At 69.7% G+C, this 115343-nt stretch carries 101 protein-coding genes and 1 pseudogene (2 of these 102 cut by a window edge); 62 read left to right on the top strand and 40 right to left on the bottom strand.

Features of this window, described 5'->3' with window-relative positions; all coding sequences use genetic code 11:
* The 4 genes from ACFWP5_RS02265 to holA all read left to right on the top strand — a co-directional run.
* Positions 1-550, top strand: the end of a protein-coding gene (locus ACFWP5_RS02265; RefSeq protein ID WP_384149025.1) for a ComEC/Rec2 family competence protein. 2174 nt of this gene lie to the left of the window's left edge; the window shows 550 of its 2724 coding nt (coding positions 2175-2724); its start codon lies beyond the left edge, outside the window; its stop codon occupies positions 548-550.
* A gap of 137 nt (positions 551-687) precedes the next feature.
* Complete coding sequence (locus ACFWP5_RS02260) at positions 688-1545, top strand: arylamine N-acetyltransferase (protein ID WP_384149023.1); 858 nt, start codon at positions 688-690, stop codon at positions 1543-1545.
* Positions 1546-1624: 79 nt separating this feature from the next.
* Complete coding sequence (locus tag ACFWP5_RS02255) at positions 1625-1870, top strand: hypothetical protein (protein WP_033285933.1); 246 nt, start codon at positions 1625-1627, stop codon at positions 1868-1870.
* Positions 1871-1982: 112 nt separating this feature from the next.
* Positions 1983-2972, top strand: a complete 990-nt coding sequence (holA, locus tag ACFWP5_RS02250) for a DNA polymerase III subunit delta (protein ID WP_384149021.1) — start codon at positions 1983-1985, stop codon at positions 2970-2972.
* Positions 2973-3214: 242 nt separating this feature from the next.
* Here the strand turns inward: holA and rpsT are convergent, their stop codons facing one another.
* Positions 3215-3481 (bottom strand): 30S ribosomal protein S20, encoded by a 267-nt coding sequence (gene rpsT, locus ACFWP5_RS02245; protein WP_329249620.1) that lies wholly within the window; start codon positions 3479-3481, stop codon positions 3215-3217.
* Between the two features lie 412 nt (positions 3482-3893).
* On the opposite strand from rpsT, the gene lepA reads away from it, so the two are divergent.
* Both lepA and ACFWP5_RS02235 read left to right on the top strand, forming a co-directional pair.
* On the top strand, positions 3894-5768 hold the full coding sequence (lepA, locus tag ACFWP5_RS02240; protein ID WP_384149019.1) for a translation elongation factor 4: 1875 nt from the start codon (positions 3894-3896) through the stop codon (positions 5766-5768).
* A 324-nt stretch (positions 5769-6092) separates the two neighbouring features.
* Positions 6093-7994, top strand: coding sequence for an AMP-dependent synthetase/ligase (locus ACFWP5_RS02235; RefSeq protein WP_384149017.1), 1902 nt, complete (start codon positions 6093-6095; stop codon positions 7992-7994).
* Between the two features lie 123 nt (positions 7995-8117).
* Here the strand turns inward: ACFWP5_RS02235 and ACFWP5_RS02230 are convergent, their stop codons facing one another.
* Both ACFWP5_RS02230 and ACFWP5_RS02225 read right to left on the bottom strand, forming a co-directional pair.
* Entirely contained in the window at positions 8118-8702 is a 585-nt protein-coding gene (locus ACFWP5_RS02230) for a response regulator (protein WP_384149015.1), read from the bottom strand.
* Between the two features lie 12 nt (positions 8703-8714).
* Positions 8715-12791: a HAMP domain-containing protein gene (locus ACFWP5_RS02225; RefSeq protein ID WP_384149081.1), complete on the bottom strand. Its 4077-nt coding sequence runs from the start codon at positions 12789-12791 to the stop codon at positions 8715-8717.
* Positions 12792-12983: 192 nt separating this feature from the next.
* On the opposite strand from ACFWP5_RS02225, the gene ACFWP5_RS02220 reads away from it, so the two are divergent.
* Positions 12984-14915 (top strand): SpoIIE family protein phosphatase, encoded by a 1932-nt coding sequence (locus tag ACFWP5_RS02220; protein ID WP_384149013.1) that lies wholly within the window; start codon positions 12984-12986, stop codon positions 14913-14915.
* 77 nt (positions 14916-14992) lie between these two features.
* On the top strand, positions 14993-16225 hold the full coding sequence (hemW, locus tag ACFWP5_RS02215) for a radical SAM family heme chaperone HemW (protein WP_384149011.1): 1233 nt from the start codon (positions 14993-14995) through the stop codon (positions 16223-16225).
* 51 nt (positions 16226-16276) lie between these two features.
* Here the strand turns inward: hemW and ACFWP5_RS02210 are convergent, their stop codons facing one another.
* Together ACFWP5_RS02210 and ACFWP5_RS02205 are read right to left on the bottom strand one after the other, a co-directional pair.
* Positions 16277-17086: a DUF3097 domain-containing protein gene (locus ACFWP5_RS02210; RefSeq protein ID WP_384149009.1), complete on the bottom strand. Its 810-nt coding sequence runs from the start codon at positions 17084-17086 to the stop codon at positions 16277-16279.
* Positions 17087-17120: 34 nt separating this feature from the next.
* Positions 17121-17843: an MBL fold metallo-hydrolase gene (locus ACFWP5_RS02205; protein ID WP_384149007.1), complete on the bottom strand. Its 723-nt coding sequence runs from the start codon at positions 17841-17843 to the stop codon at positions 17121-17123.
* Between the two features lie 173 nt (positions 17844-18016).
* Here ACFWP5_RS02205 and hrcA point away from each other — a divergent pair, with 173 nt between their 5' ends.
* The 10 genes from hrcA (at position 18017) to ACFWP5_RS02155 (ending at position 28866) form a co-directional block, all read left to right on the top strand.
* Positions 18017-19033 carry a heat-inducible transcriptional repressor HrcA gene (gene hrcA / locus ACFWP5_RS02200; RefSeq protein WP_384149005.1) on the top strand — a complete coding sequence of 339 codons (1017 nt, stop codon included), beginning with the start codon at positions 18017-18019 and terminating at the stop codon, positions 19031-19033.
* A complete protein-coding gene (gene dnaJ, locus ACFWP5_RS02195) occupies positions 19034-20167 on the top strand; it encodes a molecular chaperone DnaJ (RefSeq protein WP_327404160.1) in 1134 nt (377 codons plus the stop codon). It begins immediately after the preceding gene.
* Positions 20168-20311: 144 nt separating this feature from the next.
* A complete protein-coding gene (locus ACFWP5_RS02190; protein ID WP_384149002.1) occupies positions 20312-21388 on the top strand; it encodes a nitronate monooxygenase in 1077 nt (358 codons plus the stop codon).
* Complete coding sequence (locus tag ACFWP5_RS02185) at positions 21385-22137, top strand: 16S rRNA (uracil(1498)-N(3))-methyltransferase (RefSeq protein ID WP_384149000.1); 753 nt, start codon at positions 21385-21387, stop codon at positions 22135-22137. Before ACFWP5_RS02190 ends, ACFWP5_RS02185 begins: the two co-directional genes overlap by 4 nt.
* Positions 22138-22154: 17 nt before the next feature.
* The gene (locus ACFWP5_RS02180) at positions 22155-22547 is read left to right on the top strand and encodes a VOC family protein (RefSeq protein WP_384148998.1); all 393 of its coding nucleotides are present in this window, start codon (positions 22155-22157) and stop codon (positions 22545-22547) included.
* An 88-nt stretch (positions 22548-22635) separates the two neighbouring features.
* Positions 22636-23202 (top strand): hypothetical protein, encoded by a 567-nt coding sequence (locus ACFWP5_RS02175; protein ID WP_384148996.1) that lies wholly within the window; start codon positions 22636-22638, stop codon positions 23200-23202.
* A 45-nt stretch (positions 23203-23247) separates the two neighbouring features.
* Complete coding sequence (locus ACFWP5_RS02170; protein ID WP_384148994.1) at positions 23248-26466, top strand: S41 family peptidase; 3219 nt, start codon at positions 23248-23250, stop codon at positions 26464-26466.
* Positions 26467-26590: 124 nt separating this feature from the next.
* Positions 26591-26944, top strand: a complete 354-nt coding sequence (locus tag ACFWP5_RS02165) for a histidine triad nucleotide-binding protein (protein ID WP_384148992.1) — start codon at positions 26591-26593, stop codon at positions 26942-26944.
* A gap of 6 nt (positions 26945-26950) precedes the next feature.
* Positions 26951-27856: a ribonuclease Z gene (locus ACFWP5_RS02160; protein ID WP_384148990.1), complete on the top strand. Its 906-nt coding sequence runs from the start codon at positions 26951-26953 to the stop codon at positions 27854-27856.
* Positions 27857-27876: 20 nt separating this feature from the next.
* Complete coding sequence (locus ACFWP5_RS02155) at positions 27877-28866, top strand: adenosine deaminase (RefSeq protein ID WP_384148988.1); 990 nt, start codon at positions 27877-27879, stop codon at positions 28864-28866.
* A 175-nt stretch (positions 28867-29041) separates the two neighbouring features.
* Here the strand turns inward: ACFWP5_RS02155 and ACFWP5_RS02150 are convergent, their stop codons facing one another.
* Positions 29042-29824, bottom strand: a complete 783-nt coding sequence (locus ACFWP5_RS02150; RefSeq protein WP_384148986.1) for an IclR family transcriptional regulator — start codon at positions 29822-29824, stop codon at positions 29042-29044.
* A 169-nt stretch (positions 29825-29993) separates the two neighbouring features.
* Between ACFWP5_RS02150 and ACFWP5_RS02145 the strand changes: the two genes are divergently transcribed.
* From ACFWP5_RS02145 to ACFWP5_RS02135, 3 genes are all read left to right on the top strand, one after another.
* Positions 29994-30908 carry a 5-dehydro-4-deoxyglucarate dehydratase gene (locus ACFWP5_RS02145; RefSeq protein ID WP_384149079.1) on the top strand — a complete coding sequence of 305 codons (915 nt, stop codon included), beginning with the start codon at positions 29994-29996 and terminating at the stop codon, positions 30906-30908.
* Positions 30905-32194 (top strand): glucarate dehydratase family protein, encoded by a 1290-nt coding sequence (locus ACFWP5_RS02140; RefSeq protein ID WP_384148984.1) that lies wholly within the window; start codon positions 30905-30907, stop codon positions 32192-32194. Before ACFWP5_RS02145 ends, ACFWP5_RS02140 begins: the two co-directional genes overlap by 4 nt.
* Before the next feature lie 259 nt (positions 32195-32453).
* Positions 32454-33608, top strand: coding sequence for a carbohydrate kinase family protein (locus tag ACFWP5_RS02135; protein WP_384148982.1), 1155 nt, complete (start codon positions 32454-32456; stop codon positions 33606-33608).
* Positions 33609-33701: 93 nt separating this feature from the next.
* Here ACFWP5_RS02135 and ACFWP5_RS02130 read toward each other — a convergent pair whose 3' ends face one another.
* Complete coding sequence (locus ACFWP5_RS02130) at positions 33702-34439, bottom strand: FAD binding domain-containing protein (protein WP_384148980.1); 738 nt, start codon at positions 34437-34439, stop codon at positions 33702-33704.
* Positions 34440-34785: 346 nt separating this feature from the next.
* On the opposite strand from ACFWP5_RS02130, the gene ACFWP5_RS02125 reads away from it, so the two are divergent.
* The 4 genes from ACFWP5_RS02125 to ACFWP5_RS02110 are packed head-to-tail and all read left to right on the top strand — an operon-like array spanning position 34786 to position 39127.
* Positions 34786-36921, top strand: a complete 2136-nt coding sequence (locus ACFWP5_RS02125; protein ID WP_384148978.1) for a PhoH family protein — start codon at positions 34786-34788, stop codon at positions 36919-36921.
* 12 nt (positions 36922-36933) lie between these two features.
* Entirely contained in the window at positions 36934-37431 is a 498-nt protein-coding gene (ybeY, locus tag ACFWP5_RS02120; protein ID WP_384148976.1) for an rRNA maturation RNase YbeY, read from the top strand.
* Positions 37432-37463: 32 nt separating this feature from the next.
* Positions 37464-38771 (top strand): hemolysin family protein, encoded by a 1308-nt coding sequence (locus ACFWP5_RS02115; protein WP_384148974.1) that lies wholly within the window; start codon positions 37464-37466, stop codon positions 38769-38771.
* Entirely contained in the window at positions 38768-39127 is a 360-nt protein-coding gene (locus ACFWP5_RS02110; RefSeq protein ID WP_384148972.1) for an MmcQ/YjbR family DNA-binding protein, read from the top strand. The genes ACFWP5_RS02115 and ACFWP5_RS02110 overlap by 4 nt, the downstream gene beginning before the upstream one ends.
* 188 nt (positions 39128-39315) lie before the next feature.
* Here ACFWP5_RS02110 and ACFWP5_RS02105 read toward each other — a convergent pair whose 3' ends face one another.
* Positions 39316-39438, bottom strand: a complete 123-nt coding sequence (locus ACFWP5_RS02105) for a hypothetical protein (RefSeq protein ID WP_384148970.1) — start codon at positions 39436-39438, stop codon at positions 39316-39318.
* A gap of 431 nt (positions 39439-39869) precedes the next feature.
* Between ACFWP5_RS02105 and ACFWP5_RS02100 the strand changes: the two genes are divergently transcribed.
* A complete protein-coding gene (locus ACFWP5_RS02100) occupies positions 39870-40781 on the top strand; it encodes a helix-turn-helix domain-containing protein (RefSeq protein WP_384148968.1) in 912 nt (303 codons plus the stop codon).
* Positions 40782-40819: 38 nt separating this feature from the next.
* Positions 40820-41107, top strand: a complete 288-nt coding sequence (locus tag ACFWP5_RS02095; protein WP_384148966.1) for a DUF397 domain-containing protein — start codon at positions 40820-40822, stop codon at positions 41105-41107.
* Between the two features lie 31 nt (positions 41108-41138).
* Here ACFWP5_RS02095 and ACFWP5_RS02090 read toward each other — a convergent pair whose 3' ends face one another.
* The gene (locus tag ACFWP5_RS02090; protein ID WP_384148964.1) at positions 41139-42569 is read right to left on the bottom strand and encodes an MFS transporter; all 1431 of its coding nucleotides are present in this window, start codon (positions 42567-42569) and stop codon (positions 41139-41141) included.
* A gap of 144 nt (positions 42570-42713) precedes the next feature.
* Here ACFWP5_RS02090 and ACFWP5_RS02085 point away from each other — a divergent pair, with 144 nt between their 5' ends.
* The 5 genes from ACFWP5_RS02085 to ACFWP5_RS02065 all read left to right on the top strand — a co-directional run bounded on the left by ACFWP5_RS02085 (position 42714) and on the right by ACFWP5_RS02065 (position 47430).
* Complete coding sequence (locus ACFWP5_RS02085) at positions 42714-43529, top strand: helix-turn-helix transcriptional regulator (RefSeq protein ID WP_384149077.1); 816 nt, start codon at positions 42714-42716, stop codon at positions 43527-43529.
* Between the two features lie 37 nt (positions 43530-43566).
* Complete coding sequence (locus tag ACFWP5_RS02080; protein ID WP_384148963.1) at positions 43567-43920, top strand: cytidine deaminase; 354 nt, start codon at positions 43567-43569, stop codon at positions 43918-43920.
* A gap of 442 nt (positions 43921-44362) precedes the next feature.
* Positions 44363-44848, top strand: coding sequence for a hypothetical protein (locus ACFWP5_RS02075; protein ID WP_384148961.1), 486 nt, complete (start codon positions 44363-44365; stop codon positions 44846-44848).
* Between the two features lie 173 nt (positions 44849-45021).
* Positions 45022-46338: a beta-xylosidase gene (locus ACFWP5_RS02070; RefSeq protein ID WP_384148959.1), complete on the top strand. Its 1317-nt coding sequence runs from the start codon at positions 45022-45024 to the stop codon at positions 46336-46338.
* A 78-nt stretch (positions 46339-46416) separates the two neighbouring features.
* Positions 46417-47430 carry a WxL protein peptidoglycan domain-containing protein gene (locus ACFWP5_RS02065; protein WP_384148957.1) on the top strand — a complete coding sequence of 338 codons (1014 nt, stop codon included), beginning with the start codon at positions 46417-46419 and terminating at the stop codon, positions 47428-47430.
* Here ACFWP5_RS02065 and ACFWP5_RS02060 read toward each other — a convergent pair.
* Positions 47324-47662: a P-II family nitrogen regulator gene (locus tag ACFWP5_RS02060; protein WP_366091622.1), complete on the bottom strand. Its 339-nt coding sequence runs from the start codon at positions 47660-47662 to the stop codon at positions 47324-47326. The two genes, ACFWP5_RS02065 and ACFWP5_RS02060, sit on opposite strands and share 107 nt — an antisense overlap.
* A complete protein-coding gene (locus ACFWP5_RS02055; RefSeq protein WP_384148955.1) occupies positions 47659-48987 on the bottom strand; it encodes an ammonium transporter in 1329 nt (442 codons plus the stop codon). Before ACFWP5_RS02055 ends, ACFWP5_RS02060 begins: the two co-directional genes overlap by 4 nt.
* Before the next feature lie 165 nt (positions 48988-49152).
* Between ACFWP5_RS02055 and era the strand changes: the two genes are divergently transcribed.
* On the top strand, positions 49153-50112 hold the full coding sequence (gene era, locus ACFWP5_RS02050) for a GTPase Era (protein WP_384148953.1): 960 nt from the start codon (positions 49153-49155) through the stop codon (positions 50110-50112).
* Between the two features lie 158 nt (positions 50113-50270).
* On the opposite strand, the gene ACFWP5_RS02045 is transcribed toward era, so the two are convergent.
* Positions 50271-51143, bottom strand: coding sequence for a helix-turn-helix transcriptional regulator (locus ACFWP5_RS02045; protein ID WP_384148951.1), 873 nt, complete (start codon positions 51141-51143; stop codon positions 50271-50273).
* A gap of 128 nt (positions 51144-51271) precedes the next feature.
* On the opposite strand from ACFWP5_RS02045, the gene ACFWP5_RS02040 reads away from it, so the two are divergent.
* On the top strand, positions 51272-52126 hold the full coding sequence (locus ACFWP5_RS02040; RefSeq protein ID WP_384149075.1) for an NAD-dependent epimerase/dehydratase family protein: 855 nt from the start codon (positions 51272-51274) through the stop codon (positions 52124-52126).
* A 30-nt stretch (positions 52127-52156) separates the two neighbouring features.
* On the opposite strand, the gene ACFWP5_RS02035 is transcribed toward ACFWP5_RS02040, so the two are convergent.
* The 4 genes from ACFWP5_RS02035 to ACFWP5_RS02020 form a co-directional block, all read right to left on the bottom strand.
* Positions 52157-53452, bottom strand: coding sequence for an MFS transporter (locus ACFWP5_RS02035; protein WP_384148949.1), 1296 nt, complete (start codon positions 53450-53452; stop codon positions 52157-52159).
* Positions 53449-54774 carry a GH1 family beta-glucosidase gene (locus ACFWP5_RS02030; protein ID WP_384148947.1) on the bottom strand — a complete coding sequence of 442 codons (1326 nt, stop codon included), beginning with the start codon at positions 54772-54774 and terminating at the stop codon, positions 53449-53451. Before ACFWP5_RS02030 ends, ACFWP5_RS02035 begins: the two co-directional genes overlap by 4 nt.
* Positions 54775-54845: 71 nt before the next feature.
* Positions 54846-55112: a protealysin inhibitor emfourin gene (locus tag ACFWP5_RS02025; protein ID WP_384148945.1), complete on the bottom strand. Its 267-nt coding sequence runs from the start codon at positions 55110-55112 to the stop codon at positions 54846-54848.
* 47 nt (positions 55113-55159) lie between these two features.
* Positions 55160-56227, bottom strand: a complete 1068-nt coding sequence (locus ACFWP5_RS02020) for a M4 family metallopeptidase (protein WP_384148943.1) — start codon at positions 56225-56227, stop codon at positions 55160-55162.
* A 302-nt stretch (positions 56228-56529) separates the two neighbouring features.
* Between ACFWP5_RS02020 and leuA the strand changes: the two genes are divergently transcribed.
* The 6 genes from leuA to ACFWP5_RS01990 all read left to right on the top strand — a co-directional run bounded on the left by leuA (position 56530) and on the right by ACFWP5_RS01990 (position 64590).
* Positions 56530-58260, top strand: a complete 1731-nt coding sequence (gene leuA, locus ACFWP5_RS02015; RefSeq protein ID WP_384148941.1) for a 2-isopropylmalate synthase — start codon at positions 56530-56532, stop codon at positions 58258-58260.
* A gap of 196 nt (positions 58261-58456) precedes the next feature.
* Positions 58457-59161, top strand: coding sequence for a TerB family tellurite resistance protein (locus ACFWP5_RS02010; protein WP_384148939.1), 705 nt, complete (start codon positions 58457-58459; stop codon positions 59159-59161).
* A gap of 179 nt (positions 59162-59340) precedes the next feature.
* The gene (locus ACFWP5_RS02005) at positions 59341-61413 is read left to right on the top strand and encodes an MMPL family transporter (protein WP_384148937.1); all 2073 of its coding nucleotides are present in this window, start codon (positions 59341-59343) and stop codon (positions 61411-61413) included.
* 70 nt (positions 61414-61483) lie between these two features.
* The gene (locus ACFWP5_RS02000) at positions 61484-62680 is read left to right on the top strand and encodes a sensor histidine kinase (protein ID WP_384149073.1); all 1197 of its coding nucleotides are present in this window, start codon (positions 61484-61486) and stop codon (positions 62678-62680) included.
* Complete coding sequence (locus tag ACFWP5_RS01995) at positions 62677-63342, top strand: response regulator (RefSeq protein ID WP_384148935.1); 666 nt, start codon at positions 62677-62679, stop codon at positions 63340-63342. The genes ACFWP5_RS02000 and ACFWP5_RS01995 overlap by 4 nt, the downstream gene beginning before the upstream one ends.
* Before the next feature lie 54 nt (positions 63343-63396).
* Positions 63397-64590, top strand: a complete 1194-nt coding sequence (locus ACFWP5_RS01990; RefSeq protein ID WP_384148933.1) for an exo-alpha-sialidase — start codon at positions 63397-63399, stop codon at positions 64588-64590.
* 59 nt (positions 64591-64649) lie between these two features.
* On the opposite strand, the gene ACFWP5_RS01985 is transcribed toward ACFWP5_RS01990, so the two are convergent.
* The gene (locus ACFWP5_RS01985; RefSeq protein WP_384148931.1) at positions 64650-65624 is read right to left on the bottom strand and encodes an IS630 family transposase; all 975 of its coding nucleotides are present in this window, start codon (positions 65622-65624) and stop codon (positions 64650-64652) included.
* Between the two features lie 111 nt (positions 65625-65735).
* Here ACFWP5_RS01985 and ACFWP5_RS01980 point away from each other — a divergent pair, with 111 nt between their 5' ends.
* Positions 65736-67235: a hypothetical protein gene (locus ACFWP5_RS01980; protein WP_384148929.1), complete on the top strand. Its 1500-nt coding sequence runs from the start codon at positions 65736-65738 to the stop codon at positions 67233-67235.
* 282 nt (positions 67236-67517) lie between these two features.
* Here the strand turns inward: ACFWP5_RS01980 and ACFWP5_RS01975 are convergent, their stop codons facing one another.
* The 5 genes from ACFWP5_RS01975 to ACFWP5_RS01955 form a co-directional block, all read right to left on the bottom strand.
* Positions 67518-68453, bottom strand: coding sequence for a dihydrodipicolinate synthase family protein (locus ACFWP5_RS01975; RefSeq protein ID WP_384148927.1), 936 nt, complete (start codon positions 68451-68453; stop codon positions 67518-67520).
* Positions 68450-69508: an oligopeptide/dipeptide ABC transporter ATP-binding protein gene (locus ACFWP5_RS01970; protein WP_384148925.1), complete on the bottom strand. Its 1059-nt coding sequence runs from the start codon at positions 69506-69508 to the stop codon at positions 68450-68452. The genes ACFWP5_RS01975 and ACFWP5_RS01970 overlap by 4 nt, the downstream gene beginning before the upstream one ends.
* Positions 69509-69659: 151 nt before the next feature.
* Positions 69660-71648, bottom strand: a complete 1989-nt coding sequence (locus ACFWP5_RS01965) for a dipeptide/oligopeptide/nickel ABC transporter permease/ATP-binding protein (RefSeq protein ID WP_384148923.1) — start codon at positions 71646-71648, stop codon at positions 69660-69662.
* Complete coding sequence (locus ACFWP5_RS01960) at positions 71648-72607, bottom strand: ABC transporter permease (RefSeq protein WP_384148921.1); 960 nt, start codon at positions 72605-72607, stop codon at positions 71648-71650. Before ACFWP5_RS01960 ends, ACFWP5_RS01965 begins: the two co-directional genes overlap by 1 nt.
* An 18-nt stretch (positions 72608-72625) precedes the next feature.
* Positions 72626-74260, bottom strand: coding sequence for an ABC transporter substrate-binding protein (locus tag ACFWP5_RS01955; protein WP_384148919.1), 1635 nt, complete (start codon positions 74258-74260; stop codon positions 72626-72628).
* A gap of 212 nt (positions 74261-74472) precedes the next feature.
* Between ACFWP5_RS01955 and ACFWP5_RS01950 the strand changes: the two genes are divergently transcribed.
* Together ACFWP5_RS01950 and ACFWP5_RS01945 are read left to right on the top strand one after the other, a co-directional pair.
* Positions 74473-75186 (top strand): FadR/GntR family transcriptional regulator, encoded by a 714-nt coding sequence (locus tag ACFWP5_RS01950; protein WP_384148917.1) that lies wholly within the window; start codon positions 74473-74475, stop codon positions 75184-75186.
* Between the two features lie 47 nt (positions 75187-75233).
* Positions 75234-75725: a protein-tyrosine phosphatase family protein gene (locus ACFWP5_RS01945; RefSeq protein ID WP_384148915.1), complete on the top strand. Its 492-nt coding sequence runs from the start codon at positions 75234-75236 to the stop codon at positions 75723-75725.
* Here the strand turns inward: ACFWP5_RS01945 and ACFWP5_RS01940 are convergent.
* The gene (locus ACFWP5_RS01940; protein ID WP_384148913.1) at positions 75699-76271 is read right to left on the bottom strand and encodes a class I SAM-dependent methyltransferase; all 573 of its coding nucleotides are present in this window, start codon (positions 76269-76271) and stop codon (positions 75699-75701) included. The two genes, ACFWP5_RS01945 and ACFWP5_RS01940, sit on opposite strands and share 27 nt — an antisense overlap.
* A 55-nt stretch (positions 76272-76326) precedes the next feature.
* Between ACFWP5_RS01940 and ACFWP5_RS01935 the strand changes: the two genes are divergently transcribed.
* The gene (locus ACFWP5_RS01935; protein ID WP_384148911.1) at positions 76327-77109 is read left to right on the top strand and encodes an AraC family transcriptional regulator; all 783 of its coding nucleotides are present in this window, start codon (positions 76327-76329) and stop codon (positions 77107-77109) included.
* Here the strand turns inward: ACFWP5_RS01935 and bla are convergent.
* Complete coding sequence (gene bla, locus ACFWP5_RS01930) at positions 77102-78031, bottom strand: class A beta-lactamase (protein ID WP_384149071.1); 930 nt, start codon at positions 78029-78031, stop codon at positions 77102-77104. The genes ACFWP5_RS01935 and bla overlap by 8 nt on opposite strands.
* Before the next feature lie 162 nt (positions 78032-78193).
* On the opposite strand from bla, the gene ACFWP5_RS01925 reads away from it, so the two are divergent.
* Positions 78194-79336 (top strand): abortive phage infection protein, encoded by a 1143-nt coding sequence (locus tag ACFWP5_RS01925; RefSeq protein WP_384148909.1) that lies wholly within the window; start codon positions 78194-78196, stop codon positions 79334-79336.
* 21 nt (positions 79337-79357) lie between these two features.
* Here the strand turns inward: ACFWP5_RS01925 and ACFWP5_RS01920 are convergent, their stop codons facing one another.
* Positions 79358-79885: a GNAT family N-acetyltransferase gene (locus ACFWP5_RS01920; RefSeq protein ID WP_384148907.1), complete on the bottom strand. Its 528-nt coding sequence runs from the start codon at positions 79883-79885 to the stop codon at positions 79358-79360.
* Positions 79886-80174: 289 nt separating this feature from the next.
* On the opposite strand from ACFWP5_RS01920, the gene ACFWP5_RS01915 reads away from it, so the two are divergent.
* From ACFWP5_RS01915 to ACFWP5_RS01890, 6 genes are all read left to right on the top strand, one after another.
* A complete protein-coding gene (locus tag ACFWP5_RS01915; protein ID WP_384148905.1) occupies positions 80175-80942 on the top strand; it encodes an SCO2525 family SAM-dependent methyltransferase in 768 nt (255 codons plus the stop codon).
* A gap of 84 nt (positions 80943-81026) precedes the next feature.
* A complete protein-coding gene (locus ACFWP5_RS01910; protein WP_384148903.1) occupies positions 81027-82868 on the top strand; it encodes an SCO2524 family protein in 1842 nt (613 codons plus the stop codon).
* Positions 82869-82871: 3 nt separating this feature from the next.
* Complete coding sequence (locus ACFWP5_RS01905) at positions 82872-83789, top strand: SCO2523 family variant P-loop protein (RefSeq protein ID WP_384148901.1); 918 nt, start codon at positions 82872-82874, stop codon at positions 83787-83789.
* Positions 83786-84769, top strand: a complete 984-nt coding sequence (locus ACFWP5_RS01900; RefSeq protein ID WP_384148899.1) for an SCO2522 family protein — start codon at positions 83786-83788, stop codon at positions 84767-84769. Before ACFWP5_RS01905 ends, ACFWP5_RS01900 begins: the two co-directional genes overlap by 4 nt.
* Position 84770: 1 nt before the next feature.
* Positions 84771-85739 (top strand): SCO2521 family protein, encoded by a 969-nt coding sequence (locus tag ACFWP5_RS01895; RefSeq protein WP_384148897.1) that lies wholly within the window; start codon positions 84771-84773, stop codon positions 85737-85739.
* A 42-nt stretch (positions 85740-85781) separates the two neighbouring features.
* Entirely contained in the window at positions 85782-86855 is a 1074-nt protein-coding gene (locus ACFWP5_RS01890; RefSeq protein ID WP_384148895.1) for a hypothetical protein, read from the top strand.
* On the opposite strand, the gene ACFWP5_RS01885 is transcribed toward ACFWP5_RS01890, so the two are convergent.
* The gene (locus ACFWP5_RS01885; protein ID WP_384148893.1) at positions 86846-87388 is read right to left on the bottom strand and encodes a hypothetical protein; all 543 of its coding nucleotides are present in this window, start codon (positions 87386-87388) and stop codon (positions 86846-86848) included. The genes ACFWP5_RS01890 and ACFWP5_RS01885 overlap by 10 nt on opposite strands.
* A gap of 185 nt (positions 87389-87573) precedes the next feature.
* On the opposite strand from ACFWP5_RS01885, the gene ACFWP5_RS01880 reads away from it, so the two are divergent.
* The gene (locus ACFWP5_RS01880; RefSeq protein WP_384148891.1) at positions 87574-87954 is read left to right on the top strand and encodes a VOC family protein; all 381 of its coding nucleotides are present in this window, start codon (positions 87574-87576) and stop codon (positions 87952-87954) included.
* 31 nt (positions 87955-87985) lie between these two features.
* Here ACFWP5_RS01880 and ACFWP5_RS01875 read toward each other — a convergent pair whose 3' ends face one another.
* Entirely contained in the window at positions 87986-88960 is a 975-nt protein-coding gene (locus ACFWP5_RS01875; RefSeq protein WP_384148889.1) for an ArsR/SmtB family transcription factor, read from the bottom strand.
* A 316-nt stretch (positions 88961-89276) separates the two neighbouring features.
* A pseudogene (locus ACFWP5_RS01870) lies at positions 89277-89387 on the bottom strand (transcriptional regulator); the annotation flags it as partial.
* A 232-nt stretch (positions 89388-89619) separates the two neighbouring features.
* Between ACFWP5_RS01870 and ACFWP5_RS01865 the strand changes: the two are divergent.
* The 3 genes from ACFWP5_RS01865 (at position 89620) to ACFWP5_RS01855 (ending at position 91561) form a co-directional block, all read left to right on the top strand.
* On the top strand, positions 89620-89835 hold the full coding sequence (locus ACFWP5_RS01865) for a hypothetical protein (RefSeq protein WP_384148887.1): 216 nt from the start codon (positions 89620-89622) through the stop codon (positions 89833-89835).
* A 56-nt stretch (positions 89836-89891) separates the two neighbouring features.
* On the top strand, positions 89892-90641 hold the full coding sequence (gene recO, locus ACFWP5_RS01860; RefSeq protein WP_384148885.1) for a DNA repair protein RecO: 750 nt from the start codon (positions 89892-89894) through the stop codon (positions 90639-90641).
* Positions 90642-90712: 71 nt separating this feature from the next.
* Complete coding sequence (locus tag ACFWP5_RS01855; protein ID WP_384148883.1) at positions 90713-91561, top strand: isoprenyl transferase; 849 nt, start codon at positions 90713-90715, stop codon at positions 91559-91561.
* Between the two features lie 126 nt (positions 91562-91687).
* On the opposite strand, the gene ACFWP5_RS01850 is transcribed toward ACFWP5_RS01855, so the two are convergent.
* From ACFWP5_RS01850 to ACFWP5_RS01835, 4 genes are read right to left on the bottom strand one after another with little or no spacing between them, the layout of a single operon-like run.
* Positions 91688-92098, bottom strand: coding sequence for a transcriptional repressor (locus tag ACFWP5_RS01850; protein ID WP_329249418.1), 411 nt, complete (start codon positions 92096-92098; stop codon positions 91688-91690).
* Between the two features lie 59 nt (positions 92099-92157).
* Positions 92158-93060 carry a metal ABC transporter permease gene (locus ACFWP5_RS01845; protein ID WP_384148880.1) on the bottom strand — a complete coding sequence of 301 codons (903 nt, stop codon included), beginning with the start codon at positions 93058-93060 and terminating at the stop codon, positions 92158-92160.
* A complete protein-coding gene (locus ACFWP5_RS01840; protein WP_384148878.1) occupies positions 93060-93863 on the bottom strand; it encodes a metal ABC transporter ATP-binding protein in 804 nt (267 codons plus the stop codon). The genes ACFWP5_RS01845 and ACFWP5_RS01840 overlap by 1 nt, the downstream gene beginning before the upstream one ends.
* The gene (locus tag ACFWP5_RS01835) at positions 93860-94816 is read right to left on the bottom strand and encodes a metal ABC transporter substrate-binding protein (RefSeq protein ID WP_384148876.1); all 957 of its coding nucleotides are present in this window, start codon (positions 94814-94816) and stop codon (positions 93860-93862) included. Before ACFWP5_RS01835 ends, ACFWP5_RS01840 begins: the two co-directional genes overlap by 4 nt.
* 185 nt (positions 94817-95001) lie before the next feature.
* Between ACFWP5_RS01835 and ACFWP5_RS01830 the strand changes: the two genes are divergently transcribed.
* The gene (locus ACFWP5_RS01830; RefSeq protein WP_384148874.1) at positions 95002-96384 is read left to right on the top strand and encodes a glycine--tRNA ligase; all 1383 of its coding nucleotides are present in this window, start codon (positions 95002-95004) and stop codon (positions 96382-96384) included.
* A gap of 129 nt (positions 96385-96513) precedes the next feature.
* On the opposite strand, the gene ACFWP5_RS01825 is transcribed toward ACFWP5_RS01830, so the two are convergent.
* Positions 96514-97560 carry a chitinase gene (locus ACFWP5_RS01825; protein WP_384148872.1) on the bottom strand — a complete coding sequence of 349 codons (1047 nt, stop codon included), beginning with the start codon at positions 97558-97560 and terminating at the stop codon, positions 96514-96516.
* A 155-nt stretch (positions 97561-97715) separates the two neighbouring features.
* Between ACFWP5_RS01825 and ACFWP5_RS01820 the strand changes: the two genes are divergently transcribed.
* Together ACFWP5_RS01820 and ACFWP5_RS01815 are read left to right on the top strand one after the other, a co-directional pair.
* Positions 97716-98726, top strand: coding sequence for an aldo/keto reductase (locus tag ACFWP5_RS01820; protein WP_384148870.1), 1011 nt, complete (start codon positions 97716-97718; stop codon positions 98724-98726).
* Between the two features lie 26 nt (positions 98727-98752).
* The gene (locus ACFWP5_RS01815) at positions 98753-99337 is read left to right on the top strand and encodes a TetR family transcriptional regulator (RefSeq protein ID WP_384148868.1); all 585 of its coding nucleotides are present in this window, start codon (positions 98753-98755) and stop codon (positions 99335-99337) included.
* Between the two features lie 3 nt (positions 99338-99340).
* On the opposite strand, the gene ACFWP5_RS01810 is transcribed toward ACFWP5_RS01815, so the two are convergent.
* The 3 genes from ACFWP5_RS01810 to ACFWP5_RS01800 form a co-directional block, all read right to left on the bottom strand.
* Complete coding sequence (locus ACFWP5_RS01810) at positions 99341-100474, bottom strand: serine hydrolase domain-containing protein (RefSeq protein WP_384148866.1); 1134 nt, start codon at positions 100472-100474, stop codon at positions 99341-99343.
* Positions 100475-100572: 98 nt separating this feature from the next.
* Positions 100573-100779 carry a hypothetical protein gene (locus ACFWP5_RS01805; protein ID WP_384148864.1) on the bottom strand — a complete coding sequence of 69 codons (207 nt, stop codon included), beginning with the start codon at positions 100777-100779 and terminating at the stop codon, positions 100573-100575.
* Between the two features lie 110 nt (positions 100780-100889).
* Entirely contained in the window at positions 100890-102317 is a 1428-nt protein-coding gene (locus ACFWP5_RS01800; protein ID WP_384148862.1) for an MFS transporter, read from the bottom strand.
* A 101-nt stretch (positions 102318-102418) separates the two neighbouring features.
* Here ACFWP5_RS01800 and ACFWP5_RS01795 point away from each other — a divergent pair, with 101 nt between their 5' ends.
* Positions 102419-103315 carry a helix-turn-helix transcriptional regulator gene (locus ACFWP5_RS01795; protein WP_384148860.1) on the top strand — a complete coding sequence of 299 codons (897 nt, stop codon included), beginning with the start codon at positions 102419-102421 and terminating at the stop codon, positions 103313-103315.
* An 88-nt stretch (positions 103316-103403) separates the two neighbouring features.
* Here ACFWP5_RS01795 and ACFWP5_RS01790 read toward each other — a convergent pair whose 3' ends face one another.
* Positions 103404-104849 (bottom strand): MFS transporter, encoded by a 1446-nt coding sequence (locus tag ACFWP5_RS01790; protein WP_384148858.1) that lies wholly within the window; start codon positions 104847-104849, stop codon positions 103404-103406.
* A gap of 103 nt (positions 104850-104952) precedes the next feature.
* On the opposite strand from ACFWP5_RS01790, the gene dusB reads away from it, so the two are divergent.
* The gene (gene dusB / locus ACFWP5_RS01785; RefSeq protein WP_384148856.1) at positions 104953-106113 is read left to right on the top strand and encodes a tRNA dihydrouridine synthase DusB; all 1161 of its coding nucleotides are present in this window, start codon (positions 104953-104955) and stop codon (positions 106111-106113) included.
* Positions 106114-106152: 39 nt separating this feature from the next.
* Here the strand turns inward: dusB and ACFWP5_RS01780 are convergent, their stop codons facing one another.
* From ACFWP5_RS01780 to ACFWP5_RS01770, 3 genes are all read right to left on the bottom strand, one after another.
* Entirely contained in the window at positions 106153-107721 is a 1569-nt protein-coding gene (locus ACFWP5_RS01780) for a sulfatase-like hydrolase/transferase (protein ID WP_384149069.1), read from the bottom strand.
* Positions 107722-109165: 1444 nt separating this feature from the next.
* Positions 109166-111103, bottom strand: a complete 1938-nt coding sequence (locus ACFWP5_RS01775) for a glycogen debranching N-terminal domain-containing protein (protein WP_384148854.1) — start codon at positions 111101-111103, stop codon at positions 109166-109168.
* A complete protein-coding gene (locus ACFWP5_RS01770; RefSeq protein WP_384148852.1) occupies positions 111100-112572 on the bottom strand; it encodes a hypothetical protein in 1473 nt (490 codons plus the stop codon). The genes ACFWP5_RS01775 and ACFWP5_RS01770 overlap by 4 nt, the downstream gene beginning before the upstream one ends.
* A 120-nt stretch (positions 112573-112692) precedes the next feature.
* Here ACFWP5_RS01770 and ACFWP5_RS01765 point away from each other — a divergent pair, with 120 nt between their 5' ends.
* Positions 112693-113895 carry an ROK family protein gene (locus ACFWP5_RS01765; protein WP_384148850.1) on the top strand — a complete coding sequence of 401 codons (1203 nt, stop codon included), beginning with the start codon at positions 112693-112695 and terminating at the stop codon, positions 113893-113895.
* Between the two features lie 406 nt (positions 113896-114301).
* A protein-coding gene (gene ppdK, locus ACFWP5_RS01760) for a pyruvate, phosphate dikinase (protein ID WP_384148848.1) crosses the window boundary here: on the top strand, positions 114302-115343 show its 5' portion. Its footprint extends 1679 nt past the window's final position; 1042 of the gene's 2721 nt are visible here — the first part of the coding sequence; its start codon is at positions 114302-114304; the stop codon falls past the right edge of the window.

Genomic DNA, 115343 nt, shown 5'->3' with positions numbered 1-115343 from the left:
CTCGGTGGGCGCGATCGAGACGACCTCCTTCGAAGAGCCCGCGGACCAGGCCGAGTTCGTACGGAGGGCGGCAGCGGAACGGCACATCCCGATCACCCGCGCCGTGGCCGGGGAACAGCGACGCACCGGCCCGCTCTCCTGGCAGGTGCTGTGGCCCCCACCGCGCCCGGCGCCGGACCCGGACGGGCCGAACGACGCCAGCGTCGCACTGCTGGTACGGACGGCCGGGCTACGACTGCTGCTGCTCGGGGACCTCGAACCCCCGGCCCAGCAGGAGCTGTTGAGGTCACCGGCGGCCGCGTTGCTGGGAGGCGTGGACGTACTCAAAGTCGCCCATCATGGCTCGGCCTATCAAGATCCGGACCTGATACGCAGGGTGGCCCCGCGGCTGGCGTTGATCTCTTGTGGAGAACACAACGTCTATGGGCACCCGGCCCCGAGTACGGTCGCGGCGCTGCGGGCCATGGGCGCGGTGGTCCTGCGGACAGACGTGGACGGGGCGCTGGCGGTGGGCGGCGCGGGAGCCGGCCTTCGGGTGACAAGGGACTGAGGGAGAGGGAGAGGGAGAAGGAGGGGGAGGGGGCGGGGGCGGGGCGGGGGAGATGACAGTGGCGCGGGGCGGTGAAGGAGGCAAGCGAGCGACTGACGGCATGGGCGATGAGCTGCGGGTGGCGCGAGACTGAGGGCATGAATCCCGCACAGGTTGATGCCTATCTCCGTCGGCTGGGAGTCCAGCACCCGGCGGGGCCCACTGTCGATGTCCTGCGTGAGTTGCATCTGCGCCATCTGCAGACCGTGCCCTTCGAGAATCTGTCGATCCATCTGGGAGAGGAGATCGTGCTGGAGGAGAACCGGCTGCTGGACAAGGTGGTGGGCGCGGGCAGGGGCGGGTTCTGCTACGAAGTGAACGGACTGTTCGGAGCGTTGCTCACCGCGCTGGGTTTCGACGTCGCGCTGCTCGCGGCGCGGGTGTACGGGGACGAGGGGCGGCCGGGGATTCCATACGACCATCTCGCGCTGCGGGTGCGGACGGTGGACGGGGGTGCGTGGCTGGCCGACGTGGGGTTCGGGACGAACAGTCACTATCCGCTGGCCTTCGAGGAGCGGGGTGAACAGAAGGATCCCGGCGGCACGTTCAGGGTCGTCGCGTCGGGACCGGACGCGGCCGGGGTGCGGGGCGGCGTGTCCGGAGCGGGTGCGGGTGCGGGAGCGATTGCGGGGGAGGCGGCGGACCTGGATGTTGTCCGGAATGGAAAGCCCGAGTACCGCCTGGAAGTGCGGCCCCGGGTGCTCAGTGACTTCGTGGTCGGAGCGTGGTGGCACAGCACCTCGCCCGCGTCGCACTTCACCCGGTCACTGGTCTGCTCACGTCTCACGGACGACGGCGGAAGGGTCACGCTCAGCGGTCGGGGTCTGACGGTGACGGCGGCGGACGGGACGCGGGACATACGTGAACTGACCACGGACGAGGAGGTGTTGGCGGTGTACCGGGAACGGTTCGGGATCGAGCTGGGGGTAGTGCCGACGGTGCGTAAAACCACATAGGCCCGCATAGGACCATATAGGCCTGCGTAGACCCGGGGTGAGTTCGCGCAAGCCCGCCGCCGTACCGGAAAATGTCCCCGTGAGTGATGTGAGACATGTGCTGGTGCTGCCCGATCGTGACGCGGCTCAGGAGGCGGCGGAGGTGCTCGGGGAGCGGTTCGCGCTCGACGAGGAACCGCGGCTGGTGCGGGACGCGCTGGCCGGTGAGGACGATGCCGAGGACGCGCAGTGGCTGCTCGTTCTGCGGGACGAGGACGGGCGGCTCGATCCCGCGGAGCTGGACGCGTTCGCGGGGGAGTGGGACGGCTGGCGCGAGGAGCCGTGACCGCGCCGGTCGGCGGCGTTGCCGGCCGCGGACCGAGTCATCGGCACCGGTATCCCCACCCACCCACGGCATGCGGGACGCGTTGTCAGTGGCGCGTGCGATGCTTTACGAGATGGCCAGGAAGACTGCGAATGACGACCCTCTCGCCCCGGTGACGCTTGCCGTGGGCCAGGAGGACCTCCTGCTCGACCGTGCCGTGCGGGAGGTGGTGGCCGCTGCTCGGGCCTCCGACGCCGACACGGACGTACGTGACCTGACTTCGGACCAGCTGCAGCCCGGCACACTCGCCGAGTTGACCAGCCCGTCGCTCTTCGCGGAGCGCAAGGTCGTGGTCGTACGCAATGCGCAGGATCTGTCCGCGGACACGATCAAGGACGTGAAGGCGTATCTCGGGGCGCCCGCCGAGGAGATCACCCTGGTGCTGTTGCACGCGGGCGGGGTCAAGGGCAAAGGGCTGCTCGATGCCGCGCGCAAGGCGGGGGCGCGGGAGGTGGCCTGCCCGAAGATGACGAAGCCGGCGGACCGGTTGGCGTTCGTGCGGGGGGAGTTCCGGGCGACCGGGAGATCGGCCACGCCGGAGGCCTGCCAGTCGCTCGTCGACTCCATCGGCAGTGATCTGCGGGAGCTGGCGTCCGCTGTCTCCCAGTTGGTCGCCGACGTCGAGGGGACCATCGACGAGGCGATCGTCGGGCGGTACTACACGGGGCGGGCCGAGGCGTCGAGCTTCACGGTCGCGGACCGGGCCGTGGAAGGGCGGGCGGCGGAGGCGCTGGAGGCGTTGCGGTGGTCGTTGTCCACCGGGGTGGCGCCGGTGCTGATCACCAGCGCGTTGGCGCAGGGGGTGCGGGCGATCGGGAAGCTGTCGTCCGCGCGTGGGGGACGGCCGGCGGATCTGGCGCGTGAGCTGGGGATGCCGCCGTGGAAGATCGACCGGGTACGGCAGCAGATGCGGGGGTGGACACCGGACGGGGTCTCCGCCGCGCTGCGGGCGGTGGCCGAGGCGGACGCGGGAGTGAAGGGCGGGGGGGACGATCCGGGGTACGCGTTGGAGAAGGCGGTCGTAGCGATCGCCCGGGCGGCCCGGTCCCGGGGACAGGCCTAGCGCTCTGCCCCAGTGGTGGGACAAAGGACGGCACAGTCATAGGAACAGAGGCGGGACACCGCAGGGAAGTACTGCGGGACGGGGATACAGCAATGCCCCCGAAGTGGGTCCGGGGGCACTGTACGTGGCGTGGCGACCACGATGTCTGTCCGTGAATCGAGGTAGAGGGCTCGACGTTGTCCTCACGGTGGATTGCTACTGGTCCGGTCCGCGCGAGCGCGGGCCGAGGCAAGTGCGGAGGATCAGCCCTTGAGCGCGGTGACCTTGGAAGCAAGCGCCGACTTCTTGTTGGCGGCCTGGTTCTTGTGGATGACGCCCTTCGCGACGGCCTTGTCGAGCTGACGCGCGGCAGCGCGCTGGTACTCGGTGGCCTTCTCGACGTCACCCGCGGTAGCGGCTTCGCGGGCCTTGCGGATCGCGGTCTTCAGGGAGGACTTGACGGCCTTGTTGCGCAGCCGAGCCTTCTCGTTGGTCTTGATCCGCTTGATCTGGGACTTGATGTTCGCCACGAATGAGCCTTTGCAGGTTCTGGCACGGGGCCGCACGGGTCCCGGGCCGATGATTTTCCTTGGGTTGCGTCTCGCGCCGAGAGGGCAGGAGACACAGCTACCCAGGTTACCAGCCGCCCACCGGGCCACCCAAACCGGTCGCCGGGGAGGCATCGGTTACCGTCCCGTGCCGGGATAAACCGGACGGTTCCCCTTGCCTGCCGGGCCTAAGCCGGCCCCCACCGAACCACTCTCGAAACCCGCCCCAGAGCCCCCAACCCCACCCCTGAAACCCACCCCCGAACCCCCATGGTCACCCACCCGCACCGGCCCAAACCGGACCGCACCTCCCACGCGTGGGACGATGGAGCCTACGTATCGATCCGACCCGAGACCGCAGACACTGCGGACGCCTCAAGAATCAGGACCCTGCGTGCCCGCGATCCCCAGCCATGTGCCCGAGCCGAGCCGTACCGACCCGGCGCTGATCCGCAATTTCTGCATCATCGCGCACATCGACCATGGCAAGTCCACGCTCGCCGACCGGATGCTCCAGCTGACCGGAGTGGTCGACCAGCGGCAGATGCGTGCTCAGTACCTCGACCGCATGGACATCGAGCGCGAGCGTGGCATCACGATCAAGTCCCAGGCGGTGCGTCTGCCGTGGGCCCCGACCCTCGGGGACAGCCAGGGCAGTACCCACATCCTCAACATGATCGACACCCCGGGACACGTCGACTTCACGTACGAGGTCTCGCGGTCGCTCGCCGCCTGCGAGGGCACCGTGCTGCTCGTGGACGCCGCCCAGGGCATCGAGGCCCAGACCCTCGCCAACCTCTACCTGGCGATGGAGAACGAGCTCACGATCATCCCCGTACTGAACAAGATCGACCTGCCGGCCGCGCAGCCCGAGAAGTTCGCGGAGGAGCTGGCCAATCTCGTCGGGTGCGAGCCCGATGACGTGCTGCGGGTGTCCGCCAAGACCGGCATCGGTGTCGACGTACTGCTCAACAAGGTGGTCAAGGAGGTCCCGGCGCCGGTCGGGAACGCGGACGCGCCCGCCCGCGCGATGATCTTCGACTCCGTCTACGACTCCTACCGCGGCGTCGTGACGTACATCCGAGTCATCGACGGGCAGCTCACCAAGCGCGAGAAGATCCGGATGATGTCCACGAACGCCACGCACGAGCTGCTGGAGATCGGGACGAACTCGCCGGAGATGCTCGGCGCGGACGGGCTCGGGGTCGGCGAGGTCGGCTATCTGATCACCGGTGTGAAGGACGTCCGCCAGTCCAAGGTCGGTGACACGATCACCACCCTGCACAAGGGCGCGACCGAGGCGCTCGGCGGTTACAAGGACCCCAAGCCGATGGTCTTCTCGGGCCTGTATCCGCTGGACGGGTCCGACTACCCGGAGCTGCGCGAGGCCCTCGACAAGCTGCAGCTCAACGACGCCGCGCTCGTCTACGAGCCGGAGACCTCCGCCGCCCTCGGCTTCGGTTTCCGCGTCGGTTTCCTCGGTCTGCTGCACCTGGACGTGATCCGGGAGCGGCTGGAGCGCGAGTTCGGGCTCGACCTCATCGCGACCGCGCCGAACGTGGTGTACCGGGTCGAGATGGAGGACGGCAGCGAGCACGTCGTCACCAACCCGAGCGAGTTCCCCGAGGGGAAGATCGACAAGGTCTACGAGCCTGTCGTACGCGCGACGATCCTCGCGCCGTCGGAGTTCATCGGCTCGATCATGGAGCTGTGCCAGACCCGGCGCGGCACCCTGCTCGGCATGGACTACCTCTCCGAGGACCGCGTCGAGATCCGCTACACGCTTCCCCTCGCCGAGATCGTCTTCGACTTCTTCGACCAGCTGAAGTCCAAGACCCGCGGCTATGCCTCGCTCGACTACGAGCCCACCGGCGAGGTGTCCTCCAGCCTGGTCAAGGTCGACATCCTGCTGCACGGCGACAAGGTGGACGCCTTCTCGGCGATCACGCACAAGGACGCGGCGTACGCGTACGGGGTGCGGTTGGTCGCCAAGCTGCGGGAGCTGATCCAGCGGCAGGCCTTCGAGATTCCCATCCAGGCGGCCATCGGCTCCCGGGTCATCGCCCGCGAGACGATCCGCGCCATCCGCAAGGATGTCCTCGCCAAGTGCTACGGCGGTGACATCTCCCGTAAGCGGAAGCTGCTGGAGAAGCAGAAGGAGGGCAAGAAGCGGATGAAGATGGTGGGTTCCGTGGAGGTTCCCCAGGAGGCCTTCATCGCGGTGCTGTCCAGCGACGACAGCGGTCCCGGAGCCAAGGGCAAGAAGTAGCGGCCCCGTACACCGAAATTCCGGACGATAGCCAGGCGATTCACAGGGCCCGTTGCGCTTTCGCGCGGCGGGCCCTATGTGTTGGCTCTGTGCGGAGCGGACCCGGCTCTGTGCGAAGTGACAGTCCGCCGCCCCTTACGCACCGGCCGGTCGCGGCTTACTCTGATCACTGCTCGATAGTTACTCGCGAGTTAAACAACAGCCGAATGAGCCACCAGCCGCATTGAGTCGACCGTCTCAGCAATGAGCCGACCGCCTCAGTATTGAGTCAACCGCCGCAGCAACAAGCCAGCAGCCGCACTGTCGCGGGCCCCGGAGGATGTCGTGAGCGACACACAGACCCTGATCGAGAACCGTCCGCCGTCCGTGGCGGGCCTCTTCCTGGAGCGCGTGGCGGCCACGCCCGACGCCGAGGCCTACCGCTACCCGGTGCCGGCGGCCTCCGGTGAGGGCCCCGACGACTGGAAGTCGCTGACCTGGGCGCAGGCCGCCGAGCGGGTCTTCGCGATCGCGGCCGGTCTGATCGAACTGGGCATACAGCCCGAGGAGCGCGTCGCGCTCGCCTCCGCCACCCGCGTCGAGTGGATCCTCGCCGACCTGGGCATCCTGTGCGCCGGCGCCGCCACGACCACGGTGTACCCGCAGACCAACGCCGACGAGTCGACGTTCATCCTCTCCGACTCCGGCAGCAAGGTCCTCATCGCGGAGGACGCGGCACAGCTCGCCAAGGCGCGGGAGAAGCGCGCCGAACTGCCCGAGCTGACACACGTCGTGGTCATCGACCCGACCGGCGTCGAGACCGGCGGGACCGGAGAGAACGGCGAACCCGGCGACTGGGTGCTGACCCTCGCCGAGCTGGAGCAGCGCGGTGCCGCGTACCTGGAGAAGAACCCGGACCTGATCAAGGAGCGGGTCGGGGCCATCACCAAGGACCAGCTCGCGACGATCATCTACACCTCGGGTACGACCGGCCGTCCCAAGGGTGTCCGTCTTCCGCACGACAACTGGTCGTACCTGGCGAAAGCCATCGCCGCGACCGGGCTGCTCGGCTCGGACGACGTGCAGTACCTGTGGCTGCCGCTCGCGCACGTCTTCGGCAAGGTGCTCACGTCCGGGCACATCGAGATCGGGCACGTCACCGCCGTCGACGGCCGGGTCGACAAGATCATCGAGAATCTGCCGATCGTGCAGCCGACGTACATGGCGGCCGTTCCGCGCATCTTCGAGAAGGTCTACAACGGGGTCGCGGCCAAGGCACGGGCCGGTGGCCCCTCCAAGTACAAGGTCTTCCAGTGGGCGGCCGAGGTCGCCCGCGAGTACGCCAAGGTCACCCAGGACAACTTCCGCCGCACCGGCACGGCCACCGCGCCCTTCGGTCTCGCCGCCAAGCACAAGGTCGCCGACGCGCTGGTCTACGCGAAGATCCGCGAGGCCTTCGGCGGCAAGCTGCGCGCCTGTGTCTCGGGCAGCGCCGCGCTCGCGCCCGACATCGGCTACTTCTTCGCCGGCGCCGGCATCCACATCCTGGAGGGCTACGGCCTGACCGAGTCCTCCGCGGCCTCCTTCGTGAACCCCGGCGAGGCCTACCGCACCGGCACGGTCGGCAAGCCGCTGCCCGGCACGGAGGTGCGCATCGCGGACGACGGCGAGATCCTGCTGCGCGGCCCCGGCATCATGGAGGGCTACCACGGGCTGCCCGAGAAGACCGCCGAAGTCCTGGAGTCGGACGGCTGGTTCCACACCGGCGACATCGGCGAGCTGTCCCCGGACGGCTACCTCCGCATCACCGACCGCAAGAAGGACCTCATCAAGACGTCCGGCGGCAAGTACATCGCGCCCGCCGAGGTCGAGGGCCAGTTCAAGGCCGTGTGCCCGTACGTCTCCAACATCCTTGTGCACGGCGCCGACCGGAACTTCTGCACCGCCCTCATCGCCCTCGACGAACCGTCCATCCTGGAGTGGGCGAAGGACAACGGCCTGGCCGGCAAGTCCTACGCCGAGGTCGTCGCCGCGCCCGCGACGGTCGCCATGGTCGAGGCCTACGTCAAGGAACTCAACGAGGGTCTCCAGCGCTGGCAGACCATCAAGAAGTTCCGCCTCCTCCCGCGCGACCTGGACGTCGAACACGGCGAGATCACCCCGAGCCTCAAGCTCAAGCGGCCCGTGGTGGAACGGGAGTACAAGCACCTGATCGACGAGATGTACGCGGGTTCGCGCGAAGCGTGATCATTTGCCGGGCCCCGAGCCCCGAAGGGCCGCGGGGTCCGGCAGGGGCGCGGGGCTGTGTCTATTTGCGGCTCCGCCGCGTGGGCGCGCCCAGCCCCCACCGACCCGCGCGTAACAAACTGCCTACCTGGTCGAGCGCCGCCGCAACTCCCGCACCAGCTGCCCCATCTCCCGCACCTGATGCCGAAGTTCCTGCACCTCGTCCACGGAGCTCGCAGCCATCTGCGCCTCGATCTCCTTGAGCCGCAACGCCAGTTCGTCGAACTGCCCCTGCTCACGCGCCAGCATCCGCTCCAACAGCTGGTTCTTACGGTGCAGTTCGAGAAAGACACTGACCTTGGCCCGCAGCACCCAGGGGTCGAACGGCTTGGTCAAGTAGTCGGCGGCACCCGTGGCATAACCACGGAACGCATACCCCGTGTCGGAGTCCGTGCCGGTCAGGAAGATGATCGGCACGTCCTTGGTCTGGTCGAGCCGTTTGATGTTGGCCGCGGTCTCGAACCCGTCCATGCCCGGCATGCGGATGTCGAGCAGAACCACCGCGAAGCGCTGCCGGAGCAGCGCCTTCATCGCCTCCTCGCCCGAACGAGCCCGTACCAGCGGCTCGTTGAGGGACCCCAGGACGGCCTCCAGCGCGACCAGGTTGTCCTCCATGTCGTCGACCAGGAGGATGGCGGCACTCTCGTCGGTCGTTGCCTCAGCGCTCATGATGACTGTGCCTCACTCAGTCGTCGGCGGTGCCGCCGTCTCCCCTGAAGTACCCGGACCTGAAGTACCCGGATCCGCCACCGTGATGTCCGCGGACGCGGCCCCGGACTCGGCCTCGGGATCCAGGAGGGCGCAGACGACGCTCAGCAACTGGTCGACGTCCACCGGCTTCGGTACGTAGTCGTTGGCACCCCGCGCGATGGATTTCTCCCGGTCGCCCGGCATCGCCTTGGCGGTGAGCGCGACGATGGGCAGCCCGGTCCAGCGCGGGGCGCGGCGGATGGCGGCGATGGTCTCGTACCCGTCCATCTCCGGCATCATGATGTCCATCAGCACGAGTTCGACGTCGGGATTGCGCTCCAGGGTCTCGATGCCCTCGCGGCCGTTCTCCGCGTAGAGCACCGGCATGCCGACCCGGCCCAGCACGTGGGTGAGCGCGAAGACGTTGCGGATGTCGTCGTCCACGATCAACACCCGCCGCCCGGGCAGCACTTGACCGGCACGCCCGGCCTTCCACGCTTCCAACTTGGTGGGCGTCGGCCATGAGTCGTCCACCTCGGTCGAGGTGAACGGCTCGCTGGACAACTGCTCCGGCAGCAGCGGCAGTTCGCGGTCCTCGGTGAGCGGCCCGCCGCCCGCCGCGTGCCCGGGGCTGACGACGGGGACGTAGAGAGTGAAGGTGGACCCCTGTCCCGGCTCGCTCTCGGCGACGATACGGCCGCCCAACAGGCCGGAGATCTCACGGCTGATCGACAACCCCAGCCCCGTACCGCCGTACTTGCGGTTGGTCGTGCCGTCGGCCTGCTGGAACGCCTCGAAGATCACCGGGAGTTTCTCGGCGGCGATCCCGATCCCGGTGTCGGAGACGGCGAACACGATGACCTCGTCGCTGTCGTCGGAGTAGCGGTGCTCGGGGTCCTTGACCCGGTTGACGCGGAGTTCGACGCGGCCCGTCGCGGTGAACTTGATGGCGTTGGACAGCAGGTTGCGCAGGATCTGCTGGAGCCGCTGCTCGTCCGACCACATCTCGCGCGGTACGTCCTCGCCCACCGACACCTCGAAGGAGAGCCCTCGGTCCAGGGTGAGCGGGCGGAACGTGGCGTGGACGTAGTCGAGCAGCTTGATGAGGGGGAGCCGCTTCGGGCGTACGTCCATGCGGCCGGCCTCGATCTTCGACAGGTCGAGGATGTCGTTGATGAGCTGGAGCAGGTCCGAGCCGGAGCGGTGGATCGTGGTCGCGAACTGCACTTCCTGGTCGGAGAGACGGCCGTCAGGGTTGTCGGAGAGCAGCCGGGCCAGGATCAGCAACGAGTTGAGTGGCGTGCGGAGTTCGTGCGACATGTTCGCCAGGAACTCCGACTTGTACTGCGACGAGGTCGCCAACAGAGCCGCCTTCTCCTCCAGTTCGGCGTTGGACCGCTGCAACTCGGCCTGCTGCTTCTGGAGTTCGTCCGAACGTTCCTGCAACTGCGTCGCCAGCCGCTGGGACTCGCCGAGCAGGGACTCCGTGCGGGAGTTGGCGATGATGGTGTTGATCGCGACGCCGATGGTGTTCACGAACTGGTCGAAGAAGGCGAGGTGGACGTCGGAGAAGCGGGAGAAGGAGGCCAGTTCGATCACGCCGAGGAGCTTGTCCTCGAAGATGATCGGGATGATGACCACGCTCGCCGGGGCGGCTTCACCCAGCCCGCTGTTGATTTTGATGTAGTCCGGCGGCGCCTCCTCCACCAGGATCCGCTTCTTCTCCCGCGCCGCCTGCCGGACCAGCCCGTGCACGGGCATGGCGCCCGTGTCCACGGTCGCGCCCTGCGCCGACCCGTACCCGGCGATGAAGGCAAGTCCCTTGGCGGGGATGGCCGTTCGCAGGCTGTCCTCGTCGGGATCGGCCAGGAAGAACGCCCCGTACTGCGCGTTCACCAGCGGTGTCAGTTCGCGCAGGATCAGGTCGGCGACCTCCATCAGGTCCCGGTGCCCCTGCATCAGCGCGGCGAGGCGGGCCAGGTTGGACTCCAGCCAGTCCTTCGCGCGGGTCGTCTCACGGAGGTTGGCCACCATCAGGTTGATGTTGTTCTTGAGCTCGGTGACCTCGCCCTGGGTCTCCACCGTGATCGAGCGGGACATGTCGCCCTGCGCCACCGCCGAGGCCACCTCGGCGATCGCGCGGACCTGCGTCGTCAGGTTCAGCGCGAGTTCGTTCACGTTGGTCGTCAGGCGCTTCCAGGTGCCGTAGACGCCCTCCACCCGTGCCTGGCCGCCGAGTTGGCCCTCGGAGCCGACCTCGCGGGCCACGCGGGTGACCTCGGAGGAGAAGGAGGAGAGGGTGTCGACCATCGTGTTGATGGTGGTCTTGAGTTCGAGGATCTCCCCGCGTGCGTCGACATCGATCTTCTTCGACAGGTCGCCCTGCGCCACCGCGGTCGCGACCTGGGCGATGTTCCGTACCTGCGAAGTCAGGTTGTCGGCCATGTAGTTGACGTTGTCGGTCAGGTCGCGCCAGACGCCGGAGACGCCCAACACCTGGGCGCGTCCGCCGAGTCGGCCGTCGGTGCCGACCTCGCGGGCCACCCGGGTCACCTCGTCGGCGAAGGCGCGCAGCTGCTCCACCATCGTGTTGACGGTGTCCTTCAGCTCCAGGATCTCGCCGCGCGCGTCGACGGTGATCTTCTTCGACAGGTCGCCGTTGGCGACGGCGGTGGTCACCTGGGCGATGTTCCGTACCTGTGAAGTCAGGTTCAGTGCCATGAAGTTGACGTTGTCCGTCAGGTCCTTCCAGACCCCGCTGACGCCCCGCACCTGCGCCTGGCCGCCGAGGTTCCCCTCCGTGCCGACCTCGCGGGCCACGCGCGTCACTTCGTCCGCGAAGGCCGACAGCTGGTCCACCATCGTGTTGATCGTGGACTTCAGCTCCAGGATCTCGCCCTTGGCCTCCACCGTGATCTTCTTGCCGAGGTCGCCCTGCGCGACGGCGGTGGACACGAGCGCGATGTTGCGGACCTGCGAAGTCAGGTTGTCCGCCATGAAGTTGACGTTGTCGGTCAGGTCTTTCCAGACGCCGCTGACGCCCCGTACCTGTGCGCGTCCGCCGAGGTTGCCCTCGGTGCCGACCTCGCGGGCCACCCGGGTGACCTCGTCCGCGAAGGCCGACAGCTGGTCCACCATCGTGTTGATGGTCGACTTCAGCTCCAGGATCTCGCCCTGCGCGTCCACGGTGATCTTCTGCGAGAGGTCGCCGTTCGCCACGGCGGTCGTCACCTGGGCGATGTTCCGTACCTGTGAAGTCAGGTTCGAGGCCATGAAGTTGACGTTGTCGGTGAGGTCCTTCCAGACCCCGGACACGCCCCGCACCTGCGCCCGACCGCCCAACTGGCCCTCGGTGCCCACCTCGCGGGCGACGCGCGTCACCTCGTCGGCGAACGCGGAGAGCTGGTCGACCATCGTGTTCACGGTGAGCTTGAGTTCGAGCAGTTCGCCGGTCGCCTCGACCGTGACCGTACGCGTCAGGTCGCCGCGCGCCACCGCCGTCGTCACCAGGGCGATGTCCCGCACCTGCGCGGTCAGCCGGGACGCCATCGTGTTGACCGCCTCGGTCACATCACGCCAACTGCCCGACAGGCGCGTCACCTTGGCCCGGCCGCCGAGCCGTCCCTCGGTGCCGACCTCGCGGGCCACCCGGGTCACCTCGCCGGTGAACAGGGAGAGTTGGTCGACCATCTTGTTCACGGCCCGGCCGAGATGCCGTAGATCGCCCCTCAACTGCCTGCTGCCGTCGTGCAGATCGACCCGCTGGGTCAGGTCGCCGCCCGCCACCGCGTCCAGGACGCGGGTCGCGTTGGCGGCAGGGGCCACCAGTGCGTCGAGGAGCTGGTTGACGTCGTTGACGCGGGAGGTCCAGCCGCCCTGGCCGGGGCTCGCCGAGAGGCGTTCGTCGAGGCGGCCGTGGCGGACCAGCTCGCGTTTGACGCGCTGCGCCTCGGAGTTGAAGTGGGTGCTGCGGTCCATGATCTGGTTGAAGGCGGCGGTCAGTTCGGCCACCATGCCGTGGCCCGTCTCCGGCGCCTTCGTGAAGTCGCCGTCCCGGGCGGCCGTCATCACGGCGAGCAGTGGACGGAGATCCGATGCTCGAATCCAGTCGTCTTTGTGACCGTCTTCGAGCACACGCGTAGCACTGTTCTCACTCATGGCGGCCCACTTCGGTAACTCGGCGCTTATGGCCGCGGTCAGTCTGTCACTCTGTCCGCATCGATCGAGGCGTATTCGTCCGAACTGCTCGGGGAGCTGCGCATGGGGGCCATACCGACGCAACGGGAGACCACTTCGCGTGCTCCCGATGCGCCCGCGCACCACGGCGCGGACCGGTGTACGACGGTGCGCGCCACGCTGTCCGGCAGCCCCCTCGCGCCCGGTTCCGCTCGCGGTCTGGTGCGCGCCGCGCTCCGCGAGTGGGCCGAACTCGGCCTGCCCGGCACCGAGAAGCTCACCGACCGGCTGGCCGACGACGCGATGGTCGTCGTCAGCGAACTCGTCACCAACGCCGTCGTACACGCGGGCACGGACGTCGAGTTGGTGTGCCGCCTTGAGGACACGGACTCGATCGTCGTCGAGGTCGCCGACCACCACCCCTCCCGCGCCCCGCGCGACAACAGTGCCGAACCGGCGTACGAGACACCGGAGTTCGGCCGCGGCCTGCGCCTCGTCTCCACGCTCGCCGAGGCCTGGGGCGTCACCTACCGCACCGGCGTCAAGACGGTATGGGCCCGGCTGCCAGCCGAAGGCACCCCGGCCGCCGAGGAGTTGGAGACGTACGCGGGGGAGCGCGGCCTCCGCGTCGCCGAGATCCTCGCCCCCGAACCTCCCCCACACTCGGCTTCGCTCGACCGGGGGGACCCCCATCGCGCCGAACGCGACCGGGACTGGCTCGGCCGAGGCGCCCTCTCCTTTCTCGCCGAGGCCTCCGACCTCCTCGCCGGACAGCTCGACGAGGATCTCGTCGCCGCGCTCGCCGGACAGCTGATCGTGCCGAGGCTGGCCGACTGGTGCGCCGTATGGCTGGAGGACGAGGCGACGGGCCGCGGCGGAGGCTGGGGCGAGAGCGCCGGGGCCGGCGCCGGGCCGCGCCTGGCCCGGGTCTGGCACGGCAGCGAGAACCGCATCGAGGAACTGCGCGGCGCCCTGGAGAAGCACCCGCCCCGCCCGCCCGACTCCCTGCGGCCCGTGTCCTACCCTTGGCCCGCCGACGCCCTCGGCCCGCACGGGACGTACGGCGCGGCACTGGCGTACCGGCTGATCGCGGGCGGCCGTCCGCTCGGCACGCTGGTCATCGGACGGTCCGGGCTGCCCCGTTTTCCCGACGAGGTCACCGGCCTGGTCGAGGATCTCAGCCGCCGCGTCGCGCTCGCGATCGGCGCGGCCCGCCAGTACGCCCGCCAGGCCACCATCAGCCGCGTCCTCCAGCGCGGCCTGCTGCCCGGCGCCGTCGCCGAGATCCCCGGCCTGCACAGCGCCCTCGTCTACGAGCCGTGCGACAAGGGCGGCCCCAGCGGCGACTTCTACGACGTGTTCCCGGCCGGCGACGGCCGCTGGTGCTTCGCCCTCGGCGACGTCCAGGGCAAGGGCCCCGAGGCCGCCGTAGTGATCGGACTGGCCCGCCCGTGGCTGCGGCTCCTCGCCCGCGAGGGCTACCGCGTCGCCGACGTCCTCGACCGCCTCAACCAGCTCCTCCTCGACGACGCCACCGAGGCCGCCGACGCGGCGGCCCACGCGCTGGTGGCGGCGGGTGGCATGCCGGGCCCGGTCGGCGACGGCCCCCGCTTCCTCTCCCTCCTCTACGGCGAGCTGGTCCCCTTCGACGGCGGCGTCCGCTGCACCCTCGCCTCCGCCGGACACCCACTGCCGCTGCTCCTCGGGCCGGACGGCAGCGTCGGTACGGCAGCCCGCCCGCAGACCCTCCTCGGGGTCATCGAGGACGCCACGTACACCAGCGAGACCTTCGAACTGCGCCCCGGCGACAGCCTGTTGTGCGTCACGGACGGGGTGACCGAGCGGCGCTCCGGCTCCGTCCAGTTCGACGACGGCGACGGCCTCGCGATCGCGCTCGCCGAGTGCGCGGGGCTGAGCGCCGAGCTGATCGCGGAGCGGATCAAACGGCTGGTGCACGAGTTCGGCGGCCGACCCCCGGAGGACGACATGGCGCTGCTGGTGCTCCAGGCGGAATAGGCGGAAGGAGGCGGAAGAGGTGGTGCAGGCGGAAGAGGCGGAGCGGACAGTCGTACGGGTGCTGGACAATGGAGGACATGCCTTCCGCACTCCCCGACGGCGAGCCCGTCCCCGATGACGGCGCCCTGCCCGCCCCGGCGCTCGCCGGGGCCGCAGACCGACCCCTCGGGTTCTATCTGCACGTCCCGTACTGCGCGACCCGCTGCGGCTACTGCGACTTCAACACCTACACGGCGACCGAGCTGCGCGGCACGGGCGGAGTGCTGGCCTCCCGCGACAACTACGCGGACACCCTGATCGACGAGGTCCGCCTGGCCCGCAAGGTCCTCGGCGACGACCCGCGCCCGGTCCGCACGGTCTTCGTCGGCGGCGGCACGCCCACGCTGCTCGCGGCGGGCGATCTCGTACGGATGCTGAGCGCGATCCGGGACGAGTTCGGCCTCGCGCCGGACGCGGAGATCACGACGGAGGCGAACCCGGAGTCGGTGGACCCGGCCTATCTGGCGGCCCTCCGCGACGGCGGCTTCAACCGCGTCTCCTTCGGCATGCAGAGCGCGAAACAGCACGTACTGAAAGTCCTGGACCGCACCCACACCCCCGGCCGCCCCGAGGCGTGCGTCGCGGAGGCCCGCGCGGTCGGCTTCGACCACGTCAACCTCGACCTGATCTACGGCACCCCGGGCGAGACGGACGACGACTGGCGCGCGTCCCTCGACTCCGCCCTCGGTGCGGGCCCCGACCACATCAGCGCGTACGCCCTGATCGTCGAGGAGGGCACCCAGCTGGCCCGCCGCATCCGCCGGGGCGAGGTCCCGATGACGGACGACGACGTGCACGCCGACCGCTATCTGATCGCGGACGAGGTGATGTCGGCGGCGGGCTTCGACTGGTACGAGGTGTCCAACTGGGCAACGTCGAATTCCGGCCGTTGTCTCCACAACGAGCTCTACTGGCGCGGCGCCGACTGGTGGGGCGCGGGCCCCGGAGCCCACTCGCACGTGGGCGGGGTGCGGTGGTGGAACGTGAAGCATCCGGGGGCGTACGCGGGTGCCCTCGCCTCCGGCCGCTCACCGGGCGCAGGCCGCGAGATCCTCTCGGCGGAGGACCGCCGGGTGGAGCGCATCCTGCTGGAGCTGCGGCTCCGCGAGGGGGCACCGCTGGACCTGCTCCACGAGGACGGCCTCAAGGCCTCCCGCCGGGCGCTCACGGACGGACTCCTGCAACAGCGGCCCTACGACGAGGGGCGCGCCGTGCTCACCCTGCGCGGGCGGCTCCTGGCCGACGCGGTGGTGCGGGACCTGGTGGACTGACGGGAACTGTCAGCGGTTGTGGTGCGGGACCTGGTGGGCTGATCGAACCCGTCAGTGGCCGTCGGGGGCCGTGACGAAGTCGATCAACTCCTCGACCCGCCCCAGCAGTTCCGGCTCCAGGTCCTTGTACGACCCCACCTTGGCCAGAATCGCCTGCCACACCGCACCGGTGTTTTCCGGCCAACCCAGGGACCGGCACACGCCCGTCTTCCAGTCCTGCCCGCGTGGGATCCGGGGCCAGGCGGTGATGCCCACGGAGGACGGTTTCACGGCCTCCCAGATGTCGATGTACGGGTGGCCGACGACGAGGGCGTGCTCGCTGGTGACCGACTGGGCGATGCGCCACTCCTTGGTGCCGGGGAGCAGGTGGTCGACCAGGATGCCGAGGCGCGCGTCCGGGCCCGGGGCGAATTCCTCCACGATGGCGGGCAGGTCGTCGACGCCCTCCAGGTACTCGACCACCACGCCCTCGATGCGCAGGTCGTCGCCCCACACCCGCTCGACGAGCTCGGCGTCGTGCCGGCCCTCCACGTAGATCCGCCCGGCGCGGGCCACGCGTGCGCGTGCACCGGGGACGGCCACCGAACCGGATGCCGTACGAGTGGGCCGTAGGGGACTGGAAGGCGGCCTGACCAGGGTCACCACCCTGCCCTCCAGGAGGAAGCCCCTCGGTTCCAGCGGGAACACCCGGTGCTTGCCGAAGCGGTCCTCCAGGGTGACCGTGCCGGCCTCGCAGCGGATCACCGCGCCGCAGAAACCGGTGCCCGGCTCCTCGACCACCAGGCCCGCCTCCGCGGGGACCTCGGGGGCCGGCTTGGGCTTCTTCCACGGCGGGGTCAGGTCGGCGGAGTACTGGCGCATTCGGATGACGATAGGAGAACCGGGCCGACCGCCGTCACGACACGCCGAAACGCGTTGCCAACGCGTCCCGTTGGGCCCGCACGAACCCCGCGTCCACCACCGCTCCGTGACCGGGCACGTACAGCGCGTCCTCCCCGCCCAGGTCGAGAAGCCGGTCAAGCGCGGCCGGCCAGTGCGACGGTACGGCGTCGGGGCCCGCCTGGGGTTCGCCGGACTCCTCGACGAGGTCGCCGCAGAAGACGACCGGCGGGGAGCCGGGGACGAGGACCGCGAGGTCGTGGGCCGTGTGTCCGGGGCCGACGTTCGCGAGCCTGACCTGCCGGTCTGCGCCCAGGGGGAGCGTCAGCTCGTCCGACACCAGGTGACGCGGGTACGTCAGGGCGTCCACGGCCTCGTCGGCCACGCGTGCGTGCAGCCCGTTTTCGACAGCGTCCGTGCGCAGCGCCTCCCGCTCACGCGTCAACACCCGCTCCACGCCCACCGCGCCGAACACCTCGACGCCCGTGAGCGCCGCGGCCCCGAAGACATGGTCGAAATGGGCGTGGGTGAGCGCGAGATGGGTCACACGGCGCCCGGCGAGCGCCTGCGCCTCCGTACGCAACCGCGCGCCCTCCGCGAGGCTCGACCCGGCGTCGATCATCAGCGCCGAACCGTCCCCGACGACCAGCCCGACCGTGCAGTCCCAGCCAGGCAGCCGGCACCGGCCCACCCCGGCCGCGACCCGCTCCCACCCCACCTCTTCCCAAGTCACCGTCATACGGCGACGCTAACGGTGACGGCACTCGGGGCGTGACATCGCAGGACCGGCCTTGCCCAGGGTGTACCTCACGGCCGTACACTGGGCCGGGGAACGCTGGCACTCACGCGCACAGAGTGCCAGGAAAGGGCAGCCCGGCAACAAAACGGCGACCAGAACTGGAGGTGTGCGCGATGCTCAGCGAACGCAGGCTTCAGGTGCTGCGCGCCATTGTCCAGGACTATGTCGGCACCGAGGAGCCAGTGGGGTCCAAGGCGCTCACCGAGCGGCACAGCCTCGGCGTCTCCCCGGCGACCGTGCGCAACGACATGGCGGCCCTGGAGGACGAGGGGTACATCGCCCAGCCGCACACCAGTGCGGGGCGTATCCCGACCGACAAGGGCTACCGGCTCTTCGTCGACAAGCTCGCCGGCGTCAAGCCGATGACCGGCCCCGAGCGCAAGGCGATCCAGAACTTCCTCGACGGCGCGGTCGACCTCGACGACGTCGTGGGCCGTACGGTACGGCTGCTCGCGCAGCTCACCCGGCAGGTCGCCGTCGTGCAGTACCCCTCGCTGACCCGCTCGACCGTCCGGCACGTGGAGCTGCTGTCGCTGGCCCCCGCGCGCGTGATGCTCGTGCTGATCACGGACACCGGGCGGGTCGAGCAGCGCATGGTCGACTGCCCGGCGCCGTTCGGCGAGGCCTCGCTCGCGGATCTGCGGGCGCGGCTCAACAGCCGGATCGCGGGCCGCCGCTTCGCGGACGTCCCGCAGCTCGTGCAGGACCTTCCGGAGGCCTTCGAGGGCGAGGACCGAGGCACGGTCGCGACGGTGCTCTCCACCCTCCTGGAGACGCTCGTCGAGGAGACCGAGGAGCGGCTGATGATCGGCGGCACCTCCAATCTGACCCGCTTCGGACATGACTTTCCCCTCACCATCCGCCCCATCCTGGAAGCGTTGGAGGAGCAGGTCGTGCTCCTCAAGTTGCTTGGTGAGGCGGGGGATTCGGGCATGACCGTACGGATCGGTCATGAGAACGCCTATGAGGGACTCAACTCCACGTCGGTGGTGTCGGTCGGCTACGGTTCGGGCATCGAGGCAGTCGCCAAGCTCGGCGTGGTCGGACCGACCCGCATGGACTACCCGGGAACGATGGGAGCGGTACGCGCAGTGGCACGGTACGTCGGACAGATCCTGGCGGAGTCATAAGTGGCCACGGACTACTACGCCGTTCTCGGCGTGCGTCGCGACGCGTCGCAGGATGAGATCAAGAAGGCCTTCCGCCGGCTCGCGCGCGAGCTGCACCCGGACGTGAATCCGGATCCGAAGACCCAGGAGCGGTTCAAGGAGATCAACGCCGCTTACGAGGTGCTCTCGGACCCGCAGAAGAAGCAGGTCTACGACCTCGGCGGCGACCCCCTCTCGCAGGCGGGCGGCGCGGGCGCGGGCTTCGGAGCCGGTGGCTTCGGGAACTTCTCGGACATCATGGACGCGTTCTTCGGTACGGCGTCGCAGCGCGGACCGCGCTCGCGCACCCGCCGGGGCCAGGACGCCATGATCCGGCTGGAGATCGAGCTCGACGAGGCTGCCTTCGGCACCACGAAGGACATCCAGGTCGACACGGCCGTCGTCTGCAACACCTGCAACGGCGAGGGCGCCGCCCCCGGCACCTCCGCACAGACCTGTGACATGTGTCGCGGTCGCGGTGAGGTCTCGCAGGTGACCCGGTCCTTCCTGGGCCAGGTCATGACGTCCCGCCCGTGCCCGCAGTGCCAGGGCTTCGGCACGGTCGTGCCGACGCCGTGCCCGGAGTGCGCCGGTGACGGCCGCGTCCGCTCGCGGCGCACGCTCACGGTCAAGATCCCGGCCGGTGTGGACAACGGCACGCGGATCCAGCTCGCGGGCGAGGGCGAGGTCGGCCCCGGCGGCGGCCCCGCCGGTGACCTGTACGTCGAGATCCACGAGCTGCCGCACGCGATGTTCCAGCGCCGCGGTGACGACCTGCACTGCACGGTCACGCTCCCGATGACGGCGGCGTCCCTCGGCACGAAGGTGCCGTTGGAGACGCTGGACGGCATGGAGGAGGTCGACATCCGACCGGGCACCCAGTCCGGCCAGTCGATCCCGCTGCACACCCGCGGCATCACACATCTGCGCGGCGGCGGCCGGGGCGACCTCATCGTCCACGTCGAGGTCACCACCCCGACCAAGCTGGACGTGGAACAGGAACGCCTGCTCCGCGAACTGGCCAAGCTGCGCGGCGAGGAGCGGCCCACGGGGACGTTCCAGCCGGGGCAGCAGGGGCTGTTCTCGCGCCTCAAGGACGCTTTCAACGGTCGCTGAGAGGGTCCGGGGGCTGCCGCCCCCGGGCCCTCTCCTCGGTCCGAACGGCCTCGTCCTTCATGGCCGGACCGGCTGAAAGTAATGGCATGTGCCAGGGCCAAGGCCGGATTCGGACTTGTTCGGAGGACGTGACAACATGCCGTCATGTCCTCCGCACTGACCGATCTCCTCCCTCATCCGATCGTGCAGGCCCCGATGGCGGGCGGTGTCTCCGTCCCGCGTCTCGCGGCCGCCGTGTCCGAGGCCGGCGGGCTGGGGTTCCTCGCCGCCGGGTACAAAACGGCCGACGGCATGTACCAGGAGATCAAGCAGCTGCGGAGTCTGACGGGCCGCCCCTTCGGCGTGAACCTCTTCATGCCGCAGCCGGAGTACGCGGACAAGGCCGCGGTCGACGTCTACGCCCACCAGTTGGCCGGCGAGGCCACCTGGTACGAGACGGAACTCGGCGACCCGGACAGCGGCCGTGAGGACGGCTACGACGCCAAGCTGTCCGTCCTGCTGGACAACCCGGTGCCGGTGGCCTCCTTCCACTTCGGGATCCCGGCCCCGGCGGTGCTGGACGCGCTGCGCCGGGGCGGCACCTTCACCCTCGTCACCGTCACCACCGCCGAGGAGGCCCTCGCCGTGGAGCGGGCCGGTGCCGACGCGGTGATCGCGCAGGGCGTCGAGGCCGGCGGCCACCAGGGCACCCACCGCGACCTCCCGGAGAACGACGGCGCCAGCGTCGGCCTGCTCTCCCTCGTCGCCCAGATCCGCGAGACCGTGAACCTCCCGATCGTCGCCGCCGGCGGCCTGATGCGCGGCAGCCAGATAGCCGCGGCCCTCGCGGCGGGCGCGAGCGCGGCCCAGCTCGGCACGGCGTTCCTCGCCACCCCGGAGTCCGGCGCCCACGCGCTCCACAAGCTGGCACTCACCAACCCCCTGTTCACGCGTACCGAGTTGACCCGCGCGTTCTCCGGCCGCCCGGCCCGCGGCCTGGTCAACCGTTTCATGCGCGAGCACGGCCCGTACGCCCCCGCCGCGTACCCGGAGATCCACCACCTGACCTCGCCGCTGCGCAAGGCCGCCGCCAAGGCCGGCGACGCGCAGGGCATGGCCCTGTGGGCCGGACAGGGCCACCGCATGGCACGCGAGCTGCCCGCCGGCCAGCTGGTCGAGGTGCTGGTCGCCGAACTGGCCTCCGCCCGGACAGCGTTGTCGTCCGGGGGCGACCTCCGGTGACCGCGCCGGTGTTCGTGGTCGAGTCCCTTCAGGGTGTGGGCCCCGGTTCCGTCGCCGAGGTGGACGGCCCCGAGGGACGGCACGCCGTTTCCGTACGGCGGCTGCAGCCCGGCGAGGACGTCGTCCTCACGGACGGGCAGGGCCGGGGCGCCTCCGGTGTGGTCCTCAGGGCCGAGGGCAAGGACCGCCTGATCGTCGAACTCCACGATTTCCCCGTCGAGTCCGAGCCCACCCCCCGCATCACCGTCGTCCAGGCCCTCCCCAAGGGCGACCGCGGCGAGCTGGCCGTCGAGACGATGACCGAGACCGGCGTCGACGCGATCGTCCCCTGGGCGGCCTCCCGTTGCATCACGCAGTGGAAGGGCGACCGGGGTCTCAAGGCCCTCGCCAAGTGGCGGGCCACCGCACGGGAGGCCGGCAAGCAGTCCCGCCGGCTGCGCTTCCCGGAGGTCGCGGACGCGGCAACGAGCAAGCAGGTTGCGGCACTTCTGGCCAAAGCCGACTTCGCCGCCGTGCTCCACGAGGACCGCGACTACGGCAGCGAGCCCCTGGCCACCGCCGAACTCCCCGCCGAGGGCGAGATCGTGCTGGTCGTGGGCCCCGAAGGAGGCGTCTCCCCCGAGGAGTTGGCGCTCTTCGAGGACGCGGGGGCGAAGGCATGCCGGCTCGGGCGTAGCGTGCTGCGTACATCGACGGCCGGGACCGCGGCGACCGCGCTGCTCCTGGGCCGTACCGGACGCTGGTCCTGAACCAGGGGGGATCGCCCGTGGAACTCGCCCAAGTACGGCTGCTCGTCACCGACTTCGCCGCCTGCTACCGCTTCTACGCCGAAGTCCTCGGCCTGAAGCCCCAGTCGGGGGCCGCCGAGGGACCGTACGAGAAGTTCAGCCCCTCCATCGGCTCGGCCGGGATCGCGCTGCAGGACCGGGCGATGATGGCCCAAGTGCTGGGCGAGCTGGGGGACTTGGCGACGGGGCACCGGTCGCTGGTGGTGCTGCGGGTGGACGGACTGGACGGGTACTGCGAGCAGATCACGGCCCGGGGCGCGGTACTGCTGCACGGGCCCGCGCCGATGACGGACCGGATGCGGGTCGCCCATCTCAAGGACCCCGAGGGCAATGTGGTGGAGCTTCAGGAGTGGCTGCTGCTGCGCGGCTGAGGCCACGCGCCGGTGCATTACGCCCCCGGCGCACGGGTGGCCGTATGCGCTCTTCCGTGTGCGCCGCGACGGTGGCAGGCTGCCGTCCATGGGGGCTTTGAGACGGAACTGGCGTCGGCCGCGCGGGCGGCGGGTGGCCGCTGTGGCGGGGCTCGCGGTGGTGACCGTGGGCGGGGCCGTCGCGTGCCAGCCCGGTGATCTCAGCTCGGCGACCGTCGCGTACACGACCGACAAGACGGCGACCGCGGAGTTCAAGCGGGACCATGTGAGCGTGCGCTGGCTGACCTGCACCGGCAACTACGGCAGCGGCAACAAGGCCTACACGCCAGGGAAGACGCCCTCGCCGACCGAGACCACGGTCGTCAGCGTCGACTGCCAGGGGCAGACGAGCGACAACCGGGACATCACCGTCACCGGCAAGGTCACCCGGGCCGTCGACGGCGCGTGCGTACGCGGTGACCTGGTCGGCAAGGTGGCCGGTAAGCAGGTGTTCCACGTCACCGGGCTCGGCGACTGCAACGCGGCGACGCCGTCGTCCGTGTCCAACCCGAACCCGACCCTCACCTACGGCCCGGGACCGACCGTCACCGTCACGGTCACCAAGACGATCTGGTGCAAGGGCGACCCGACCTGCTGGCCTGTCGAAGGCAAGTGATCCAAAGGGCTGTCGGCGGATACCGCCGATGCATAACCTGATCAGGTGACTCAGCCCTCAGCGTCCGCAGCCCAGGCCTATCTCCGCTTCCCGCACCTGCACGGCGAGTTGGTCGCCTTCACCGCCGAGGACGACGTGTGGCTGGCATCCCTCGACGGCGGCGGAAGGGCCTGGCGGGTCAGCGCCGAGAACGTGCCGGTGACCCACCCCCGCATCTCGCCCGACGGCACGACCGTCGCCTGGACCTCCACCCGCGACGGCGCCCCCGAGGTGCACATCGCCCCGGTCGACGGCGGCCCCGCCAAACGCCTGACGCACTGGGGCAGTTCACGCACCCAGGTGCGAGGCTGGACCGCCGACGGCGAGGTCCTGGTGACCAGCGCCCACGGCCAGGCCAACCTCCGCCGCAGCTGGGCCCGTTCGGTCCCGCTGGACGGCGGACCGGCGACGATCCTCCCGTACGGCTGGGTCGGCGATGTCGCCCGCGGTGAGACGGCCACGGTCCTCCTCTCCGCCCCCATGGGCCGCGAGGCCGCCTGGTGGAAGCGCTACCGGGGCGGTACGGCGGGCAAGTTGTGGATCGACCGCGACGGCGACGGCGAATTCACGCGCCTGCACGAGGAGTTGGACGGCAACATCGAGTACCCGGTGTGGGCGGGGGAGCGGATTGCGTTCCTCTCCGACCACGAGGGCACCGGCGCGCTGTACTCCTCCCTCGCTGACGGTTCCGACCTCCGCCGCCACACCCCGCTCGACGGCTTCTACGCCCGGCACGCGTCCGGTGACGGCACCCGGATCATCTACTCCTCCGCCGGCCAACTCTGGCTCCTCGACGACCTGGACGGCGCCGAACCGCGCCGCCTCGACATCCGGCTCGGCGGACAGCGCATCGACCAGCAGCCGTTCCCGGTGGCCGCGGCCCGCTGGTTCGGGTCCGCTTCCCCCGACCACACCGCGCGCGGCAGCGCGGTCGCCGTGCGCGGCGCCGTCCACTGGGTCACCCACCGCTCCGGCCCGGCCCGCGCACTCGCCGCCACACCCGGCGTCCGGGCCCGGCTGCCCCGCACCTTCCGCGCCGACGGCGAGGAGTGGGTGGTGTGGGTGACGGACGCCGAGGGCGACGACGCCCTGGAGTTCGCCCCCGCCACCGGCCTCGCCCCCGGCGCCACCCCGCGCAGGCTCGCCGCCGGACAGCTCGGCCGCGTCCTCGCCCTCACCGTGGCCCCCGACGGCAGCCGGGTCGCCGTGGGCTCGCACGACGGACGCGTCCTCCTCGTGGAGCGGGAAACCGGAGAGGTCCGCGAGGTGGACCGCAGCGAGGACGGCGACGCGTCGGGCCTCGCCTTCTCCCCGGACTCCGCCTGGCTCGCCTGGTCGCACCCCGGCCCGCGCCCGCTGCGCCAGCTCAAGCTCGCCAACACCACCGACCTGTCGGTCACCGAGGCGACCCCGCTCCGCTTCCAGGACTACGCCCCCGCCTTCACCCTCGACGGCAAGCACCTGCTCTTCCTCTCCACCCGCTCCTTCGACCCGGTCTACGACGAGCACGTCTTCGACCTGGCCTTCGTGGTCGGCGACCGCCCGCACCTGATCACCCTCGCCGCCACGACCCCGTCCCCCTTCGGACCGCAGCGGCACGGCCGCCCCTTCGAGACCCCGGACAAGGACGAGACCCCCGACAGCGAGGGCCGCCCGACCACCCGCGTCGACCTCGAAGGGCTCGCCGACCGCATCGTCCCCTTCCCGGTGGAGGCCGGCCGCTACACCAACCTGCGCGCGGCCAAGGACGGCGTCCTGTGGCTGCGCCACCCGGTGCAGGGAGTCCTCGGCGCCACCCGCGCGACCCCCGAAGACCCGGACCCCAAAACCGAGTTGGAGCGCTACGACCTCGCCCAGCAGCGCATCGAGCACCTCGCCGGGGACGCCGACCACTTCGAGGTGAGCGGCGACGGCAAACGCGTCCTGCTGTGGACCGACCACAAGCTGAGGGTCGTACCGAGCGACCGCCGCGCCTCCTCCGAGGACGACGACAACGACACGAACATCAACGTCGACCTGTCCCGCATCCGCCAGACCGTCGACCCGGCCGCCGAGTGGCGGCAGATGTACGACGAGACCGGCCGCGTCATGCGGGACAACTTCTGGCGCGCCGACATGAGCGGCGTCGACTGGGACGGCGTCCTCGACCGCTACCGCCCCGTCCTGGACCGCGTAGCCACTCACGACGACCTCGTCGACCTCCTCTGGGAGGTGCACGGCGAACTCGGCACCTCGCACGCCTACGTCACCCCGCGCGGCGGCCACGGCCACGGCGAACGCCAGGGCCTGCTCGGCGCCGACATCTCCCGTCACGAGGACGGCAGTTGGCGCATCGACCGCATCCTGCCCTCGGAGACCTCCGACCCGAACGCCCGCGCCCCGCTCGCCGCCCCCGGCGTCGCCGTCCGCGCGGGCGACGCGATCCTCGCGATCGCCGGACAGCCCGTCGACCCGGTGACCGGACCCGCCCCCCTGCTCGTCGGCACGGCGGGCAAGCCCATCGAGCTGACCGTCTCCCCGGCCGGCGGCGGCGACCCGCGGCACGCGGTGGTCGTCCCCCTCGCGGACGAGGAACCGCTGTACTACCACGCATGGGTGGCCGACCGGCGCGCCTACGTCCACGAGAAGTCCGGCGGCCGCCTCGGCTACCTCCACGTCCCCGACATGCAGGCCCCCGGCTGGGCCCAGATCCACCGCGACCTGCGCGTAGAGGTGGCCCGCGAGGGCCTGGTCGTCGACGTCCGCGAGAACCGCGGCGGCCACACCTCGCAGCTCGTCATCGAGAAGCTGGCCCGCCGCATCGTCGGCTGGGACCTCCCGCGCGGCATGCGCCCGTACAGCTACCCCGAGGACGCCCCCCGGGGCCCCGTCGTCGCCGTGGCCAACGAGTTCTCCGGCTCCGACGGCGACATCGTCAACGCGGCGATCAAAGCGCTGGGCATCGGCCCGGTGGTCGGTACGCGTACGTGGGGCGGCGTGATCGGCATCGACAGCAGGTATCGGCTGGTCGACGGCACGCTCATCACCCAGCCCAAGTACGCGTTCTGGCTTGAGGGTTACGGCTGGGGGGTGGAGAACCACGGGGTGGACCCGGACGTGGAGGTGGTGCAGCGTCCGCAGGACTACGCGGCGGGGAGGGACACCCAGCTGGACGAGGCAATCCGCTTGGCGTTGGAAGCGCTGGAGACCAGTCCGGCGAAAACACCGCCAGTCCTGCCCACCTGAGGGGCGCGGGGCTGTGTCGATGTGCGGCTCCGCCGCGTCGCCGCGACCAGCCCCCACGCACCCGCACCCGACGACGATACGATGCCTCGCGTAAAGCACCACCAGACTTCCGGAGGGAACCCGCATGGCTGGCGAACCGCAGAACGACTGCCTGTTCTGCAAGATCGTCGCGGGCCAGATCCCGGCAACGATCGTCCGCGAAACAGACACCACCGTCGCGTTCCGGGACATCAACCCCCAGGCCCCGACCCACGTCCTGGTGATTCCCCGGGTCCACTACCCCGACGCCGTGTCCCTCGCCACGGCAGAACCGGCGATCGCCGCCGACATCCTGCGCGAGGCGGGCGGGATCGCCGCCGACGAGAAGCTCGACAGCTACCGCATCGTGTTCAACACGGGTACCGGAGTGGGCCAGACCGTGTTCCACGCCCATGCCCATCTCCTGGGCGGCCGGGGTATGACCTGGCCCCCGGGATAACTCGCCGTGTCCGTACGTGAGTTGGTGGTCCTGGGCACCGCCAGCCAGGTCCCCACCCGGCACCGCAACCACAACGGCTACCTGCTGCGCTGGGACGGCGAGGGCATCCTCTTCGACCCCGGCGAGGGCACCCAGCGTCAGATGCTGCGTGCCGGGGTGGCCGCGCACGACCTCAACCGCATCTGCGTCACCCACTTCCACGGCGACCACTCACTCGGCCTCGCGGGCGTCATCCAGCGCATCAACCTGGACCGCGTCCCGCACCCGATCACCGCCCACTACCCGAAGTCCGGCCAGCGCTTCTTCGACCGCCTGCGCTACGCCACCGCGTACCGCGAGACGGTCGGCATCACCGAGGCCCCGGTGTCCGAGGACGGCGTACTGGCCACCACGCCGGCCTACACACTGGAGGCCCGCAAGCTCTCCCACCCCGTCGAGTCCTACGGCTACCGCCTCACCGAACCCGACGGCCGACGCATGCTCCCCGACCGCCTCGCCGCGCACGGCATCAAGGGCCCGGACGTGGGCCGTGTCCAGCGCGAGGGGGCGATCGGCGATGTCACGCTCGACGACGTCAGTGAGGTACGGCACGGGCAGCGGTTCGCGTTCGTCATGGACACCCGCCTCTGCGACGGAGTACACGCCCTCGCGGAGGGCTGCGACCTGCTGGCCATCGAGTCGACGTTCCTCGACGAGGACGAGCAACTGGCCGTAGACAATGGTCACTTGACCGCAGGGCAGGCGGCCCGGGTGGCGCGGGACGCGGGCGTACGGCATCTCGTCCTCACCCACTTCAGTCAGCGGTACTCCGGGCCGGAGGAGTTCGAGCGGCAGGCGCGGGCGGCGGGGTTCGAGGGGGAGCTGACCGTGGCGCACGATCTACTCAGGGTGCCGGTTCCGAAACGGCGGTAAAACACCCGTACGATACTTCGATGCCCATCCCGAAAGCCGAACTGCACCTCCACATCGAAGGCACCCTGGAACCCGAGCTGGCCTTCGCGCTCGCCGCCCGCAACGGCGTCGAGCTGCCGTACGCGGACACCGAAGAACTGCGCAAGGCGTACCTCTTCGAGGACCTCCAGTCGTTCCTGAACCTCTACTACGAGCTGATGGCCGTCCTGCGCACCGAGCGGGACTTCGAGGACCTCGCGAACGCCTATCTCGCCCGCGCCGCCGCGCAGGGCGTACGGCACGCGGAGATCTTCTTCGACCCGCAGGCGCACATCGCGCGGGGCGTGGACATGGGCACGGTGGTGGAGGGCCTGTGGCGGGCGCTGGGCAGCAGCGAGACCAACCACGGCATCTCGACCCGGCTCATCATGTGCTTCCTGCGCGACGAGTCCGCCGACTCGGCCATGGCGACCCTGGACGCGGCCAAGCCGTATCTCGACCGGATCACCGGCATCGGCCTCGACTCGGCCGAGGTCGGCCACCCGCCGGTGAAGTTCCGCGAGGTCTACGAGGCCGCCGCCGCGCTGGGGCTACGACGCGTCGCGCACGCCGGTGAGGAGGGCCCGCCGGCCTACATCACCGAGGCGCTGGACGTTCTCGGCGTCGAGCGCATCGACCACGGGTTGCGCTGCGTGGAGGACGAGGAGCTGGTCGCGCGGCTGGTCCGCGACCGCATTCCGCTCACCCTCTGCCCGCTGTCGAACGTCCGGTTGCGCGCGGTGGACGTCCTCGCCGAGCACCCGCTCCCGGCCATGCTGGACGCGGGCCTGCTCTGCACGGTCAACTCCGACGACCCGGCCTACTTCGGCGGCTACGCGGGCGACAACTTCGACGCCGTGCGCGAGGCCCTTGGCCTGACCGAGGAGCGACTGCGTGAGCTGGCCCGCAACTCCTTCGTGGCGTCCTTCCTGGGGGACGACGAGGAGCGGCGGGCGGGGTATCTCGCGGAGGTCGAGGCGTACGTGTTCTGAGCGGCCCTGATGAAGTGGTCGCTGGGCTGTGCCGATGTGCGGCTCCGCCGCGTGGGCGCGACCGGCCACGACGGGCCCGGTGGAGGACGAGGCCCCTTCAGGGCCGATGCGGGGGCCTGGGGGCGGCAGCCCCCAGTAACGGCCACACCGACACCGGGCGCCAACTCGACAGGCGCTAACGCCAATGAACCGATCCGCCGGCCGCAGGCTGCGTCGCCTCGATCTTCGCCCGGATCTCCCGCATGACGGCAACGATCTGCCCCTCGTGCTCCGGCGTCAGCCGAACCACCGGCACCGAGCAACTGATCGCGTCCAGCGGCGGGTTGTCGTAGCGCAGCGCGAAGCCGAAGCCGACGATCCCGAGGACGCCCTCCTCGCGGTCGATCGAGTAGCCCCGCCCGCGGACGGTCGCGAGGTCGGCGGCCAGCGCGTCCCGGTCGGTGTGGGTGTGCGGCGTCGCCTGCTCGTACGGCCCGGGCGGCAACTCGGCGTCCGGCCGTTCCGCGAGCAGCGCCTTGCCCAGGGCACCCACATGCGCCGGCAGCCGCCGCCCCACCCTGCTGATGGTCCGCAGGTACTCGTGCGACTCCCGCGTCGCCAGATACGCCACGTCCCGCCCGTCCAGCCGCCCCAGGTGGATCGTCTCGCCGAGCGCCTGGGACGCCTCGTCGAGATACGGCCGTACGACCCTCACGCGCGGGTCGGAGTCCAGATAGCTCGTGCCGGTGAGCAGGGCGTGGAGGCCGATGCCGTAGAGCGAACCGGTGACGTCCGTGCGGACCCAGCCGTGCGCGATCAGGGTCTGGAGGAGGGCGTACATCGAGCTGCGCGGGACGCCCAGCTCGTCGGCGAGTTCCTGGAGGCGCGCGGGACGGTCGCCGCGCGCGGCGAGCAGTTCGAGCAGCTCGACCGTGCGGGCGGCGGACTTCACCTCGCGGACGCCACCGGGCTCTGACATGCACCGATCGTAGCGAGGGGCTCGGCGAGGGGCTTTGGAGGTGGCCCACCCATTGACGGTCACAGTTCGCGTATCTAAACTCTGTCTTCATACGTGGATAGCGTCTACATAGGGAGATGGCACAGTGAACGGCGACACGGAGACCGTGGTGCGCGGGTTGCGGGACGGGATGGCGGGCGGCGTGCTCTCCTTCCCGCTCACCTCCTTCCACGACGACGGCTCCCTCGACCCCGACGGATTCCGCACCCATGTCGCGGACCGGATCGCCACCGCCCCCGGCGCCGTGTTCCCCGCCTGCGGCACCGGCGAGTTCTTCTCGCTCGACGAGGACGAGTACCGCACGGTCGTCACCATCGCCGTGGAGGAGGCGGCCGGCCGCGTCCCCGTCGTCGCCGGTGTCGGCTACGGCTGGGCGCAGGCCGCCCGCTTCGCGCGCATCGCCGAGGAAGCGGGCGCCGACGCGCTCCTCGTCCTGCCGCACTACCTCGTCGCCGCCCCGCAGGACGGCCTGGTGGCCCAGCTGGAGCAGCTCGCCGCCCGCACCCGGCTCCCGCTCATCGCCTACCAGCGCGGCCAAGTCGCCTACGGACTGGACGCGTTCAGGCGGATCGCGCAGATCCCCGGCGTCATCGGCCTCAAGGACGGACACAGCGACCTCGACCGCCTCCAACGCCTCACGCTCGCCGCCCCCGAGGGCTTCCTCTTCTTCAACGGCGCCTCGACCGCCGAGATCCAGGCCCGCGCCTACGCCACCGTCGGCGTCCCCGCCTACTCCTCCGCCGTCCACGCCTTCGCCCCCGAGATCGCGAACGCCTTCTTCACCGCCCTGCACGACGGGGACAACGGGCACGGCGGCGACGACAAAACCGTGGAGAAGCTGCTGCGCGACTTCTACGTCCCGTTCGTCGAACTCCGCGACCGCGTACCGGGATACGCCGTTTCGCTGGTCAAGGCGGCGGCCCGGCTGCGCGGCCACCCGGTCGGCCCTGTACGAGCCCCGCTCACCGACCCCTCGGCCGCCGACCTGGCCGACCTCACGACCCTGCTCGCCACCGGACTCGACCTCGTAGGAGCCGTGCTGTGAACCTCACCATCGCCGACGTCCGCCTGACCCCGATCCTGGTCGCCGACCCGCCCCTCCTGAACACCCAGGGCGTCCACCAGCCCTACACCCCGCGCCTGATCGTCGAGATCGAGACGGCCGACGGGATCACCGGCCTCGGCGAGACCTACGGCGACACCAAGTACCTGGAACTGGCCCGCCCCTTCGCCGAGAAGCTGATCGGTCGTCAAGTCAGCGATACAAACGGCCTGTTCACGGTCGCCGACGAGGTCGCCGTCGACAGTTCCCGGGTCTCCGGGCAGGTCGACGTCGGTGGACTGCGCGGTGTCCAGACCGCCGACAAGCTGCGCCTGTCCGTCGTCTCCGCCTTCGAGGTCGCCTGCCTCGACGCGCTCGGCAAGTCGCTCGGGCTGCCCGTACACGCCCTGCTCGGGGGCAAGTTGAGGGACCAGGTCGAGTACAGCGCCTACCTGTTCTACAAGTGGGCCGACCACCCCGAGGGCGTGGCGGCCGAGAAGGACGACTGGGGCGCCGCCGTCGACCCGGCCGGAGTCGTCGAGCAGGCACGGAAGTTCAAGGAGCGGTACGGCTTCACCTCCTTCAAGCTCAAGGGCGGAGTCTTCCCGCCCGACGAGGAGATCGCCGCCGTACGGGCGTTGGCGGCGGCCTTCCCCGACCACCCCCTCCGCCTCGACCCCAACGGCGCCTGGTCCGTGGAGACTTCGCTGAAGGTGGCGAAAGAAATCGGGGACGTCCTCGAATACCTGGAGGACCCGGCCCTCGGCACCCCCGCGATGGCCGAGGTGTCCGCCGGGACCGACGTGCCGCTCGCCACCAACATGTGCGTGACGACGTTCGCCGAGATCAAAGAGGCGTTCACCAAGGACGCCGTGCAGGTGGTGCTCTCCGACCACCACTACTGGGGCGGACTGCGCAACACCCAGCAACTCGCCGCCATCTGCCGCACGTTCGGCGTCGGCATCTCCATGCACTCCAACACCCACCTCGGGATCAGCCTCGCCGCGATGACCCACGTCGCGTCGACCGTCCCCAACCTCCACCACGCCTGCGACTCCCACTACCCCTGGCAGTCGGAGGACGTCCTCACCGAACGCCTCACCTTCACCGACGCCAAGGTCACCGTCTCCGACGCACCCGGCCTGGGCGTCGAACTCGACCGCGCCAAGCTGGAGTTCCTGCACCAGCGGTGGCTCGACGACGACGGTTCGCTGCGCGAGCGCGACGACGCGGCCGCGATGCGGATCACCGACCCGGAGTGGGTCATGCCTTCGATGCCGCGCTGGTAACTCCCGTTCCCAGATCTCCCGCCGAGTCTCCTGCCGGGGCGCGGTCGTGGTGAGGGGGCTATGACCGGATCCGGACGCGGGCGGTCACGGTGGCCGCGGCGCGCCCGCCCGAGCCGTCGCCGGATGCGGCACGCGCCGTAGGTCTGGGACCTGCGGCTGCCCGGTACCGGCGCGACGGGCGGGCCCGGAGCGGGAGTAGCCCTCGCGCGCGCGTGGTGGTGCACACTGGCCTGATCCGTATCACGTCAGGGAGCGCACCGTGACCGCGTCCAACGCGTCCACCTCCACCAGTGAAGGCTCGTCCTGCCGGGCCGCCGAGGTCGACCCCTTGGCCGGGCTGCGCGCGGCGGACGATCCGCCCTGGGACGTGTACCTCACCGGCACCGTCTTCCTCGACATCATCTTCACCGGGCTCGAATCCGCCCCGGTGCGCGGCACCGAGTCCTGGGCGCGCGGGATGGGGTCGAGCCCGGGAGGCGTGGCGAACATGGCGACCGCGCTCGCCAGGCTGGGGCTGCGGACCTCGCTCGCCGCGGCCTTCGGCGACGACCACTACGGCGAGTACTGCTGGGACGCGTTGCAACAGGGCGAGGGCATCGACCTCTCCACCTCCCGCACGGTGCCCGGCTGGCACTCGCCGGTCACCGTGTCGATGGCGTACGAGGGCGAACGCACGATGGTGTCCCACGGCCACGAGCCGCCCCCGGAGGTCGTGTTCGGCCAAGGGGGCGCACCTGACTGCCCGCCACGCGCGCGTGCCGCCGTCGCCTCGCTCACCCCAGGCAAGCAGGCCCCCTGGGTCGCCCAGGCCGCGAGCGAGGGCACCCGGATCTTCGCCGACGTCGGCTGGGACGACACCGGCGCCTGGGACCTCGCCGGACTCGCCGACCTCGCGCACTGCGAGGCGTTCCTGCCGAACGCCGAGGAGGCCATGCGCTACACCGGCGCCGACTGCCCCCGCGCCGCCGCCCACGCGCTCACCGAACACGTACCGCTGGCCGTCGTCACCCTCGGCGCGGACGGCGCGTACGCCGTGGACCGGCGTACCGGAGAGTCCGCCGAGGTCCCGGCGATCGCCGTCGAGGCCCTCGACCCCACCGGCGCGGGCGACGTCTTCGTGGCCGGCTTCGTCACCGGCACCCTGGCCGGCTGGCCGCTCGCCGACCGCCTCGCCTTCGCCGGACTCACCGCCGCCCTCTCCGTCCAGGAGTTCGGCGGCTCCCTCTCCGCGCCGGGCTGGTCCGAGATCGGCGCCTGGTGGCGCAAGGTCCACTCCGTCGCGGGCCAGGACCCCACCGCCCTGAACCGGTACGCGTTCCTGGCGGGACTCGTACCGGAGGAGGAACAGGGCAGCGGCAGTCCCTGGCCGTTGCGGCGGGCGGTGCCGACGATCGGGTTCGGCCGGTCGACGTGAGCGGGACGGAGTGAGCGGGGTGGGGAGGAGCGGGGCGTCGGCCCGGCTCGGCCCGGCTCGGCGAGTCGTTCCCGCCGACCCCTCCGGTCGGCCTCAGGAACCGTCCGCCACCCGCTCCACCACACCCACCAGACTCACGACCTCCTCGCGCACCGCCGCGCGTACCGCGTCCGGCAGCGTCCCGAGCGCGGTGCGGTCGAGCACGTCGAGTATTCGCTCGGCGTCCGCGTCGTAGGGCGTGCTCTCGCTGATGACGTCGTAGCCGTCACGGACGGCGACACCGACCTGCGGCGGCTCGGCACCCTCCGCCGCGCGCACGGCGACCGCGACCACGAAGGGGACCTCTCCCCGCACCTCACCGGTCAGCTTGCGATAGCCGCTGGCGACCGGCTCGCGCCAGCGCAGGTTCAGCAGCAACGGGCGCTTCGCCAGCAGCTCGGCGAGGTCGGTCTCGACGGGACCGTCCGGTTCAAGGACCACCGCGCGGGCGTCCAGCACCAGCGCGGCCGGCAGCAGACAGCGCAGCGTGCTGCCGACGATGTTGCCGCCGACGGTGGCGGTCCGGCGCACCGCCCCGGTTCCGACGCCCGCCGCCGCCCGCCGCAGTACCTCCGGCACCCGCTCGTCGATCTCGTGCAGCAGTACGGCCGCGCCCAGCGTCCCGTCCCCGATCACCTTCGCCTCGGGCAGCTCCCGCAGGGACACCGCCTGCTCGGGGAACCCGTCCCGTTGCCAGGAGGCCCACACCAGCGTCGCTCCGCCGACGGGCACCGCCCCCTCGACCAGGCACTCCTGTGCTTCGGACACGGACGTGGGCAGACGCACGAACACAGCGGCCGACCTGCTTTCCCTGTACGGCCCGGCGGTGGGAGCCACGGCCCACCGGCCGGACCTCCTGCTGACACTTGGCTGACACGCACATTGTCCGTACAAGCGAGGGGGCGCGAACAGGGCTCACGGCGTCACCCCGAGCGCCTCCCCTGCGCCGGACACGCTCCCGGAACGGGGACGACAAGCCCGCGTCGTGCCCGCACCGTGCCCGGATTTCGTGGCCCGACGGTCACCGAAAAGCCCTACGGCGTTGTCAGTGGCCCGGCGTACCCTGGAAACCGCCAGGCCGCCCTTGTGGCGGGAGAGTCTTTTCGAGGAGGACGAGCAAGGCCTACAGAGCCGGCCCATGACTCAGACACCCACAGCTCACACCCCCGCGCAGGAGCAGGCGAGTGCACGGTTCACCGTCCCCGCCCAGCATCCGATGGTCATGGTACTGGGGTCCGGAGACGCCCTCCTGCGCGTGATCGAGAAGGCCTTCCCGGCGGCCGACATCCACGTCCGGGGCAATGAGATCAGCGCGGTCGGCGACGCCCGCCAAGTAGCCCTCGTCCAGCGCCTGTTCGACGAGATGATGCTGGTGCTCCGCACCGGGCAGCCGATGACGGAGGACGCAGTGGAACGCTCGATCGCCATGCTCAGGGCGAGCGAGAACGGGGATGGTCCCGAGGAGACACCGGCCGAGGTGCTCACCCAGAACATCCTGTCCTCGCGAGGCCGCACGATCCGCCCCAAGACCCTCAACCAGAAGCGGTACGTCGACGCGATCGACAAGAACACGATCGTCTTCGGCATCGGCCCCGCCGGCACCGGCAAGACCTACCTCGCCATGGCCAAGGCGGTCCAGGCCCTGCAGGCCAAGCAGGTCAGCAGGATCATCCTGACCCGCCCGGCGGTGGAGGCGGGCGAGCGGCTGGGATTCCTCCCGGGCACCCTCTACGAAAAGATCGACCCGTACCTGCGCCCGCTGTACGACGCGCTGCACGACATGCTGGACCCGGAGTCGATCCCGAAGCTGATGGCGGCGGGCACGATCGAGGTGGCACCGCTGGCATATATGAGGGGCCGAAGCCAACCGATCTTTACGAACGTCCTGACTCCTGACGGTTGGCGCCCCATCGGGGACCTTCAGGTCGGCGACCTGGTCATCGGCTCGAACGGCGAGCCGACCCCGGTCCTTGGCGTGTATCCGCAGGGCGAGAGGGACATCTACCGCGTCAGTGCTCAGGACGGTTCCTGGACCCTGTGCTGTGGCGAGCACTTGTGGACGGTACGCACGGCCTCGGACAGGCGCCGTGACAAGCCGTGGCGTGTCCTGGAGACCCAGGAGATGATCGGCAACCTGCGGGCGGCACACGCCCGCAGGTACGAGCTGCCTATGCTCACGGCACCGGTCTGCTTCCCCGAGCGTGAGGTCCCCATGGACCCGTACGCGCTGGGGCTGTTGCTGGGCGACGGATGCCTCACGGGTTCCACCACTCCGTCTTTCGCGACAGAGGATCCGGAGCTGGCCGAGGCGCTTGAATCCGCGCTGCCCGGTGTCGCGCCGCGGCACAGGGGCGGACCCGACTACGTCATCAACCGGATCAAGTCCCCCGGCGACGTGGTCACTTTGGAGAACCCCGTCACGCGGGCGTTGCGCCAGCTGGACCTGCTGCGTACTCGCTCGCACACCAAGCTCGTCCCGGACGACTACCTGTACAACTACACCGACGTACGGTTGGCCGTTCTCCAGGGGCTGCTCGACTCCGACGGCGGTCCGGTCACGCAGAAGGACCGCACCTGCCGGATCCAGTACTCGACGACGTCGATCATGCTCCGCGACGACGTGATCGCGCTGGTGCAGTCGCTGGGCGGGGTCGCGTACACCCGCCGCAGGGCGGCCGAGGGTCGCAAGCCGGGCCTCGCGAAGGGGCGGGAGGTCGGCCACCGGCACGACGCCCACATCATCGACATCCGCCTCCCCGAAGGCATCGAACCCTTCCGCCTGGCCCGCAAGCGCGACGAGTACCACGCGGCCGGAGGAGGCGGACGCCCGATGCGCTTCATCGACAGCATCGAGCCCGCGGGCAGGGAGGAGACGGTCTGCATCCAGGTGGCGGCCGAGGACTCGCTGTACGTCACCCAGGACTACCTGCTGACGCACAACACATTGAACGACGCCTTCATCATCCTGGACGAGGCCCAGAACACGAGCCCCGAGCAGATGAAGATGTTCCTCACCCGGCTCGGCTTCGAGTCGAAGATCGTGATCACCGGTGACGTGACGCAGGTCGACCTGCCGAGCGGCACGAAGTCGGGGCTGCGGCAGGTGCAGGACATCCTGGAGGGGCTCGACGACGTGCACTTCTCCCGCCTGTCGTCGGCGGACGTCGTACGGCACAAGCTGGTCGGCCGTATCGTCGACGCGTACGAGCAGTACGACAGCGAGAACGGTACGGAGAACGGCACCCACAAGGGTGCCCGTGACAAGCGGAAGTAGATCAGCACGACCATGTCGATCGACGTCAACAACGAGTCCGGAACCGAGGTCGACGAGCAGGCGATCCTCGACATCGCCCGCTACGCGCTCGCGCGGATGCGCATCCACCCGCTCTCCGAGCTCTCGGTGATCGTCGTGGACGAGGCCGCCATGGAGCAGCTCCACATCCAGTGGATGGACCTGCCCGGGCCGACCGATGTCATGTCCTTCCCGATGGACGAGCTGCGTCCGCCGAGCAAGGACGACGAGGAGCCTCCGCAGGGGCTCCTCGGTGACATCGTGCTGTGCCCGGAGGTCGCCACGAAGCAGGGGGCCGAGGCCGAGACGCAGCACACCATGGACGAGGAGCTCCAACTGCTCACCGTCCACGGTGTGTTGCACCTGCTGGGCTACGACCACGAGGAGCCCGACGAGAAGGCCGAGATGTTCGGTCTCCAGGCCGCCATCGTGGACGGCTGGCGCGCGGAGAAGGGCGTCGACGGCCCCTCCCCGGCTCCGACGGTCTCCTAGGGCACGGGTTAGGGCACAGGTAAGTACGCCTCATGAGTCCTCAGATCGTCGTCGGGGCCATCGCCCTTGTCGTTGTCGCCTGGCTCGCCGCCTGCGCGGAGGCGGGCCTCGCGCGCGTCTCCAGCTTCCGGGCCGAGGAGGCCGTACGGTCCGGTCGGCGCGGCAGTGCCAAGCTCGCGCAGATCGCCGCCGACCCGACCCGCTATCTCAACGTGGCGCTGCTGGTCAGGGTGGCCTGCGAGATGGCCGCCGCCGCGCTGGTCACCTACGAGTGTCTGCAGGTGATCCACGGCACCGCGCCCGCGCTGCTCGCCGCGATCGGCGTCATGGTCCTCGTGTCGTACGTCGCGGTGGGGGTCTCCCCGCGCACGATCGGACGTCAGCATCCGCTGAACACGGCCACGGCGGCGGCGTACGTGCTGCTGCCGCTCGCGCGGATCATGGGGCCGATCCCGTATCTGCTGATCCTCATCGGCAACGCGCTCACCCCTGGCAAGGGTTTTCGCCGGGGCCCGTTCGCGTCCGAGGCCGAGCTGCGCGCGCTGGTGGATCTCGCCGAGAAGGAGTCGCTGATCGAGGACGAGGAGCGCCGTATGGTGCACTCGGTCTTCGAACTCGGCGACACCCTGGTCCGCGAAGTGATGGTGCCGAGGACCGATCTCGTCGTCATCGAGCGGTACAAGACGATCCGTCAGGCCCTCACCCTCGCGCTCCGCTCCGGCTTCTCGCGTATCCCGGTGACCGGGGAGAGCGAGGACGACATCGTCGGGATCGTGTACCTGAAGGACCTGGTCCGCAAGACACACATCAGCCGGGACGCGGAGTCCGAACTCGTCTCGACGGCCATGCGGCCCGCCACCTTCGTGCCGGACACCAAGAACGCCGGTGATCTGCTGCGCGAGATGCAGCAGGAGCGCAACCACGTCGCCGTCGTCATCGACGAGTACGGCGGCACGGCCGGCATCGTCACCATCGAGGACATCCTGGAAGAGATCGTCGGCGAGATCACCGACGAGTACGACCGCGAACTCCCGCCGGTCGAGGAGCTGGGCGACGACCGCTACCGGGTCACCGCCCGCCTGGACATCGGCGACCTGGGCGAGCTGTACGGCTTCGAGGCGTACGACGACGAGGACGTGGAGACGGTCGGCGGACTGCTCGCGAAGGCCCTGGGCCGGGTCCCGATCGCCGGGGCCTCATCGGTCGTGGAGTTGCCCGACGGGCGTGAGCTGCGGCTGACGGCGGAGGCCTCGGCCGGCCGTAGGAACAAGATCGTGACGGTGCTGGTCGAGCCGGTGGGCCCGGCCGACCCGCCCGAGGAGGAGACGAAGCCGGAGTGAGCCCCGAGCAACTGCGCGCGTTCTGCCTGTCGTTCAACGCGACGGTGGAGGACTTCCCGTTCAACCCGGACACGTCCGTCTTCAAGGTCCTGGGCAAACTCTTCGCCCTGACCCGCCTGGACGCGCGCCCCCTCACGGTCAACCTCAAGTGCGACCCGGAGGACGCGATCCGACTCCGGGAGGAGTACGAGGGATTGATCATCCCCGGGTATCACATGAACAAGCGGCACTGGAACACGGTGAGGGTGGACGGGGAGCTCCCGGACCGGCTTGTCCGGGAGTTGGTGGAGGACTCGTACGACTTGGTGGTGGCGGGGTTGCCGCGTGCGGAGCGGCTGCGGTTGGACCGGGGGTGACCCGTGCGGCAATGCGCGGGCCTTCACACCTCGCCATCGCTCCGAAGTCGCGGCAGAATGGATAGTTCAGCGGCTTCGTGACAGGCCCCACTCCGCGTAGGCCGGCAAGCGCACTCGGAGTGGAACCTGCGTTTCATCGGCGTCCGCGTCACATGGTCCCGGGTCCCTTCGACCGGGGCCATTTGACGTCACACGTGGCGGAGCAGCTCTTCGATGATCTTGTAGATCACAACGGCGAGACTGATCCAGGGGGTGGTGATGGCCACTCTCTCGTGCCAAGTGCTGCGGCGCCCTTCCGGCTCTGCGGCCATGGGGCTCTTCCTCCTTCCCGGTGGTTCCACACGCGTTGTGGATACCGCGGCGATCCACATGGCGTGCGTCCGGGAGGGGAGTGAGCGAGTTCAGGCCGAGCCGGTGTCAACTTGCGATGCGTCTGGCTGAACCTCCTTGCGAGGAGCGACGGTTGACGGTTCTACAGACCGACATTGCGCCTCAGAGCCAGCGTATCCCTCGGGCAGACGGGTGAACAGTACTAATTGCTTGACCGCATCCTGGTGCGTCCGATTCGAGTCCTGCGAAGAGCTATATAGCATCTCGGAAGGTCTCGCGCTGTCGAACGGTCACCCACCTTGGGTGATCTGGACGGCACGTTGGGTGAGTCTTCCGTTCGAGAGGTATCGATGCGTAACCATCTAATCTGCTATGTTGCAACTGGTGTGATCCGGATGGGGGTTGAGTGATCATGAGCGCGCCGAGCGCGGCACTTCAGCGGTTGCGGCTGCGTACAGAACTCCGCAAGGCGCGGACCGGTGCCGGGCTGACGCAGCGCCAGGTCGCGGAGAAGATGGAGTGGAGCCCGTCCAAGCTGATCCGCATTGAGGCGGGCGAGGTCGGCATCTCGGTCAACGACCTGCGCCCGCTGCTCGCCGCCTACGGTTTCACCGACCGGCGTAGGGTCGACACGTTGCTCGATCTCGCCCGAGGCAGCCGGAAGATGCCGTACTCCGAGTTCCGGGACATCTTCGGCAAGGAGTTCCAGCAGTACCTGGCCTTCGAGTCGTCCGCGGCGATCGTCCGGATGTTCAACTCCCTGCAGATTCCGGGCATTCTGCAGACGGAGGAGTACGGACGGACCATCATGCGTGCCTACGACAGGACGGTCTCGGAGGACACCCTCGAACGGTACGTCGAGGCGAGGCTCACGCGTCAGGAACTGCTCGTGAGTGATGAGGGCGCGCAGTGGTTCTTCATCCTCGACGAGTCGGTGATCCGCAGGCAGGTCGGTGGTCGCGGTGTCATGAGCAAGCAACTGGACCGGCTGGCCGAACTCGCCACCCGCCCCCGGATCACCATGATGATCCTCCCGTTCAGTGTCGGGGCGCATTCCGGCATGCAAGGGCCCTTCACCCACTTCGAGTTCGAGACCGATGAGATGCCGGACTCGATGTATGTGGAGAATCCCCGTGGCGACTCGTACACCAGCAGTGATCCAGAGGAGACGGGGCGCACTCTGGAGCGGTTCTGGGAGCTGGAGGACCTGGCCGTCAAGGACGACGTGCCTGAACTCCTGCACCGGTTGACGCAACGGCTGGAGACGGGAAGCGATGACCTGGAGGCGCTGCTGCAGCCCGCGGATGAGCCCTCGAACGAGTAACTCCGTTTGACCGCAGGGATGTTGGCGGGAAACGTCGCATGCATATTCCCCGGAGGCACGGCTACTCTGGAAGAGGTGCTGCGTGTCCACACCCAGGTTGGAGGGGCGACGTGGGTGGCTCATGGTCGTGGCGCAAGAGCCGTGCGAGTGGGGGCGGCGATGGCGAGTGCGTGGAGGTCTCCTGGACCGGTGAGTCGGTCCTTGTGCGGAACTCCCGTAGTCCCCAGAGTGCGGTCGTGGCCTTCGCTCCGGACGCCTGGGTGGAGTTCGTCCGCTCCGTGACCCGTTCGGCTCCATCCCCGTCCGAGCCGGAGGCCCGCCCCTGAGCCAGGGGCGGGCCTCCGTCGTACTTTCTCGTCACTGCCGTGCCGCGGTACGCCGGCCCCGGCCGAGCCCCAGCGCCACCAGCACCGCCGCCCCCAGCGCGATCGCCGCGTCGATGCCGACCACTGTGTGGGCCCCCGACATCAGATCGCCGGACGTGGTGGCGAGGACGCCCAGGAGCGGGATGCCGATGGTGATGCCGACCTGCTGGGTGGAGGTGACCAGGCCGGTGGCCAGGCCCTGTTCCTCGTCGGGGACGCCGGAGGTGACCGTCAGGCCGTAGGAGATGATCGCGCCCAGGTGGCACATGCTCGCCAGGGAGACGGCGGCCGTGGCGAGCCAGACCGACCAGGTGTGGGCGTTGAGGGCCAGGAGGGCGGCGGTGAAGGCCGCCTGGCCGGTGAGCGAGGCGACCAGGGTGCGGCGGGCGCCGATGCGGCCGATGACCTTCGGGGCGTAGACGCCCGCCACCGCCGAGAGGATGCCCTGGACGCCGAAGACCAGGCCCGTCTCGAAGGACGACAGGTGCAGGATCTCCTGGAGGTACAGGGTCAGGACGAAGACCACCGTCGACATCATCGAGAAGGTGACCAGTCCGCCCAGGTTCCCCCAGGCCACCGTGCGGCGGCGCAGCATGGGGAGGGAGACCAGGGGCTGGGCCGTGCGCGACTCGATGTACGCGAAGGTCGTGAGGAGCAGTACGCCCGCGATGAGTGTCGTGATCACGTCGGTGCGGGCGAAGCCGTGGCCGGCCGCCGTGGAGAGGGCGTAGATCAGGGCGAGCAGGCCGCCGGTGACCGTGATCGCGCCGGGGATGTCCAGGCGGGGGCGGTCCGGGGTGCGGGACTCGGGGAGCAGGGCGGGGGCCAGGGGCAGGACCAGGACCGCGAACAGGGTGAGCAGGGCCATCGTCGAGCGCCAGCCGAACGCGTCGGTCAGGACGCCGCCGGCCACCATGCCGACCGTGAAGCCGAGCGAGAGCAGGGTGCCGGAGATGCCGAGCGCGCGGTCGCGGGCCGGGCCCTCCGGGAAGGTGGTGGTGAGGAGGCTCATGCCGGTCGGGACGATCGTCGCGGCGCCGAGACCTTGCAGCGCCCGGCCCGTCAGGAACGACGCCGGGTCCCAGGCGAAGGTCGCCAGCAGCGAGGCCGCGCCGAACAGGGCCAGGCCGGTGAGGAACAGTCGGCGGCGGCCGTAGAGGTCGCCGATGCGGCCGAACAGGAGCAGGAAGCCGCCGGACGGCAGTGCGAACGCGGTGACCGCCCACTGGAGTCCGGACCGGCTCATGCCGAGGTCGGCGCCGAGGGTGGGCAGGGCCACGTTGAGGACGGAGAAGTCCAGGGCGACCATGAACTGGGCCGCGCAGAGGACGAAGAGGACGAGCTTGTCGCGCGTCGACAGGCGGGGCGTGCCCAGTGGTTCGAGCGGTTCGTGGACGGTGGGTGGTGTGGTGTCGGTCGCCATGGGGAGAGCTTGCGGCCGTCGGAATAGGCGTGGGGAGCCGGAAGTTGTGCTGGTGGTGGCACCACCAGTCAGGCCTAGGGGGATGTGTACGTGACTGAGGACGCCCTGAAGAGTCGTCGGCTGCGTGAACTGCGTGAGTTCCTGATGAGCCGCCGGGCCCGGGTATCACCGGCCGAGGCGGGACTGCCGGACGGTGGGCCGCGGCGGCGTACGCCGGGGCTACGGCGGGAAGAGGTCGCCGTGCTCGCGGGGGTGGGCGCGTCCTGGTACCAGTGGCTGGAGCAGGGGCGGGACATCTCCGTGTCGCCGCAGGTACTCGACTCCGTCGCCCGCGTGCTGCGGCTCAGCAACGCCGAGCGGCGCCATCTGTATCTGCTGGCCGGGCTGAACCCGCCCGCGGCCGAACCGGCGGCCGGCCATGGCTGTGAGGGCATGCGGCGGCTGATCGACGCCTGGCTGCCGTTTCCGGCGCACATCATGGACCGCTACTACAACTGCGTGATGTACAACGACGCGGCGGGCTGGGTGCTGGGCATGCGGCCCGAGAACACGCAGAACTGCCTCGTCGACTTCTTCACGGACCCGCTCTACCGGGCCCGTTCGCAGAGTTGGGAGCGGAACGCGCGGACCGTCGTCGCGCAGTTCCGGGCGATGTGCGCGGACCGTCCCGACGACGAGGGGTTGCAGGCTGTGCTGGCCGAACTGGCCTCCGTGAGCCCGGAGTTCGGTGAGTTGTGGGCGCGGCGGGACATCCTGGACGCGGGGGTGATCCGCAAGGAGTTGGACCATCCGCTGGTCGGGCTGCTGTGTGTCGAGTCGACGGCGTTGAAGGTGCCGGCGCGGCCCGATCTCACGATCGTGCTGCACACGCCGTTGGACGAGGCGAACACGGTGGCGAAGTTGGAGTGGCTGGCCTCGCCGGAGGGGCGGCGCGGGGCGATGTACCCCGTGGCGGGGTGAGGTCCTCGTCGGTCCTCGTCCTTCGTATGCTCTGTTCATGACCGACAGCAGCGCGCTTGACCCCGAGGACCGCAAGATCGTCACCCTGGCCCGTTCGGCTCGGGCCCGTAACGGTGTGCCGGAGGGCGCGGCCGTGCGGGACGAGACGGGGCGGACGTATGTCGCCGGGACCGTTGCCCTTTCGTCGCTGAAGTTGAGCGCGTTGCAGACGGCGGTGGCGATGGCGGTGGCGTCCGGGGCGAAGTCCTTGGAGGCGGCGGCGGTGGTGACGGCTGCGGAGTCCGCGTCCGAGGAGGACCGGGCGGCCGTACGGGATCTGGGTGGGCCCAAGACGCCGGTGTTGGTGGCTGGGCTGGACGGGGTTGTCCGGCTGACGGTCGCTGCGGGCTGAGTTGAGTGCTGAGGTGGGTGCGGGCTGAGGTGGTGCCGGGGGCTCCGCCCCCAGACCCCCGATCGGCCCTGAAGGGGCCTCGTCCTCAAACTCCCCCAGAGGGGGTACCCCCAACGGGCTGAAAAATGCGGGCCTGTGTTGACAGTGCGGCCTGTGTCGAGAGGGGCCGGGGCGGGCTGGATGGTGCGGCCTGTGCTGAGAAGTGGCCCCGAGAGGCTGACAGGCGCCGCGTCTGAAATGTCGCCGTGTCCGGAAGTAACCCGTCCAGATTTCGCCCTTGCTCTCCACCCGTCTCCCGCGCATCAATGGAACCGTAAGTTCCGACGGACCGTCAGATTCTCGCTCGTGTGGCGCACCGCACCGCGTCCGTGAGTTGTCTCTGAGGTGTTTCTCCCGTCCATCCCCACATGGCATTCCCAGACACGGGAAGGGAACCAGACCCATGAAAGGCAAGCTGAGAAGCAAGCGAATCGGGACCGGTGCGGCACTGGTGACGGGGGTCCTCGCGGCCGCCTCGCTGGCGTTCGCGCCAAGTGCGCTCGCCGTCACTCCCCAGACGGCGACGATCACCGCGAACTGCGGCATCTTCGGCGGCGGCGCGGCCACGCTCACCGCCACGCAGAGCGGCACCGCGGCCACTGTCACCATCACCTCCTCCATCACGGCGCCGCTCGCCCTGGCGCAGGACTCCATCGCCTCCACCTTCACGTTCGAGAACGCGAGCGGTGGCACCACCGTCTTCAGCGGGACGAAGAACCCGGCCATGGCGACCGGCGACGCCGTCACCGTCGGTCCGCTCGACGGGACCGTGGCCTCAGGTGACAGCCTGGAGGCGTACGGCGGGTCGCTGCAGATGACGATCTTCGGGATCGCCGTCACGTGCACGGCCACCGGACCGCAGTCACCGGGTCCGTTCGTGTTCGACTGAGAATTCCCCCCACGGGTTCAACTGGGCCGTCGGTTCCCGCTGTTGGGCGGGATCTGACGGCCCATCAGTTTGTTTCGGTGTGTCCATTGACTTCTCACGCGATCCCCACATCAATGCCCCCTGTCGGCGCAGAAGAGCCGCTGCGCCCACCGTCCTCAGGAGGGGGCCCATCCATGGCTTCGACAACCCGAAGACGCCGCTGGGCGTCGTTGCTCGGGGTGACCGCGCTCGCGGTCGCCACGGGCGGTGCGCTGGCCTGTCCGGCCGGTGCGTCCACGAACGTGGACTTTGCCACGCACTGCATCCCGCCGGCGGTCGCGGGCATCCCGCCGATCGACGGCACCACGACCGCCGCGATCACGGTGGACAACACCGCGCCGAAGGTCGGCGACACCGTCACCGTGACGTACACGGTGGTCAAGCCGGCCGCCAGCAACCCCACCGCCATCGCCCTGCCGGCCGACATCATGACGCCCACCGGGAAGGTCACCCTCGGCGGTGCCCAGACCGGCAGCTTCACGGTGGCCGGGCCCAAGAAGAACGACCCGGTGCCCGGCAACGGCGCCTTCCCGTCCTTCGCGATGACCGGCACCTTCACGGTCACCACCCCGGGCGCGATCACCCTCTCGCCCGGCGACTACAACATCCACACCAGCTACATCCTGGAGCTGGACACCCCCTGCACGGTGACGAACCCGCCGGCGCCGGTCTCCGAGACCGTCACCGCGACCGCCACCACTCCGGTCAACACCCGTGCGATCAGCCTGGGTTCGGCCTCAGGAAACGCCGGTGACAGCGTCACCGTGACCGGCAGCAACTTCACACCGGGCGCCACCGTGACCCTGGCCGGGCGGTCCGGAACCGCCCAGACCGCGGACACGGCGACCGTCACGGCCACCAGCGGCGGCACCGTCAGCGGCTCGCTCGCCGTCAACGACAAGACGACGACCGGGATCGTGGCGTACGAGGGCAGCGCGTGGAGCGCCGATCTGGGTGCCGGTCCTGCCGCCTACGTCGTCAACGACACCACGCCCGTTCCGCCCGGGAGCCAGAAGCTGACCACGACCGTCAAGGCGGGCAGTCTGTCGATGGCGCAGGCCGGGGACGCCGTAGGCCTCTCGGCGGTCGACTTCGGCAAGGGCGGTGCCTCCACGGGCGCCCTGAACACGGTGACGGTCCAGGACTTCCGCGGCGGACCCGCGGGCTGGTCCCTGACCGGCAAGGTCACCGACTTCACCGGTCCCGGCGCCAAGATCGGTGCCGGGGCGCTGAGTTGGACTCCCGCCTGCGTCACCAAGGCGGGCAGCCCGAGCACCTGCGTCGCCGGTTCGGCGGGCACGGTGGGCAGTTCGGGAGCGACGCTCGCGTCCACGCCCGACGGCACGCTCACCGGCGGCCAGTTCACCGTCAACGCCGGACTCTCCCTGAACGTACCGGCGTTCACGCCTCCGGGCTCGTACGCCGGCGTGCTCACGCTGACGCTCACCTGACCGTCCGCCTCACCTCCGGTGGCCGGGCGACCGTACCCGCCCGACCACCCCACACCTCGTCCGTGGGGGTCCGCACCCGTGCGCAAGCTGTACGTCCTCCTCCTGAGCCTCTGCTTCGGCGCGCTCGCCGCGCCCTCCTCCCACGCTGCGGACAACGGCAGTTGGTCCGTGTACCCGGCCGCCTCGCAGCTCGCCGCGCGGCCGTACTTCTATCTCTCCGCCGACCCCGGCCAGACCATCCAGGACAAGGTGGTCGTCGCCAACAAGACCGGCAGGCCCCTGACCTTCCGGCTGTACGCGGCCGATGCCTACAACACCGCGCGTGACGGCGGGTTCGCCGTGCGGACCGTGAAAGAGACGATGCGTGGGGTGGGGGCGTGGGCGAAGCCCGCCAGGTCCCGGGTAACCGTGCCCGCCCACAAGACAGTTACCGTGCCGTTCACGCTGCACGTGCCCGAAGGCGCCGAACCGGGCGACCACCCGGGCGCGTTGGTCGCCCTCGACGAACGCGTCGACAAGGGCGACGGCTCACTCGCGCTCGGCGTGCAGCGGGCCGTCGGCGCCCGCGTCTACCTCCGGGTCAGTGGACCCACGCTGCCCGCACTGGCCGTGGAACACGTGCATGTGTCCCATCACCAGCCGCTGGTACCGGGGTTGGGGGACAGCGACGCGACGATCTCCTACACGCTGCACAACACCGGCAACGTCACCCTCGATCCGAAGGTGACACTGAAGGCGCAGGGGCTGTTCGGCCGGACGCTGCTGTCGCGTGGACTGACCCGGATTCCGGCCGAGTTGCTGCCCGGGCAGAGCGTGAAGCTGAGCGAACCGTGGAAGGGCTCGCCCCAACTCGACTGGGGCGACATCACGTTGACCGCGAGTGCGCCGGGCACGAAGCAGTCGGCGAGCGCGTCGTTCTTCGCGCTGCCGTGGCTCGCGGCGGCGCTGCTGCTCGCCGTCGGGTTCGTCGGGGGAGTGCTCGCGGTCAGAGCGCGTCGGGGCCGCGTTCGCCCGTCCGAACCCGTACGACCGTCTCGACCGGCATCGACCACACCTTCCCGTCCCCGATCTTCCCCGTCTGCGCGGCCTTGACGATCGCGTCGATCACGGCCTCCGAGTCCGCGTCGTCGACGACGACCTCGATCCGCACCTTGGGGACGAGGTCGACGCGGTACTCGGCGCCGCGGTACACCTCGGTGTGGCCGCGCTGCCGGCCGTAGCCGCTGGCCTCGGTGACGGTCAGGCCGTGCACGCCGAGCTCCTGGAGCGCCGTCTTGACCTCGTCGAGGCGGTACGGCTTGACGATCGCGGTGATGAGCTTCATGCCTGGGTGTTGACCTTCTGCGCGGAGGAGGCGGAGGTGAGGGACGTGCCGACCGGGGCTCCGTGGCCCAGGACGCCGTGATCGTATGCGCTCTCGGCGTGCACCGTAAGGTCAAGACCGGTCCGCTCCTCCTCCTCGCTGGCCCGCAGCCCCATCACCCGGTCGAGCAGCTTGCCGATCCCGTACGTGACGAGGAAGGCGTACGCCCCTACGGCGGCCACGGCCACCAGCTGCTTGCCGAGCTGGGCGAGCCCGCCGCCGTAGAGGAGGCCTTCGGGGCCGCCGGTCAGCTCCTTGGTGGCGAAGACGCCGATCAGGAGGGTGCCGATGACGCCGCCGACCAGGTGGACGCCGACGACGTCGAGGGAGTCGTCGTAGTTCAGCTTGAACTTCCAGCCGACCGCGTACGAGCAGACGGCACCGGCGGCGAGGCCGACGACCAGCGCGCCGAGCAGCGAGACCGAGCCGCAGGACGGGGTGATCGCGACCAGGCCGGCGACCGCGCCCGAGGCCGCGCCCAGGGTCGTCGGGTGGCCGTCGCGCTTCTGCTCGACGAAGAGCCAGCCGAGCAGGCCGGTGCAGCCGGCGGTGAGGGTGTTGAGGAAGGCCGCGGCGGCGAGGCCGTTGGCGCCGAGGGCGGAACCGGCGTTGAAGCCGAACCAGCCGAACCAGAGCAGGCCCGCGCCCAGCATCACCATCGGGAGGTTATGAGGTCGCATGGCGTCTTTTTTGAAGCCGAGGCGGGGGCCGACCACCAGGCACAGGGCCAGACCCGAGGCGCCCGAGGTGATCTCGACCGGGAGTCCGCCCGCGAAGTCGAGGGCGCCGAGGTGCGCCGCGATCCAGCCGCCGGGGCCCCATACCCAGTGCGCGACGGGAACGTATACGAGGAGCGCCCAGACGGGTACGAAGACCAGCCAGGCCCCGAACCGCACCCGGTCCGCGACCGCGCCGCTGATCAGCGCGGCCGTGATGATCGCGAAGGTGAGCTGGAAGGTGGCGAAGAGGAGGGTGGGGACGGTGCCGTGCACGCTGTCGGGGCCGAGGCCCGCCATGCCGAGGTGCTTCACGCCGCCGATGAGTCCGCCGCCGAGGTCGTCGCCGAACGCGAGCGAATAACCGGCGGTCAGCCAGACCACCGTGACCAGGGCGATCGACACGAAGCTCATCATGAGCATGTTGAGGACGCTCTTCGTGCGGACCATGCCGCCGTAGAAGAGGGCCAGGCCCGGGGTCATCAGCAGGACCAGGGCGGTGGCGGCGAGCAGCCAGGCGGTGTCGCCGGTGTCGATACGCCCGTCGGCAAGTGCGGCGGCGAGGGTCACGGTCGTCTCCAACGGTGTGGGGGCTCGTCAGAGGGTCACCGGCGCGGGTTTCCGGTCGCGTACGGGGGTGTTTCCGTGACGTTTCATTGCGGAGGGGTTTCCGAAAGCTCACCGTGAGAGCCGTGGGTGGACTGTTGTGCGGCGGGAGCTTGTGGATCAGGGACAATGGGCGCCATGAGCGTTCGTACCCCGTCATCCAAGCCGTCCGAGGCCCCCCACCGCGCCGGCTTCGCCTGCTTCGTGGGCCGCCCCAACGCGGGCAAGTCCACCCTTACGAATGCTCTGGTCGGCCAGAAGGTGGCGATCACCGCCAACCAGCCGCAGACCACGCGGCACACGGTGCGCGGCATCGTCCACCGGCCGGACGCGCAGTTGATCCTGGTGGACACCCCGGGCCTGCACAAGCCGCGCACCCTGCTGGGTCAGCGGCTCAACGACATCGTCCGTACGACGTGGGCCGAGGTCGACGTCATCGGCTTCTGCCTGCCGGCGAACGAGAAGCTCGGCCCGGGTGACCGTTTCATCGCGAAGGAACTGGCGTCCATCAAGAAGACGCCGAAGATCGCGATCGTCACGAAGACCGACCTGGTGGACTCCAAGACCCTCGCCGAGCAGCTCATCGCCATCGATCAGCTCGGCAAGGAGCTGGGGTTCGAGTGGGCGGAGATCGTGCCGGTGTCGGCGGTCGCGGACCAGCAGGTGGATCTGCTCGCCGATCTCCTCATCCCGCTGCTGCCGGAGGGGCCCGCCCTCTATCCCGAGGGCGATCTCACCGACGAGCCCGAGCAGGTCATGATCGCGGAGTTGATCCGGGAGGCCGCGCTGGAGGGCGTTCGGGACGAGTTGCCGCACTCCATCGCCGTTGTCGTCGAGGAGATGATCCCCCGCGAGGACCGGCCGGCCGACAAGCCGCTCCTCGACATTCACGCCTTCGTCTACATCGAGCGGCCCAGTCAGAAGGGCATCATCATCGGCCCTAAGGGCAAGCGGCTGAAGGACGTTGGCATCAAGTCGCGTAAGCAGATCGAGGCGTTGTTGGGTACGCCGGTGTTCCTGGATCTGCATGTGAAGGTGGCGAAGGACTGGCAGCGGGATCCTCGGCAGTTGCGCAAGCTCGGGTTCTAGAGGGGGAGTTGGGGTTCTGGGGGGCTTTCTTCGCCCCCGCCGCCCCTACCCGTCCCATCCTTCCGGGACTCCGCCCCAGGCCCCGCTCCTCAAACGCCGGAGGGGCTGGGTTTGAGCGGGCTGGGTTTGAGCTGCGTGAGTTTGAGCTGGGTGGATCTTCAGCGGGGGTCCGGGGGCGTAGCCCCCAGTGAGGTCGGGCTCATGTCCTGGAGGCCTATCACCCGCAGGAGTTGGAGCCGTTCGTAGGACTCCGTGCCGGGGCGTGCCGTGTGGATGACCAGCAGGTGGTGCGCGTCCTGGTTCAGGAGGATCTCGCAGTCCAGCTCCAGGAGACCGACCAGCGGGTGACGGAAACGCTTCGTGGACCGGCGGCGTACCGCCACCTCGTGTTCCTCCCACAGTCGTGCGAACTCCTCGCTGGACGACCGTAGTTCGGCCACCAGTGCGGCCGGCTCGGGGTCGTCGGGGCGGGCCGCGGCAACCGCCCGCAGGTTCGCCACATGGGAGCGCGCGTGCTCCGGCACGTCCTCCGGGGGGAACATCTCCCGTGCCGCCAGGTCCAGGAAGAAACGGCGGAGCAGGTTGCGGTCCCGGGGCGGCCTGGCGAACGCGTCGCCCGTCAGCGCCCGCGACATCGCGTTCTGGGCGATCACCTCACCGCAGTCGCTCGTCACATGCGCGGGGGTGTCGTGCAGCCGGTCCAGGACCAGCAGGAGGCCCGGCCGCAGGTGCCCGGGCCCGACTCCCCGGCGCGGCGGTTCCTCGCCGGTGAGGTGGAACAAGTGGTCGCGTTCGTCGTCCGTGAGCCGTAGCGCGCGGGCCAGTGCCGTGAGCATCTGGCGGGACGGGTGCGGGCCGCGGGCCTGTTCCAGGCGCGTGTAGTAGTCCACGGACATGCCGGTCAGCTGGGCCACCTCCTCGCGGCGCAGGCCTGGCGTACGGCGGCGGGGGCCGGCCGTGAGGCCCACGTCGGCGGGGTCCAGGCGGGCCCGGCCGCGGCGCAGGAAGTCGGCGAGTTCGGCTCGGTTCACGCTTCCAGGGTGCGGCAGTCCGCCCGGCTTATCCAGGGACTGCCGATCCCCTGACCGGAAGGTCTCTCCCGGCACCGGCCCGCCTGCCCAAAGCTGGTCGGGACGAGACGAGACGTGAGGAGCACATGATGCTGACACTGGTGACAGGCTCGACGGGACAGGTCGGACGCCGCTTCGTACCGAGGCTGCTGGCGCAGGCCAGGCCGGGGGAGCGGGTACGGGTACTGGTGCGGGACGCGGCCCGCGGCGAACGCTTCGCGGAGCTGGGCGCGGAGGTGGTACTCGGCGATCTGCGGGACGAGGACGCCCTCGGCAAGGCGGTGTCCGGCGCCGACGCGGTCGTGAACGTCGCCGCGTCCTTCCGCGGTGTACCGGACGAGGAGGCCTGGGCCGTCAACCACGTCGCGGCGGTCGCCCTGGGCCACGCCGCACAGACCTCAGGTGTACGGCGCTTCGTACAGGTCAGCACCGGGATGGTCTACGGCGTGGGGCGAGGCCGCCCTCTGACCGAGGAGGACGAGAGCCGCCCCGGCGGCCAGATGTGGGGCGCCTACAACGAGTCGAAGGTGGCCGCAGAACGGGAACTCCTCGCGCTCGACGACATGGACGTACGCGTGGCCCGACTCCCCTTCGTCTACGGCGAGGGAGACCCCCACCTGGTCAACTCCCTCCAATGGGCGGCCCATTGGGCCTCGAACCAGCGCCTGCACATGGGCCACCACGCGGACGTCGCCCAGGGCCTCCTCCGCGTCCTGCACGCCCCGGGAATCGCCGGCCGCGTCTACAACATCGCCGACGACGCCCCGGTCACCGCGGTCGACCTCCACCTGCTCAACGGCGTCGAGATCCCCGCCGAACTCGCCCAACACACGGACCCCGACCCGTGGTTCGGCATCATGTCCACGGAACGGATCCGCCGGGAGCTGGGCTACCGCCCCCTGTTCCCGACGGCGTGGTCGGCACGGGAGGCGGGCGTGCTCTGACGGCGACTCGAAGAACCACCTCACCCGTCGTCAGTCCACCCCCCGAATCCGCCGAACCAGCAACGCCCCCGCCATCCCGATCACCGCGGACACCAGATACAGCACCCGGTACCCGCCCAGATACGTCACGATCGGCGCGGCGAGGGCGGGCGCCGCCACCTGGGGAAGCGCGTTCGCCACGTTGATGACGCCGAGGTCCTTGCCGCGGTCCAGGGCCTTGGGGAGTACGTCCGTCATCAGGGCGAAGTCGACCGACGTGAAGACGCCGAAGCCGATGCCCAGGACCGCCGCCGCGACGATCGCGCCCGGCCAGGTCTGCCAGCCCGCCAGGACCGCTGTCGCCACCGCCATCAGCACGCCGGACCAGATCACGAACGGCTTGCGGCGGCCGACCCGGTCCGACCACACCCCGCCGACCACCACCGTGGCCAGGAGCGTCAGGCCGTTCACCGCCGTGAGGATCAGGACGCCCTGGTCGGGGTCGTGGTAGTGCAGGCGGTCGCGCAGGTAGTAGAGGAGGTACAGCAGCACCAGCGCGTTGCTCAGGTTGATCAGGAAACGGGTCAGCCACGCCCAGCCCAGGTCGGGATAGCGGCGCGGGCTCAGCCAGAAGCCCTTGAAGAAGCCCTGCCAGGACCACGGCGGTCGGGTCTCCGGCGGGAGCCGCAGGTCCTTGTGGCGGAGTACGTACGGCAGTACGCCGACCGCCGTGAACACCGCGCACGCCACATAGCCCGCCCCGATGCCCCCGGCCGCCGTCGCCAGGCCCGTACCGCCGACCACGCCCAGGATCTGCGCGGCGCCCAACCAGCCGCCCACAGAGCCCCGTTGGAGCCGCGGCACCCGGTCGGGCACGGCCGCCGTGACCGCCGCGAAGGCCGCGTTCAGGGTCAGCTGGACCAGGCACCACCCGGCCGCCATCGTCCACACCCCGCCCGCGCCCGCGAGCACCAGCAACGACAGTGCCCCGCCCGCCGCCCCGCCCACGATCCACGGCGTACGGCGCCCCCAACGCGCCGTCGTCCGGTCGGACAGCGCGCCGAAGAGCGGATTGGCGACCAGCGACACCAGCGCGCCCGCGCCCGTCACCCACGCCAGCATCGTCTCCTTGGACATGCCGGTACCCGGCGCGAAGTCCTTGGCCTGTGACGCGAGCAGGATCTGCAGCGGGCCGTACCAGCCCACCCAGATCGCCCCGTTGGCGAGCGAGAGCGCGGACGTCCAGCCCCGGCCCACGCGCTCCACGGGTTCGGCCAGGGCGAGAGCGGCAGTGGCCGTAGCGGGAGCCGGATTGCCGTCGTCCACTGAACTCCCCGTCGTCGTCATCTCTGCGCCCGCAGCATGCCCTGGAACCAGCCGTACGACGCCTTCGGAGTGCGCGCCCGCGTCTCGTAGTCGACGTGCACCAGCCCGAACCGCCGCTCGTAGCCCTCCGCCCACTCGAAGTTGTCCAGCAGCGACCACACGAAGTACCCGCGTACGTCCACGCCCGCCTCCAACGCCCCGTGCAGCGCCCGGACATGGCCGTCGAGGTAGGTGATCCGGTCCTGGTCGTCGAGGCCGTCGTAGGAGCAGCCGTTCTCGGTGATGACCACGGGTGGGAGTCGGTCGCCGTAGCGGTCGCGGAAGGTGGTGAGGAGTTCCGTCAGGCCCTCGGGGACCACCGGCCAGCCGAAGTCCGTCACCGGGACGCCCTCGATCTCCCTTACCGAGAAGGGGAGTTCGGCGGGGAGCGTGAGGCCGCCGAACTCGATCTCCGCGCCCTGGGGTGCCCCGACTCTGCTCGGCGCGTAGTAGTTGATCCCGTACCAGTCGATCGGCTCGGCGATCACCTTCAGGTCGGACTCGACGTCGCCCGGCATCAACTCGCCAAGGCCGGACGGGTATTCGCCGAGCAGCAGGGGGTCGGCGAACAGGCGGTTCAGGAGGAGGTCGTAGAAGTTCGCCGCCTCGATGTCCTCGGGTTCCTGCGAGGCCGGCCAGGTCGGGCCGTGCGAGTTGGCGATCCCGATGTCGGTGGCGCCGGCCGCGCGCAGCGCCCGTACCGCCAGGCCGTGGGCCAGGAGTTGGTGGTGGGCGACCGGCAGCGCGTCGAACAGGAGCGTCCTGCCGGGGGCGTGGGCGCCCAGCGCGTGTCCCAACAGGGTGTGTTCCGCAGGCTCGTTGAGGGTGATCCACTTCTTCACCCGGTCGCCCAGGCGGTCGGCGACGACCGACACGTACTCCGCGAAGTGTGACGCCGTATCCCTCTGCAACCAGTCCCGCGTCACCGGGAGATCCCAGTGGAACAGGGTCGGGACCGGCTGTACGCCCGCCTCGCCCAGTTCGTCGACGAGACGGTCGTAGAAGTCGAGGCCGCCGGGGGAGTTCACCCGCGGCCAGGAGATCGAGAAGCGGTACGCGTCCACGCCCAGGTCGGCCAGGAGGGCCACGTCCTCGCTGTGGCGGTGGTAGTGGTCGCAGGCCACCGCCGCCGTCGAGCCGTCCTTGATCCGGCCCGGCTCGGCCTCGAACGCGTCCCATATCGACGGTTCGCGTTCGTCCGCCGCGCCCTCGATCTGGTGGGCCGAGGTGGAGACGCCCCAGAGGAAGCCGGCCGGGAACCGAGGTATCGGGTTGCCTGCATCAATCGCCATGCGCCGGATCATCGGTACCGGCGGTAACGGGTGTCAACGGGCGGGCGTGAACAAGCAGTTACGCCCCCCGTCGGCACACGGTTCTACGCGCCTTCCTTCAACACCCTTGAGATCAGCTCCCGTTGCTCGTCCGTGAGCCGGGGGTCGGCCGCGTACACCGTCTTCCCGTCCACCGTGATCTCGTAGTGGAAGCCGTCCGGGACGCCCGCCGTCGGCGTGCCCTGGCCGGCGGCTACCGCCTGCTGGGCCAGGGCATGCCACTCGTGCGCGTCGGGCCGCGTCGAGGTGTCGACCTCGCCGTGGCGCTGGATACCGCCGAAACCGCCCGTGCGCCGTACTCGAATACGCATGGGTCCTGTCTAGTACGGATCCGGCGCGGTTACGAGGCGGGGATGGTTCAGGAGGTGGGCACTCCGACCTGTTCCCATGCCTTCTGTACGGCCTGGAGTTCCTCGCCGCCGTCCCCGAAGCGGGTCTTCGCGGCGGCGACCGTGAGCGTCGCGAAGTCCGCGAACAGGGCGTCCTTCTTGAGCTCGCCGCCGGTCAGGACGTCGTACCAGATCTGTCCGGCCTTCTCCCAGGCGTGCCCGCCGATCGCGTCGGCGACCAGGTAGAAGGCGTGGTTGGGGATGCCGGAGTTGATGTGCACGCCGCCGTTGTCGCTGCCCGTCCTGACGAAGCCGTCCATCGTCGCGGGCTGCGGGTCCTTGCCGAGGGCGTCGTCGTCGTAGGCCGTGCCCGGGGCCTTCATGGAGCGCAGGGCGACGCCGGAGACGCGCGGGGCGAGCAGGCCCGCGCCGATCAGCCAGTCGGCCTCGGCGGCGGTCTGGCCGAGTGTGTACTGCTTGATGAGCGAGCCGAAGACGTCGGAGACCGACTCGTTCAGGGCGCCGGACTGGCCGAAGTAGGTCAGGTTCGCGGTGTACTGCGTGACGCCGTGGGTGAGTTCGTGGCCGATGACGTCGACCGGGATGGTGAAGTCGAGGAACAGTTCGCCGTCGCCGTCGCCGAACACCATCTGCTCGCCGTTCCAGAACGCGTTGTCGTACTTCACGTCGTAGTGGACGGACGCGTTGAGCGGCAGGCCCTGGCCGTCGATGGAGTGGCGGTTGAAGGCGTTCAGGTACAGCTCGAAGGTGGCGCCGAGACCGGCGAAGGCGCGGTTGACGGTGGCGTCCTTGCCGGGGTCGGAGCCCTCGGCGCGCACCTTCTTCCCCGGCAGGTCCTGCTTGTGCTTCGCGTCGTAGATCGTGCGCTGCGGCTTGTCGGACTCGGCCGGCGCGGCGATCGTCGGTGCGCCGATGACGGTGGTCAGCCGGCGGTGGGTGCGCTCGTAGGCGTCGCGCTCCAGGGTCTCGCGAGCGGGACCGGCGAGCGCGGGGTCCTCGTGCTGGGCGAGCTTGTCGAGGACATGCGGTGGGACGATCGTGCAGAAGACGGGCTCGAAGCCCCCGTGAGTCGTCATGCCCGGCACCTTGGCACCGAGTCATCCCGCTGTCACTACCGGCAACCATGATTGGTGAAAAACAGGGACAATCATCACAGTCTCGTAGCGGAGAGTGGTATACGACAGCCAATGTCCCGCATAGTGATACGGCCCCCCGCACTGCGCACGTCTCGGCTAGTCTGCTGAGCATCATGCGTTTCGGGCTGCTTCTCCTTAGCTGCCGCGGCGAGGGCCTGTAGTCGTAGGCCGACCCCCTCCCCGCGGAGTCTGGCGTTGCGCCGTCGGCCGTCCTTCAGGACACCACGAGGAGCCCACGCATCATGGCCCACAGCGCCAATCGCCAGCAGCCCAGTTCCATGCCGATCCACAAGTACGGCCGGTACGAGCAGGTCGACATCCCCGACCGCACCTGGCCCCAGCAGCGGATCACCGTAGCCCCCCGCTGGCTCTCCACCGACCTGCGTGACGGCAACCAGGCCCTGATCGACCCCATGTCACCGGCGCGCAAGCGCGCGATGTTCGACCTGCTGGTCAAGATGGGCTACAAGGAGATCGAGGTCGGCTTCCCGGCCTCGGGCCAGACCGACTTCGACTTCGTGCGCTCGATCGTCGAGGAAGAGGGCGCGATCCCGGACGACGTCACGATCTCCGTGCTGACGCAGGCCCGCGAGGACCTGATCGAGCGGACCGTGGAGTCCCTGAAGGGCGCCAAGCGCGCCACCCTGCACCTCTACAACGCCACCGCGCCCGTCTTTCGCCGCGTGGTCTTCCGCGGCTCCAAGGACGACATCAAGCAGATCGCCGTCGACGGCACCCGCCTGGTGATGGAGTACGCCGAGAAACTGCTGGGCCCCGAGACCGAGTTCGGGTACCAGTACTCGCCCGAGATCTTCACGGACACCGAGCTGGACTTCGCGCTGGAGGTCTGCGAGGCGGTCATGGACGTCTGGCAGCCCGGCCCGGACCGCGAGATCATCCTCAACCTGCCTGCCACCGTTGAGCGTTCGACCCCGTCGACGCACGCCGACCGCTTCGAGTGGATGGGCCGCCACCTGTCCCGCCGCGAGCACGTGGTGCTGTCGATCCACCCGCACAACGACCGCGGTACGGCCGTCGCCGCCGCCGAGCTGGCGCTGATGGCCGGCGCCGACCGCGTCGAGGGCTGCCTGTTCGGACAGGGCGAGCGCACCGGCAACGTCGACCTGGTCACCCTGGGCATGAACCTGTTCTCGCAGGGCGTCGACCCGCAGATCGACTTCTCCGACATCGACGAGGTCCGTCGTACGTGGGAGTACTGCAACCAGATGGAGGTCCACCCGCGCCACCCGTACGTGGGCGACCTGGTCTACACGTCCTTCTCCGGCTCCCACCAGGACGCCATCAAGAAGGGCTTCGACGCCATGGAGGCCGACGCGAAGGCCAAGGGCGTCACCGTCGACGACATCGAGTGGGCCGTCCCGTACCTGCCGATCGACCCGAAGGACGTCGGCCGCTCCTACGAGGCCGTCATCCGGGTCAACTCGCAGTCCGGCAAGGGCGGAATCGCGTACGTCCTGAAGAACGACCACAAGCTGGACCTGCCGCGCCGGATGCAGGTCGAGTTCTCCAAGGTCATTCAGGCCAAGACGGACGCCGAGGGCGGCGAGGTCACCCCGAAGGAGATCTGGGCGACCTTCGAGGACGAGTACCTGCCGAACCCGGACAACCCCTGGGGCCGTATCCAGGTGAAGAACGGCCAGTCGACCACCGACACCGACGGCGTGGACACGCTCAAGGTGGAGGCGAGCGTCGACGGCGTCGACACCGTCCTGACCGGCTCCGGCAACGGCCCGATCTCCGCGTTCTTCGACGCCCTGCAGTCCGTCGGCATCGACGTACGGCTCCTGGACTACCAGGAGCACACGATGAGCGAGGGAGCCTCCGCGCAGGCCGCCTCGTACATCGAATGCGCGATCGACGACAAGATCCTGTGGGGAATCGGCATTGACGCGAATACGACACGTGCGTCTCTGAAGGCGGTCGTCTCGGCCGTCAACCGCGCTACCCGCTGAACCATCCTGACCGGCGGTTTACTCGTCGCTGAAGGGCCCCGTACGCCGGTCTCCGGCGGGCGGGGCCCCGTCGTTTCCCGGCCATTCCGTGTGCAGGTCACGGAGAGGTCTCGTCAGGGGTACTGACTCCGGCTCGACAATGTGGCTAACATCACGCCAGCGCGGCGATGTTGCCGCGGCGTTACGGAGGTGCGACGTGCTGCCTGAACGGGGACGAGACGGCCGAGTGGTCCATGAGGGCCGCGCGGCGCGCGTACTGGGCATCCGTACCGCGTGGACCAGCGTCGGAGACGGCGAGTTCTTCTGCCCCGGATGCGGGGGCGACCGCAACTACCAACGGCTCACCGGGCGCCGCCGCTTCACCCTGCTCGGCATGCCGGTGCTGCCGCGCGGCGACACCGGTCCGGTCGTCGAGTGCGCCGCCTGCCAGGGCCACTACGGCACCGACGTCCTCGACCACCCCACCACGAGCCGCTTCTCCGCGATGCTCCGCGACGCCGTCCACACGGTCGCCCTCGCGGTCCTCGCCGCGGGCGGCAGCTGCGCCCGTACGTCCCTGGAGGCCGCCGCGGGCACCGTGCGGGCCGCCGGCTTCCAGGACTGCACGGAGGAACAGCTCGGCGCCCTCGTCGAGGCCCTGGCCGCCGACACCGGCCGTATCTACGGCGAACCCAGCGGCGCCGGCCTCGCCATAGAGCTGCACGAGGCCCTCGACCCGCTCGCCGCCCACCTCGCCCCCGCGGGCCGCGAGTCGATCCTGCTCCAGGGCGCCCGCATCGCCCTCGCCGACGGCCCCTACACCCCCGCGGAACGCGACGCCCTCGCGACCGTGGGCGCCGCCCTCACCATCTGCTCGGACGACGTGACCCGGCTGCTGGCGGCGGCCCGCACGCCGTCCTAGACCCGCACACCGTCGTAGCCCTGTCCGCATCCGCCCAGTACTCCCCAGGGAGTACTACGGCCGCACGAACACCCCTGGCAGTAGTCCCGAACTCGCCCTCCCGCGCGACGATTTACCCCACCCCCGCCGGAAGTCTGGAGAGCGCAACCAGACATCTGCGCCGGAGGGGGGCCCGTTCCATGGGGGCCGAACAGAGGAACAGCACACGGCGACGAGCCATCCCCTGGGTGGTGCTCGCGTTCTGGATCGGGGTGCTCGCGCTCGCCTCGCCGTTCGCGTCGAAGCTCGGCGACGTCACCCACGACCGGGTGACCGACTATCTGCCCGCGAGCGCCGACTCCACCCAAGTCGCCAAAATCCAGGAGGAGTTGCCGGGCGGCCAGACCACCGAACTGGTCCTCGTCTACCACCGCGCCAGCGGACTCACGGCAACCGACAAGGCCACGGCGTCCCAACAGCTCGCGAAGATCGGCACGTTGCACCCGCTCGCCGCGACCCCGCGAGGCGTCCCCTCCGCCGACGGCACCACCCTCATGTACCCGGTCACCAGCAACTGGCCCGGCACCGACGAGAAGAAGCGCACCGCCCTCGTCGACGACATCCGCCAAGTCGCCCACGACACGGGCGGGTTGACGGTCGAGGTCGGCGGCCCCGGCGCCCTGGCCACCGACTCCGGCAAGGTCTTCGACTCGCTAGGCGGCCCCCTGCTCTACACGACCGTCGCCGTCGTCGCCGTCCTGCTGATCATCATCTACCGCAGCCCGGTCCTCTGGCTGGTCCCCCTCGCGGTCGCCGGAGTCGGCGACTTCCTCTCCACGGGCGTCTCCTACGGCCTCAACCACGCCTTCGGGACGACCATTTCGGGCCAGAGCACGGGCGTGATGACGATCCTCGTCTTCGGCGCGGGCACCGACTACGCGCTCCTGCTCATCTCCCGCTACCGCGAGGAACTACGCCGTATCGAGCGCCCCTACGACGCGATGCGCGCCGCCCTGCGCGGCTGCGGCCCCGCCGTGCTCGCCTCCTCCGGCACGGTCGCCGCAGGCCTGCTCTGCCTGCTCGCCGCCGACCTCAACTCCAGCCGCGGAATGGGCCCGTTGGGCACGGTCGGGGTCCTGTCCGCGCTCGCCGCGATGCTCACCCTCCTCCCCGCACTCCTCGTCCTCCTCGGCCGCCGCGTGTTCTGGCCGCTCGTCCCGGCCTACGGCTCCACACCCAAGGCCCGCCGGTCCCTGTTCACCGCGATGGGCAGCTCCGCCGGGCGCCGCCCCCTGCTCGTCCTCGTCGGCGGCGCCGCCCTGCTCGGCGCGCTCGCCCTGGGCACCCTGAACCTCCCCGGCTCGCTCAAGCAGGACGACTCCTTCGTCGACCGCCCCGACTCCGTCACCGCGATGCGCACCCTCGCCGCGGCCTACCCCGAACGCTCCGCACAGCCCATCGACGTCATCACCCCGGCCGCCCGCACCGACGCGACCCTCGCCACGATCCGGGCCACGCACGGTGTCGCGGGCGCCCAGCGGGGCCGTAGCGGAAAGGGGTGGACGGAGATCTCCGTCACCGCTGTGGGCGCCCCGCAGTCGGCGGCCGAGACCCGCACCATCGCCGACCTGCGGCACACGCTCAAGGGCTCCTACGTCGGCGGCCCGAGCGCTCAGCAGATAGACCTCCGGGACACCAACGCGCGGGACCGGCTGGTCGTCGTGCCGATCGTGCTCCTCTCCGTGCTGCTGATCCTGATCGTCCTGCTGCGGTCGCTGGTCGCGCCGTTGATGCTGGTGGCCGCCGTGGTCGCGGTGTGGGGCGCGGCGCTCGGCATCGGCGGGCTGGTGTTCGGACCGGTGTTCGGCTTCGCCGGGACCGATCCGGGAACGGGGCTGCTGTCCTTCGTGTTCCTCGTCGCCCTCGGGGTCGACTACGGCATCTTCCTCATGCACCGGATGCGGGAGGAGGCGATCCGGGGCGCCGAACCGGTCGCCGCCGCGCTGACCGCCCTGCGGACCACCGGCGGGGTCATCGCCTCCGCCGGGCTGGTCCTCGCGGCGACCTTCGCGGTGCTGACGAACATGGGGCTCGTGCAACTCGTCGAGCTGGGCTTCGTGATCGCGGTCGGCGTGCTGCTGGACACCTTCCTCGTGCGGACGTACCTGGTGACCAGCGCGAGTGTGCTGCTGCGGCGGAAGGTGTGGTGGCCGGGGCCGCTGTCCCGGGCGCCTGAGGCCGTACGGCCGGAGCGGCAGCCGGAGCCGGTGTGAACCCCGCCCTGCCGGTGGGACACCTGACTGACGGAGGATGAACCCCGTGCGGAACTCCCTGCGGGCAAGCATGACGAGTGTCCGGCGGCAGGACGTGTTCCTCGCCGCCGGGCTCGCCGTGCTCGCGTCCGTCGTCGCCGTCAGCTTCGGGAGCGGACGGCGGCCGGACGCGCTCGGCTGGACGTTGCTGCTCGCGCTGCACGTCCCGCTGGCCTGGCGGCGACGCGCCCCGCTGACGGTGCTGTGCGTGATGATCCCGCTGATCGCGGTCTACCACCAGCAGGAGTACGACCACTCGGCGCCGACCGCCGCCTCCATGGTTCTCCTCTACACGGTGGCCGTCACCGGCAGCATCCGGCGCACGGTGACCATCGGCTGTGCGGTGGTCGGGCTGATGCTGGTGCTGAAGGCGGGCCACGGCATGGCGGGGGTCGCCGAGAGCTTCCAGATCACCGGCTGGATCGTGTCCATGCTCGTCCTCGGCGGCTACCTCCGCGTCCACCGCCAGCTCACCACCACCGCCCTCGAACGCGCCGAGCGCGCCGAACGCACCCGCGAGGAGGAGGCCCGCCGCCGCGTTGCCGAGGAACGCCTGCGCATCGCCCGCGACCTCCACGACCTGCTCGCGCACAGCATCACCCTCATCGGCGTCCAGACGTCGGTGGCCGCGCATGTGCTGGCCGAGGACCCCGGCCGCCTCGACCGGGCCGCCGTCGCCAAGGCCCTCGACGACATCGCCGACACCTGCCGCAGCGCACGCGGCGAACTGCGCACCACGCTGGAGGTGCTCCGCGACCACGGCCCGCTCGACGACGAGCACGAGCACGGTCCACTCGACGAGCGCGGCCCGCTCCCCGGCCTCGACGGACTGCCCGACCTCGCCGCTACGGCCCGTGCCGCGGGGGCGAGCGTCGAACTGTCGGTGGGGACCGCGGTGGGCATCCCGGCCGCCGTGGGCGCCGCCGCCTACCGGATCGTCCAGGAGGCGCTCACCAATGCCGTACGACACGGCGGGCGCGCCGACCTCACGGTCCGGGTCGGTGTGCACGCGCGGGACGGAGCCCTGCGTGTGGACGTCACGGACGACGGCGCGGGCAGCGGTTCCGCTCCGCCCGGCTTCGGGCTGGTCGGCATGCGCGAACGCGTCCGCAGCGTCGGCGGCACGCTGGACGCCGGGCCGCTGGACGCCGGGCCGCTGGACGAGAGAGCGGGCTTCGCGGTGAGCGCCGTACTGCCCCTGCGTGTGCACAGCGAGGGAGCCCGGTGACCGCCATCCGGGTGCTCCTCGCCGACGACCAGACCCTCGTACGGGCCGCGTTCGCCATGCTCGTCGAATCGGCGCGGGACATGGAGGTCGTAGGACAGGCCGCCACCGGCCGCGAGGCCGTCGCGCTGGCCCGCACCGAACGCGCCGACCTCGTCCTCATGGACATCCGCATGCCCGACCTCGACGGCATCGAGGCCACCCGCCTCATCGCCGCCGACGAGGACCTCGCCGGGGTGAAGGTCCTCGTCCTCACGACCTACGACACCGACGAGAACGTCGTCGACGCGCTGCGCGCCGGCGCCTCCGGGTTCCTGGTCAAGGACACCCGTCCGGCCGAACTCCTCGACGCGATCCGCACGGTGGCGGCCGGAGAGGCGCTTCTGTCGCCGGGCCCCACGTCCCGGCTGATCGCCCGTTTCCTGCGCAGCCCCGTCGTGCCCGCCACCGGCGGCCCCGAATGCCTCTCCGAACGGGAACGCGGAGTGCTCGCCCTGGTCGCGCGCGGCCTCAACAACACCGAAGTGGCCGAAGCGTTGGGCCTGAGTCCGCTCACCGCGAAGACGCACGTCAGCCGCATCATGGGCAAGCTGGGGGCGCGGGACCGGGCACAGTTGGTGATCGTGGCGTACGAGTCCGGGATGGTGACACCGGGGAGGCTGTGACGGACAGACAGGTCGGCGTCGTTCCGCGAGGGGCGACCTCCGTGAGGGAGAGCGATGACCATCCTGAGCCGCACGCTTCTCGTAGCAGCAGTGCTGGTTGCTCCGATCACTTTCGCCGGGAACGCCTCCGCCCGCTCCGGGTGCACGTCCTCCGTGCCGTACGTCTCGGGAAGCGGCGGCTACGACACCTACCGCATCCCGGCGACCGTCGTCACCGACCGGGGCACCGTCCTGGCCTTCGCCGAGGGACGCCACAACAGCGCGGGCGACACCGGCAACATCGACGTCGTCCTCAGACGCTCCACCAACGGCGGCTGCACGTGGGGTCCGCTGTCGGTGGTGGCCGCCGGTGACGGGGACACCCGGGGCAACCCGGCCCCCGTCGTCGACCCCCGCACCGGCGCGATCGTGCTGGTCACCTCCTACAACAGCGGGGCCGTGACCGAGGGCCGGATCATGCGGGGCGAGGTCACGCCGGAACAGAGCCGCCGGGTCTTCGTGCAGCGGAGCTGGGACGACGGGGGGAGCTTCACGGCCCCTCGGGACATCACGGGGGAGGTGAAGTTGCCGAGCTGGCGCTGGTACGCGACCGGGCCCGGGCATGCGGTCGCGCTCACGCGGGGCGTGCATGCGGGGCGGTTGGTGATCCCGGCGAACCACTCCGCCGCGCCGGCCGCCGGGTCGAGTGACACCGGGCAGGAGGCGAAGTACTACGGCGGGCACGACCTGTACAGCGACGACGGGGGCGAGACGTGGCGGCTGGGGTTCGTGGACTCGACGTACGACGGGATCAACAACGCGAATGAGTCGACCGCGGCCGAACTCCCCGACGGCAGGCTGTACTTCAGCTCCCGTGATCAGCTGGGTACGAGTGCGGGGAATCGGCTCGACACGTACTCCGGTGACGGGGGTGTGAGTCTCGACCGGCCCTATGCGGTGCAGCACACGCTGGACGACGTGCCGGTGGTGGAGGGGAGCGTGCTTCAACTGCCGGGAGCGGGGGCTCCGTTGCTGTTCTCGGCGCCTTCCGTACCCAACGTCCGTCAGGGGATGGCGGTTTGGCGGAGCGGGGATGGCGGGGGGCGTTTTGTGAAGGCGGTTTCGTTGTCGGGGGAGTGGGCGGGGTACTCGGATCTGGTGGCTGTGGGGCGGGACATGGTGGGGGTGCTTTATGAGACCGGGGCGACGAGTGCGTACGACACGATCGAGTTCCGGCGGGTGGGCGTGGCTGAGCTGAGCGGTGGGTGACCGTCCCTGGGGGCTCCGCCCCCAGACCCCCGACCTGTTGATCCGAAACCCAAAGGGTTCTATTTGAGGGTGTAGCGCACGTGGGGGCCGCCGAAGTAGCCGCAGACGACGTGTGGCTGACGTTGACGCCGATGGAAGAACCTGCGGGTCTCGGCGGCGAGCCAGGCGCGGACCTTGCGGGAGCGGTGCGCGGAAGGGCCGTCCAGGACGAGGTGGACCCTGCGCTCGAAGTGTCCGGCGAGACGGTCCAGGAAGCGGCACATGACGTCGGCGTCGAAGGTCTCGGTGAACACCATGAAGTGCATGCGGCCCTTCGAGCTGATCGCGGACACCGCGTTCACGGAGAACCGGTTGCCGGTACGGCGCACGGTCGGGGTGCGCCCCTTCGCGTCCCAGGTGCGGCCGGTGACCCGGTCGGAGCGGATGCCGACCTGGTCGGCGAAGAGCACCTCGCTCCCCTCTGCCCTGGCCTTGGCGCGGATGGCCGGCCAGGTCTCCTGGTGCCGGACGCGGACGGCTTCCGCGTTCTGCCCGACGGCCCGCTTGCCCGGGCGCCGGAACGTCAGGCCCCATCGGCGCAGGTACGTGCCCACGCCCTGCTCGGTCAGCCGTACCCGGTACAGCTTCGCGATCAGATTCCCGACGCCGGCCCGAGTCCACAGCCGGCCTGCAAGACCCACATCACACGGCCGGTGACCCAAGACGGCCTGCCGGACGGCTTGTTGCTCCACCTCGCTCAACAAGCCTGTTGCTCCACCTCGCTCAACAACTGGTGCTCGCCGACCCGGCACCCGCGGGGCTGCGGGGCTGCGGGGCTGCGCCATCAGGGCCCCACGTCCACCCGCGAGCCACTTCGCCCACCACTTGTCCGCTGCCTTCAGCGACACCTGGAACACCGCGGCAACGTCCTCGCGATCCTGCCCCGCCACCAGCGCGGCCACCGCCCGCATGCGAAGCGCCTCCTGCGCCGACGGCGACAACTGCCGCGCATCCCCCACCAGTTCACTCACGCAAGGACCAACGACCCAGAACATCTACCGTCTCGGATCAATAAGTCCGGCCGGTGCCGGCTGCCGTGCGGCGACAGCGGCCGCGCAGCAGGGGCCGGGGGGATGGCCGTCGATGCCCGATGGCATAGTGCCCGCATGCTTCGACGGGTACTGATCACCAGGCGTCTCTCCGTCCTGACGGCCTGCCTCGTTGCCGTTCTCGCCTCGGTGGCGGCGCCCGCGATCCCCGCGGCGGCTGACGACTCCGGCCGGGTCTCCCTGCGAGTCGCGGTCCCAGCGGTCTTCCGGATGTACGACGCCGACGAGGGCGCCAAGGCCGCGAACAGCGACTTCGGCGTCCCTGTCGACGTGGAACGCAGTGACGCGGGCCCGGCCCGCAACGTCAGGGTCACCGTGGACACCTCGGGGTTGGACGGCGTCGCCCGGGCGGGCAAGGGCGGCGCCGGGAACTGCACCCAGGACGGCCCGGTGTTCACCTGCGTCTACGGCAACGTGCAAAACGGCGACGGCGAGTCCAACAACCCCTTCACCCTCAACGGCGTGGACGGCGTCGAGCCGGGAGACAGCGGGACGCTGACGTACACCGTCGTCGCGGACAACGCGGCACCGGTGACCGGGACCACCCGGATGACCGTGGGCGGACCTTCGCTCCACACCCCGGCGGACGACGAGTCGGTGAAGGCGGTGGCGCCGGGCACGTCCCGGAAAACGACGCCCCGGTTCGCGAACCACAGCCGTTTCACGGCGCAACAGGGTGTCGCGCTCCGTATCTCCGCGGACGACGGGCTGCTGCTGACCTCGCGCCCCGACAACTGCTACTTCGACACCTCCTCCACCTCGGCGTGGTGTGAGTTCCCCACCAAGGCCGCACCTCACACGGCCTACCGCACCAGTGCCCCAATCCGCTACACGGCCGTCGCCGGAAAGCTGCTGGGCACCCTCTCCTACACCTGGTCGTCCGAACCCGAGCGCCCCGCCGAACTCACGGTGCGCGGCACCGAACCCCCGCTGACCCTGACCAGGACGGCGGACCGCGGCCTCACCGACGACACCGGGTACGTCAAGGCCACCACCACCGTGCAGGTCGACTACCAGCCGGTGACCTCGACCGTCCGGGGCCGGGTCGGCGACACGGTGACGGTCCGGCTGGGGGTGCGCGACAACGGACCCGGCCGGCCTTTGAGCTCGGAGACACTGGGCCGCTTCGAGGTGGTGCCGCCGGAAGGCACCACGGTGACCTCCATCCCGTACACCTTCGAGGACGGTGGCGGCGACTGGGCGTGCACACAGCCGAAGAAGCAAGGCGGGGCGTTCGTCTGCGAGATCGGCTACGACGAGTTCTATGAGGTACGGCACGAAGGAGGGACGACCGTCATCGGGTTCAAGATCCGCATCGACCGCCAGGTCCCCGGCGCGAAGGGCACGATACGCACGTCCAACCCGTTCGACCGGACCCCCCGGAACGACGAGGCGGTCATCCCGCTGGCCGCGTCCCCCGCGCTGCTGCCCCAGCTGGCCCACGACAGCACGGCGATCTGGACCGCCGTGTCCGCCGCGGGGATCGCCGTGATCGTCACCCTGGCGATCGTCCTCCGGCGCCGCCGCGACAGCGCCGCCGCCGGCGCGAACTCCTGATAGCGCCACGCACCGTCCGCGCCGACCTGCGCCGTACGAATCCGCTGCTTGTCCTTGCTCCCGGGCAGCCGGATCTCCGGCGCCAGAACCCACTACGACCGCAGACGTGCCCGTGGCGACCGACACATTTCCGCACTGCGCGATCTCTTCAACCGCATGATCTGATCAGACGGGTGGGTGGGAAACGTAGTTACAGCAACTCCGTTCACGCCAAAAACTCCCCGGCGTTTTTGAGGTCCACCCTTCAACGCACAGCAAACGGCGGGTGGGTGGGGAAACCCGTTACAGCAACCCCGCCCCCGCCAAAAACTTCCCCACCCGCTCCACCTCATCCGCCGACAACGACACCTGAGGCTCCGCGGTCGCCGCACACTCAATAACCCCCCGCAAATACAGCGCAGCCTTGAACGCCCCCAGCGCCGACGAACTACCACCCATCCGCGCCGGGTCCCCCACACCGACCAACCCGAACAACGCACACAACCGCTCCTGTTCGGCCCGAGCCCGATCCCAGTCCCCACCCCGACACAGCGCGTCCAGCCGGACATACCCGTGAGGATCGACGTTGGCGAGCCCAGGCACCGCCCCATCCGCCCCGAGCGCCATCGCAGAGTCAACGAACAGCTCGGACCCGGTCAGCACGCTGAACCCGGTGATGTCCGGATGAACACGCGCGCCGGTGACGACCGTACGAAAGCCGCCAAGGTCACCGCTGGAGTCCTTGAGCCCGGCCAGAACACCCTCGGCGGCGAGTTCGAGGACGAGGTCGGACGGCAACTTCGTGTGGACGGAGGCGGGAAGGTCGTAGGCCACCACGGGAACCGACGACGCGGCGGCGACCAGGCGATAGTGGCGCGCGATCTCGGCGGGATGGGTGCGCGTGTAGAAGGGCGCAGTCACTACGACCGCATCCGCACCCGCATCGGTCACCGCAGCCACATGGTCCAGAACCCGGGGTGTGGTCATGTCGATCGCCCCTGCCAGCACCGGCAGTTGACCCCCCACATGAGCCACCACCGCTTCAACCACATACCTCCGCTGCCGATCCGTCAGATACGCCGCTTCAGAGGTCGAGCCGAGCAGGAACAGCCCGTGCACCCCCGCCCCGACCAGATGATCGACGAGCCTGAGGAGGGAACGGACGTCCACCTCGCGATCCGGTGTCATGGGCGTGCAGACGGGCGGTACGACACCGGTCAGCGGGGCGGGGAAGGTCATGAAGGCTCCATGGGGCGGCTTTGGCGAACGAGGTCGCGGGTGGACAGGTCCTCCTCTACAGGATGGTGGCAACGGTAGAAATGCCCCGGTGTCGACGCGGCCGAGAAGTCCGGCATGACGGAAGCGCACACGTCGTCCGCCTTCCAGCACCGCGTACGGAACGGACACCCGCTCGGCGGACGCGTCGCCGACGGCACCGGTCCGATCAGCGGGATCGGGTCGATGGGGTGGAGCAGACCGGGGGTCGCCGAGAACAGCGCCCGGGTGTACGGGTGCCGGGCCCGGTCGGTGACCTGGTCGGCCGGGGTCTCCTCGACGATCCGGCCCAGGTACATGGTGATCACGCGGTCGCTCATCCGTCGTACCGTCTGGATGTCGTGGGACACGAACACCAGCGCCAGGCCCAGCCGTTCCTTCAGGTCCAACAACAGATTGAGGATCTGAGCCCGGACCGACACGTCCAGCGCGCTGGTCGGTTCGTCGGCCACCACCAGGTCGGGGTCGAGCGCCAACGCCCGTGCGATGGCGACTCGTTGGCGTTGCCCGCCGGAGAGTTGACCTGGTAGACCGTCGGCCAACGCGCGGGGAAGACCGACCAGCGACATCAACTCCCGTACCCGATCCTCCCGTTCCGGCCGCGAACCGCGACCGTGCACGTCCAGCGGATCCCGCAGTATCTGCCGGATCGTCAGACGCCGGTTCAGCGCGGTCGACGGGTCCTGGAAGATCATGCCGATGCCGGTGCCCACCGCGGCCCGGCGTTCGCCGTCCGGCATCGACCACAGGTCGCGGCCCCGGAAGGACACCGTGCCGGACGTCGGCCGCTGTACGCCCACCAACACCTTCGCCAGCGTCGACTTGCCGCAGCCGGACTCGCCGACCACGCCGACCGTCTCGCCGGGCGCGATGGTGAGGTCGGCGCCGGTCAGGGCGTAGACCCGGTCGCGGGTGAACAGGCCGCCGCTGCGCGCCTTGTGGACGACATGGGCATCGGCCAACTCGACCAGTGCGCGGCCCACTTGACCGCCCTCCGGCTCAATACCCGCACCTTTCATACCGCCCACCCCAACCTCCCAAGGGGCGCGGGGAACTGCGCGACCAGCCCCCACCCACCCGCACCCCGCACACAACCCAAACCACCTACCCCCAACCCGCCCCACACCCCACCCGCACCGCTCACTCGGCCCCCCTCAACCGCCGCCCCGCTCACGTGACCGCCCCGCTCTCCGTCGTCACCAGATCGATCGCCGGGTGGTGGCACGCCGCCGTGTGCGTACGCGGGCCGACCAGATCCGGCGCCGTCGTACGGCAGATGTCGCTCGCCAGCGGGCAGCGGTCCGCGAAGCGGCAGCCCGCCGGGAAGTCGGCGGGGGAGGGGACGACCCCCTTGATCTGGGTCATCCGCTCGGCCGCCGACTCCAGGGACAGCACGCTGCCGAGCAGGCCGCGCGTGTAGTGGTGGGCCGGCGACTCCACCAGGTCGGCGGTCACGCCCGTCTCCACGATCTGTCCGCCGTACATCACCACCACCCGGTCGGTGACGTCGGCGATCAGCGCGAGGTCGTGCGAGACGAGGATCAGCGCGAAACCCAACTCCTCGCGCAGGCGCAGCAGTAGCTCTATGACCTGCGCCTGCACGGTGACGTCGAGGGCGGTGGTCGGTTCGTCGGCGACGATCAGCTTGGGGTCACGGGACAACGCCATGGCGATCAGCACGCGTTGGCGCTGGCCGCCGGAGAGTTCGTGCGGGTAGCTGCGCAGGGTGCGGTCCGGGTCGAGGCCGACCATCGTCAGCAACTCGCCGGCGCCACGGCGCCCTCCGCGCCGTATGACCTGTTTGAGCTGTGCGCGGATCGTCATCGCCGGGTTCAGGGACGACAGGGCGTCCTGGTAGATCATCGCCATCTCGTGGCCCAGCAGTTTGCGGCGGACGCGCATCGGCTCGCCGACCAACTGCCGCTGGTTGAAACGGACATGGCCGCGCACCCTCGCACCCTTCGGCTCCAGGCCCATCACCGCGAGCGCCGTCAGCGACTTCCCGCAGCCCGACTCGCCGACCAGGCCCAGGACTTCACCCGGCCGCACCTCGAAACTGATGCCGTCGACGATGTCCACACCGTGGTGTCGGCCCTCGAAGCCGATGGCCAGGTTCTCCACCGCGAGCACCGGTTGGCCGTCGGGGTCGGGCAACGGCCGTGCGCGGGACCGCAGTCGTAGCGCCGCCTCCGTCAGGCCGGGGAGCTGGAGCACCTCCCCGCTGCCCGGTTGCGGGGCGTCGAGCGGGTCCTCGTCGTGCCGTACGTCCACCTCGCGCGGGGCCGGGGCCGCCCACGCGTCGGAGACGCCCTCGGACAGTATGTTCAGCGAGAGGACCGTGATCAGCATCAGCAGGCCGGGGAAGACCGTCGCCCACCAACCCCCGGTCAGCACCATGTTCTTGCCGTCCGCGATGACGCTGCCCCAGGAAGGGTCCGGGGGGCGTACGCCCGCGCCGATGAAGGACAGCGACGCCTCGAAGACGATCGCCTCGGCGACCTGCACGGTGCAGAACACCAGGATCGGAGCAGCGCAGTTGACGGCCACGTGCCGGATGACGATGTGTGGAGTGCGGGCGCCGATCACGCGCTCTGCGGTGACGTAGTCCTCGCCGTACTGGTCAAGTACGTTGGCCCGTACGACCCTTGCCACCGGCGGGGTGAACAGGAACGCGATCGCGCAGATCAGCACGGTGATCCCGCCGCCGAACACCGCGACGAGTACGGCCGCGAGCGCGATGCCGGGGAACGCCATCACCACGTCCAGGCAGCGCATCAGCGTCTCGTCGACGCCCTTGCGGGAGGTCGCGGCGATGGCCCCGAGCAGGGCGCCGACCACGAGCGCCAGCGCGGTCGCCCCGAGGCCGATCGCCAAGGACCAACGGGCGCCGTACATCAGCCTGCTGAGGATGTCCCGGCCCAGGCTGTCCTGGCCCATCCAGTGGCCGGCGGAGGGGTGTCCGGTGCCGTCGACGGGGAGCTGCTGGTCGAGCGGGTCGTCGGGCGCGAGGAGCGGGGCGAACAGCGCGACGAGGACGACGACCGCCAGGAAGCACACCGCGACCTTCGACAGCAGCGGCAGCCGGCGTCGGCCGCGCAGCCGGATACCGGGCCGGGACAGGGTCTCGGCGAGGCTCTTGCGGGTGAACTGAGTGAACATCAGGAAGCATCCCTCAGGCGGGGGTTGACCAGCAGATAGAGGATGTCGATGACGAGGTTCACGACGACGAACCCGGTCGCCGTCGTGAGCACCACGCCCTGGACGACGGCCGGGTCGCCGTTCTGCACGGCGTCGATCATCAACTTGCCCATCCCGGGGAGGGAGAAGATGGTCTCGATGACGACCGCACCGCCGAGCAGGTATCCAACGCGCAGGCCCAGCACGGTGAGTGGGTTGATCAGCGCGTTGCGCAGCACGTTCCGGCCGACCACGACCCGCGGTGGCAGGCCGCTGCCGATCGCCGTCCGGACGTAGTCCTTGTCCAGCTCCTCGACGACGGATGTCCTGACGATGCGCGTGAGTTGGGCCGCCACCGGGAGGGAGAGGGCGAGGGCCGGGAGGGCCATCGTCTTGAGCCAGCCTGTGAGGGAGTCCGCTGGGTTGATGTAGCCGCCGGTCGGGAACCAGCCCTGGTCCACGGCCAGGTACTGGATCATCAGCAGCGCCAGCCAGAAGCCGGGCGCCGCGACCCCGGTCAGCGACACGACCCGGATGATCTGGTCGGGCAGCCGGTCACGGTAGATCGCCGCCGTCACCCCGCCGAGCAGCGACAGCACCACCGCGATCCCCAGCCCCAGGAAGGTGAGTTGGAGGGTGAGCGGCAGTGCTGTGGTGACCTGCTCGACGACCGGTGCCCGGGTCAGCGCGCTGGTGCCCATGTCACCGTGGAGGAGTGCGCCCACGAAATGGACGTAGCGCAGGGGCAGTGGGTCGAGCAGGCCGTTCCGCTCGCGGAAGTCGTGTAGTTGCCGCGGGGTCGGGTTGGCGCCCTGGAAGAACGCGGACGCAGGGTCGACGTCCGAGAAGCGCATCACCAGGAACACGAACAGCACGATGCCGAGCATCAGCGGCACGAGCAGGACGATGCGGCGGGCCAGAATCCGGAGGACGGTGACCATGGTCCAACTCCCGTGCTGCTAGACCCACTTGGCCTGGAGGACATTGATGCCGGGGTAGGGCTGGGCCCTTATGCCTGTCAGCTCCTTGGGGTCCCAGGCGGTCATCAGCTCGTTGTGGACGACCGGGTAGAGCACGGCCTGTTCGGCGACGGTGTCGATGTAGTCCTGGATCATCGTCTTCTTCTTCGCCGCGTCCGGTTCCTGGGTGGCCTGGTCCATGTCCTTGAAGAGCTGCTTGGCGACGGAGTTCCCGGCCCAACGGGCGTAGCCCATCCAGAGGTTCCGGGGGCCGTAGTTGTAGTGCATGATCAGGTCCGCGTCGAGGCCGAACTGGTTGGGGTTCGAGGCGGCGGCGACGACCTGGTAGTCCTGCTTCTGGTCCATCTTGGTGAAGACGGCCGTGGTTTCCTGAGGGGAGAGGGTCGTCTTGACGCCGATCGCGTCCCAGGACGCCTTGATGGTCGGCAGGCAGTCGACGATCCAACTCACGTTCACCGCAAGGATGTTGATCTTCAGGCCGCTGACCCCGGCCGCCTTCAGAAGCGCCTTCGCCTTGTCGGGGTCGTAGTCGTAGACCGTCTTCGCGCGCCGGTAGGCGGGGTTGCCCGTGTCGAGGAACGACGAGGACGGCTTCCCGTGTCCCCTGAGGGCGACTTGGACCATCTTGCCGGTGTCGATCGCGTAGTGGAGTGCCTGGCGTACCCGTACGTCGTCGAAGGGTTTGTGCTGCGTGTTGAACATCAGGAACAGGTTGTTCATCCCGGCCCCGCCCGCGACAGTCAGTCCGTCGCTCCGCAGCCGCTGGATGTTGGCGTAGGGGATGTTGTCGGCGATCTGCGCGCCCGCGCTCGACCCGGAGATCTTGGCGACGCGCGGCGCCGCGTCGACGATCGTCAGCCAGTTCATCGTCTTGAAGGCGGGCGGGCGCGGGCCGTTGTAGCCGGCGAACGCGGCGAAGGTCGTGTTCGACTTCGGGTGGTGCGCGGTCTGCCTGTACGGTCCCGAGCCGACCGCCTTCCCCTGGATCGCGTCGTCCCAGGCGCCCGGCTCGGAGAAGACGTGCCTCGGCATGATCTTCGCGAGGGTGAGCCGTGAAATCCCTTCGGGGAAGGGGAACTTGAGGACCAGCTCGACGTTCCGCGCGTCGATCTTCCGCACCTCCTTCAGCCAGCTGACGAAGAAACCCTGCGCGAGGGTCGCCGTCTTCGGGTCGAGGATGCGGTCGTAGACGAAGACGACGTCGTCGGCGGTGACCGGCTTCCCGTCGTGGAACGTGGCGCCCGCCCGCAGCGTGAACTTCCACGAGGTGCCGCTCGTGTCCTTCGGCACCGCCGTCGCCAGCGCCGGATACGGCGCGCGGGTGATCGGGTCGGTGTCGATCAGACCCTCGTAGACGTGGTTGTTGCCGGCCATGGCGAACGCGGACGCCGTCTGCGTCGGGTCCCAGCTGCCGTCGTTGCCGTAGCCGATCACCGCGGTCAGCGTCCGGTTCTTGCCGGCGCCCCCGCCGCCGGTGTCGTTCGTCGACTGCGGCCCCGACGAACAGGCCGTCAGGGACGAGGAGATCGCGGCCGCCGCGCCCAGCGCGCCGGAGTACTTCAGGAACGCCCGGCGGTGCAGCGCGGGCACGTTCTGGGTCACGTCTTCGCGCATGGTTACTCCAGGAGGTACGACGTCCTACGTCCTGCGGTCAGCGCGACCATAAGAGCGGCCGTGGGGGCGGTCAAGGCATCGCACACGAATGGCGTAGCCATCAGAGGTCGGACCAATGGCGGTTTGAAAAGGCGCGGGAATGGCGCAAGTTGACACCTTCTCAGGGCTGGCTGAAGCCAGACATGGGACGTGGGACCTCTGGTGCGCGTACGATGCGGCGCATGTCCGGGGAGCCAAGGAACAGTCGGATACAGCGTGAGGTCGTCCAGCTGATCCTCGACCGCAAACTCCAGCCCGGTGCGCCGCTGCCCACCGAGGCCGAGCTGATGGAAGCCCTCGGCATCAGCAGAAACTCCGTCCGCGAGGCCCTCAAGGCGCTCCAGGCCCTCGACATCGTGGAGATCAGACACGGCTACGGCACCTACGTCGGCCGCGCCTCGCTGACCCCGCTCGTCGACGGCCTCACCTTCCGCACGCTCGCCCGCCACGAGGACGACGCGGACGCGCTGGCCGAGATCCTCCAGGTACGCGAGGTACTGGAGGAAGGCCTGATTCATCGGGTCGCCGCCACCGTCACCGAGCCGGAACTGGACAGACTGGAAGCGGTGGTGAACCGCATGGAGGAGGCGGGCCGCGCCGGCCGGCCCTTCCCCGAACTCGACCGCGAATTCCACGAGTTGCTCTACGCCTCGCTCGGCAACGAACTCGTCCCCCAACTCCTCGGCGCCTTCTGGACGGTGTTCCGCCGGGTCGCCGGCGCCCGCGGCTGGACCGACGACCCGGCCCCCGAACTCACCGTCCGCCGCCACCGCGACATCGTCACCGCACTGCGCGCCCGCGACGTCGAGGGCGCCCAGCGCGCGATGGCGGACCACTTCCGCGGCATCGAGGCACGCGCGGCACAGGAGTCACGAGGAGTGGGCTGACCGGCGCTTTCGGGTAGCGGGCATCCCACCGTCTCTACGCTGGCCGTGTGACCGAGACCTGGCCAGAGACCTGGAACCCGACCGCCACCGGTGTCCTACGGCTGCCTTCCAGCCGCCTGATCCGGGGCCGTGGCCTGCGCCGACCGCTCCCGGCCGACGGCCCGGCACCGACGTACGGCGTGTATCTGCTGGGCAGCGCGCCGCCCCAACTGGCCTGGGAGACACGCTGGTTGCGCTGGCCGGACTTCCGGCTGCCCGCCGACCGCGCCGAGGCCCGCACCGTCCTCACCGAGGCCTGGCAGCGGGCCCGTACCGAGCGCGTCGAGATCGCCTGCGGCGGCGGCCGGGGCCGCACCGGCACGGCACTCGCCTGCCTCGCGGTCCTCGACGAGGTGCCGCCGGAGGAGGCGGTCGCCTACGTCCGTGCCCACTACGACCGGCACGCGGTGGAGACACCGTGGCAGCGGCGGTACGTACGGCGGTTCGGGGCGTCTTCAGGTGCGATAGGCGAGTCAGGCGCGGCGCGCCCGGAAGCGTAGGCCGCCGCTCTCCGGGTGCAGGTCGACCGTCGCGTCCGTGAAGCCGGCCCGCTCCAGCCGCGCCGGGAGTGTCGCCGGATCGAGGGTGTTCATCGTGTCCCGGAAGTGCAACACCCGGAAACGGAAGCCGGGTTGGCTGTCGCTGCCCGCGAACGTGCCGCCGGGACGCAGCACGCGGAACGCCTCGGCGAAGATACGGTCCTGGTGGGCGGCCGTAGGCACATGGTGCAGCATCGTGAAACAGACGACGGAGTCGAACGACGCGTCGGGCAGCGGCAGTTCGGCGCCGTCCGCCTGGAGCACGGTGGCCCGGTCGCCCCACTGGGACTGGAGCAGGCGTGCCGTGTCGGCGTCGATCTCGGCGGCGGTGAGGTGGTCGACCTGCTCGACGAGGACGCGGAGGTTGGCGCCGTAGCCGGGGCCGATCTCCAGCACGTCCGCGCCGAGTTCCACGTGCTCAAGGGCCCAGGGCAGGATGCGGTCCTTCGTCGTCTGCGCCCATCCCTGGGAGCTGCACAGCTTGCGGTGGGCTCGGTTCATCGGCATACGTCGACGCTAGGCGGGCCGGGCGGTTGTCCGCCACGGGCTAGGCTGCCGTGTCATGTCGCGGAACGGACAGCGCGGGTGGCGTGGGGGCCGGGTGTTCGACACGGCGATCCTCGTCGGCCAGTTCACGATGCCGCGCGGGACGGCCTTCGCCACGCACTGGCACCCCGTCCACCAACTCGCCTGTTCCGAGCGAGGGTTGCTTCGTATCCGCGGCGAACACGGGACGTGGCTGCTGCCGCCGTCGCTGGCCCTGTGGATCCCGGCGGACGTCCCGCACGCCACGGAGTCCGAGGGCGATGCCGTCATGCGCAGTGCGTACGTCGACCCGGTGAGCTGCCCGCACATCGACTGGCGGGACCCTACGGTCGTCGCGGTCACCCCTCTTCTCCGGGCGCTCGTCGAGCACCTGGACCGCACGGACCTGACAGTGGAAGCCCGTTCACGCGCCGAGCCGGTGCTCCTCGACGAGCTGCGTCCGGTACCGGTGACCAGCGTGACCGTGCCCGAACCGCGCGATCCACGGGCGCGGGCGGTGGCCGAGGCGCTGCGGGCCCACCCGGCGGACGGGCGGACCCTGACGGAGCACGGCGGTCAAGTCGGCGCCAGCGCACGGACGTTGGCCCGCCTCTTCGTCGCGGAGACGGGCCTCGGGTTCGGCCAGTGGCGGGAACGGCTGCGGATGCAGGCCGCGTTGCCGTTCCTCGCCGAGGGTTTGCCGGTGGAGTCCGTGGCGCGGCGGGTGGGGTACGCCTCGGCGAGTTCCTTCACGGCGGCGTTCCACCGGGTGGTCGGGGTGACGCCGAGGCAGTATTTCCCGACCTCGCGCGCTAGCTGACGGCTTCCGCCACCAACTTGGCGGTATCCGCGACAAGTTGGTTGTCGTACGGAGCGTCGGGCAGGGTCGGCTTCGTCGTCAGGACCGCGAGGACGACCGGGTCACCGGCCTCCGTCCAGGCGATGCCGACGTCGTTGGCGGTGCCGTAGTCGCCGCTGCCCGTCTTGTCGGCGATCGTCCAGGTCGCGGGGAGCCCGGCGCGGAAACGGGCGGCGCTCGTCGTGTTGTTGAGCAGCCAGGCGGTGAGCCGGTCGCGGTCGGGGCGGCGCAGGGCGTCGCCGAGGACGAGCTTGCCGTACAGGCCGCCGATCGCGCGCGGGCTGGTGGTGTCGGTGATCCGGTCCGGCTCGGCCGAGTTCAGCTCGGTCTCCCAGCGGTCGAGCCGGGTGACCCGGTCGCCGAGGGAACGGGCGAAGCGGGTGACGGCGGTGGGGCCGCCGAGTTCGCGCAGGATCAGGTTGCCCGCGCCGTTGTCGCTGTAGCGGATCGCCACGTCGATGAGCTGCTCGACCGTCATGCCGTCGGCCAGGTGCGCCCGGGTCTGGTCGGAACCGTCGACCAGATCGGCCTCCGTGTAGTGCACGACCTTGTACAGGACCTCGCCGTGCCGGTCCAGGTCCCGCAGGACGGCCGCGGCGGCGAGCGTCTTGAACACCGAGCACATCGGGAAGAGTTCGTCGGCACGGTGCACGACGGTCTTCTTCGTACCGATGTGATGCGCGAACACGCCCACGCGGGCGCTGTGTTGATCCTCAAGGGCGCGCAGTCGAGCCGTGGTGTCGGCGCCGGTGCTGTCCGACGCCTGCGCGGAGGAGGCACCGGCGAGGAGGGTCGCGGCGGTGGCGGCACTGGCGCTGAGGAGGGTGCGGCGGGTGGTCGTAGGCGTCGTAGGGGTCGTAGAGGACTGTTCGGAGTCTGAGATCGTGCTCTCCTTTGTTCGGTCTTCCGTTCGGTCTCCGTCGACGATCGGTCGGTCTCCGTCAACGATCTCTCCAGTGATCGACGCAGGGCGTCATTCCTTGGTTGCGCCGCCGTAGACCATCGGCGGACACCGCGACGGGCCCGCGCTGGGCACAGTGGGCGCATGGTGAACACACAGGGGATCACGCGGGGGCAGTTCCTGACGGGGGCGCTGGCGCTCGGAGCGGCGGGCGCGCTGCTGCCGTCAGGGCGGGCGACGGCACAGACGCAACCGCATGCGACACGTGGCCGCCGCCCCGGCCTGCGCCACCACGGCGTCGTCTACACGGTCGGAGAGGGCGAGACCCCCGCCACCGCCTGGAACCCGCGCCGGATGCGCGCCGACCTCCGCGCCATCCGCGACGAGCTGCACGCCGACACGGTCGACGTCACCGGCGACGGCGTCGACCGCCTCACCGCCACCGCCGCCGAGGCCGCCGAACTCGGCCTGCACATCTGGCTCCAGCCCACCATCGCCGACATCCCGGAGCGGGACATCCTCGAACACCTCGCGGAGACCGGCCGGTTCGCGGAACGTCTCCGGCGCCAGGGCGCGAGCGTCGACTTCAGCGTGGGCTGCGAGTTCTGGCTGTTCGTGCCCGGGATCGTGCCCGGCGCGACGGTCCTGGACCGCGTCCAGAACATCCTGAACGGCACGTTCGACCCGGCGAGGATGCAGCGCAGGCTGGACGCGTTCACCAAGAAGGCGGCGGCGATGGGCCGTTCCGTCTTCCAGGGCGACCTCAGCTACGCCGCCGCCCAGGACGACGAGGTCGACTGGAACCTCTTCGACATCGTGGGCATCGACTACTACTCCTACTTCCGCCAACCAGCCCACTACGTAAGGGAGTTGCGCCAGTACCAACGCTGGGGCAAGCCGGTCACCATCACCGAGTTCGGCACCTGCGCGTACAAGGGCGCCGAGAAGACGGCCGGCATGGGCTGGAACGTCGTCGACTACGACAAGGACCCGGAGGAGATCAAGGGCCACCTGATCCGCAGCGAACACACCCAAGCGGCTTACGTGGTCGACCTGTTGGGGGTCTTCGAGTCGATGGACCTCTACGGCGCGATGGCCTTCGAGTTCGTCACCCCGGACGCCCCCCACCGCGCCCACGACCCCCGCCACGACCTCGACATGGCGAGCTACGCCATCACCAAAACCATCAAGGACCGCCCCGACGAACCGAGTTCACCCTGGCACTGGGAGCCGAAGGAGGCGTTTCGCGCGCTGGCGCGACGGTACGCACGGGCGTGCCGCCACTGAAGGCGTCCTGTCGCCCGCGCATCACATCCCCAGCGTCATGATCAACCGGTCTTCCCCGGGCCCGAAATAATCCTTCTCCACTCCTTCGTCGGACCAGAAGCCCAGCGACCGGTACAGCATGATCGCGGCGGCGTTGGTCGGCTCCACCGTCAGCCGGACCTGGTGGACGTGCTCCGTGCGGAGGCGGCGCAGGGCCTCGACCATCAGGCGCCGGCCGAGGCCGCGGCCCTGAAGGTGAGGGGTGACGGCGAGGCTCATGATCCAACTCACGTAGCCGTCCGAGGTGTTGACGAACAGGACGTAGCCGAGCAGGCCCTCGCCGTCGTCCAGGACGAGGATGCGGTCACCGTGGATGTCGACCAACTGTCTGAGAACGACCTGTGTGTACGGCTCTTCGGGGAAGGCCTCCCTGTCCACCCGGAGCAGCTCGGGCAGGTCGGCCACGGTGACGCCCCTCAGGGTCAGCGGCCGTTCGACGCGGTCGGCGAAGAATGCCTGGTCAGTGCGGCGCCCGACAGAAGGGAAACGTTCCTCCGGAAAGGGCGTCATACTGCCTCCTGGGGGTAGGAAGTCAATTGCGTGTTGACACTCGTACGGGTGGTACGGGCGAGACGAGCGCGTCCTGCCTTTCTGGTGTGTTCGGCAGGGTTCCATCCATCTTGGGTGGGGTGATCCTGCAGTTCAAGGCCGAATCAGGTCGCATGACTGTATTCGCCACGATGTGCCCCCGTGCGCCCCGGCGGTGGCTGTGAGAAGCTGTGGCATGGCGTAGATTGCTCTGCGAAATTGGCGAGAGCTACACGTCGCGCCTGCGACCTCGGTATCGTGAAATGGTGGAATGGTGAAAAATGCGGAAGTCGCCTGGGGTGCGTTCGATTCGATCGCATATGTAGATCACAACTACCGTGATCTACAGGCGGAGGACGCGGAGATCCTGACCATTCTCCGAGATCATTTCGCGGATCATTTCCGGAACCAGGGCGTCGGTCCGGTTTACGGCATCGACGTGGGCGCCGGCGCCAATCTCTATCCCGCCCTGTCCATGCTGCCGTGGTGCGATGAGATCACCCTCTTCGAGCGCTCGTCCTCGAACGTGGCATACCTGGAGAGCCAGGTCGACTCGTATGCGCAGAACTGGGACCAGTTCTGGGGCGTCCTGTGCGGGAACAAGAGCTACGGCTCCTTCGGCACCGACCCCCGCGAGAAATTCCGCAAGGTCGCCAAAGTCGAGCAGGGCAACATCTTCGGTCTTAAGCGGTTCGGCGGTCGGTGGTCCGTGGGGACGATGTTCTTCGTTGCCGAGTCGATGACCTCCTCGTACCAGGAGTTCACCCTGGGTGTGAAGCGCTTCATGCGCGCCTTGGCCCCCGGGGCTCCCTTTGCCGCCGCTTTCATGGAACACTCCATGGGTTATCACGCGGGTGAGCAGTTCTTCCCCGCGTGCGACGTGGGGGAGAACGAGGTGTGGGAGAGTCTCGAACCATTCGCGGACAAGCTCAAAGTGCACCGGCTCAAAACCGAGGCCGCGGTGCGGGACGGTTATTCCGGAATGATCCTCTCCTATGGCTGGCGCGGGAATTCGGATGCACGTGTTCCGATCGGCTGACAGGGTGGCCGACCGGTGAATCTTCACAACAGAAGAGGGATATTCCTCGGCTGAGGGCAGTGCGGTCTGTGTGAGGGGCATGGAATGGAGATCAAGCCGCGGCAGCACCTGCTGGACATCTGGCAGGCGGTCGCCCGCCACTCCTTCGACGGAGGGGAGTGGGCGTGGGGAAAATGGGGCGGTGAGAGCAGCGTCGCCGACGCCGAGCGCCTGCTCTGCCTGCTGTATCCGGCGACCGAGCTGCCGTCGTTCCGGCTGGACGACCCCGACACCACGCTGACGGACGTCCAGCAGACGCTGAAGCGGGCCGGCGGACGCCTGGAGATTCCGGCCAATCTCGTCATGGCCGCGGTCGAGTTCATGCGCACCCACGCCGACGACAAGCGGCCCACGTTCGCGGGCGGTTACTACTTCCAGTCCCGGGACAAGGAGCAGGACCTCACCGAGGAGCAGCGCCAACTCGGCGTCACGGACTCGTTCTCCATGTCGATCACCCTCTGTCTCGCCCTGCTCGGCTTCCTCAAGGTCTACGAGACCAAGACCCGCCGCGGCGACATGCAGGAGATGATCAAGGAGCTGAAGGCCGCGACCAACAACCGGCTCACCGCCGCCATGGTGAGCCTGCTGCGTTCGTTCACGGTCAACGTCTACGACACCGACTCCCCCCAGGGGCAGACGCTCTGCGAACTCCTCGGCCAGGGCCAGTTGTCGCAGCGGCAGGTGCTGGAGCAGTTCCAGCGGCGGTTCCGCCCGCTGCGTGCCGCCGTCATCGAGAGCTTCATCCTCGGCCTCGACGTCCAGGAGGCTCTCAAGGACGAGAGCCAGCTCTTCGAGTGCGGCTGGGCCTGGAGCCTGGTGCGGGACGCGCCCGAGGTGGAGACCGAGGAACCCATCGGGCCGCAGCCCGTCGGCGTCGCCAACCCGGTGCCGTACCTCTACTTCACCGTGGTCGCACTCGACGGCATCCAGGACCTGTTCTCGGACCGCACCCTGACCCTGGGCCTGCTCAACGCCGAACAGCAGAAGCTCGCCGAGGCGTTACGACTGCGCTGGGAGATCACCCAGCAGTACTGGTCGCGCATCGCCCGCTTCGACGGCGACCGCTGGCCCCTGGAGGACATCCCCTGGCGTACGACGGGACAGCGGCTGGAGTCGGAGTACTTCTCCCTCTCGGTCGCCGCGATCCTCGTGCACGACCTGATGCGCCGCCGGGCCACCGACGACGACCTGACCCGCACCGTCCGCGTCATGGAGCGGCTCGCCGAACGCGGCCGTATCACCAGCCGGATGACGCGCGACGACCCGATGATCCAGCTGCACAACCCCGGCGTCACCCTGCCCCTCCAGGGCGGCGGCACCATCGGCCCGCCGATGGACTGGACGATGAGCGACTTCTCGGCCCAACTCCTCAAGCGCACCGTGCAGTTGTGCACGCTCTCCCGCAACCTCTCCGCGCACGACCGGCTGCTTCGGCTGGCCGAGGACATCTTCGGCCATGTGTGGCGGCGCCGGATGGGCGAGGGCGAGGGCGTCGGCCTGTGGGACAACGTGCACGCCATCTACCCGGAGACCGCCCTCACCGAGGGACCGGTGTCCTGGAGCATCACCGAGCGGGTCACCGAGGTGATGGTCCAGGTCCACAACATGTACGCGCAGCCCCCGATCCGCAGCCTCGAACTCACCGAGCTCGCACGGGCGTTGCTCAGCGAGTCCACGCACCTTCTGGGAAACGAACAGATGGCGCCCGCGCCCAACGCCGACGGAAAACGTGGCATGCAACTCAGGGGAATCGAGGTCAAGTTGCGCCGCGCCCGCGCCCTCGTGGACGAACAGCCGGGTACCGCCTACTCGTTGACGCTCGACGTGCTGGGCCAGCTCGACGCGCTCGCCCGGGCCCGCCAGGCCGCCGCGGTCCAGGGAGTGTGACCCGTGCTGATCTTCGCGGCCTCCGACAAGGGAGGCACGGGCCGCTCCGTCACCAGCGCCAACCTCGCCTACCAGCGGGCGTTGACGGGTGACGACGTCTGCTATCTGGACTTCGACTTCGGCTCGCCCACCGCCTCGGCCGTCTTCGACGTGCCCGACGCCCGCGAGGCCGCCGAGGACCGCGGGCTGCACTCCTATCTGATAGGCGAGATCAGCGAACCGGTCAGGATCGACGTCTGGGCGGACACCGAACACCGCGTACTGCGCAACCAGCCGCCCGGAGCAGGCCGGTTGATCCTGATGCCGGGTGACCTCAGCGGCGGCGAGTTCGCCACCTCCGGCGACAATCTGCGCCGCTGCGTGGACCTCCTGCTGCGCCTCAACGGCGAGTTCGACCTGATCGTCGTCGACCTCAGCGCCGGCCGCAGCTACGCCGTCGACATGGTGCTGGCGGCCACCTCGCAGCGGGCGATGAGCGGCGTTCAGGCCCGCTGGCTGGTCTTCCACCGCTGGACCCGCCAGCACGTGGAGGCCGCGGCCAGCCTGGTCTACGGCAAGCGCGGCATCCTCGCCGGCGGCGTCGCCCGCGGCCACGACGAGGACGCGCTGCGCGGCGCCATCCGCTTCGTACGGGCCGCCGTACCCGATCCCGACTCGGCGCTGTGGTCGCAGGCCACGCCCACCCAGTCGGCGTGGATGGAGCAGTGCGACACCGAGTTGAAGCATCTCGCCTCGCACCACGGCATCGGCTACAGCCAGGTGCTCGGCTCGGTGCCGCTGGAGCCGGTGCTGCAGTGGCGGGAGCAACTCATCACCGATGAGGACGTGTTGGACAGCCAGATCGCCACCATGGAGACCTGGCAGGCGCTGAGCGACCTCGCCGCGCGGCTGACCGACGACAAGTACTGGGAGGAGGCATGACGGAGGCCGTCTTCCGGGAGACCACCGCGGACCCGCGCACCCAGTCCGTGCCGCTGGCCCATCTCTCGCTGGAGCTGGGCCACCTCTACATGGAGGACTTCGAGGCGGGCCCCGAGCGGCTGCGCGAGCACTTCGCCGAGGTGCGGATCTGGGTGGACGCGGCCCGCGCCTCCGCCGCCCGCCGCACCGGCGGCAAACGCCCCCGCATCAGCACGTGCTTCCTGATCGACGACTACTTCACCCGCTTCTCCACCCCGGCCGAACTCGTCCCGCTGGTCCTCGAAGAGGCCGAGAAGGCCGGCCTCGTCATCGACTACCTCGCCCGCGAGTCGGGCTGCGCGGTCGCCGACCGGATCGAACTGGCCGAGTCCGTCATGCACCGCCTCGTCGAGTCGCCGCCGCCGGGCAGCCACGGCTCCCGCCCCCCGGTCAGCCAGACGGGCTGGCTCGCGAATGGCGAGCGCACCACCCCAACGCGCAGCGCGCTGGCGGAGATTGTCACCTGGCAGCCGCCGCACGAGACCGCGGCCCGCAACCACTCGGTCTTCATGGACGTCGAGTTGTGGTCCGAGACGGACAAGGGCCGCCTGTGGTCCTGCCCGTTCCTGGCCGCCGTATGGCAGTTGGCCCGCCTGGGTCTGCTACGACACCTGGGCGAGCCCGTGTTGGTCCCGCGACCCTGGACCGGCGGGGGCTTCCCGCGCGACTGGGACCGGCTGCCGCCGCTGCTCAAACTCAGCGACACCCGGGTCCCGTTCAGCGCGTACCGCACCTGCACGCTGATGGCGAACCGGTTCGTCGCCGTGGAGGACGCCGTACGGCTCATCCTCGACCAGATAGACGTGGACTCCGTCGCGCTCGAACAGGTCGCCAAACGGTCCGCGGGCGAAGGCGTCGCGGTCCCGGAGGCGGTGGCGCAGCGCGCCACGTACGTCTTCTACGAGGAGCCCGCCAACTCCACTTCACCCAACGGGACTTGACATGAAGGCCCCCGGACAGCAGACGCGCTCGGTCCTCGCCTGCGGCGAGGTGCGCACCGGTCTGCTGCCGTCTTTCCAGGCGCTGGACGGACGCGCCGCCGCCCAACTGCTGCGGCTGCGCGCCGACGAACACGTCCGGGTCTCCGAGCGGCCCAATCTCTACGCCCGCTCGCCCGAGGTCCTCACCGGCGTGGACTGCCGGCTGCCCACCTCGAACGGCGCCAAGGTCAGGGCCGTCGGTACGGTGGCCGCCCGCGCGGCGCTCACCGAGGGCCGCGTCCTGCAGTCCACCGCCTACTTCGGCGCCCCGGCCGACGGACCCGACGTACGGCAGCCCTGGGGGCACTATCTCGTCCGCCCCGGGGTCGTCGAGCCGTTCGGGAAACTGCCCGAACAGGCCACGGCGGAGGGCGTGTTGCGCGGTGGCGGGCGCGGCGAACTGGACCTGGGGATGATCGCCGAGGGGCTGTTGGCGCAGTTGGTGCGGCATCCGCTCCTCGACCACAAGGCGCCCTTCAAGTCCCGTCGTACACAGCTGCGTTGGGCCGCGCGACGGGCGCCGGAGGGCGAGGGTCCGTCGCTGGACCGCTTCACGCTGGCCGAAGACAGTCTGCGGACCGTCGAGTTGAGGGTGCCGGAGGGCATCGAGGCCGCCGCGGTCGCGGGGCTGTGCGAAGACCTCGCGTTGCACGACTGGCTTTTGACGACGGTGGTGCACATGCTGGAGAACAGCCGGCCCGGTGCGGCGGACGGGCCCGCGGCGGTCCTGGCGCTGCGCCCGGCCGTCGATCACCTGCTGCATCTGTGGATGCCGCGCGCGCACGTGGACCGGACGCTGGGACACCTGTGGGACGTACTGGAGCGGGAACCGGGCTTCAGTCGCCAATGGGAGAACCTTCGCCAGCGTATCCGGGACCAACTGGCCATACAGGCCATCCCGTTGCTGCACCAGGCGCTGAGCACGCGCTGACGGGGCGGCATGAACCGTATATCCGACGGGGGAGAGGTTCACATGAACGGAGTGACGACAACAGGAGCAGGCGGCCTGCGGTCCGTACCGCAGCAGGACCAGGCCCAGCGCAGGTCAAGGCTGTTCCTCAAGACGCTGTTCGCGATCTTAGCCGGAGGCGCCGCCTTCTTCGTGACCAACGTCCTGAACGAGAACGACGGCGACCTGTGGCAGTGGACGATGTCCATCGTCCTCGGCAGCGCGACCCTGGTCGTGCAACTGCTCGTGGACTTCGGTGAGCGGCTGGAGGCCGTCCAGGAGAGTCAGAAGCGGCGCATCCGGGACATGAAGGACAGTCTGTCCAGCCATCACATCGAGATGCGCGCGGCGGTCGACGACAGCTTCGCGAAGATCAACGCCGCGACGGAGCTGTACAGCAAGGTCGACGGCTCGGTGCTGCGCTCCGACGAGGTGACCCGGCTGGTGCTGGGCTACACGAAAGTCGGCGAGGAGGGCGCGGACATCGTGAAGGCCTTCGCCGAGGAGGAGCTGGGCCGGCTCGCCCTGCTCATGGAGAACCTCGGCAACGGCACGGCGGACTGCCCCGGTGAGAACCACGAGTGGCTGATCGACCTCACCAGGTGCGTCAAGAGGACGCTCTACGCCACCAGCACGTCCGTGGACCGTGACTTCTGGTCGAGCGAGCCCGCGAGGCGGTATCTCGCCGCCCAGGAGACGGCGATCAAGACACGGCGGGTGCAGGTCCGGCGCGTGTTCCTCGTCGACGAGGAGCAGGAAGTCACCGGCAGCCTCCGCCAACTCTGCGAAAGACACCGCAAGTTCGGGATCGACGCGCGTATCGCGGTCCGGTCCCTGCTGGAACCGACCGCCCAGATGAACTCGTTGAACGACTTCATCGCCTTCGACGGCGAACTCTGCTACGAGACCGAGCCCGACATCCATGTCATGCCGGCCAAGACGACGCTGAAGATGACACGCGAACACGTGGAGGAACGGATCAACCGCTTCAACGTGCTGTGGGAGGCGACGGAACCGGACCGGGGCCCGGCGGCGATCCCGGTTCCCGCCCCGGTTCCGGAGCCCCGGCAGGGTCCCGCGCCGACGGCTCACCCCTGAGGCGGCGGCGGAACGACCTGCCCGTAGTCGCCGCTGGAGTAGTCGCCGTCCGCCACGAAGCCGGGGCTGGTGCCCTGCTCGATGTACGGGGGCGGGTCCGTGTTGACGGACATGTCGCCGTTGGAGTTGATGCTGACGGTCACCTTCACCTCGCCGGCGGGCGGGCTGGCGGCGTAGCCGAGCTTCTCGGGCAGGTAGCCCTGGTACTGCTGCGGGGCGGAGTTGGTGACCTGGAAGGTGCCGTCGGTCGTCTTGGCCTGGTTGATGCTGCCCCAGGTGGTGTCGGTGCTGGTGATCGAGGCCGTGGTTCCGCTGGTCAGGTTGCCCTGACCGTCCCAGCAACGGGTGATGGTGATGGTCGAGTTGGCCATCGTCGTGTCGAAGAAGAGCGAGTCGTCGTTCCAGTGCCAGTGGAACTGGTAGCCGCCGTCGCAGGTGGTGGCCTGCGCTGTGCCCGGCGCGAGGAGCAGCGCGAGGGGGGCCAGGGCGAGGACGGAGAGTTGGACGGTGCGTTTGCGGAGTGCGGTCAGCATGCCGTCAGGCTCTCAACTGCCGTACGGGGGACGGAAAACCCTTCGACCGTGCTCGAATGCTGTGCAGTCGTGTTGCTCGAACGGTGTGGGGCCGCGGCCCTTAATCCCTTCGCCCGTGCTCGTCCCGTCCGGTACGGTCGCGAGGTTGTCTTCACTGCTGGGAGCCCCTGAGAGCAGGTTTCTTCATGGCAAGTCGTATCGGCGAACTCGTGCTCGGTTGCCGCGATCCCGAGGTGCTGGCGCGGTTCTGGTGCGAGGTTCTGGACTTCGTCGTGCTCGAACGCGAGGAGGGGCAGTGGGTGGAGATCGGGACGCCTGAAGGGTTCGGTGGGCCGCACCCGACGCTCTTCTTCAGTCGCCGGGACGAGCCGGAGCCGGGGAAGTCCCGGCTGCACATCGACGTCAATCCCACCGATCGTGATCAGGCCGCCGAGCTCGAACGCCTGCTGGCACTCGGTGCGCGCCGGGCCGACATCGGTCAGACGGGGGACGAGCAGTGGCATGTTCTGGCCGACCCCGAAGGCAATGAGTTCTGCCTGCTCAAGGCTCGTATCAACCCGCTCTGACCGCTCTGACCGCTGCGTTTGGTCTGGCTGCCTAGCCGTCCAGCAGGGCCAGGCCCAGTGGTGTGAGCGTGTGCAGGACCGCCTGGCCCGCCCGTGACGTGCTCAACAGGCCCGCCTCGCGCAGTACTCCCGCGTGGTGGCTGGCCGTGGCCGGTGCGATGCCTACCCCGTGGGCGAGTTCCGTGGTCGTCATGCCGTGGTGCTCCGCCAGCGACTCCAGGACCTCTGTGCGCGTCTGTCCGAGCAGCGCGCCGAGGGAGGGGCGGGGGCGCGTCGTCCGGCCTACGGCCGTGTCGTGGGCCATGGGGTAGACCACGACCACCGGGAGGGTGGGGTCCTTGAGGAGCGTCGGGCGCCGCCAGCAGAAGTACGACGGCAGGACGAGCAGTCCCCGGCCGTCGAGTCGTACGTCCCGGTCGGCTCCGCCCAGGCCGCTGACTTCGAGCACCAGTGGTTGCCAGGAGAGGCCGGGGTGGAGCCTGCTCAGCAGGCCGCCCAGGTGATGTGTCGTCAGGAAGCGGTCGTGCAGCGAGCGTTCGGCGTCCAGTCGGGTGCGAATGCCGTTCCACCAGGGGGCGAGTGCGATCCGGATGTAGGTGCGTAGCGCCTGTGCGAGATGCGCTACGGCGTCCCCGTCGCCCTCGGCCAGCGACGGGGCCCAGGACGGTAACTTCCGGCCTGCGCGCGAGAGTTCGAGCAGATCGTGCCGGAGTCGCCCTCGCGGTGTGGAGAGCAGTGCGCCTATCCCCGCCTCCAGGCCGCCGGCTCCGCCCGCCGGGGTGAGGAAGTCCGGGGAGTATCCGTGGGGTGGTGCCAGCCGAAGTAACTCGCGGACAGGGGCGGGCAGTTCGGGTCGTACCGCCCGCCGCCAGGGGCCGAAGACCGCCGACGCGGCGTTGGTCTGCAGCACGTGCATGCTCAGCAGCGCTTCCCATAACGGGTCCGGTGTCTGCGCCAGCCTGATGTGTGCGAGGTCGTCGTCCGTGAAGTGGATGCGGACCGGCATGGGTGGCCTCCCCCGTTCGAGCCTCGTTCCATGGTCGGAAGAGGAGAGGGGGCGTGCCTGACCGCAACGCCGACCTTCACGGAATCGGCGCCAATGGGGACGTTGTGGACGATCAGTGACGAGAGGAGGTGAGGGAGCCGATGAACTCCGTCCAGGCACCGACCACGATCACCGGCCCACCAGCAGACACCTTGCCGGGCTCGCGCACTGTCGGTAGTCCTCCGCCGCCGTCTCGATCAGAGCCAGGGACGCCTCCGGCGACAATGCGGCAGCCCGGGGCGTCGGCGAACTTCATGAGCGTCAGCAGCTTGCCCATGATGAGCTTGTGATAGAGGCGCTCGAAAATGCCGTCCGTTTTCAGGATCTCGTCAAACCGGATGGCCAGGTCCATCTGCGGTTTGCGAATGGCCTGTTCGAATGGGCCGATATACGTGCCGGAGACAAAGGCGAGCCGCCGGTCGTGAACCGTTGGCCATAGCCAACCCCCTTGGTCTGCACCGCAGTTGTTGTCGACAGACTCCTGCCGAGTGTAGGGGCGCAAGAGCACCCTGGAGTTGAGAAGCGTGAAACTCGAAAAGGGAGGGGAGCCAGGTGTGGGCACACTGCTCGGAGGCGAAGGACACCTTGATGGAATTGCGGATTCGGGTGCGAGGAGAGCGATGAAACCGCCCGTCGGATCGGTCGCCATGGACACCTGTACCGGGAGAGTGGGCATCGTCATGGGCCATGAGGGGCCTTATGTTCAGCTGCGCCCCTACGGCGGCGGACGGGAGTGGGACGTCGAGCCGACCGCCGTACGGGACGCGACCCCGGCCGAGCGGCTGAGCGCGGCGACCGCGTATGCGAACGCCCGCAGTCGCGGTGAGGTGCCTTGAGGCGCCGATGCCTCGATCCGGCGTAGGGCCATGGAGCCGTAGGGGACAATGGGCCCATGAGTCTGTTCCGCGACGACGGCATCGTGCTGCGCACCCAGAAGCTGGGTGAGGCGGACCGGATCATCACGCTGCTCACGCGGGGTCACGGGCGGGTACGCGCGGTGGCGCGCGGGGTGCGGCGGACCAAGTCGAAGTTCGGCGCCCGGCTGGAACCCTTCTCCCATGTGGACGTGCAGTTCTTCGCGCGGGGGAGCGAACTGATCGGCCGCGGGCTGCCGTTGTGTACGCAGAGTGAGACCATCGCTCCGTACGGTGGCGGGATCGTCGCCGACTACGCGCGGTACACCGCGGGTACGGCGATGCTGGAGACGGCGGAGCGGTTCACCGATCACGAGGGCGAGCCCGCCGTACAGCAGTATCTGCTGCTCGTGGGCGGGCTGCGGACGCTGGCCGGCGGTGAGCATGCTCCGCATCTCATCCTCGACGCGTTCCTGCTGCGTTCCCTCGCCGTCAACGGCTATGCGCCAAGCTTCGGTGACTGCGCGAAGTGCGGGCTGCCGGGGCCGAACCGGTTCTTCTCCGTGGCGTCGGGCGGGGTCGTCTGCGTCGACTGCCGGGTGGCCGGGAGCGTCGTACCCTCACCGCAGGCCCTGGAGCTCCTCGGTGCGCTGCTTACGGGAGACTGGGAGACGGCGGACGCGTGCGAGGCGCGGCATGTGCGGGAGGGCAGCGGGCTGGTCTCCGCCTATCTGCACTGGCATCTGGAACGCGGGCTCCGCTCGCTGCGGTACGTGGAGAAGTCGTAGCAGGGCGTGGCGAGTTGTCGTAGGTCATAGAGAAGTCGTAGTAGGTCGTAGAAAGAGGAGACGAGAAGCACATGGCCGTACGCGGGATCCTGGGGCGCCAGCGGCGCGAGTACACGGCGCCGGAGCCGCACCCGTCGGGGGCCACCGCGCCGAAGCTGCCCGGTGAGCTGATCCCGAAGCACGTGGCGATCGTCATGGACGGGAACGGGCGGTGGGCGAAGGAGCGGGGGCTGCCGCGCACCGAGGGTCACAAGGTCGGCGCCGAGCGGGTGTTGGACGTGTTGCAGGGCGGTGTCGAGATGGGTGTCGGCGCGATCTCGCTGTACGCCTTCTCCACCGAGAACTGGAAGCGGTCGCCCGACGAGGTGCGCTTCCTCATGAACTTCAACCGCGACTTCATCCGTAAGACGCGCGACACCCTGGACGAACTCGGTATCCGGGTGCGGTGGGTCGGCCGTATGCCCAAGCTGTGGCGGTCGGTCGCCAAGGAGCTCCAGATCGCGCAGGAGCAGACCAAGAACAACGACGCGCTCACGCTGTACTTCTGCATGAACTACGGCGGCCGGGCCGAAATCGCCGACGCGGCAAAGGCGTTGGCGGAGGATGTGCGGGCGGGTCGGCTCGATCCGGCCAAGGTCGACGAGAAGACCTTCGCCAAGTACATGTACTACCCGGACATGCCCGAGGTCGACCTCTTCCTGCGCCCCAGCGGGGAACAGCGCACCTCCAACTACCTGATCTGGCAGAGCGCTTACGCCGAGATGGTCTTCCAGGACGTGCTGTGGCCGGACTTCGACCGGCGTGACCTGTGGCGGGCCTGCGTCGAATTCGCCCAGCGGGACCGGCGGTTCGGCGGGGCGGTGCCGAACGAGAAGCTGCTGGAGATGGAACAGGCGATGCGGGGCGACGAGCAGGGCTGATTCAGCCTGTCTGGGGGTGCCCCCTCTGGAGGAGTCTGAGGACGCGGCCGTCCAGGCCGACAGCGTGGGTCTGGGGGCGGCAGCCCCCCGGAGACGTCCACACCGACCCACCCGCACAACAACCGCTCAACCAGCGGCGCACTCCGCACAGGTACCGAAGATCTCCACCGTGTGCGCCACGTTGACGTAGCCGTGCTCCGCCGCGATCGCCTCCGCCCACTTCTCCACGGCGGGCCCTTCCACCTCCACCGCCTTGCCGCAGACACGGCACACGAGGTGGTGGTGATGGTCGCCGGTGGAGCAGCGGCGGTAGACGGATTCGCCCTCGTCGGTGCGCAGGACGTCGACCTCGCCGGCGTCGGCGAGGTTCTGGAGGGTGCGGTAGACCGTGGTCAGGCCCACCGAGTCACCCTTGTGCTTGAGCATGTCGTGGAGTTCCTGGGCGCTGCGGAACTCGTCGACCTCGTTGAGTGCCGCCGACACGGCGGCACGCTGGCGGGTGGATCGTCCCTTTACGGGCGGACCGGCCGTTGTCACCGTTGCCTCCTCACGTCTGCACTTTGCCGAGCCATTGTGCCAGCCCGGGCTGTGCATGGTCAGACACCGACCTCGTCGGCGGCTCCCCGTGTGGCCGGAATCGCGCACTCCACCGGGTCCCCGGCGGGTCGCGCGGCGGCTGCCGCCCTGGCCCGGCGCCGGGCCAGCGGAGTCGCCAGTGCGGTGAGGGCGATGAACGCGGCGATCGTCAGGAGCACGATCGTCGCGCCAGGCGGGACGTCCTGGTAGTACGAGGTGACGGTGCCGCTGACCGTCACGGTCACGCCGAGCACGCCCGCGATCGCGAGGGTCGCCCCGAAGCTGCGGGTGAGCTGCTGCGCGGCGGCGACCGGCACCACCATCAGCGCGGAGACCAGGATCAGGCCCACGACCCGCATCGCGACGGTGACCGTGACGGCCGCGGTGACCGCCGTCAGCAGGTTCAGGGCACGCACGGGCAGGCCCGTGACCCGCGCGAACTCCTCGTCGTGGTTCACGGCGAACAGCTGCCGCCGTAGACCCAGCGTGACCACGATCACGAAGGCCGCCAGGATGCCGATCGCCGTCACGTCGGACTGCGAGACCGTCGAGAGGGAGCCGAAGAGGTACGAGCTCAGGTTGGCGTTCGAGCCGCCCGGCGCGAGGTTGACGAACATCACGCCGCCCGCCATACCGCCGTAGAAGAGCATCGCGAGGGCGATGTCGCCGCGGGTCTTGCCGTACCAGCGGATCAGTTCCATCAGGACCGAGCCGAGCGCGGAGACGGCGGTGGCCATCCACACCGGGGAGGCGTTCAGCAGGAAGCCGAGGCCGACGCCGGTCATCGCGACGTGGCCGATGCCGTCGCCCATGAGGGGCTGGCGGCGCTGGACCAGGTAGATGCCGATCGCGGGGGCGGTGATGCCGACGAGGACGGCGGCGATGAGCGCCCGCTGCATGAAGGCGTAGTCGAGGATGTCCATCAGCTCAGCAGTCCCGTGCGGATCGGTTCGGCGTCCGCCGCCGAGTGCGGGTGTACGTGGTCGTGGCCGGGCAGCGCGTGCTGGCCGAGCGCGCGCGGGGGCGGGCCGTCGTGCTGGACGCAGCCGTCGCGGAGGACGACCGCGCGGTCGATCAGGGGCTCCAGGGCGCCCAGTTCGTGCAGGACGAGCAACACCGTTGTGCCTTCGGCGACTTGACGGGTCAGGGTGTCCGCCAGCACCTTCTGACTGGCCAGGTCCACGCCCGCCATCGGCTCGTCCATGATGAGGAGTTCGGGTTCGGCGGCGAGTGCGCGGGCGATCAGCACGCGCTGGTGCTGGCCGCCGGAGAGCGCGTTGACCGAGTCCTTGGCGCGGTCCGCCATGCCGACCAGCTCCAGGGCGTGCCGTACGGCCTCGTGGTCCGCCTTGCGCAGCAGGCCGAAGCGGGCGCGGGAGAGGCGGCCGGACGCGACGATCTCGGTGACCGTGGCGGGAACGCCGCCCGCGGCCGTCGTGCGCTGCGGTACGTACCCCACGCGCCGCCAGTCGCGGAAGGCGCGGCGCGGGGTGCCGAACAGCTCGATCTCGCCCCCGCTGAGCGGGACTTGGCCGATGATCGTGCGGATCGCGGTCGACTTGCCGGAGCCGTTGGCGCCGAGCAGCGCGACCACCTCGCCGCGGCGCACGGTGAGGTCGATGCCGCGCAGGACGGGGCGCGAGCCCAGCTCGGCGCGGACTCCGCGCAGCGATATGACGGGCTCGCTCACCAAGTCGCTCATCAACTCGTCCTCCGTGCTGGTCATTTACTTCCCAGGGCCTTCTGCAGGGCCTTGAGGTTGGCCTGCTGGACCGAGAAGTAGTCCTTGCCGCGGGACTTCTTGGTGATGCCCTCGATCGGGTCGAGGACGTCCGTCTTCAGGTTCGCGTCGGCGGCGATGGTCTTCGCGGTCTTGTCGCTGACGAGCGTCTCGTAGAACACCGTGGTGACGCCGTCGGCCTTGGCCATCTTCTCAAGGTTCTTCACGCGCTCGGCACTCGGCTCCGACTCGGGGTCGAGGCCGTTGATGGCCTCCTCGGTGAGGCCGTAGCGCTCGGCGAGGTAGCCGAAGGCGGCGTGCGTGGTGATGAACACCTTGGTCTTGGTGTTCGTGAGCCCCGTCTTGAACTCGGTGTTGAGCGCGTCCAGCTTCTTGACCAGGGCCGCGGTATTCGTCTTGTAGTCGGCCGCGTTCTTCGGGTCGGCCTTCTCGAAGGCCTTGCCGACGCCTGCGGCGACCTGGGCGTAGCGCACCGGGTCGAGCCAGATGTGGGGGTCGAGGCCGGCCAGCTCGTCGTTCTTCGAGGTGTCGTGCGAGGCCGCGTGGCCGCCGACCTCGTTGCCGTGCTTCTCCAGCGTGGTCAGGGAGGCGGCGTCGATCTTCGTCCCGACCTCGGACTGGCTCACCGCGGCGTCGACGGCCGGCTGGAGGTTCTTGAGGTAGAGCACCGCGTCGGACTGCCCGAGCGCGGCGGTCTGCTGCGCGCTGATCTCCAGGTCGTGCGGCTCCTGGCCGGGTTTGGTGAGGCTGGTGACGTGCACGTGGTCGCCGCCGATCTGCTCGGCGAGGTACTGCAGCGGGTAGAACGCCGCGACGACGTCGAACTTGTCCGTGTTGGCCGCGGACGCGCTGTCGGAGCAGGCGGAGAGGGTCCCGAGACCGAGGGCGGTGGCCGCGGCTATGGCGATCCCGGATATGTGGCGTCGTCGTACGTTCATGACAGTCATTTTCAACTGACATGGAAACCGTTGTCAACAAGCATCGGGTGAGGAACCGATTTGATATGGGGGCGGGCGGCGCCGGTAACCTGAGGTATTCGCCCGCCCGTCTCCCGACCACCACCCCCCATCGAGGCGCTTCGCGCCGCCCCTCCTTACCGTCCATTCGTCATGAAGAGAGCATCGTGGCCGCCGACAAGATCGACACCATCGTCAGCCTGAGCAAGCGCCGTGGCTTCGTATTCCCCAGTAGTGAGATCTACGGTGGCCAGCGCGCCGCTTGGGACTACGGGCCCCTGGGTGTCGAGCTCAAGGAGAACCTGAAGCGCCAGTGGTGGCGCTACATGGTGACGTCGCGCGAGGACGTGGTCGGTATCGACTCGTCCGTGATCCTGGCCCCCGAGGTCTGGGTCGCCTCCGGCCATGTCGCCACTTTCTCGGACCCGCTGACCGAGTGCACCGCGTGCCACAAGCGGTTCCGCGCGGACCACCTGGAGGAGGCGTACGAGGCCAAGCACGGCCGCGCCCCCGAGAAGGGCCTCGCCGACATCAACTGCCCCAACTGCGGCAACAAGGGCCAGTTCACCGAGCCCAAGGAGTTCTCCGGCCTGCTCTCCACCCACCTCGGCCCGACGCAGGACACCGGCTCCGTCGCCTACCTGCGCCCCGAGACCGCCCAGGGCATCTTCACCAACTTCGCCCAGGTGCAGACCACTTCGCGCCGCAAGCCGCCCTTCGGCATCGCGCAGATGGGCAAGTCCTTCCGCAACGAGATCACGCCCGGCAACTTCATCTTCCGGACCCGCGAGTTCGAGCAGATGGAGATGGAGTTCTTCGTCAAGCCGGGCGAGGACGAGAAGTGGCAGGAGTACTGGATGGAGCAGCGCTGGAACTGGTACACCGGCCTGGGCCTGCGCGCGGAGAACATGCGGTGGTACGACCACCCCAAGGAGAAGCTCTCCCACTACTCCAAGCGCACCGCTGACATCGAGTACCGCTTCCAGTTCGGCGGCAACGAGTGGGGCGAGCTGGAAGGCGTCGCCAACCGCACCGACTACGACCTGAACGCCCACTCCAAGGCCTCCGGCCAGGACCTCTCCTTCTTCGACCAGGAGGCCCAGGAGCGCTGGACGCCGTACGTCATCGAGCCGGCCGCCGGCGTCGGCCGCGCGATGCTGGCGTTCCTCCTCGACGCGTATGTCGAGGACGAAGCGCCCAACGCCAAGGGCAAGTTGGAGAAGCGGACGGTGCTGCGCCTGGACCACCGCCTCGCCCCGGTGAAGGTTGCGGTGCTTCCCCTTTCCCGGAACCCGGAGCTGTCCCCGAAGGCCAAGGGCCTCGCGGCTGCCCTGCGCCAGAACTGGAACATCGAGTTCGACGACGCGGGCGCCATCGGCCGCCGCTACCGCCGTCAGGACGAGATCGGTACGCCGTACTGCGTGACGGTCGACTTCGACACGCTTGAGGACAACGCGGTGACGGTCCGCGAGCGCGACTCCATGAAGCAGGAGCGGGTGTCTCTCGACCAGATCGAGGGCTACCTGGCTGGGCGTCTCGTCGGCGCCTAGGTCTGTTGGGGTCCTGTCTCTGGGGGCTGCGCCCCCAGACCCCCATCGGCCCTGAAGGGGCCTCGTCCTCAAACGCCGGACGGGCTGACAACGCCCGTCCGGCGTTTTTTGGTGCTCAACTCTTGGTGCTCAACGCCCTTGCAGCGCCTTCACGTTGTCGCCGAACGTCCAGTTCTTCGAGCCGTCCCAGTTGATCGACCAGGTCATCAGGCCCTTGAGGGACGTGCCGTAGTGCTTCCAGGCCTGGGAGACCAGGGACGGTGACATGTAGCCGCCGCCCGCGCCCGACTGGGCTGGCAGGCCCGGGACTTGCTTGTCGTAGGGGACCTTGATCGTCGTACCCTGCACGACCAGGCCCTTGTTGAGGCAGTCGGTCTGGGCGGTGAAGCCCGTGACCGTGCCGGCGGAGTACGAGTCGCCGGAGCAGCCGTACATGCTGCCGTTGTAGTACTGCATGTTGAGCCACCACAGGCGGCCGTTGTCCGCGTACTTCTTCACGATCGGGAGATACGCGCCCCAGATCGAGCCGTACGTGATGCTGCCGCCGGTGACGTAGGCGGTCTCCGGGGCCATCGTCAGGCCGAAGTTGGACGGCATCTGGGCGAGGATGCCGTCGATGATGCGGATCAAGTTGGCCTGGGACGTGGAGAGTTGGGCGATGTTTCCGCTGCCGACCAGGCCCGTCTCGATGTCTATGTCGATGCCGTCGAAGTTGTACTTCTTCAGGATCGGCACGATCGTCGAGACGAACTTGTCGGCGACCGCGGACGAGCTGAGGTCGATGCCCGCCGCCGCTCCGCCGATCGACATCAGGATCGTCTGGCCGGAGGCCTTCGCCGCGCACATCTCCGCCGGCGTGGCCACCTTCACGCCCGCGTCCATGCCGTCCTCCCACAGCGCGGTGCCGTCGGAGCGGATGACGGGGAACGCCGCGTTGATCACGTTGTAGCCGTGCGCGGCGATACGGGAGTCGGTGATCGGGGTCCAGCCGAAGGGCGGGTGGACGCCGTTGGAGGAGCCGTCCCAGTTCTCCCAGTAGCCCTGGAGGACCTTGCCTGCGGGGCGGGACTTGACGGCGCAGGTGTCGGCCGCGGATGCCGTGGGGGCGGTGGCTATCGAGAGAGGGACGAGGAGGGTGGCCGCCGTGAGGGCGGCGGTGAAAAGCCGACGGAGCATGCGAGGCCTCCCGGTGGGGGTGCGGTGAGGTGTCGTAGGCATGACAGTGCGCGCGGTACGGACCTCTCGTCAATAGGTCTGTACCAATCGACCGCGCTGACAAGTATGGAATGACAGATATTGAAATCTGTCATCTGTCATGCCAAGGTGGACTCATGACGATCCCCACGCGCACTCTCGGAACCACCGGCCCCCAGGTCTCCGCCCTCGGCCTCGGCTGCATGGGCATGTCCGCGTTGTACGGCGACGCGGACCGGGCCGAGTCCATCGCCACCATCCACGCCGCCCTGGAAGCGGGCGTGACGCTCCTCGACACCGGCGACTTCTACGCCATGGGTCACAACGAGATGCTGATCGGCGAGGCCCTGCACGCCGCTCCGGCCGCTCGTCGCGAACAGGCGCTCACCAGTGTCAAGTTCGGGGCCCTGCGCGGTCCGGACGGCGCCTGGAGCGGCTACGACGGCCGGCCCGCCGCCGTGAAGAACTTCGCGGCGTACTCCCTCCAGCGCCTCGGCGTCGACCACATCGACGTGTACCGGATCGCCCGGGTCGACGCCGACGTACCGATCGAGGAGACGGTCGGCGCGATCGCCGAGCTGGTCGAGCAGGGGTACGTCCGGCACATCGGCCTCAGCGAGGTCGGCGCCGACACGATCCGCCGGGCCGCCGCGACCGCGCCGATCGCGGACGTGCAGCTGGAGTACGCGCTGATCACGCGCGGCATCGAGGACCGGATCCTGCCGGTCACCCGCGAGCTGGGCATCTCCGTCACCGCGTACGGCGTGCTGTCCCGCGGTCTGATCTCCGGGCACTTCACCACCGACCGGCAGCTCGGCGCGACCGACTTCCGGGCGTACTCGCCGCGCTTCCAGGGCGAGAACCTCCAGCACAACCTGACCCTGGTCGAGCAGTTGCGGAAGCTCGCCGAGCAGAAGGGCGTCTCCGTCGCCCAACTCGCCATCGCCTGGGTGCTGTCGCGGGGCGAGGACATCGTGCCGCTGGTCGGCGCGCGGACCCGGGAGAGGCTGGCGGAGTCGCTGGGCGCGCTGGACGTCGTACTGGACGAGGCTGACCTGACCGCGATCGATGAGGCCGTACCGGCGGACTCGGCGCTGGGCGACCGCTACCCGTCGGCGATGATGGCGCACCTCGACAGCGAGCGCTGATCCGGCCTCCGGGTACGGTCTTCGTCATGGCAGCGAGCGAGACCCTGACCGCCGAGCGCATCCTCGAAGCGACCGAGGAGGTGCTGCGCCGCCACGGCCCGGCGAAGGCCACCGTGGTGGACGTGGCCCGCGCGCTCGGCGTCAGCCATGGCACCGTCTACCGGCACTTCCGCACGAAGGCGGTGCTGCGGGAGGCGGTCACCAAGCGCTGGCTGGACCGGACTTCGAAGAACCTGTCCCACTTCGCGTCCGAGGACCGCGACCCCGAGGCCCGGCTGCGGGACTGGCTGGCGGGACTGTTCGACGCCAAGCGGCGCAAGGCGGGCGGCGATCCCGAACTCTTCGCGACGTACTCGGTCCTCGCCGAGGAGGCGGGCAAGGCCGTCGGCGACCACCTCGACGAACTGACCGGACAGCTCACCACGATCGTCCGGGAGGGTGTCGAGGCCGGGGTGTTCACCGTCCCCGACCCGGCCGTCGCCGCCCGTGCCGTCTTCCAGGCCACCGGCCGTTTTCACGACCCCTCCTACGCGCGGGAGTGGCAGAAGCCGGGCGTGGAGGCCGAGTTCGAGGCGCTGGTGGAGCTGTTGCTGCGGGGATTGCGGGGCTGAGGATCAGCCGCTTGCCGTGCACCGCCAGAAGTCCCGCATCACCTTCGTCGGTGTCGGGTTCGCCATGCCCGCCTGGGTCAGCAGGATCGTGACCGTGCCGGTGGGCGGGACGATGTGGGCCGTGGTGCCCGTGCCGCCGACCCAGCCGTAGCGGCCGGGGACGTTCCACGGGTCGACCGGAGCGACGTCGACCTGGCCGCCGTAGCCCCAGCCCTGGCCCTCCAGGAAGAGGGCGCCGGCCTCGCGCTGGGCGGCCGTGAGGTGGTTCGTGGTCATGCGGCTCACCGAGGTGGGGGTGAGGAGTCCCTGGCCGGACCCCAGGAGCATGCGGGCGAAGGCCAGCCAGTCGTCCGCCGTGGAGACCAGCCCGCCGCCGCCCGAGGGGAAGGCGGGGGCGTGGTTCCACTGGCCGTCCGGGGTGTCCGTCAGTTCCAGACCGCCCGCCGGGGTGGGGCTGTAGTAGCTCGTGAAGCGCGACCGCTTCGACTCCGGGACCTCGAACGCCGTGTCCGTCATGCCCAGCGGCTCGAAGATCCGCTCGGAGAGGAACTCCGGGAAGGTGCGGCCTGACGCGCGTCCGACCAGCACCCCCTGCAGATCGGACGCCGTGCCGTACAGCCACGCCTCGCCCGGCTGGTGCAGGAGCGGGACCCGGGCCAGGTCCGCGACCCACGTGTCCGGGTCCGGCCACGACTGCAGGAACCGGCCGTCCTTCTGCACCCCGAACAGCGGCTGCACCGCCGGGAGCGAGAAGTCGGACGGAAAGCCCCAGCCCGGGCGGGAACTGAGCAGGTCCTCGACCGTGATCGGACGGGCCGCCGGGACCAGGTCGTCGACCGGGCTCGACGGGGTGCGGACCGCCATCGGCTTCGCCAGCTCCGGCAGCCACTCCTCCACGGGGGAGTCGAGGCCGAGGACCCCGTCCTCCACCAGCATCAGCACCGCCGCCGCCGTGATCGGCTTGGTGATCGAGGCGATACGGAAGATCGAGTCCCGGGCCATCGGGGCCGTGCCCTCGGCGTCCGTCGAGCCGACGGCCACCACCTCGACGTCGGCACCACGGGCCACGAGACCCACGGCGCCCGGGACCGTCCCGTCCTTGACATGTCGGATCAGGGTCTCGCGCAGTTCGCTCATCGGTGGGCCTTCCGGTGCCGGTCGCGGTCGTGGGCGTGCCTACGAGATGTACGACCCGAGCGGCGACGCAAACTCATCGGCGACCCGCGCTGTGCCGCCTACGCCGCCGACGGGTCCACCGTCGCCTGGTGCTCCTCGGCCAGATGTTCCTCCGCCTTCAGCCAGGGCAGGAACTGCGCGCTCTTCTTCCAGCCGCACGTGTCGCAACTGATCGTGCGCTTCGCACCGGTGCGCAGCACCCGGACGATGTGTTCCCGTCCGTGCTGGTCCCAGCGGCTCACCTTGCTCCTGTTGATCTCCAGCATGATGTCTCGCCTCCGGCACAGAGTGTGCAGCAAGACCAACATCAACAGGGCTCAATTCACGCCGAGTTGTCCAAGCTGTGAACATGTCATCCGGCATGTCGCCCGACATTTCATCCGATCGTGCGCGGCAGCCGCAGGCTGAGCAGCCCGGTCAGTACGACTCCCGCCAGCTGCGCCAACAGGGTTATCGCCAGGGCGTCCCGCATTCCCATGCCCGGGACCAGGGAGAGGAAGAGGGTGCCGAGCGTGGCCACGCCCAGTGCCAGCGCGGACTGCTGGGTGGTGACCATGACCCCGGCGCCCACACCGGCGCGGGCGGTCGGCACCTCGGACAGGATGATCCGGAAGATGATGGGGAGTTGGAGTGCCTGACCGGCGCCGGCGACCGCCGCGCCCGGGAGCAGTTCGACGAACCCGAGGTGCGGCCAGGAGCGCCACACGGCCAGCACGATCAGGCCCAGACCCACCGCCTGGATGACCGAACCGGCGGTCACGACTCGCGTGCCGTACCGGTTCACCAGCCGCGGCCCGGCGAGCGAGGCGAGGAAGAAGGTCACCGCCAGCGGGACGAGCGCCAGACCCGCCGCGACCGGGCCGAGACCGGCGCCACTCTGCAACGCCACCGCGATCACGAACATGAACCCGCTGAACCCGATCGCGAACGGCACGATCATCACCAGCCCGCGCCGCAGCGAGGTCAGCGCCAGCAGACTCGGCGGCACCAGCGGCGTACGCCCCTGCCGGTCCGCCCTGCGCTCCACCGCGTAGAACGCCGACGCGATGCCCGGGAACGCGGCCAGCGACAGCCACGTCCACAGCGGCCAGCCCGCCGCCCGGCCCTCGGTCAGCGGGACCAGCAGCGCCAGCAGGGACGCGCCGAGCAGGAAGGTGCCGGGCACGTCCACCGGCTCCGGGTGCTGGGAACGGGTCTCCGGTACGACCTTGGCGGCCAGGAACAGGCCGACGATGACGACCGGCACGTTCACCAGGAACACCGCGCGCCAGCCGGTACCGGCGATGTCCGCGGCGACCAGGACCCCGCCGAGGATCTGGCCGGCCACCATGGCGAGGCCGGCGGTCGCGCCGTACAGGCCCATCGCCTTGGCCCGGCGCGGGCCCTGGGTCGCGGACTGGATGGTGGCGAGGACCTGCGGGAGCATCGCCGCGGACGCCGCGCCCTGCGCGATCCGCGCCGCGACCAGCGTCCACGCGGTGGGCGCGAGCCCGCACGCCAGCGAGGTCACGCCGAACGCGGCCATCCCGCCCAGGAACAGCCGACGGCGGCCGAACAGGTCGCCGAGCCGGCCGCCGAGGACGAGCAGTACGGCGTACGAGACTCCGTAGCCGGCGACGACGAGTTCGAGGACGGCCTCGCTCGCCGAGAGGTCCTTGCCGATGGTCGGCAGGGCCACGTTGACGATGAAGAAGTCGATGAGGGGCAGCGCCGCGGCGAGCAGCACCGTGAACAGTCCGAGGCCGCTGAGCACGGGCGCCGCCGCCGGGGATCGGACGGTGCGGGAAGCGATGGTTTCGGTCACGCTGACGAGCGTGCGCCTCTCGCGAGACTGGTACCAGAGTGTCCTTATCCTGGTAGCAGGACTACCTGGAAACAGGCTCCGTACAGCGGCAGACTGGAGCGATGACGACGATGGCACAGGAGACGGTGACAGAGGCAACGGTTGAGGCGGCAGGTGCTCCGCAGACCGCGTCCACAGTCCGGCGTCACGAACTCGCCGCCTTCCTGCGTCACCGCCGGGAGCACATCGCCCCCGAGCAGGTCGGCCTGCCGCGCGGCACCCGGCGCCGTACGCCCGGGCTGCGCCGCGAGGAGGTCGCGCAGCTCGCCGCGGTCGGGGTCACCTGGTACACGTGGCTCGAACAGGCCCGGGACATCCAGGTCTCCGTACAGGTCCTCGACGCCCTGGCCCGCACCCTGCTCCTGGACGGCAGCGAACGCTCCCACCTCTTCCAGCTGGCCGGTGCGATCGACCCGCAGCCGGCCACGAGCTGCGCGGTCGTCACACCCGCCCTGCAGGCGATGCTGGACCAGCTGGACCCGATCCCGGCCTGTCTGCAGAACAGCCGGTACGACATCCTCGCCTACAACCGCACCTACGGGATGCTGCTCTGCGACCTGGACGCGGTGCCGCCGGAGGACCGCAACTGCATGATCCTCTCCTACACGCACGAGGAGTGGCGGTCGTCGATCGTGCACCTGGAGAAGAGCCAGCGGCTCATGGCCGCCCGCTTCCGGGGCTCGATGGCCGACCATCTCGCCGACCCCACCTGGAAGATCCTGCTCAAGCGGCTGCGTACGTCCCCCGAGTTCTGCGAGGTCTGGGACCGCCACGAGGTCATGGGCGCCAGCCCCCGCCGCAAGGAGTTCCGCAACACCCGCGTAGGCCGCATCACGGTCGACCACACCGACCTGTGGCTGGGCCCGGCGAGGGGCCCGAGGATGGTGACGTACGCTCCCGCGGACGAGGAGTCGAGGGCGAGGCTGGAGAAGCTGCACGCCATAGCGCAGGCGAGGTGAGGGTCTTTTTTTGGGGGCGCGGGGCTGTGACATTGTGCGGCTCCGCCGCGTGGGCGCGACCAGCCACAACGGACCCGCACCCGCAAAACTAAGCGCTGATCCCCGCCGCTTCGCGCACTTCGACTGACGACAGCTTCTCAGCCGTACGCTCAGCGGTCCGCCGAGCCCAAGGCCCACTGGTAACCGCCCCGAGCACCAGCACCGCAAGCCCGCACACCACCAGAATCCACCACCCGGGCCGAGCCGCAGAAACAAACGTCTCCTTGTACGACGACGCCCCGATCCCGGAAGCCAACACCGCCCCAACGATCGCAACCCCGAGCGTCTGCCCCAACTGCCGGCTCGTGGACGCGACGGCCGCCGCGACCCCGGCCTGAGCCCGCGGCATCCCGGACACCGCCGTGTTGGTGATCGGCGCGTTCACGAACCCGAAGCCGATCCCGAACAGCGCGTACCCGATGAACCGCGTGACGCTGGACGTCTCCGCCTCGAACCCGGCGAACAGCACCGCACTCGCCGTCATCGCGGACCCGGCGATCAGCAGGGATATGCGCGGCCCCCGACTGCCGACCAGCCGCCCGGAGATCGGCGCGCACAGGAACGTGGGCACAGCCATCGGCAGCATCCACAGGCCGGCGTGCAGCGCGTCCAGACCGACCACGTTCTGCAGATACAGCGTGGACAGGAACAGGAAGCCGCCCAGCGCCGAGAACGCGCTGATGGCTATCACCGTCGCCCCACTGAACGGCGCCGAACGGAAGAAGCGCAGGTCGATGAGGGGCTCGTCGCGCCGCGGCTCGTACCAGAGGAGCCCCGCGAGGGCGACCAGCGCGAGGATCGCGAAGGGCAGGATCGAGGTGAGGCCCGAGCTCGGCGCCTCGATGATCGCGTACGTCAGGGAGCCGAACAGGGCGATCACCAGGAGCTGGCCGACCGGGTCGGCACGGCGGGCCTTGGGCGCGCGGGACTCGGGGATGAACTTCAGCGTGAGCAGCAGCGCGGCCAGGCCCACCGGCAGGTTGATCCAGAAGATCGAACGCCAGCCGACCGAGTCCACGAGCAGCCCGCCGATCAGCGGACCGGCGGCCATCGATATGCCGACGACCGCGCCCCACACGCCGATCGCACGGGCGCGCTCGCGCGGCTCGGTGAAGGTGTTGGTGATGATCGACATGGCGACCGGGTTGAGCATCGAGCCGCCGACCGCCTGGATCATGCGGAACCAGATCAGCGCGTTCAGATCGGGCGCGAGGGAGCAGAGCAGGGAGCCGAGGCTGAAGACCACCAGGCCGGCGATGAAGACCCGCTTGCGGCCGATGCGGTCGGCCGTGGAGCCCGCGAGCATCAGCAGGGAGGCCAGGACCAGGGTGTACGCGTCGATCGTCCACTGCAGACCGGAGGTCGACGCGTGCAGATCGGTCTGCATCGCGGGCAGTGCGACGTTCAGGATGGTCACGTCCAGGCTCACGATCAGCAGACTCATGCAGCAGATCGCGAGCACCAGCTGTCGGCGGCGGTGGCTGAGCTCGGGCATGCGAACCATCGTACGCCAAACTCGATAGTGCGGCTAACTAATTACCGGTACATGATCCTGCGGCCGAGCACCTGACGCGGTACGGGACAATGGAGGAATGTCCATGCCCGTGTCCCCGTCTGTCTCCCCGGCCGTGTCGCCCTTGCGGATCGGCCCGCACACCGTCTCGCCGCCCGTCGTCCTGGCCCCCATGGCCGGGATCACCAACGCGCCCTTCCGCACCCTGTGCCGGGAGTTCAGTGGCGGTAAAGGCCTGTTCGTCAGCGAGATGATCACGACCCGGGCGCTGGTCGAGCGCAACGAGAAGACCATGCAGCTGATCCACTTCGACGCGACCGAGAAGCCGCGTTCGGTGCAGTTGTACGGCGTGGACCCGGCGACCGTCGGCAAGGCCGTCCGCATGATCGCGGAGGAGGGGCTCGCCGACCACATCGACCTCAACTTCGGCTGTCCCGTACCGAAGGTCACCCGCAAGGGCGGCGGCTCCGCGCTGCCGTACAAGCGGAACCTGCTGCGGGCGATCCTGAAAGAGGCCGTCAGCGGGGCCGGTGACCTGCCCGTCACGATGAAGATGCGCAAGGGCATCGACGACGACCACATCACCTTCCTCGACGCCGGCCGTATCGCCGTCGAGGAGGGCGTCACGTCCATCGCGCTGCACGGGCGCACGGCCGCCCAGCACTACGGCGGTACGGCGGACTGGGACGCGATCGCGCGCCTGAAGGAGCATGTGCCGGAGATCCCCGTGCTCGGCAACGGCGACATCTGGTCGGCCGAGGACGCGCTGCGGATGGTGCGGGAGACCGGGTGCGACGGGGTCGTGGTCGGGCGCGGATGCCTGGGGCGGCCGTGGCTGTTCGCCGACCTCGTGGCCGCCTTCGAGGGGCGGGACCAGGACATCGCGCGGCCTGCTCTGCGCGAGGTCGCCGATGTCATGGTGCGGCACGCGACGTTGCTCGGTGAGTGGATCGGGGACGAGGCACGCGGGGTCATCGACTTCCGTAAGCACGTCGCCTGGTACCTGAAGGGCTTCGCGGTCGGTTCCGAGATGCGCAAGCGGCTCGCGATCACGTCCTCGCTGGACGAACTCCGGGCCGGGCTCGACGAGTTGGACCTCGACCAGCCCTGGCCCGTGGGCGCCGACGGGCCCCGCGGCCGCACGTCCGGCAACAACCGGGTGGTGTTGCCGGACGGTTGGCTGAAGGACCCGTACGACTGCGCGGGGATCGGCGAGGACGCGGAGCTGGACACGTCCGGCGGCTGAACCCGCTTTGGCAGGCGCTCAGTTCGTCTTCCGCTCTGCTCAGTTCGTCTTCGGGTGGGGCGTCGAGCCGTACGCCGTGAGGAACTTGTCGCGGAAGTCGCTCATCTTCCACACCGGGGCCTTGTGCGCGGGGCGCAGGCCGTCGCTCCAGTTCCAACTGTCGATCTTCTCAAGGACCTTGGGGTCCTTGGCGACGATCGAGATCGGCACGTCACGGCTGGCGTGGTTGCCGCTGACGCGGGCGATCGGCTGGTGGTCGCCGAGGAAGACGAGCACGGTGTTGTCGTTGCCGTAGCGCTCCAGCCACTGGGTGAGGGAGTTCACCGAGTACTGGATCGACTTGCCGTACTCCTGGCGGGACTTGGTGGTGTCGGCGATGACACTGGACGCCTTGGTGCCGGCCTTCTCGATCGAGTCGAAGATCGAACCGTTGCCCAGCTGGTCCCACGGGACGAGCTTCGGGATCGGCGCCCAGGGCTGGTGGCTGGAGGTCAGGATCAGCAGGGACATCAGCGACTTGCCGTCGGTGCGCGGCTTGCTGTGCACCTGGTTCTGGAACTGCTGGAGCGCGTACTGGTCGGGCATCGTCGACCAGCTGAACTTCGGTCCCTTGTAGCCGAGTTGGAAGGCGTTGTAGACCTTGTCGAGGCCGTAGAAGCTCTGCTCCGGCCAGCCCTTCTGGATGCCCGGCATCACGCCGACGGTGTCGTAGTCGCCGGTCTTCTTGAAGGCGTCGGTCAGGCTCAGGTGGTCGCTCGCCATCACCGTGCGGTAGCGCTGCTGGTTGCTGACCCACAGGCCCGACATGGTGGTGGAGTGGCCGAGCCAGCTGCTGCCGCCGTACGTCGCCGAGGTCAGCCAGCCGCTCTTCGCGGCGAAGCCTGCCTTGGAGAGGGCCTTGGTGTCGGCGGCGAGGGTCGAGTCGACGCCGGGCGCCATGATCGGGTCCTCGATCGCGCTCCGGCCGTAGCTCTCGATGAAGGTGAAGATCATGTCCTTGCCGCGCAGGTCCGGGACGAGCTGGCTGCCGGGGGTGTTGCCGAAGGCGTCGACCTTGGCGACCTTCTTGAACTCGGCCTCGTCGCGCAGGGTTTCCTGCACCGCGCGCACCTGGTACTTGATGACACCGGCGGTGTGGTCGGCGGCGAGCGGGATGCCGTGGAACTCCAGGGCGAACGCGGTGAGGGTGATCCACACCGTGCCGGCGATCAGGGTGCCCTTGGTCGCGAAGGCCTTGTAGGTCACCAGTACGTTGCTGAGCCGGACCGTCGCCAGCGCGACGAGGACGATCAGCACGACGATGAGCGCGATCAGGCCGACCGTGATGACTTGGGTCGCCGTCCCGCCGAAGGTGTCCTTCAGATACCCGCGGGCGTCACCGAACAGGCTCCAGTCCAGGATGATGTTGAAGTGCCGGCCCAGGTATTCGTTGAAGCCCATGTCGAACATGTTCAACACGGCGATGGCCCCGACGAGAGCGCCGAAGCCCGCGGCCATGACGATCCGCGCCCGCCGCGGCAGGCTCAGCAGGATCACGGCCGCCATGATCGCCTCCGCGGGCAGCCGCGCGAACTCCATGAGCCGCAACTGCCCCAGCGTGTTCGGCATCTCCAGGCAGATGTAGACGAGCACGGCAGCGAGGAAGGTGACGACCCAGGAGAGGGTCAGCGCGGCAACGGGGTGTTTCTCCCGCCAGGCCTGCATACGGCGACGGAGGCCCAGGCGGCTGCTCCAGGTGCGGGGGCCGGGGCGCTTGGGTCGGGGGGTGGTGGCTTCGGCGGGGTCGGGGGTGGCGGCTGGGTCGGGGGTGCCCGGGGCGGTGTCCGCGGCGGCTTCGGCTTCGGCGTCGGTGACCGTGACGGACTCGGTTGAGGTGTCCGCGTCCGTGTCGGTGGCTGAGGCGTCGGGTTCGGCTTCGGTGTCCGGGGCGGTCGCGGTGGCCTTCTCGGCGCCCTCGGAGCCGGCGCCCTCGGGGGCGGTGGCGTCGGCGTCCTCGGTTGTCCGGGACTTCACGACGCTGGACGCGGTGTCGGGCGTCGAGGCGGACACGGTTTCGGGCGCGGCTTCCGCCGTGGCCTCGGGCGGTGCTTCTACGGCCCGTTCGGGCGCGGGGGCTTCGGCTTGCTCGGTCTCGGCGCCCGCAGCGAAACCGACCTCGGTCTCGGCAGCGGCAGGGGAACCGGCCTCGGTCTTGACGGCGGCAGAGGCGCCTGCTGCGGTTTTGGTGCTGGTGGGTGAACCGGCCTTGGTTTTGGTGCCTGCAGGGGAGCCGGCCTTGGTCTCGGTGCCCGCAGGGGAACCGGCCCTGGTCTTGGCGCCGGCAGAGGGCTTGGCCTTGCTCTTGGCGCTCGCGGGGCCGTCGGCTTTGGTCTCGGCGACTGCGGAGGTTCTGGACTTGGTCTTGCCGCCGGCGTTCGCCGAAAGGTTGGCCCGTGTCTCGGCGCCAGCCGGAAGATCGGCCTCAGTGTCCGCACCCGTGGAAAGGCCGACCTCAGTGTTGGCGACTGCGGAGGTTCCGGCCCTGGCTTTGCTGCCGGAGCCCGCCGAAGCGTTGGCCCGCGTATTCGCGCCCCCGCGAAGCCGTGCCTTCGTCTCCGCGCTTGCGGAAAGCTTGCCCTCGCTCGCGGCGACCGCGGAAGTGTCGGCCTCGGCCTCGTTCTTGGCGTTCGCCGAAAGGTTGGCCTCCGGCTCCGCGCCCGCGGAAACCTCGCCGTCGCCCTCGTCAGCCGCGGAGCTCCCCGCGTCGGCCTCGGACTTGGGCTCAGTGTCGGCGGAGATGTCGGAGGCCTCCGGGGTTGTTATCGCGCCGCCCGGTGCCGGTTCGTCGTTCGTGTCCGGCGGCAGTACCTCGCCATCGGCTGCCCCGGCCGTATTCGGTGTCTGGCGTGTGCTCGTGTGCTGAGGCAACCCGAAGGTCCTTCCGTGCGAGGCCCGTGATCGGAGTGGCGGTCCGAACTGGGGAGGCAGGACCGCCGTCATTCCGTACGAGTTGCCTCACGCCCCTGTTCACGGAACTGGGCAAACACCCGGCAAACGCCTTATCACCGTTGTGTCACGCGCCCCCGACCGCCGTGAGCAGCGCCAATGGAGCCGCCGCCGAACGGGACTCCCGCACGCACGCGTGCGGGTACGGAACCGGCTCCGGGTGGGTGTCGCGGCCGTAGCCCGCGAGGACCTCCGGGAGGCGGTGGCCGGTCGCCGTCGCCGCGTCCACCAGCGCGTGCGCGACCGTGCGGGCCTCGTCGTGCAGGCCGTAGCGGGCCAGGCCCAGCGTGATCAGCGCGTTGTCGTGGGGCCAGACCGAACCCCGGTGGTACGAGAGAGGGTGGTACGCCGCTTGGCCGGAGGCGAGGGTGCGGACTCCCCAGCCCGAGAAGAAGTCCGGGGCCAGCAGCCTGCGGCCGACCAGCTCGCCGTACTCCTTGTCCAGCAGGCCGGACCAGAGCAGGTGGCCCGCGTCCGACGCGAGGGCGTCCACCTGCCTGCCCTCGCCGTCCAGCGCCAGCGCCGGGAAGGAGTGCTCCCGCATCCAGAAGTCCCGCTGGAAACGGTCTCGCAGGTCGGACGCGGCCTGTTCCAGGAGGGCCGCGTACTTTTCGTCCTCCCATACGGTGCGGGCGAGTTGAGCCGTGCGGCGCAGCGCGTCGTACGCGTAACCCTGCGCCCCCGCCGCCATCACCGGACCGCTCGCGCGCGTGCCGTCGGCGCCGCAGATGGCGCCGGGGGAGTCCTTCCAGTTCTGGTTGGCGAGGCCGCCCTGGTCGGCGCGGTAGACCAGGTAGCCGCGCGAGGTCAGGCCGCCGTGGTCGAGCATCCAGCCGATCGCGGCACGGGCGTTGGGCTCCAGGCGCCGGGCCAGGGTCGTGTCACCGGTCTGCTCCACGTACGCGCCGAGCAGCACCAGGAACAGCGGGGTCGCGTCGACCGAGCCGTAGTAACGCCCGTATGGCACCTGCCCGAAGTGCGCCAACTCGCCGTGCCGTACCTCGTGCACGATCTTGCCGGGCTGGGACACCGACTCCGCGCCCACGGCCGTCGCCTGCGTCGCGGCGAGCGCCGGGAGTGTGGCGGCGGCGAGTTGGGGGCGGTAGGGGAGGGCGAAGAGGGACGTGAGGAGGGCGTCTCGGCCCAGCAGGGTCAGGAACCAGGGCGCCCCGGCCGCCGGTACGCGCAGTTCCTCGCCGTCCGGGCCCGTCGCCGGGACCTGGAGCGAGGCCAGGTCCGACAGGCCCCGGGCGCAGGCGGCGGCCAACTCCGGCCAGCCGGTGGGGAAGGAGACGCCCTGGACGTACTCGCCCTCCAGCGCGATGAGCTGGTCGTTCAGCGCGGACGGTGAACGCGGTACCCGCAGGGCGCGCTTGTCGCCGTGCGGGCGGGCCATCACGCGGAGCGCCAACTCGGCGGTGCCGTGCGGTTCGAGGTCCAGGGTCCACACCATGCGGCGGGCGCCGGTGCCGGTCTCCTCGACGCCGTCGGGAGCGGGCTCGGCCGTGACCGTCGTACAGGACCGCCATTCGCCGCGCTGGTAGGCGAACTCCACGCCGTCCTCCAGGACTTGGCGGGAGCGGGTGGCGCCGGTCTTCGCGTACGTGCGGTAGTCGGAGCGGAGTTCGAACTGGTCCGTGAAGTCGGCGTCCGCGGTGACCGCGAGCCGGACCGTCGTCGGCACCGGGCGGTTGCTGGTCACCTTCAGCGATTCGACGAACGCGCCGTCGCCCACGGCCTGTTCACGGAAGAGCGTGTGCGCGGGGGGCTCCTGGCGGCCGCCGCGCGGGACGAGGACGCAGCGCGCCATGTCCCCGTCGGCCACCGGCGTGAGTGCCTCCGGCACCGCGCCGTCGACCGTCAACTGCCAACGGCTCAGGTGCCGGGCGTCCCGTACGAATAACCCGTCCGGGGAACTGCCGCCCCGTACGCCGCTGATGTCCCCGCCGTCGCCCACGGCTGCGAACGTCCCGCCGTGCACGAGCAGATGATGCCGGTCCGTCATCCCCGGTCCCCTCCCTTGACTCCGTTCGCGACCTTGACTTCTCTGTCGTTCACTTCTGTGTCACGCATGTCGAACGTGCCGAGGACCGGGCCGGACACGCCGTGCCCGGGGGGCTCGTGAAGCAGATCGAGGGTCAGTGCGGCGGTCCAGCTGAAGCCGGTCGCGCCGCACGCCTCGCCGTCGTACGGGTCGACGTACTCGGCGAAGTCGGTGGTGTCGGCGGTCTCCAGGACCGCCTCGCGCAGGGTGTTTGCCCGTGTCTGCTCGCCGTGCAGCCGCAGACCCCGCTCCAGCAGCCAGCTCGTGTTGAACCAGGCCGGCCCGCGCCAGTACCGGTGCGGGTCGAAGGCCTCGCCCAACAGGTCGTAACTGGGCGGGAGTCGGGTGGTGTCGCCGAGCCCGAAGTGCGGGCCGCACGCTGTACGGACGAGGGCGGTGGCGATGTCCCGGGGCAGGTCGGGGAGGAGCAGCGGGATGAGACCGGAGACGCTGCGCTCGGGGATCAGTCCCTCGCCGCGCACGTCACGGCAGAAGAACATGCCCTCCGCCGGGTCCCACAGCCGCTCGATCAGCACCCCGGTGAGGCGCTCCGCGCGTGCGTGCCGGGCCGTGCCCGTCGCGCCCAACTCCCGGGCGATACGGGCCAGTGCGTGCTCGGAGGCGATGAGGAGGGCGTTGAAGGACGGGTCCTCCACCGCGAACTCGCTTGCCCCGTCGGCGTATTCGCCGTCCCGGTAGTCCGTCGCGAGTCGCACGTAACGGCCGTAGTCCAGATCCGTAGGCCGGTCCTCGGCGGCCCCGTGGTCGAGGTCGGCGCGGCGGAAGGAGCGGGCCGGGGCCGGCGTCACGCGTGCGAGGGGGGCGTCCCAGCAGGGGCTGTTGTCCATACCCTGTTCCCAGGGGTGCACGACGGACGCGAGTCCGCCCCCGCCGAGGTCGCGCCGGTGCAGCAGATAGCGGTGCCAGGCGGCCAGCCGGGGGTAGACACCGGCGAGGAAGCCACGCGCGCGGGACAGGCCCGGATCGGCGCGGTGCACGAGCCATGCGGCGAGCGCGTGGACCGGTGGCTGCACGATGCCCGAGGTCTGTACGGTGCGCGGGGCGCCCGTGGCGTGCCCCGCGGTCGAGGAGCGCCAGAAGTCGGGGCTCGGGAAGTACGCGTCGAGCGGCACGGAGGGGTTGAAGACGATGTGCGGGATACGGCCGTCGCCCCACTGGGCGGCGAGCAGCGTCTCCAGCTCCGTCTGCGCCCGCAGCGGCGAGAGGTGCCGCAGACCGATCGCGATGAACGCGGAGTCCCAGGACCACTGGTGCGGATACAGACCACGGGAGGGGACCGTTGAGGTGCCCGTCCAGTTGCCTTCCAGTACGGCAGCCGCCCTGAGGTGCAGGGAACCTGACAAGGGCGGCGGATCGTATACGAGAGTGCGCTCCCTGGGGAGGGCTGTGAGCTGGGCAGTGCGATCCACGCGGGGCTCCACGAAACACGTCGTGCCGACCGGTTCGGTCATGGCTACCGTAGGGTTACGTCTATTTAACACGCAAAACTCAATATGTAATGCAGGGTTGGGAAACACAAGGGGGTGCGCATGACTGGACGAGGTCAGGCGAGCGCCGGCGATCTGCTCGAACTGGTGCGTACAGGGCGCGCCACGACCCGCGGCGCCCTCCAGCAGGTGACCGGGCTCTCACGCGCGACCGTCGGCCAGCGCCTGGACCGGCTGTTCCGCGCGGGCTGGCTGCGCGAGGGCGCGGGCGGTCCCGTGGACTCCCCGTTGGGCGGCAGGCCCTCGATCACCCTGGAATTCGACGACGCCCACGCCGTAGTCCTCGCGGCGGATCTGGACACCCGCCACGCGCGCGCGTGCGTCCTCACGCTCACCGGCGAGATCCTCGCCGAGCACGGCGGCACGCTCGTCATCGAGGACGGCCCGGACGCCGTACTCGGCGAACTCGGCCGCTGGTTCGCCGAGCTGCTGGAGAAGGCCGGACACCAGGCGTCCGAGGTCTGCGGCATCGGGCTCGCGGTCCCCGGGCCCGTCGACAGCGAGACCGGCCGCGTCGTCCAGCCGCCGATCATGCCCGGCTGGGACGGCTACGACATAAGAGGCCGCCTGGCCCGCGCCTTCACCGAACACAGCGGCGCCCCCCGGGTACCGGTCCTGGTCGACAACGACGCCAACCTCATGGCCTACGGCGAACAGCGCACCGGACACCCCGACTGCTCGGCCTTCGTCCTGGTCAAGGTGTCGACGGGTATCGGCGCGGGAGTCGTCGTCGGCGGTTCCATCTTCCGGGGGATCGACGGGGGCGCCGGCGACATCGGCCACATCCGCGTCCCGGCGGGCGCGCAGGCGCTGTGCCGTTGTGGGTCCTACGGCTGTCTCGCCGCCGTCGCCAGCGGTGGTGCCGTGGCGCGACGGCTGGCCGAGACCGGGGTGCCGGCGGCGTCCGGCTCGGATGTGCGGGACCTGCTGGCGTCGGGGCACCCGGGAGCGGCCGCGTTCGCCCGCGAGGCGGGACGGCAGGTCGGGGACGTCCTGGCGACCGTGGTGACGCTGCTCAACCCCGGGGTTCTGATGATCGCGGGAGATCTGGCCGGAACCTCCTTCCTCACGGGCGTACGCGAGCTGCTGTACCAGCGGGCGCTGCCGCGCTCGACCGCCCATCTGCACGTGCTGACCTCACGGCTCGGTGAGCGGGCCGGGCTGGTGGGGGCGGGGGCGCTGGTCGTGGAGCATCTGTACGCGCCGGAGCGGGTCGAGGAGCGGTTGCTCGCGCTGGGCATGTGACGTCCGCGTTTCCGTTCAGGACACCCGTCCGGATGGTGAAATCCGGCCGGGTATGGAAGCGTGATTCTCGCCACCTTTGATAGGGGTGGCGCTCAGGTGAGCGGATCTTGCGCGGCTGCACTTCTCCAAGGGGTGGCACTCCGTGCCACCCCTTGATCGTTCATCGATCGAAAACAGGCGAGCCACAACCCGCTCGCATGAGCGGAAAATCCTGCACTTGGGCGGTGCTGTGTTCAAGAAGTGAAAACATCCGGCGGCGAGCACTTGCCGAGCTTTGACTTTCGATCCGCTGGCGGACGACTGGTTACGGACGCATGACATGCAAGTGGACGTACCCAGGCGCCTTCGATCTGGGTATGTTCCTGGCCGTCAGGGCAGCCGTCGAGTCCTCGAGGAGTCGAGACCCGTGTCGGAAAACAAAGAACCCCACGTAGCGAAGTTCGTTTACGACTTCACCGAGGGAAACAAGGACCTCAAGGACCTTCTCGGCGGCAAGGGCGCGAACCTCGCCGAGATGACCAACCTGGGCCTCCCCGTCCCTCCGGGTTTTACCATCACGACCGATGCGTGCAAGACCTACCTCGACAGCGGGGACGAACCCGCGGCACTGCGTGACGAGGTGAGTGCACACCTCGACGCGCTTGAGTCGACGATGGGCAAGAAGCTCGGGCAGGCCGACGACCCCCTCCTCGTATCGGTCCGTTCCGGGGCGAAGTTCTCCATGCCCGGCATGATGGACACGGTCCTGAACATCGGCCTCTCCGACAAGTCCGTGCAGGGCCTGGCGAAGCAGGCCGGCGACGAGCGCTTCGCGTGGGACTCGTACCGCCGCCTGATCCAGATGTTCGGCAAGACCGTCCTCGGCGTCGACGGCGACCTCTTCGAGGAGGCCCTCGACAAGGCCAAGGACGCCAAGAAGGTCACGGTCGACACCGAGCTGGACGCGGCGGACCTGAAGAAGCTGGTCACCCGGTTCAAGCGGATCGTCAAGACCGAGGCCGGCCGCGACTTCCCGCAGGACCCGCGCGAGCAGATGGACCTCGCCATCCACGCGGTCTTCGACTCCTGGAACACCGACCGCGCCAAGCTCTACCGCCGCCAGGAACGCATCCCGCACGACCTCGGCACGGCGGTCAACGTCTGCTCGATGGTCTTCGGCAACCTGGGCCCCGACTCGGGCACGGGCGTCGCCTTCACCCGCGACCCGGCCAGCGGCCACCAGGGCGTCTACGGCGACTACTTGCAGAACGCGCAGGGCGAGGACGTCGTCGCCGGCATCCGAAACACGGTCCCGCTCGCGGAACTTGAGCAGATCGACAAGAAGTCGTACGACCAGCTCATGCAGATCATGAAGACCCTGGAGAACCACTACAAGGATCTCTGCGACATCGAATTCACCATCGAACGCGGGCAGTTGTGGATGCTGCAGACGCGGGTGGGGAAGCGGA

This window comes from Streptomyces sp. NPDC058469 (assembly GCF_042721125.1).
In the GTDB taxonomy this organism is placed as follows: Bacteria; Actinomycetota; Actinomycetes; order Streptomycetales; family Streptomycetaceae; genus Streptomyces.
The sequence above is the reverse complement of the archived record's forward strand: the minus strand, read 5'-3'. Positions and strand labels throughout refer to the sequence as shown.

Coding starts and splice junctions, on each gene's coding strand:
- ACFWP5_RS01960 (WP_384148921.1), bottom strand. CDS start 72,607: ATGGTCACCGTCCTCCGGATTCTGGCCCGCCGCATCGTCCTGCTCGTG.
- ACFWP5_RS01880 (WP_384148891.1), top strand. CDS start 87,574: ATGGCAAGTCGTATCGGCGAACTCGTGCTCGGTTGCCGCGATCCCGAG.
- ACFWP5_RS02175 (WP_384148996.1), top strand. CDS start 22,636: ATGGGGGCTTTGAGACGGAACTGGCGTCGGCCGCGCGGGCGGCGGGTG.
- ACFWP5_RS01855 (WP_384148883.1), top strand. CDS start 90,713: ATGGCCGTACGCGGGATCCTGGGGCGCCAGCGGCGCGAGTACACGGCG.
- ACFWP5_RS02020 (WP_384148943.1), bottom strand. CDS start 56,227: ATGACGACTCACGGGGGCTTCGAGCCCGTCTTCTGCACGATCGTCCCA.
- ACFWP5_RS02230 (WP_384149015.1), bottom strand. CDS start 8,702: ATGAGCGCTGAGGCAACGACCGACGAGAGTGCCGCCATCCTCCTGGTC.
- ACFWP5_RS01835 (WP_384148876.1), bottom strand. CDS start 94,816: ATGAACGTACGACGACGCCACATATCCGGGATCGCCATAGCCGCGGCC.
- hrcA (WP_384149005.1), top strand. CDS start 18,017: ATGCTCAGCGAACGCAGGCTTCAGGTGCTGCGCGCCATTGTCCAGGAC.
- ACFWP5_RS01875 (WP_384148889.1), bottom strand. CDS start 88,960: ATGCCGGTCCGCATCCACTTCACGGACGACGACCTCGCACACATCAGG.
- ACFWP5_RS01975 (WP_384148927.1), bottom strand. CDS start 68,453: ATGACCTTCCCCGCCCCGCTGACCGGTGTCGTACCGCCCGTCTGCACG.
- ACFWP5_RS02035 (WP_384148949.1), bottom strand. CDS start 53,452: ATGACGACGACGGGGAGTTCAGTGGACGACGGCAATCCGGCTCCCGCT.
- ACFWP5_RS01935 (WP_384148911.1), top strand. CDS start 76,327: ATGTCGCGGAACGGACAGCGCGGGTGGCGTGGGGGCCGGGTGTTCGAC.
- ACFWP5_RS02005 (WP_384148937.1), top strand. CDS start 59,341: ATGGGGGCCGAACAGAGGAACAGCACACGGCGACGAGCCATCCCCTGG.
- ACFWP5_RS01985 (WP_384148931.1), bottom strand. CDS start 65,624: ATGTTCTGGGTCGTTGGTCCTTGCGTGAGTGAACTGGTGGGGGATGCG.
- ACFWP5_RS02080 (WP_384148963.1), top strand. CDS start 43,567: ATGACCGACAGCAGCGCGCTTGACCCCGAGGACCGCAAGATCGTCACC.
- ACFWP5_RS01795 (WP_384148860.1), top strand. CDS start 102,419: ATGACGACGATGGCACAGGAGACGGTGACAGAGGCAACGGTTGAGGCG.
- ACFWP5_RS02260 (WP_384149023.1), top strand. CDS start 688: ATGAATCCCGCACAGGTTGATGCCTATCTCCGTCGGCTGGGAGTCCAG.
- ACFWP5_RS01990 (WP_384148933.1), top strand. CDS start 63,397: ATGACCATCCTGAGCCGCACGCTTCTCGTAGCAGCAGTGCTGGTTGCT.
- ACFWP5_RS01980 (WP_384148929.1), top strand. CDS start 65,736: ATGCTTCGACGGGTACTGATCACCAGGCGTCTCTCCGTCCTGACGGCC.
- ACFWP5_RS02060 (WP_366091622.1), bottom strand. CDS start 47,662: ATGAAGCTCATCACCGCGATCGTCAAGCCGTACCGCCTCGACGAGGTC.
- ACFWP5_RS01965 (WP_384148923.1), bottom strand. CDS start 71,648: ATGTTCACTCAGTTCACCCGCAAGAGCCTCGCCGAGACCCTGTCCCGG.
- era (WP_384148953.1), top strand. CDS start 49,153: ATGGGCGCCATGAGCGTTCGTACCCCGTCATCCAAGCCGTCCGAGGCC.
- ACFWP5_RS02220 (WP_384149013.1), top strand. CDS start 12,984: ATGGGGGCCATACCGACGCAACGGGAGACCACTTCGCGTGCTCCCGAT.
- dusB (WP_384148856.1), top strand. CDS start 104,953: ATGCCCGTGTCCCCGTCTGTCTCCCCGGCCGTGTCGCCCTTGCGGATC.
- ACFWP5_RS02150 (WP_384148986.1), bottom strand. CDS start 29,824: ATGTCAGAGCCCGGTGGCGTCCGCGAGGTGAAGTCCGCCGCCCGCACG.
- ACFWP5_RS01970 (WP_384148925.1), bottom strand. CDS start 69,508: ATGAAAGGTGCGGGTATTGAGCCGGAGGGCGGTCAAGTGGGCCGCGCA.
- ACFWP5_RS01955 (WP_384148919.1), bottom strand. CDS start 74,260: ATGCGCGAAGACGTGACCCAGAACGTGCCCGCGCTGCACCGCCGGGCG.
- ACFWP5_RS01910 (WP_384148903.1), top strand. CDS start 81,027: ATGGAGATCAAGCCGCGGCAGCACCTGCTGGACATCTGGCAGGCGGTC.
- ACFWP5_RS02115 (WP_384148974.1), top strand. CDS start 37,464: ATGAGTCCTCAGATCGTCGTCGGGGCCATCGCCCTTGTCGTTGTCGCC.
- ACFWP5_RS01865 (WP_384148887.1), top strand. CDS start 89,620: ATGAAACCGCCCGTCGGATCGGTCGCCATGGACACCTGTACCGGGAGA.
- ACFWP5_RS01780 (WP_384149069.1), bottom strand. CDS start 107,721: ATGCCGAACACGCTGGGGCAGTTGCGGCTCATGGAGTTCGCGCGGCTG.
- ACFWP5_RS02190 (WP_384149002.1), top strand. CDS start 20,312: ATGTCCTCCGCACTGACCGATCTCCTCCCTCATCCGATCGTGCAGGCC.
- ACFWP5_RS01825 (WP_384148872.1), bottom strand. CDS start 97,560: ATGCTCCGTCGGCTTTTCACCGCCGCCCTCACGGCGGCCACCCTCCTC.
- ACFWP5_RS01815 (WP_384148868.1), top strand. CDS start 98,753: ATGGCAGCGAGCGAGACCCTGACCGCCGAGCGCATCCTCGAAGCGACC.
- ACFWP5_RS02095 (WP_384148966.1), top strand. CDS start 40,820: ATGCATATTCCCCGGAGGCACGGCTACTCTGGAAGAGGTGCTGCGTGT.
- ACFWP5_RS02000 (WP_384149073.1), top strand. CDS start 61,484: ATGACGAGTGTCCGGCGGCAGGACGTGTTCCTCGCCGCCGGGCTCGCC.
- ACFWP5_RS02145 (WP_384149079.1), top strand. CDS start 29,994: ATGGCGGGCGGCGTGCTCTCCTTCCCGCTCACCTCCTTCCACGACGAC.
- ACFWP5_RS02075 (WP_384148961.1), top strand. CDS start 44,363: ATGAAAGGCAAGCTGAGAAGCAAGCGAATCGGGACCGGTGCGGCACTG.
- ACFWP5_RS01925 (WP_384148909.1), top strand. CDS start 78,194: ATGGTGAACACACAGGGGATCACGCGGGGGCAGTTCCTGACGGGGGCG.
- ACFWP5_RS02105 (WP_384148970.1), bottom strand. CDS start 39,438: ATGGCCGCAGAGCCGGAAGGGCGCCGCAGCACTTGGCACGAGAGAGTG.
- ACFWP5_RS01890 (WP_384148895.1), top strand. CDS start 85,782: ATGAACGGAGTGACGACAACAGGAGCAGGCGGCCTGCGGTCCGTACCG.
- ACFWP5_RS01915 (WP_384148905.1), top strand. CDS start 80,175: ATGGTGAAAAATGCGGAAGTCGCCTGGGGTGCGTTCGATTCGATCGCA.
- ACFWP5_RS01900 (WP_384148899.1), top strand. CDS start 83,786: ATGACGGAGGCCGTCTTCCGGGAGACCACCGCGGACCCGCGCACCCAG.
- ACFWP5_RS02090 (WP_384148964.1), bottom strand. CDS start 42,569: ATGGCGACCGACACCACACCACCCACCGTCCACGAACCGCTCGAACCA.
- ACFWP5_RS01885 (WP_384148893.1), bottom strand. CDS start 87,388: ATGCTGACCGCACTCCGCAAACGCACCGTCCAACTCTCCGTCCTCGCC.
- ACFWP5_RS01820 (WP_384148870.1), top strand. CDS start 97,716: ATGACGATCCCCACGCGCACTCTCGGAACCACCGGCCCCCAGGTCTCC.
- ACFWP5_RS01845 (WP_384148880.1), bottom strand. CDS start 93,060: ATGGACATCCTCGACTACGCCTTCATGCAGCGGGCGCTCATCGCCGCC.
- ACFWP5_RS01950 (WP_384148917.1), top strand. CDS start 74,473: ATGCGGCGCATGTCCGGGGAGCCAAGGAACAGTCGGATACAGCGTGAG.
- ACFWP5_RS01765 (WP_384148850.1), top strand. CDS start 112,693: ATGACTGGACGAGGTCAGGCGAGCGCCGGCGATCTGCTCGAACTGGTG.
- ybeY (WP_384148976.1), top strand. CDS start 36,934: ATGTCGATCGACGTCAACAACGAGTCCGGAACCGAGGTCGACGAGCAG.
- ACFWP5_RS01790 (WP_384148858.1), bottom strand. CDS start 104,849: ATGCCCGAGCTCAGCCACCGCCGCCGACAGCTGGTGCTCGCGATCTGC.
- ACFWP5_RS01840 (WP_384148878.1), bottom strand. CDS start 93,863: ATGACCAGCACGGAGGACGAGTTGATGAGCGACTTGGTGAGCGAGCCC.
- ACFWP5_RS01775 (WP_384148854.1), bottom strand. CDS start 111,103: ATGACGGACCGGCATCATCTGCTCGTGCACGGCGGGACGTTCGCAGCC.
- leuA (WP_384148941.1), top strand. CDS start 56,530: ATGGCCCACAGCGCCAATCGCCAGCAGCCCAGTTCCATGCCGATCCAC.
- ACFWP5_RS02225 (WP_384149081.1), bottom strand. CDS start 12,791: ATGACGGCCGCCCGGGACGGCGACTTCACGAAGGCGCCGGAGACGGGC.
- ACFWP5_RS01895 (WP_384148897.1), top strand. CDS start 84,771: ATGAAGGCCCCCGGACAGCAGACGCGCTCGGTCCTCGCCTGCGGCGAG.
- ACFWP5_RS02210 (WP_384149009.1), bottom strand. CDS start 17,086: ATGCGCCAGTACTCCGCCGACCTGACCCCGCCGTGGAAGAAGCCCAAG.
- ACFWP5_RS02100 (WP_384148968.1), top strand. CDS start 39,870: ATGAGCGCGCCGAGCGCGGCACTTCAGCGGTTGCGGCTGCGTACAGAA.
- ACFWP5_RS02125 (WP_384148978.1), top strand. CDS start 34,786: ATGACTCAGACACCCACAGCTCACACCCCCGCGCAGGAGCAGGCGAGT.
- ACFWP5_RS01920 (WP_384148907.1), bottom strand. CDS start 79,885: ATGACGCCCTTTCCGGAGGAACGTTTCCCTTCTGTCGGGCGCCGCACT.
- ACFWP5_RS02070 (WP_384148959.1), top strand. CDS start 45,022: ATGGCTTCGACAACCCGAAGACGCCGCTGGGCGTCGTTGCTCGGGGTG.
- ACFWP5_RS02085 (WP_384149077.1), top strand. CDS start 42,714: ATGAGCCGCCGGGCCCGGGTATCACCGGCCGAGGCGGGACTGCCGGAC.
- ACFWP5_RS02040 (WP_384149075.1), top strand. CDS start 51,272: ATGCTGACACTGGTGACAGGCTCGACGGGACAGGTCGGACGCCGCTTC.
- ACFWP5_RS02165 (WP_384148992.1), top strand. CDS start 26,591: ATGGCTGGCGAACCGCAGAACGACTGCCTGTTCTGCAAGATCGTCGCG.
- ACFWP5_RS02025 (WP_384148945.1), bottom strand. CDS start 55,112: ATGCGTATTCGAGTACGGCGCACGGGCGGTTTCGGCGGTATCCAGCGC.
- ACFWP5_RS02205 (WP_384149007.1), bottom strand. CDS start 17,843: ATGACGGTGACTTGGGAAGAGGTGGGGTGGGAGCGGGTCGCGGCCGGG.
- ACFWP5_RS01940 (WP_384148913.1), bottom strand. CDS start 76,271: ATGCCGATGAACCGAGCCCACCGCAAGCTGTGCAGCTCCCAGGGATGG.
- holA (WP_384149021.1), top strand. CDS start 1,983: ATGGCCAGGAAGACTGCGAATGACGACCCTCTCGCCCCGGTGACGCTT.
- ACFWP5_RS01810 (WP_384148866.1), bottom strand. CDS start 100,474: ATGAGCGAACTGCGCGAGACCCTGATCCGACATGTCAAGGACGGGACG.
- ACFWP5_RS02155 (WP_384148988.1), top strand. CDS start 27,877: ATGCCCATCCCGAAAGCCGAACTGCACCTCCACATCGAAGGCACCCTG.
- recO (WP_384148885.1), top strand. CDS start 89,892: ATGAGTCTGTTCCGCGACGACGGCATCGTGCTGCGCACCCAGAAGCTG.
- ACFWP5_RS01805 (WP_384148864.1), bottom strand. CDS start 100,779: ATGCTGGAGATCAACAGGAGCAAGGTGAGCCGCTGGGACCAGCACGGA.
- ACFWP5_RS02030 (WP_384148947.1), bottom strand. CDS start 54,774: ATGATCCGGCGCATGGCGATTGATGCAGGCAACCCGATACCTCGGTTC.
- hemW (WP_384149011.1), top strand. CDS start 14,993: ATGCCTTCCGCACTCCCCGACGGCGAGCCCGTCCCCGATGACGGCGCC.